The sequence below is a fragment of the Bacteroidota bacterium genome, from assembly GCA_018266755.1.
GTDB lineage: Bacteria > Bacteroidota > Ignavibacteria > Palsa-1295 > Palsa-1295 > JAFDZW01.
Genome location: JAFDZW010000005.1, coordinates 1,661,991 through 1,777,333 on the forward strand (window position 1 = coordinate 1,661,991; position 115,343 = coordinate 1,777,333).

At 55.4% G+C, this 115,343-nt stretch carries 109 protein-coding genes and 1 tRNA gene (2 of these 110 cut by a window edge); 62 read left to right on the forward strand and 48 right to left on the reverse strand.

The genetic code is table 11. The features are described from left to right. Positions 1-158, reverse strand: partial view of a hypothetical protein gene (locus JSS75_11700; GenBank protein MBS1904361.1) — the 5' end (the start) only. It extends 613 nt beyond the left edge of the window; the window shows 158 of its 771 coding nt (coding positions 1-158); its start codon is at positions 156-158; its stop codon lies off the left edge, out of view. A gap of 241 nt (positions 159-399) precedes the next feature. On the opposite strand from JSS75_11700, the gene JSS75_11705 reads away from it, so the two are divergent. Next, the gene (locus JSS75_11705; GenBank protein ID MBS1904362.1) at positions 400-903 is read left to right on the forward strand and encodes a DUF2127 domain-containing protein; all 504 of its coding nucleotides are present in this window, start codon (positions 400-402) and stop codon (positions 901-903) included. Between the two features lie 111 nt (positions 904-1,014). Here JSS75_11705 and JSS75_11710 read toward each other — a convergent pair whose 3' ends face one another. From JSS75_11710 to JSS75_11725, 4 genes are all read right to left on the reverse strand, one after another. Further along, the gene (locus tag JSS75_11710; protein ID MBS1904363.1) at positions 1,015-1,827 is read right to left on the reverse strand and encodes a TlpA family protein disulfide reductase; all 813 of its coding nucleotides are present in this window, start codon (positions 1,825-1,827) and stop codon (positions 1,015-1,017) included. A 615-nt stretch (positions 1,828-2,442) separates the two neighbouring features. Further along, a complete protein-coding gene (locus tag JSS75_11715; GenBank protein MBS1904364.1) occupies positions 2,443-3,054 on the reverse strand; it encodes a hypothetical protein in 612 nt (203 codons plus the stop codon). A 188-nt stretch (positions 3,055-3,242) separates the two neighbouring features. Beyond that, a complete protein-coding gene (locus JSS75_11720) occupies positions 3,243-3,524 on the reverse strand; it encodes a hypothetical protein (protein MBS1904365.1) in 282 nt (93 codons plus the stop codon). 238 nt (positions 3,525-3,762) lie between these two features. Then, positions 3,763-4,605: a fumarylacetoacetate hydrolase family protein gene (locus tag JSS75_11725; GenBank protein MBS1904366.1), complete on the reverse strand. Its 843-nt coding sequence runs from the start codon at positions 4,603-4,605 to the stop codon at positions 3,763-3,765. A 240-nt stretch (positions 4,606-4,845) separates the two neighbouring features. Here JSS75_11725 and JSS75_11730 point away from each other — a divergent pair, with 240 nt between their 5' ends. Beyond that, complete coding sequence (locus JSS75_11730) at positions 4,846-5,346, forward strand: hypothetical protein (GenBank protein ID MBS1904367.1); 501 nt, start codon at positions 4,846-4,848, stop codon at positions 5,344-5,346. Next, the gene (locus tag JSS75_11735) at positions 5,343-6,263 is read left to right on the forward strand and encodes a DMT family transporter (GenBank protein ID MBS1904368.1); all 921 of its coding nucleotides are present in this window, start codon (positions 5,343-5,345) and stop codon (positions 6,261-6,263) included. The genes JSS75_11730 and JSS75_11735 overlap by 4 nt, the downstream gene beginning before the upstream one ends. On the opposite strand, the gene JSS75_11740 is transcribed toward JSS75_11735, so the two are convergent. The 12 genes from JSS75_11740 to JSS75_11795 form a co-directional block, all read right to left on the reverse strand. After that, positions 6,207-7,199: an inorganic phosphate transporter gene (locus JSS75_11740; GenBank protein ID MBS1904369.1), complete on the reverse strand. Its 993-nt coding sequence runs from the start codon at positions 7,197-7,199 to the stop codon at positions 6,207-6,209. The two genes, JSS75_11735 and JSS75_11740, sit on opposite strands and share 57 nt — an antisense overlap. 17 nt (positions 7,200-7,216) lie before the next feature. Then, positions 7,217-7,870, reverse strand: coding sequence for a DUF47 domain-containing protein (locus tag JSS75_11745; protein MBS1904370.1), 654 nt, complete (start codon positions 7,868-7,870; stop codon positions 7,217-7,219). Between the two features lie 125 nt (positions 7,871-7,995). Beyond that, the gene (gene phoU, locus JSS75_11750; GenBank protein ID MBS1904371.1) at positions 7,996-8,700 is read right to left on the reverse strand and encodes a phosphate signaling complex protein PhoU; all 705 of its coding nucleotides are present in this window, start codon (positions 8,698-8,700) and stop codon (positions 7,996-7,998) included. A gap of 7 nt (positions 8,701-8,707) precedes the next feature. Next, entirely contained in the window at positions 8,708-9,541 is an 834-nt protein-coding gene (locus tag JSS75_11755; protein MBS1904372.1) for a phosphate ABC transporter ATP-binding protein, read from the reverse strand. A gap of 32 nt (positions 9,542-9,573) precedes the next feature. Next, the gene (gene pstA / locus JSS75_11760; GenBank protein MBS1904373.1) at positions 9,574-10,533 is read right to left on the reverse strand and encodes a phosphate ABC transporter permease PstA; all 960 of its coding nucleotides are present in this window, start codon (positions 10,531-10,533) and stop codon (positions 9,574-9,576) included. Further along, positions 10,493-11,788 (reverse strand): phosphate ABC transporter permease subunit PstC, encoded by a 1,296-nt coding sequence (gene pstC / locus JSS75_11765; GenBank protein MBS1904374.1) that lies wholly within the window; start codon positions 11,786-11,788, stop codon positions 10,493-10,495. Before pstC ends, pstA begins: the two co-directional genes overlap by 41 nt. A 378-nt stretch (positions 11,789-12,166) precedes the next feature. After that, positions 12,167-12,991, reverse strand: coding sequence for a phosphate ABC transporter substrate-binding protein (locus JSS75_11770; GenBank protein MBS1904375.1), 825 nt, complete (start codon positions 12,989-12,991; stop codon positions 12,167-12,169). A gap of 65 nt (positions 12,992-13,056) precedes the next feature. Further along, positions 13,057-14,613, reverse strand: coding sequence for a hypothetical protein (locus JSS75_11775; GenBank protein ID MBS1904376.1), 1,557 nt, complete (start codon positions 14,611-14,613; stop codon positions 13,057-13,059). Between the two features lie 157 nt (positions 14,614-14,770). Next, positions 14,771-15,232 (reverse strand): hypothetical protein, encoded by a 462-nt coding sequence (locus JSS75_11780; protein MBS1904377.1) that lies wholly within the window; start codon positions 15,230-15,232, stop codon positions 14,771-14,773. Between the two features lie 175 nt (positions 15,233-15,407). After that, the gene (locus JSS75_11785; GenBank protein MBS1904378.1) at positions 15,408-16,544 is read right to left on the reverse strand and encodes a hypothetical protein; all 1,137 of its coding nucleotides are present in this window, start codon (positions 16,542-16,544) and stop codon (positions 15,408-15,410) included. A 149-nt stretch (positions 16,545-16,693) separates the two neighbouring features. After that, a complete protein-coding gene (locus tag JSS75_11790; GenBank protein MBS1904379.1) occupies positions 16,694-16,909 on the reverse strand; it encodes a hypothetical protein in 216 nt (71 codons plus the stop codon). A gap of 332 nt (positions 16,910-17,241) precedes the next feature. After that, positions 17,242-18,270 (reverse strand): hypothetical protein, encoded by a 1,029-nt coding sequence (locus JSS75_11795; protein MBS1904380.1) that lies wholly within the window; start codon positions 18,268-18,270, stop codon positions 17,242-17,244. Positions 18,271-18,616: 346 nt separating this feature from the next. Between JSS75_11795 and JSS75_11800 the strand changes: the two genes are divergently transcribed. Further along, on the forward strand, positions 18,617-20,635 hold the full coding sequence (locus tag JSS75_11800; protein ID MBS1904381.1) for a pyruvate dehydrogenase: 2,019 nt from the start codon (positions 18,617-18,619) through the stop codon (positions 20,633-20,635). Here the strand turns inward: JSS75_11800 and JSS75_11805 are convergent. Beyond that, the gene (locus JSS75_11805; GenBank protein MBS1904382.1) at positions 20,632-21,681 is read right to left on the reverse strand and encodes a PorV/PorQ family protein; all 1,050 of its coding nucleotides are present in this window, start codon (positions 21,679-21,681) and stop codon (positions 20,632-20,634) included. The two genes, JSS75_11800 and JSS75_11805, sit on opposite strands and share 4 nt — an antisense overlap. A gap of 336 nt (positions 21,682-22,017) precedes the next feature. Here JSS75_11805 and JSS75_11810 point away from each other — a divergent pair, with 336 nt between their 5' ends. The 4 genes from JSS75_11810 (at position 22,018) to yidD (ending at position 26,045) form a co-directional block, all read left to right on the forward strand. Continuing rightward, positions 22,018-22,551: a TlpA family protein disulfide reductase gene (locus tag JSS75_11810; GenBank protein MBS1904383.1), complete on the forward strand. Its 534-nt coding sequence runs from the start codon at positions 22,018-22,020 to the stop codon at positions 22,549-22,551. A 26-nt stretch (positions 22,552-22,577) separates the two neighbouring features. Continuing rightward, positions 22,578-24,851: an HDIG domain-containing protein gene (locus JSS75_11815; protein MBS1904384.1), complete on the forward strand. Its 2,274-nt coding sequence runs from the start codon at positions 22,578-22,580 to the stop codon at positions 24,849-24,851. Then, positions 24,844-25,752: a site-specific tyrosine recombinase XerD gene (gene xerD / locus JSS75_11820; protein ID MBS1904385.1), complete on the forward strand. Its 909-nt coding sequence runs from the start codon at positions 24,844-24,846 to the stop codon at positions 25,750-25,752. The genes JSS75_11815 and xerD overlap by 8 nt, the downstream gene beginning before the upstream one ends. Positions 25,753-25,835: 83 nt before the next feature. Then, a complete protein-coding gene (gene yidD / locus JSS75_11825; GenBank protein ID MBS1904386.1) occupies positions 25,836-26,045 on the forward strand; it encodes a membrane protein insertion efficiency factor YidD in 210 nt (69 codons plus the stop codon). Here yidD and JSS75_11830 read toward each other — a convergent pair. Both JSS75_11830 and rpmH read right to left on the reverse strand, forming a co-directional pair. Beyond that, the gene (locus JSS75_11830; GenBank protein ID MBS1904387.1) at positions 26,027-26,455 is read right to left on the reverse strand and encodes a ribonuclease P protein component; all 429 of its coding nucleotides are present in this window, start codon (positions 26,453-26,455) and stop codon (positions 26,027-26,029) included. The genes yidD and JSS75_11830 overlap by 19 nt on opposite strands. A gap of 81 nt (positions 26,456-26,536) precedes the next feature. Continuing rightward, positions 26,537-26,683, reverse strand: coding sequence for a 50S ribosomal protein L34 (gene rpmH / locus JSS75_11835; protein ID MBS1904388.1), 147 nt, complete (start codon positions 26,681-26,683; stop codon positions 26,537-26,539). A 120-nt stretch (positions 26,684-26,803) separates the two neighbouring features. Here rpmH and JSS75_11840 point away from each other — a divergent pair, with 120 nt between their 5' ends. Together JSS75_11840 and JSS75_11845 are read left to right on the forward strand one after the other, a co-directional pair. Beyond that, the gene (locus JSS75_11840; protein ID MBS1904389.1) at positions 26,804-27,496 is read left to right on the forward strand and encodes a molybdopterin-dependent oxidoreductase; all 693 of its coding nucleotides are present in this window, start codon (positions 26,804-26,806) and stop codon (positions 27,494-27,496) included. Continuing rightward, on the forward strand, positions 27,483-28,139 hold the full coding sequence (locus JSS75_11845) for a cytochrome b/b6 domain-containing protein (protein ID MBS1904390.1): 657 nt from the start codon (positions 27,483-27,485) through the stop codon (positions 28,137-28,139). The genes JSS75_11840 and JSS75_11845 overlap by 14 nt, the downstream gene beginning before the upstream one ends. Before the next feature lie 4 nt (positions 28,140-28,143). On the opposite strand, the gene JSS75_11850 is transcribed toward JSS75_11845, so the two are convergent. Both JSS75_11850 and JSS75_11855 read right to left on the reverse strand, forming a co-directional pair. Next, the gene (locus JSS75_11850) at positions 28,144-28,794 is read right to left on the reverse strand and encodes an NAD(P)-binding domain-containing protein (protein MBS1904391.1); all 651 of its coding nucleotides are present in this window, start codon (positions 28,792-28,794) and stop codon (positions 28,144-28,146) included. Positions 28,795-28,815: 21 nt separating this feature from the next. Continuing rightward, entirely contained in the window at positions 28,816-29,358 is a 543-nt protein-coding gene (locus JSS75_11855) for a carbonic anhydrase (GenBank protein MBS1904392.1), read from the reverse strand. Between the two features lie 129 nt (positions 29,359-29,487). On the opposite strand from JSS75_11855, the gene JSS75_11860 reads away from it, so the two are divergent. Further along, a complete protein-coding gene (locus JSS75_11860; protein MBS1904393.1) occupies positions 29,488-29,985 on the forward strand; it encodes a GNAT family N-acetyltransferase in 498 nt (165 codons plus the stop codon). 125 nt (positions 29,986-30,110) lie between these two features. Here JSS75_11860 and nifJ read toward each other — a convergent pair whose 3' ends face one another. The 4 genes from nifJ to JSS75_11880 form a co-directional block, all read right to left on the reverse strand. Then, positions 30,111-33,683, reverse strand: a complete 3,573-nt coding sequence (gene nifJ / locus JSS75_11865) for a pyruvate:ferredoxin (flavodoxin) oxidoreductase (GenBank protein MBS1904394.1) — start codon at positions 33,681-33,683, stop codon at positions 30,111-30,113. 247 nt (positions 33,684-33,930) lie between these two features. Next, complete coding sequence (locus JSS75_11870) at positions 33,931-34,746, reverse strand: DUF4097 family beta strand repeat protein (protein ID MBS1904395.1); 816 nt, start codon at positions 34,744-34,746, stop codon at positions 33,931-33,933. A gap of 17 nt (positions 34,747-34,763) precedes the next feature. After that, positions 34,764-35,309: a hypothetical protein gene (locus JSS75_11875; GenBank protein ID MBS1904396.1), complete on the reverse strand. Its 546-nt coding sequence runs from the start codon at positions 35,307-35,309 to the stop codon at positions 34,764-34,766. Positions 35,310-35,488: 179 nt separating this feature from the next. Further along, positions 35,489-35,561: transfer RNA gene (locus JSS75_11880), tRNA-Met, on the reverse strand. A gap of 114 nt (positions 35,562-35,675) precedes the next feature. Here JSS75_11880 and JSS75_11885 point away from each other — a divergent pair. Both JSS75_11885 and JSS75_11890 read left to right on the forward strand, forming a co-directional pair. Next, the gene (locus JSS75_11885) at positions 35,676-35,942 is read left to right on the forward strand and encodes a hypothetical protein (GenBank protein MBS1904397.1); all 267 of its coding nucleotides are present in this window, start codon (positions 35,676-35,678) and stop codon (positions 35,940-35,942) included. 59 nt (positions 35,943-36,001) lie between these two features. Beyond that, entirely contained in the window at positions 36,002-38,254 is a 2,253-nt protein-coding gene (locus tag JSS75_11890) for a TonB-dependent receptor (GenBank protein MBS1904398.1), read from the forward strand. Positions 38,255-38,302: 48 nt separating this feature from the next. Here the strand turns inward: JSS75_11890 and JSS75_11895 are convergent, their stop codons facing one another. The 5 genes from JSS75_11895 to JSS75_11915 form a co-directional block, all read right to left on the reverse strand. Further along, complete coding sequence (locus tag JSS75_11895; protein ID MBS1904399.1) at positions 38,303-38,827, reverse strand: FKBP-type peptidyl-prolyl cis-trans isomerase; 525 nt, start codon at positions 38,825-38,827, stop codon at positions 38,303-38,305. 48 nt (positions 38,828-38,875) lie between these two features. Next, positions 38,876-39,970, reverse strand: a complete 1,095-nt coding sequence (rsgA, locus tag JSS75_11900) for a ribosome small subunit-dependent GTPase A (protein MBS1904400.1) — start codon at positions 39,968-39,970, stop codon at positions 38,876-38,878. A 125-nt stretch (positions 39,971-40,095) separates the two neighbouring features. Further along, entirely contained in the window at positions 40,096-42,135 is a 2,040-nt protein-coding gene (locus tag JSS75_11905; protein MBS1904401.1) for a DUF4331 family protein, read from the reverse strand. A gap of 235 nt (positions 42,136-42,370) precedes the next feature. Then, positions 42,371-42,988, reverse strand: coding sequence for a cupin domain-containing protein (locus JSS75_11910; protein ID MBS1904402.1), 618 nt, complete (start codon positions 42,986-42,988; stop codon positions 42,371-42,373). A gap of 78 nt (positions 42,989-43,066) precedes the next feature. After that, entirely contained in the window at positions 43,067-43,636 is a 570-nt protein-coding gene (locus tag JSS75_11915; protein ID MBS1904403.1) for a sigma-70 family RNA polymerase sigma factor, read from the reverse strand. 128 nt (positions 43,637-43,764) lie between these two features. Here JSS75_11915 and crtI (JSS75_11920) point away from each other — a divergent pair, with 128 nt between their 5' ends. The 10 genes from crtI (JSS75_11920) to JSS75_11965 all read left to right on the forward strand — a co-directional run bounded on the left by crtI (JSS75_11920) (position 43,765) and on the right by JSS75_11965 (position 54,519). Next, positions 43,765-45,255, forward strand: a complete 1,491-nt coding sequence (crtI, locus tag JSS75_11920) for a phytoene desaturase (GenBank protein MBS1904404.1) — start codon at positions 43,765-43,767, stop codon at positions 45,253-45,255. Next, on the forward strand, positions 45,252-46,592 hold the full coding sequence (locus JSS75_11925; protein ID MBS1904405.1) for an aldehyde dehydrogenase family protein: 1,341 nt from the start codon (positions 45,252-45,254) through the stop codon (positions 46,590-46,592). Before crtI (JSS75_11920) ends, JSS75_11925 begins: the two co-directional genes overlap by 4 nt. A gap of 1 nt (position 46,593) precedes the next feature. Next, positions 46,594-48,093, forward strand: a complete 1,500-nt coding sequence (gene crtI / locus JSS75_11930) for a phytoene desaturase (protein MBS1904406.1) — start codon at positions 46,594-46,596, stop codon at positions 48,091-48,093. After that, a complete protein-coding gene (locus tag JSS75_11935; GenBank protein MBS1904407.1) occupies positions 48,093-48,836 on the forward strand; it encodes a hypothetical protein in 744 nt (247 codons plus the stop codon). The genes crtI (JSS75_11930) and JSS75_11935 overlap by 1 nt, the downstream gene beginning before the upstream one ends. Then, positions 48,731-49,936 carry a glycosyltransferase gene (locus JSS75_11940; protein MBS1904408.1) on the forward strand — a complete coding sequence of 402 codons (1,206 nt, stop codon included), beginning with the start codon at positions 48,731-48,733 and terminating at the stop codon, positions 49,934-49,936. The genes JSS75_11935 and JSS75_11940 overlap by 106 nt, the downstream gene beginning before the upstream one ends. Before the next feature lie 68 nt (positions 49,937-50,004). After that, positions 50,005-52,158, forward strand: a complete 2,154-nt coding sequence (locus JSS75_11945) for a (Fe-S)-binding protein (protein MBS1904409.1) — start codon at positions 50,005-50,007, stop codon at positions 52,156-52,158. A 1-nt stretch (position 52,159) separates the two neighbouring features. After that, positions 52,160-52,588 carry a DUF1801 domain-containing protein gene (locus tag JSS75_11950; protein MBS1904410.1) on the forward strand — a complete coding sequence of 143 codons (429 nt, stop codon included), beginning with the start codon at positions 52,160-52,162 and terminating at the stop codon, positions 52,586-52,588. A gap of 80 nt (positions 52,589-52,668) precedes the next feature. Next, entirely contained in the window at positions 52,669-53,040 is a 372-nt protein-coding gene (locus tag JSS75_11955; GenBank protein ID MBS1904411.1) for a hypothetical protein, read from the forward strand. 58 nt (positions 53,041-53,098) lie between these two features. Continuing rightward, the gene (msrB, locus tag JSS75_11960) at positions 53,099-53,500 is read left to right on the forward strand and encodes a peptide-methionine (R)-S-oxide reductase MsrB (protein ID MBS1904412.1); all 402 of its coding nucleotides are present in this window, start codon (positions 53,099-53,101) and stop codon (positions 53,498-53,500) included. After that, the gene (locus JSS75_11965; protein MBS1904413.1) at positions 53,497-54,519 is read left to right on the forward strand and encodes a hypothetical protein; all 1,023 of its coding nucleotides are present in this window, start codon (positions 53,497-53,499) and stop codon (positions 54,517-54,519) included. Before msrB (JSS75_11960) ends, JSS75_11965 begins: the two co-directional genes overlap by 4 nt. 35 nt (positions 54,520-54,554) lie before the next feature. On the opposite strand, the gene elbB is transcribed toward JSS75_11965, so the two are convergent. Further along, entirely contained in the window at positions 54,555-55,214 is a 660-nt protein-coding gene (gene elbB, locus JSS75_11970; GenBank protein MBS1904414.1) for an isoprenoid biosynthesis glyoxalase ElbB, read from the reverse strand. A gap of 57 nt (positions 55,215-55,271) precedes the next feature. Between elbB and msrB (JSS75_11975) the strand changes: the two genes are divergently transcribed. The 3 genes from msrB (JSS75_11975) (at position 55,272) to JSS75_11985 (ending at position 59,697) form a co-directional block, all read left to right on the forward strand. After that, entirely contained in the window at positions 55,272-55,772 is a 501-nt protein-coding gene (msrB, locus tag JSS75_11975) for a peptide-methionine (R)-S-oxide reductase MsrB (GenBank protein MBS1904415.1), read from the forward strand. 592 nt (positions 55,773-56,364) lie between these two features. After that, positions 56,365-56,616, forward strand: coding sequence for a 30S ribosomal protein S20 (gene rpsT / locus JSS75_11980; protein ID MBS1904416.1), 252 nt, complete (start codon positions 56,365-56,367; stop codon positions 56,614-56,616). Between the two features lie 366 nt (positions 56,617-56,982). Next, complete coding sequence (locus tag JSS75_11985; protein ID MBS1904417.1) at positions 56,983-59,697, forward strand: exo-alpha-sialidase; 2,715 nt, start codon at positions 56,983-56,985, stop codon at positions 59,695-59,697. Between the two features lie 7 nt (positions 59,698-59,704). On the opposite strand, the gene JSS75_11990 is transcribed toward JSS75_11985, so the two are convergent. Further along, complete coding sequence (locus tag JSS75_11990; GenBank protein MBS1904418.1) at positions 59,705-60,385, reverse strand: STAS domain-containing protein; 681 nt, start codon at positions 60,383-60,385, stop codon at positions 59,705-59,707. A 359-nt stretch (positions 60,386-60,744) separates the two neighbouring features. On the opposite strand from JSS75_11990, the gene JSS75_11995 reads away from it, so the two are divergent. The 4 genes from JSS75_11995 to JSS75_12010 all read left to right on the forward strand — a co-directional run bounded on the left by JSS75_11995 (position 60,745) and on the right by JSS75_12010 (position 66,424). Next, complete coding sequence (locus tag JSS75_11995; protein ID MBS1904419.1) at positions 60,745-61,893, forward strand: citrate synthase; 1,149 nt, start codon at positions 60,745-60,747, stop codon at positions 61,891-61,893. Between the two features lie 172 nt (positions 61,894-62,065). Beyond that, positions 62,066-63,805 (forward strand): T9SS type A sorting domain-containing protein, encoded by a 1,740-nt coding sequence (locus tag JSS75_12000; protein MBS1904420.1) that lies wholly within the window; start codon positions 62,066-62,068, stop codon positions 63,803-63,805. A 58-nt stretch (positions 63,806-63,863) separates the two neighbouring features. Beyond that, positions 63,864-65,222 carry an HlyC/CorC family transporter gene (locus tag JSS75_12005; protein ID MBS1904421.1) on the forward strand — a complete coding sequence of 453 codons (1,359 nt, stop codon included), beginning with the start codon at positions 63,864-63,866 and terminating at the stop codon, positions 65,220-65,222. Continuing rightward, a complete protein-coding gene (locus tag JSS75_12010) occupies positions 65,219-66,424 on the forward strand; it encodes a hypothetical protein (protein ID MBS1904422.1) in 1,206 nt (401 codons plus the stop codon). The genes JSS75_12005 and JSS75_12010 overlap by 4 nt, the downstream gene beginning before the upstream one ends. A gap of 1 nt (position 66,425) precedes the next feature. Here JSS75_12010 and JSS75_12015 read toward each other — a convergent pair whose 3' ends face one another. Further along, positions 66,426-67,292, reverse strand: a complete 867-nt coding sequence (locus JSS75_12015; protein ID MBS1904423.1) for a hypothetical protein — start codon at positions 67,290-67,292, stop codon at positions 66,426-66,428. Positions 67,293-67,374: 82 nt separating this feature from the next. Here JSS75_12015 and JSS75_12020 point away from each other — a divergent pair, with 82 nt between their 5' ends. Continuing rightward, positions 67,375-67,653: a hypothetical protein gene (locus JSS75_12020; GenBank protein ID MBS1904424.1), complete on the forward strand. Its 279-nt coding sequence runs from the start codon at positions 67,375-67,377 to the stop codon at positions 67,651-67,653. Here JSS75_12020 and JSS75_12025 read toward each other — a convergent pair. From JSS75_12025 to JSS75_12035, 3 genes are read right to left on the reverse strand one after another with little or no spacing between them, the layout of a single operon-like run. Then, positions 67,650-68,141 carry a hypothetical protein gene (locus JSS75_12025; protein MBS1904425.1) on the reverse strand — a complete coding sequence of 164 codons (492 nt, stop codon included), beginning with the start codon at positions 68,139-68,141 and terminating at the stop codon, positions 67,650-67,652. The genes JSS75_12020 and JSS75_12025 overlap by 4 nt on opposite strands. 15 nt (positions 68,142-68,156) lie before the next feature. Beyond that, positions 68,157-69,497 (reverse strand): hypothetical protein, encoded by a 1,341-nt coding sequence (locus JSS75_12030; GenBank protein ID MBS1904426.1) that lies wholly within the window; start codon positions 69,495-69,497, stop codon positions 68,157-68,159. Beyond that, positions 69,497-70,867: a hypothetical protein gene (locus JSS75_12035; protein ID MBS1904427.1), complete on the reverse strand. Its 1,371-nt coding sequence runs from the start codon at positions 70,865-70,867 to the stop codon at positions 69,497-69,499. Before JSS75_12035 ends, JSS75_12030 begins: the two co-directional genes overlap by 1 nt. 116 nt (positions 70,868-70,983) lie before the next feature. On the opposite strand from JSS75_12035, the gene JSS75_12040 reads away from it, so the two are divergent. The 8 genes from JSS75_12040 (at position 70,984) to JSS75_12075 (ending at position 79,020) form a co-directional block, all read left to right on the forward strand. Then, the gene (locus tag JSS75_12040) at positions 70,984-74,577 is read left to right on the forward strand and encodes a hypothetical protein (protein MBS1904428.1); all 3,594 of its coding nucleotides are present in this window, start codon (positions 70,984-70,986) and stop codon (positions 74,575-74,577) included. 23 nt (positions 74,578-74,600) lie between these two features. Further along, entirely contained in the window at positions 74,601-75,071 is a 471-nt protein-coding gene (locus JSS75_12045) for a methylated-DNA--[protein]-cysteine S-methyltransferase (protein ID MBS1904429.1), read from the forward strand. 20 nt (positions 75,072-75,091) lie between these two features. Next, complete coding sequence (locus tag JSS75_12050; protein MBS1904430.1) at positions 75,092-75,694, forward strand: sigma-70 family RNA polymerase sigma factor; 603 nt, start codon at positions 75,092-75,094, stop codon at positions 75,692-75,694. Beyond that, complete coding sequence (locus tag JSS75_12055; protein ID MBS1904431.1) at positions 75,691-75,930, forward strand: zf-HC2 domain-containing protein; 240 nt, start codon at positions 75,691-75,693, stop codon at positions 75,928-75,930. Before JSS75_12050 ends, JSS75_12055 begins: the two co-directional genes overlap by 4 nt. Before the next feature lie 49 nt (positions 75,931-75,979). Then, positions 75,980-77,092 (forward strand): MBL fold metallo-hydrolase, encoded by a 1,113-nt coding sequence (locus JSS75_12060; GenBank protein ID MBS1904432.1) that lies wholly within the window; start codon positions 75,980-75,982, stop codon positions 77,090-77,092. A 2-nt stretch (positions 77,093-77,094) separates the two neighbouring features. Continuing rightward, complete coding sequence (locus tag JSS75_12065; protein MBS1904433.1) at positions 77,095-77,523, forward strand: rhodanese-like domain-containing protein; 429 nt, start codon at positions 77,095-77,097, stop codon at positions 77,521-77,523. A gap of 17 nt (positions 77,524-77,540) precedes the next feature. Beyond that, the gene (locus tag JSS75_12070) at positions 77,541-77,726 is read left to right on the forward strand and encodes a hypothetical protein (protein MBS1904434.1); all 186 of its coding nucleotides are present in this window, start codon (positions 77,541-77,543) and stop codon (positions 77,724-77,726) included. Positions 77,727-77,850: 124 nt separating this feature from the next. Then, complete coding sequence (locus tag JSS75_12075; GenBank protein MBS1904435.1) at positions 77,851-79,020, forward strand: aminotransferase class V-fold PLP-dependent enzyme; 1,170 nt, start codon at positions 77,851-77,853, stop codon at positions 79,018-79,020. Between the two features lie 15 nt (positions 79,021-79,035). On the opposite strand, the gene JSS75_12080 is transcribed toward JSS75_12075, so the two are convergent. Further along, on the reverse strand, positions 79,036-81,018 hold the full coding sequence (locus JSS75_12080; GenBank protein MBS1904436.1) for a hypothetical protein: 1,983 nt from the start codon (positions 81,016-81,018) through the stop codon (positions 79,036-79,038). A 337-nt stretch (positions 81,019-81,355) separates the two neighbouring features. Between JSS75_12080 and JSS75_12085 the strand changes: the two genes are divergently transcribed. The 3 genes from JSS75_12085 (at position 81,356) to JSS75_12095 (ending at position 84,351) form a co-directional block, all read left to right on the forward strand. Continuing rightward, positions 81,356-82,102, forward strand: coding sequence for a hypothetical protein (locus tag JSS75_12085; protein ID MBS1904437.1), 747 nt, complete (start codon positions 81,356-81,358; stop codon positions 82,100-82,102). A 165-nt stretch (positions 82,103-82,267) separates the two neighbouring features. Beyond that, complete coding sequence (locus JSS75_12090) at positions 82,268-83,467, forward strand: OmpA family protein (protein MBS1904438.1); 1,200 nt, start codon at positions 82,268-82,270, stop codon at positions 83,465-83,467. Between the two features lie 62 nt (positions 83,468-83,529). Then, positions 83,530-84,351, forward strand: a complete 822-nt coding sequence (locus tag JSS75_12095; GenBank protein MBS1904439.1) for a hypothetical protein — start codon at positions 83,530-83,532, stop codon at positions 84,349-84,351. A gap of 3 nt (positions 84,352-84,354) precedes the next feature. Here JSS75_12095 and JSS75_12100 read toward each other — a convergent pair whose 3' ends face one another. Then, complete coding sequence (locus JSS75_12100) at positions 84,355-85,209, reverse strand: hypothetical protein (protein MBS1904440.1); 855 nt, start codon at positions 85,207-85,209, stop codon at positions 84,355-84,357. Positions 85,210-85,344: 135 nt separating this feature from the next. Here JSS75_12100 and JSS75_12105 point away from each other — a divergent pair, with 135 nt between their 5' ends. From JSS75_12105 to JSS75_12165, 13 genes are all read left to right on the forward strand, one after another. Then, positions 85,345-85,953 carry a hypothetical protein gene (locus tag JSS75_12105; GenBank protein MBS1904441.1) on the forward strand — a complete coding sequence of 203 codons (609 nt, stop codon included), beginning with the start codon at positions 85,345-85,347 and terminating at the stop codon, positions 85,951-85,953. Between the two features lie 67 nt (positions 85,954-86,020). Further along, a complete protein-coding gene (locus JSS75_12110; GenBank protein ID MBS1904442.1) occupies positions 86,021-86,602 on the forward strand; it encodes a gamma carbonic anhydrase family protein in 582 nt (193 codons plus the stop codon). Between the two features lie 130 nt (positions 86,603-86,732). After that, positions 86,733-87,419: a sigma-70 family RNA polymerase sigma factor gene (locus tag JSS75_12115; protein MBS1904443.1), complete on the forward strand. Its 687-nt coding sequence runs from the start codon at positions 86,733-86,735 to the stop codon at positions 87,417-87,419. Positions 87,420-87,439: 20 nt separating this feature from the next. After that, positions 87,440-88,084 carry a hypothetical protein gene (locus JSS75_12120; protein MBS1904444.1) on the forward strand — a complete coding sequence of 215 codons (645 nt, stop codon included), beginning with the start codon at positions 87,440-87,442 and terminating at the stop codon, positions 88,082-88,084. A 67-nt stretch (positions 88,085-88,151) separates the two neighbouring features. After that, complete coding sequence (locus JSS75_12125) at positions 88,152-90,287, forward strand: OmpA family protein (protein ID MBS1904445.1); 2,136 nt, start codon at positions 88,152-88,154, stop codon at positions 90,285-90,287. A gap of 228 nt (positions 90,288-90,515) precedes the next feature. Next, entirely contained in the window at positions 90,516-94,508 is a 3,993-nt protein-coding gene (locus JSS75_12130; GenBank protein ID MBS1904446.1) for a hypothetical protein, read from the forward strand. Positions 94,509-94,553: 45 nt separating this feature from the next. Continuing rightward, the gene (locus tag JSS75_12135) at positions 94,554-95,522 is read left to right on the forward strand and encodes an isoaspartyl peptidase/L-asparaginase (protein ID MBS1904447.1); all 969 of its coding nucleotides are present in this window, start codon (positions 94,554-94,556) and stop codon (positions 95,520-95,522) included. Then, positions 95,519-96,256: an SDR family oxidoreductase gene (locus JSS75_12140; GenBank protein ID MBS1904448.1), complete on the forward strand. Its 738-nt coding sequence runs from the start codon at positions 95,519-95,521 to the stop codon at positions 96,254-96,256. Before JSS75_12135 ends, JSS75_12140 begins: the two co-directional genes overlap by 4 nt. Positions 96,257-96,259: 3 nt before the next feature. Beyond that, on the forward strand, positions 96,260-96,877 hold the full coding sequence (locus JSS75_12145; protein MBS1904449.1) for a carboxymuconolactone decarboxylase family protein: 618 nt from the start codon (positions 96,260-96,262) through the stop codon (positions 96,875-96,877). Positions 96,878-96,924: 47 nt separating this feature from the next. Next, entirely contained in the window at positions 96,925-98,157 is a 1,233-nt protein-coding gene (locus tag JSS75_12150) for a hypothetical protein (GenBank protein ID MBS1904450.1), read from the forward strand. A gap of 3 nt (positions 98,158-98,160) precedes the next feature. Next, entirely contained in the window at positions 98,161-99,066 is a 906-nt protein-coding gene (locus JSS75_12155) for a proline dehydrogenase family protein (protein ID MBS1904451.1), read from the forward strand. A 3-nt stretch (positions 99,067-99,069) separates the two neighbouring features. After that, positions 99,070-99,456, forward strand: a complete 387-nt coding sequence (locus JSS75_12160) for a DUF2203 domain-containing protein (GenBank protein ID MBS1904452.1) — start codon at positions 99,070-99,072, stop codon at positions 99,454-99,456. Between the two features lie 62 nt (positions 99,457-99,518). Then, the gene (locus JSS75_12165) at positions 99,519-100,382 is read left to right on the forward strand and encodes a c-type cytochrome (protein MBS1904453.1); all 864 of its coding nucleotides are present in this window, start codon (positions 99,519-99,521) and stop codon (positions 100,380-100,382) included. A 147-nt stretch (positions 100,383-100,529) separates the two neighbouring features. On the opposite strand, the gene JSS75_12170 is transcribed toward JSS75_12165, so the two are convergent. The 5 genes from JSS75_12170 to JSS75_12190 form a co-directional block, all read right to left on the reverse strand. Further along, complete coding sequence (locus JSS75_12170) at positions 100,530-101,330, reverse strand: enoyl-CoA hydratase/isomerase family protein (GenBank protein ID MBS1904454.1); 801 nt, start codon at positions 101,328-101,330, stop codon at positions 100,530-100,532. Positions 101,331-101,400: 70 nt separating this feature from the next. Further along, positions 101,401-102,384: a UDP-3-O-(3-hydroxymyristoyl)glucosamine N-acyltransferase gene (gene lpxD / locus JSS75_12175; GenBank protein ID MBS1904455.1), complete on the reverse strand. Its 984-nt coding sequence runs from the start codon at positions 102,382-102,384 to the stop codon at positions 101,401-101,403. Between the two features lie 36 nt (positions 102,385-102,420). Then, entirely contained in the window at positions 102,421-103,134 is a 714-nt protein-coding gene (locus tag JSS75_12180; protein ID MBS1904456.1) for an OmpH family outer membrane protein, read from the reverse strand. Positions 103,135-103,260: 126 nt separating this feature from the next. Beyond that, positions 103,261-103,761, reverse strand: coding sequence for an OmpH family outer membrane protein (locus JSS75_12185; protein ID MBS1904457.1), 501 nt, complete (start codon positions 103,759-103,761; stop codon positions 103,261-103,263). A 131-nt stretch (positions 103,762-103,892) separates the two neighbouring features. Next, the gene (locus tag JSS75_12190; GenBank protein ID MBS1904458.1) at positions 103,893-105,350 is read right to left on the reverse strand and encodes a cysteine--tRNA ligase; all 1,458 of its coding nucleotides are present in this window, start codon (positions 105,348-105,350) and stop codon (positions 103,893-103,895) included. Positions 105,351-105,578: 228 nt separating this feature from the next. Between JSS75_12190 and JSS75_12195 the strand changes: the two genes are divergently transcribed. Further along, the gene (locus JSS75_12195) at positions 105,579-105,821 is read left to right on the forward strand and encodes a hypothetical protein (GenBank protein ID MBS1904459.1); all 243 of its coding nucleotides are present in this window, start codon (positions 105,579-105,581) and stop codon (positions 105,819-105,821) included. Positions 105,822-106,024: 203 nt separating this feature from the next. Here the strand turns inward: JSS75_12195 and JSS75_12200 are convergent, their stop codons facing one another. From JSS75_12200 to JSS75_12215, 4 genes are all read right to left on the reverse strand, one after another. Continuing rightward, complete coding sequence (locus JSS75_12200; protein MBS1904460.1) at positions 106,025-106,381, reverse strand: hypothetical protein; 357 nt, start codon at positions 106,379-106,381, stop codon at positions 106,025-106,027. A gap of 131 nt (positions 106,382-106,512) precedes the next feature. Beyond that, on the reverse strand, positions 106,513-107,838 hold the full coding sequence (locus tag JSS75_12205; protein MBS1904461.1) for an MFS transporter: 1,326 nt from the start codon (positions 107,836-107,838) through the stop codon (positions 106,513-106,515). Between the two features lie 121 nt (positions 107,839-107,959). After that, a complete protein-coding gene (locus tag JSS75_12210) occupies positions 107,960-109,831 on the reverse strand; it encodes a hypothetical protein (GenBank protein MBS1904462.1) in 1,872 nt (623 codons plus the stop codon). Between the two features lie 43 nt (positions 109,832-109,874). Then, complete coding sequence (locus JSS75_12215; protein ID MBS1904463.1) at positions 109,875-110,912, reverse strand: PD40 domain-containing protein; 1,038 nt, start codon at positions 110,910-110,912, stop codon at positions 109,875-109,877. 222 nt (positions 110,913-111,134) lie between these two features. Here JSS75_12215 and JSS75_12220 point away from each other — a divergent pair, with 222 nt between their 5' ends. The 6 genes from JSS75_12220 to rsmH form a co-directional block, all read left to right on the forward strand. Further along, positions 111,135-111,701: an RNA polymerase sigma factor gene (locus JSS75_12220; GenBank protein MBS1904464.1), complete on the forward strand. Its 567-nt coding sequence runs from the start codon at positions 111,135-111,137 to the stop codon at positions 111,699-111,701. Further along, a complete protein-coding gene (locus JSS75_12225; protein MBS1904465.1) occupies positions 111,694-112,206 on the forward strand; it encodes a hypothetical protein in 513 nt (170 codons plus the stop codon). Before JSS75_12220 ends, JSS75_12225 begins: the two co-directional genes overlap by 8 nt. Positions 112,207-113,004: 798 nt before the next feature. Beyond that, positions 113,005-113,814 (forward strand): heme-copper oxidase subunit III, encoded by an 810-nt coding sequence (locus tag JSS75_12230; GenBank protein MBS1904466.1) that lies wholly within the window; start codon positions 113,005-113,007, stop codon positions 113,812-113,814. Between the two features lie 13 nt (positions 113,815-113,827). Continuing rightward, positions 113,828-114,130 (forward strand): cytochrome C oxidase subunit IV family protein, encoded by a 303-nt coding sequence (locus JSS75_12235; protein ID MBS1904467.1) that lies wholly within the window; start codon positions 113,828-113,830, stop codon positions 114,128-114,130. Between the two features lie 486 nt (positions 114,131-114,616). Further along, the gene (gene mraZ / locus JSS75_12240) at positions 114,617-115,078 is read left to right on the forward strand and encodes a division/cell wall cluster transcriptional repressor MraZ (GenBank protein ID MBS1904468.1); all 462 of its coding nucleotides are present in this window, start codon (positions 114,617-114,619) and stop codon (positions 115,076-115,078) included. A gap of 157 nt (positions 115,079-115,235) precedes the next feature. Continuing rightward, positions 115,236-115,343, forward strand: partial view of a 16S rRNA (cytosine(1402)-N(4))-methyltransferase RsmH gene (gene rsmH, locus JSS75_12245; protein ID MBS1904469.1) — the beginning only. Its footprint extends 834 nt past the window's final position; the window shows 108 of its 942 coding nt (coding positions 1-108); the start codon lies at positions 115,236-115,238; the stop codon falls past the right edge of the window.

The window sequence follows — 115,343 nt, forward strand, 5'->3', positions numbered from 1 at the left end:
ACACGCGATGTTGCAAGCTGCGATTCGACGTTCATCATGGAATGGTTCGTATCCGGCGGCACCGTCGTGTTCGAACAACCGATGATCGTACTGACGAGAACGAGACAAAAAACGCACGAGGCGATGTAGCGGGGAAGGGTGTGAGTGGTGCTGTACATACAAGCTCCTTTCTTTTGTGATTGGATACTGTTGTACGTCTGGTGCGAGTATTAATACACTATGAAAACAACGTGCCAAACCATGCAAGTTGTGACATTTCAACGCGCTCCCACTCTACACCAATTGGGTCCCCAATGACCCGAAGGATATGATTGTAGAGTTTGGACTACGAAAGTGACTCATCAGTGCAACAACGGGGCTTTGGACCGCTCCCTGTCGTGCGGCAGTATTTTTGTATGTATGTCAGCACCGCACCCGGCACGAACATTTGTCGATCGCGCATTTCGCATCAGCCTGTTTATCAAGGCGTTTGACGGGACGCTGCAACTGATCGGCGGATCACTCCTTTTCTTTGTCGAGCCGCAGGAGTTGGGTCGATGGATGAACTTCCTGACACGGCACCTCATCTCCGACAACCCCAATAACGTCATCGCCCACTGGCTGCATCATCAGGCCGAAACGCTCTCAGTCGATACGACGCTGCTCGTAAGCCTCTATATGCTCAGTCATGGGGTGATCAAACTTGGGTTGGTGTACGGGCTGCTGCGTGAGAAGCTGTGGGTCTTCCCGTTCGCATTCGTGGGCTTCGGTGCGATCCTCTCGATCGAGATCTACCGCATCCTCTTCCACTTCTTCTGGGGCGTCTGCATCCTCATGGCCTTCGACACCTTTGTGCTGACGATGGTGATATTGGAGTACCAGAAGCTAAGGCGTGAGAATCCGAATCGCCTGAGTAACAGGTAACATAGTAACAACCGTATGGTCACCGTTGCTGCAGTATGTTTCTGCTCATCTACGGCCTTCAAAAAGATGCTGGAAGTTGCAGGGTAATTTCACCCAGAAGAGTAAATCGATTTACTCCTTCAGTAGGCGTTCAACGAAGTTGGCTATGACAATTTCTGTTGAACCATGAAGAAAACCATGAAGAATCTTTCGAACACGCTTGTTGCCATCAAGTATGACGAATGTCGGATATTCGTGGATACCACAGCGTGATGTTACCTCAGGATCCACAAAATACGTTGGGAATGTCCGGCCGAATCGCTCAGAGAACCGCGAGAAAGTCACAGGAGAGGTTCTATCGGATCGATTGGGATCCACGCCTACAATGTCAACCGAACGATTACGATAGGTTTCTTTGAGAGCCGAAATGGGTTTCATCGATTCGATGCATGGCACGCAACTCATATGCCACACCTCAACGATAACGGCCTTGGAATTGGGATTGAAGAGGTTTACTGTATCCCCGTGATTATTTAATGCGGATTGAATGGGGAAATGGTCTCCGACCGACAACTCGGCGATACCGCGATTATCTGTAACGGAGCCTTGCCGGCTGTATATCTGGAATCCGGAATCCCGCTGCAACTGATGCAAATACGCCTTTGCGTCTTCGACAATGGTCGTATCCGGCAGCATTGAGTAAGCCCCGTTAAGGACGGCTTGTTGCTCGCTTTCAACTCCAAAGCCGTTGTACTCTCGCTGTTCAAATTGAGAGCATTGCATGGAGCCCGGTGAGATGATATACGATCTGCACAGCGAGTCAAAATGCAGGGGGCCTGTATCATCAGACCGTTGAGTTGGGTACTGCACGAGGAAACACCGTCCACAACTGCCAACCGTGTCGAAGACCGTCAGATGAATATTGCTATCCTCCAAATCTGACACTAGTTGGTTAGGAATTCCGAGGGTGGATCTCAAGAACATATTCCATCTAGGATCAAGAACTTCCATTGGCGAGCGGGGCAATATTTCGATCGTCTTGTCGGCAGTTCTGATGGCGTACAGTGTATCCGGGAGATACACATATTCATACCGGTCCCCACTAGTCAAGTACTGCTTTGTGATAAAGACGAACCCCTGCCTCAACGTAGAGTAGCGAAGATCACACCGACGGATAATCGTGTCGTCCCGCAACGCCATCTTTATTCGAACCTCAAAGACAGCAAAGCCGGATCGTATGCTGTCATTGGCTGTAATGAGACGGTCTCGCGCTGATGCAAGACCCGCGACTCTGTGTGATTGTGTATTGCCTCGACTCGCTAACAGAAATGAGGGGAGGGCGACACACAGCAGCAATCTGAGCCCCACCGTTCTCGTCAGAGAGCTGAAACACATAGAATGTATCCTCTTCGCTTTGTAGTCCCCCATAGGGTGGCAATCAATTTGTCGCTATACTCCGAAGAGCAATCTCTACTAGAGCCTGTACAAGATGGCGACCAGATGTGAATTGAATTGGTTCCCTATGGGATGTTTTTCAATGTTGCGGACTGTTCACACACGTCAGTATTTCGTCCCATTGTACCAAAGATTACTTGCTTTCAGTACTAGGTAACTAAATGGCCCGTAGACTACTGAGTACCCGTCATTATTATGTGCAATAATGTATGACTGAGGGGCGCATTCACCATCTGCGTCCATACAAGTCCCATCACATTCCGGCCAGACAATAACAACGAAACCCATATCGAGAATACGGTAGATCACGCGACAAACATCACCTTCCGGATGCCAAGGATTGCATCTGCAATGAATTGCACCCGAGCCTCCGAGTCCGCTATAGATTGGTTTGGCTCCTGAAGAAGTGTCGAACGGTACATAGTAGTATTTCTGACCATTATTGGGGATGACAAAAGTTATACTGTCTGTACCCCACTGTGTCACAATGGATGTGTCAGCAATCCCTAGTCGATATCCATCGCCCATGGACAAAGGAGCGCCAGTAGTTACAATTGAGTATTCAGTATCGTTCAGTTGGGTTATTGCCATTATCGACGAGGACGTACTAGAGATTTGTGCCCGTAGCGTGTCGGCCCCTATCGCAACCGTAGGTGAGCCAATGGCGGCAATACAAAGGACTACTGCAAATAGAATCATCTTGACAAGCGTGTTCATAGTGGTATACATATAATGGCGACAGTCATGCAGAACATGGGGATCACCCCTGAACGGTCTCCAGTTCATGAATTGATTGTTGGCTTGATGAAGGATTCGACCCGACTCCAGGATCGCTTCTTGTGCAAAGTTATACATCATCTCCTGAAATCGTACTCACGATTTCTCACGATTCCTCACAGAACCTCTCACAAATTCTTTAAAAGTTCATGCAGAAGGAAGGTTTCGAGATGCTGACCGGATGTAAGTCCTAGTTTCTTCCGAATTCTTGAGCGATGACTTTCGACTGCGTGTTCATCTATACCAAGCCGTGCACCGATCTCCCATGAGCGACGCCCCTGAAGAATGTGCGCGCATACCCTGATCTGTGCAAGGGTAAGTACCGGATAGCGTTGGCAGAGTTGACGAACAAGCGCTTCGAATTCAACGTCTGTGTTCTTCCGCGCCACGGGTGCGGAATCCACCAGCATTGACCCAAGAGGCGTTGGCCTTACTACGCTCTCAGCCTTACGTACTGCTATTGAACTTTCTGTGTGTGTGTGGGGGGGGGGGTAACCCTCTCCTCAGCATTCGGAACGACCAGATTCTCCATACCGACCAAGAATATCTCTAATGTTAGAATAATACAGGCAAGGTCCCGGCCCAATTTCTTATAAACACCAGGAATTCACAGAGACCAACATTTGTCGGAACAAAAAATTCCAGGGGCTACTTCGCCGCCGCGACCCGATTCGTCAGGTCACCAAGCAGATCGATCGAGCAGGTGACCTCGTCGCCGATGCCAAGCCAGCGGTTGTCGTAGACCTTCGATCCGTTGAGCTCGAGGAAACAACCGGTGCCGACTGTGCCGGAGCCGATAACGTCGCCTGGGTACAATGTAACGCCGTAGCTGGCGCGTTCGATGATCTGCGCGAACGTCCAGGTCATGTCCTTAAGGTTGCCGCGCGAGACTTCCTCGGTACCGACGCGACAGGTCATCGTCAGATCGTACCGTTCACCGACGGGGCTCGTGATGCGACGCGGTGCGAGTTCATCCCGGGTGACGAGATACGGACCGATCGCCGTTGCAAAGTCTTTCCCTTTCGCGGGTCCGAGCGAGAGCTTCATCTCTTCCATTTGCAGATACCGAGCGCTCCAGTCGTTCATGACCATGTAACCGAAGATGTAATCGTCGGCCTCGGATGCTTTGACATTACGGCACTCCTTCCCAATAACGATACACGCTTCGAGTTCAAAGTCGAGCTTCTTCAAATGCTCGGGCATCACCTCCATCGGTCCGGGACCGATCACGGCCTGATGATTCGTGAAGTAGAACACCGGGAAGAGGTCGAACTCGGGGATCATCTCTACACCGCGGTTACGTCGCGCAGCTTCGACGTGCTGACGGAATGCGTAGCCATCACGCATCGACGTCGGGCGCGGAACGGGCGCAAGCAGTTCGGTATCCTTCACCGAACCGACGCGTACGCCGAGTGATTGCAGTTCGTCGTCGGTCTTGGACATGCACCAGGCGAAGACATCCTTCGCAGCGGCGGTGGCTGCATCGCCCATAGCGAGAAACGTAATGATATCCGACGGCAGCGTGGTCGCACCGTTGACATTGTGGTAGAACGCATACACGAGCGATGCCTGCTCGACGTCGACGATACTCTCGCCGATCACGAGACCGAGCCTACCCTTCGGCGAGAACGGCAGTTCGATGCGCCGATGCGTCGGGTCCAGCGAGATCCGACCTTTGACGAACTCGACAAACTCCGGCGATCCCTTCGGGGTGTAGCTAACCTGCTTGGTATGCGTAACGAACTTCATGGTGGTATTAGTATAGAATGCAAAAATACGTCGGAAGACGATTCGGGCGATCAGGATTGCACGGGAGCAAAAGAAACCCGAATCGTGGTTCTCTTCGGCATGAAGAATATCGCATTGCTCATCCTCGTCGCGATCACGTTCACCGCTTGCTCCAAAAAGAGCGACGATCCCTCGCACGCCAATGACTCGCTGCTGACCAAACCGATGAGTGTTCCTGCAGTCGTACAGCCACCGCCGACTGCCAGTGACTCGGGGCTTGTCATCGACCGTTCGCGGTTACGCACACCCGAACACCAGAAACTGCTGGCCCGCTTTCAGCCTATGGACGTGGTGAACATCTACCACGACTTCAAACCATTGCGAAAAGAAAGTACTCCGCAGTCGCAAATCGACGAATTCCTGACGAAAAAGAAGATTACACTCGATGAGTTGAAGGCAGTACTCGAAGAGGGCGACCGCCTCGGCTGGAACAACGCACGATGAGCAGCGATATCCGTCGCGGCTCGTTTCTGGTCATCCTGGCAGCATTGCTCTGGAGTACCGGTGGACTCTTCATCAAGTCAGTATCGATCGACGGCTACGGCGTGTCGTTGTGGCGAAGTTCGTTCGCTGCGCTGACGCTCTACGCGGTCTATCGCCGCGAATACCGATCACAGCTCGTCGCACATCGGTCGTTGTGGCTCAGCGGCCGTACACTGGTGATGGGCTTGGTCTATGCAGGGCTCCTGATCCTCTTCGTCCTGGCAACAAAGCATACCACGAGCGCAAACGCAATCTTCCTCCAATACACCGCACCGATCTACGTCTTGTTCTTCGAACCGATCATCTCGAAGACCAAGCTCAAGCGAACGGACATCCTGAGTGTTACGATTACGGTCGCAGCAATGGCCTTGTTCTTCGTTGGGAAGTTCGATACGTCGTCCGTGCTCGGCAATGTGCTCGCATTAGCTAGTGGGGTGTTCTTTGCGGCGTATGCATTGCTGCTCAAGCATGAGCAGACCGACGAGGCGATGCGGTGGCAATCGGTCATCGTGGGTCATGGTATCATCGTAGCGCTGAGCGCCATTATGTGGGCAACAGGCAACTCGAACCCAACCCCACAGAGTGCGACCGAGGTTGCGGAGCTTGCATTTCTTGGCATCTTCCAGATCGGGTTAGCCTATACGCTGTTCACGAAGGGCATACACTACATTCGTGCGCTTGATGCATTACTACTCTCGATGCTCGAGCCCGTACTGAATCCGGTGTGGGTATATTTCGGAATCGGCGAGACGCCGACGATCTACGCCATCGTCGGCGGACTGGTCATACTCTCGGTTTCTGCGTACCGAACGTGGAGCGAATCAGCGGCCGCCCAGGATCTCGATAATGTAGTAGGTACCGCCGGCGATCGCGGCTGAGGCCGGAATCGTCAGCACCCATGCCCAAACAATACGCGTCGCAACGCCCCATCGCACTGCCGACGGGCGCTTCGTAGAACCGACACCGACGATGGCACCGGTAATGGTGTGGGTCGTCGAGACCGGAATGCCTGCAGCGGCAGAACCGAGGAGCGTGACCGCTGCTGCTGCTTCGGCCGAGAACCCACCGATCGGCTTTAAGGCCGTAATGCGCATACCCATTGTCTTCACGATTCGCCATCCGCCGGAAAGCGTCCCGAGTCCGATCGCCGCATGCGCCGCAAGAATGACCCACATCGGGATATCGAATGTCGGGATCAGTTTGTTCGCAAACAACACACCGGCAATGATACCCATCGTCTTCTGGGCGTCGTTCGTCCCGTGACCGAGTGAGTATGCCGCAGCACTAAAGAGCTGTCCCCGACGGAACCACTTGTCCACCGCAAACGGGGAGCGCTTGCGATTGAGCCACGACACCCCGACCATAATGAAGAACCCAAGCACCATCCCGATCAGCGGAGAAAGGACGATGAACAATAGTGTCTTGATCCAACCGCCGGCAATTATGACCGAGAGCGTACCGGCCTTTGCAACTGCCGCACCGGCATAGCCGCCAATGAGCGCATGCGACGAGCTCGTCGGCAAGCCGAACCACCACGTCAACAGATCCCAGACGATCGCGCCAGCCAAACCGGCAAGGATGACATACGACGTCACGACGGAGATGTCGATCATCCCCGAGCCGATCGTCTTTGCAACACCGGTCCCGAAGCCGAACGCGGCGACGAAGTTAAAGAATGCCGCCCACAGCACCGCTTGACCGGGAGTGAGCACGCGCGTTGATACAACTGTGGCGATCGAGTTCGCGGCATCGTGGAAGCCGTTGATGTAGTCGAAGCACAGAGCGATCGCAATGACAATAATGACGAGCGTCATACGTACCTCGGATCGGATTAGGCGTACTTGATGACGACGGTTTCGATCAGGTTGGCCACATGCTCGCACTTATCGATGGCCTCTTCGATATCGCTCAGGATTTCCTTGAGCTTGATGAGCATGATCGGATCTTTCTGTTCGCGGAAGAGCCGTGCGATGGCATTATGGTAAATGTCGTCGCCTGCGTTCTCGCAGGTATTGATGTGTTCGCATAGCGACTTGATCGTATCGACATGCTCGCTGCGAAGATCGGACAGCAGAGGCACGACCGTCCCGAGATCCTTCACCGCCATCAAGAGCGTATCGGTGAGGTCGCGGAAGTCGTTCGGGAATGTGTTCACCTCATACAATACCGTACGAAGCGCGACGTCCTCCATGAGGTCGAGGATATCGTCGAGTCGTGCGGCAAGCGCATGAATATCTTCGCGGTCGATCGGCGTGATGAACGTCTGCGAGACGTCGTTGAAGATCTCATGGGTGATCAGGTCGCCGCGATGTTCGGCATCCTCGATCTGCGAGATCAGAACCTTTCGCTCCGATTCACTTTGCGCATCGAGAAGCTTACGCAAGTTTTCCGCTGCCGATTGAATGTTGCCAACATTCGTGGTGAACAGATCGAAGAACCGGTTCTCCTTGGGCAGGAGCTTTCTGATGAACGACGAGAATGCCATATATTAAGAAATTGCAAGAGAAGTATTACCACAAAATTACCTCATTTCACGGCCAACTGCAAGAAAACGGCAATAAAAAAGGCGGCAAAATTGCCGCCTTTTGAATATGACAGATTGCGCTAAGTCTATTCAGAACGGTCGGTTACCGTCTCCTGCGATTGATGTTTGAGCATTCGAGCCTCGACGATAAAGATTACGTCCTCGGCGATATTTGTCGCATGGTCGGCAAGCCGCTCGACATGGCGCAGCAACCCCATCGCATGTGCGCCCGGCTCGACGAGCAACGGGTCGGATTTCATCTCGGTGATCAGGAGGTCGAAGGCACGGTGAGCAATCTTATCGATAGATGCCTCGCGCTCGAAAAGCGAGCGTGCGAGATCGACATCGCTATTGATGAACGAATCGAACGCGAAGCGAAACATCCGATGCGATTCCTGTAGCATCGTCTTCAGACCGACTCGATCGAGCAGGTCGTAATAGCCGTCGAGCACCGATGCGCGCTCGGCGATATTGACGGCGATATCGCCGATGCGCTCGAATTCGGAGTCAAGCCGCATCGCTGCGATCAGTGTGCGCAGATCGGTCGCGACCGGTTGCGTGAGTGCGAGGATACGCTGGCAGAGCGCATCGACCATCAAATCGTACTCGTTCACGCGAGCCTCGCGTTTGACAACGAATCGTGCGGCCTCTTCTTCTGCCGTCAGCACGGCCTGTGTCGCCAGTTCGATCTGTTCGTCGACAAGCGACCCCATGCGAATGAGGAGTGCGCGTAGTTTTGCGATCTCGTCTTCGAAATGTCGATGGATACGGGGTGTTTGAATATTCTCCATAATGGTATTAACCAAATCGTCCGGTAATGTAGTCTTCTGTTTGCTTTTTCTCGGGCTGCGTGAACATCATTCGGGTCTCGCCGACTTCGATCAGCTCGCCGAGATAGAAGAATGCGGTCAGGTCGCTGACACGCGCCGCCTGTTGCATGTTGTGCGTCACGATCACGATCGTGTAGTCTTTTTTCAGCTCGAAGATCAACTCTTCGATCTTCGCAGTGCTGATTGGGTCGAGTGCGCTTGCAGGCTCGTCCATCAAGAGTACTTCCGGATTCGTCGCGAGCGCTCGCGCAATACAGAGTCGCTGCTGCTGGCCGCCGGATAACCCAAGCGCCGAGTTATGAAGTCGGTCTTTTACTTCATCCCACAGCGCAGCACCCCGGAGGCTTTTTTCCACGGTCTCGTTGAGCACCCCTTTGTTCTTCTCGCCGAGGATCTTCGGTCCGTAGGCGATATTTTCCCAGATGGACTTGGGAAACGGATTCGACTTCTGGAAGACCATCCCGACGCGCTTGCGAAGCTCGACGACATCGAGACGATCGTCGTAGATATTTACACCGTCGATAATGACCTCGCCGTCGACACGGCAGCCGACGATGGTGTCGTTCATCCGGTTTAGCGTCCGCAGGTATGTCGATTTGCCGCACCCCGACGGACCGATGAATGCGGTTACGCGGTTCGTCGGAATATCGAGCGAGACGTTGTTCAACGCTTGCTTCTCGCCGTAGTACAAGTTCAGTCCCTTCGTCGAGACCTTGATAGGATGTCGGATACTCATAGGTTCGTGTTCGTCGGTATCGATGGCCGGGCGTGTCGAAACACGCGTGTGCTGGCCAGTTGTCATTTCTTCTAACATACGGTTTGTCCGATTATATCTCAGCCATGTTGTGCGTTGCTGCGAATGCGCGAGCGAAGCACGACGGCGATAATATTTAGCGAGAACGTGAGCCCCAAGAGCACAAGCGTCGTCGCATATTGCAGCGGGATCGTCTTATCGACGTTCGCCGACTGTGTTGCAAGCACGTAGATATGATATCCGAGGTGCATGAACTGCTGTGAGAGCGCATGCGGCACTTCCGGCAGGAAGAACGCTGCACCGGTAAACAAAATTGGTGCAACTTCGCCGGCACCTCGGCTGATCGCGAGGATCATACCGGTGAGAATACCGGAAAGCGAACTCGGGATCACGATCTTTCTGATGGTCTGCATCCGCGTTGCCCCGAGTGCGAGCGACGCATCTCGCCAATCGCGCGGCACCGTACGGATCGCTTCTTCGACCGAGACGATTACTACCGGCATCGTGAGCAGCCCCATCGTCATCGACGCCCATAGAATGTTGGGTTGCCCCCAGACGAGCGTCCCTGGGTTCGCGACGGAGTCGATCCCCTTCCCGATAAACTGAACGAAGAAGCCGAGACCGAAGAGGCCGAACACGATCGATGGGATCGACGCAAGCGTATTGACCGCAAAGCGAATCGCTCGCGCAAAGATCGACGTCGGACTCGCAAATTCGGAGAGATAGATTGCCGTGATCGTCCCGAGCGGAACGGCCATCACGGACATGAGCAGTGTCATGAGCACCGTACCGACGATCGCAGGGAAAATACCGCCTTCCATCATCCCTTCGCGCGGAGCCTGCGTGAGGAATTCCCACGAGAGCGTGCTCCAACCGCCGATGACGATGGAGACGACGATTGTCACGACAATCGCAACGATCACGAGCGCAGCCGCGCCCGTCACTCCGCCTGCCAGGCTGCCCGCCACACGCTTGCGCAGCGAATCCTGACCGAGCAGACTACCGCCCCTGGATGCGTTTAATGAGACGCTTACGGACATAGAATTCTACAAGTGCATTGAGTGAAAATGTAAACACGAACAGCAAAGCGCCGATCAAAAAGAGTACTGTGTAGTGCTGATCGCCGAAGACGACCTCTGCCATTTCCGCGCCGATGGTCGCTGCAAACGTACGAATCGGCTCGAACGGGTTGGCACTCGTGATCGATGCATTTCCGGTTGCCATGAGCGCGATCATTGTTTCGCCGAATGCTCGGCCAAACCCGAGAATGATCGCAGCGAATACACCGGGAATCGCCGACGGCAAGACTACACGAAATGCGGTCTGCCATTTCGATGCCCCCAGCGCCGTGCTTGCATCGCGCAGTGCCTGCGGAACGGCCGTCAGCGCATCTTCGCTGATCGTGTAGATGATCGGGATGATCGCAAAACTCATCGCGATGCCACCGACAAATGCGTTGAGCCGGAATTGATATCCGAACGCATCCTGCAGCAGCGTTGCCATCACCATCAACGCAAAGAAACCGACGACCACACTCGGAAAGCCGGCCAATAGTTCGATCACCGGCTTCAATATTTCGCGTGCCCATTTGGGGGCGAAGGTGCTCGTAAAAAGTGCAGCGAGGATCGCAAGCGGGGCCCCGAACAGAATCGAAAGAAGCGTTACTTTCAGCGTACCGACAAACAACGGGACGAAACCGAACTTCGGTACCGTCGAGACCGGCTGCCAGATATCTCCGAAGAATAGCGACGAAAAGGTTGTCGCTTCCTCTTTTGCGATCGAATCGCGGCGTTCGCGAGCGACCGCACTATCGGCCTCGATCTTCGCTTGCGCCAGCGAGAGCGAATCGACGCCACTCACACCGACCGGGCCACTGGCGACGGAGTCTTTCTTCTGAACCTGTGATCCTTTCTGCCCCGGAATCGAGGGTATCCCCTTCTCGTCGGCAAAAGGATCGAAGACTTCCTGCTCGACCTGACCGCCTTCTGTAGTAGTATATACTTTCTCTGGTGAATGTACTGACGTGTCACTTTTCGATGTTGCAGCAACAGGCTGCTTCTTCTTTTTTACAGGAGCCTTCGCTACAGTATCGCTAACTAATGGCTTGCTCGGAAGCACTTCTTCCTTCGGTTTCTCTGCCGGCGAGCTGTCATCCGCAAGCGGATCATAGACCTCTTGTTCGACCGCGCCGCCGTTCTTCGTCAGCTTGACCTTCTTACCGCTGGCATCTTCTTTGATTGCAATATCGGTCCCTTTGATGCCTTCTTTTGATTTGATCACGCCGACCGTTTTCATCTGCGCGAACGTCGTATCGGTCGAAGCGGATACGGAGATGGGAGCAGTGTTCCTATGGGCGGAAGTGTCTGTCGCAACGACTGGCGCGTCGGGTTTGGACTTGCCGAAGAAGATCGGCGACGCTTCCTTAAATACAAACACGAAGATCAGGATGATCGCCGCGAATGAAACGAAGGCGAGTATCCTGATCAGGTTCTCTGCAATTAGCTCGCCGATGCGTCGGCGTTTGCCAAGCGTCAGCGGAGTCGTTGGTTGTTGTGGTGACATCTCTGTTGTCGTAGAGAATACATGGCGGTGACACTGTCTGAGTTATCTCCCGGGGGGTGTGCCGCAATGGGAAAGCCCCCCGGGGAGATCGTATGTGTCACCACACTACTCTTAGCGAACCGGGAAGAACCCTTCGTTCTTCACGACAGCCTGTCCCTCCGATCCGAGGATCCAGGTGATATACTCCTTCAGTGCACCCGTCGGCTTCTGGCGGAGGTAGATGTAGAGGAAGCGTGTAATCGGATAATTGCCGCTCTTCACGTTCTCTTCGGTCGGCTTATATGCTTGGCCGCCATCGTACATCTTTACACCGCATTCTTTGATCCCTTTTGCATACCCAGCGCCGCCGTAGCCGATACCGTTTACGTCCTTCTTCACAGCGTTCACGACCGCTGCCGTACCCGGAAGCGTCTGCACACTGGAGGCATAGTCGGCATCGTTGAGTACGCGCTCTTTGAAGAACGAGTACGTACCCGAGCTATTCTCGCGACCATATAGGATGATCGGAGCATCTGCGCCGCCGACTTCTTTCCAGTTCTTGATTGCACCGGTGAAGATCCCTTTGAGCTGCGAGAAGCTCAGTTCATTGACACCGTTTGCTTCGTTGAGATACACCGTGAGGCCGTCCTTTGCAGTGCGAACTTCGATACCGGTCGAGCCGTAACGCTCACGAAGTTTCAGCTTCTCGGCATCCTTCATCGGTCGCGAAGCGTCACAAACGTCGATCGTGCCGTTGATCAGTGCGCTGATGCCCGTACCCGAGCCACCGCCGTTGACCTGAATATTCACTTCGGGATGTGCCTTCATATATTTTTCGGCCCACCGTTGCGCGAGCTGCACCATCGTGTCGGATCCCTTCACGGTGATCGTCTCGGCCGAAACCGATGCGAACCCGAAGACCGACGTAAGCAGGCAGATCGCGACTGCGAGCTTCATCGTAAGATTTGATCTGAAAGAGTTCATCGTAGCTATTCCTTTTCCTAATAGATTTGTATCCGTGATTAGAACTTGTACTGCATGCGGAATGTGAAGCGATCGTCATGCGCATCGGCAACCGTCGCAACCACCGGCGCGGAGCTCGTGCCGCCGTTCTTCGTGAATTGTTCTGTGGTGGGATGATCGTAATCGAACATCAGGCGCATCGAACCCGAGACGAACACGTTCAGATCGACCGAAATCGTATTGACGGCGAGGTCGCCGCCGAAGCCGGAACTGGCAGACACTCCGCGAAGCGACGAACCCTTACCACTCCCGTCGATCGAGAAGAAATCGGTGCCTTTCACCTTGGTATTCGGATCGAACATCTCATAGCGAACCGCAAGCTGCAACTCGTCCGAGAGGTTCTGCACGAGCATCGCATAGAAACCCATGACGTTCTTGTAGATCGTCGATGCGATCGGGTCGCCAAGCGCCGTGTAATCTGCCGAGGTAAAGAGTTTTGCCGAACCGTAGAACGGTGTCTGGCCGGAGTAGAACTCGGTCTTGACGATCGTACCGCCGATCGGAAGCACCGAGAGATAGAACTGCGCATCGGCACCGATGATCGAACGGTTTGTCGGCAGGAATGTGTGGTTCTGGTTGTTGAAAGTATGATTGCCATACTTGCCCTCGTTCGAAAGTACGAGCGCACCGTTTGTGCCTTCGTACTTGCCGATTACCTGCGACGGCTCGGTGATACCACCCATCGAGATGGAGCCCCCGATGTCGAAGCTGAACTCGTCGCTAAGGAGAAACGGCACACGGAAATGCCCGATGAGCTCCTTGCCCGGCTGGCCGATCGGCGAGCCGGTGGTACCGCCCGGAAGGCCGCCCTGTGTAGCCAACTGCAATCCCGTTTCTTTTGCAACGGCTGCGTTCGTCTTTACCTGAAAGAGCGAGTCAGCGCCGGCTGGTACAGCATACGTGCCTTGGCCGATCGGGGCCGAGGTGAAGCCCATCTTGTTATTCGCTCCCGGAAGCGCACCCGAGGGGCCCGTACCGAAATTATCCGTGCCGTTGAAGATGCCGAGTTCGATAAGCGGCTTAATACCTCCGAGATTCGGAGCGTATGCGACCTGCAAACCGAGATCGCGCTCGCCGTTAAAGAAGCGATTCTCGAAGAGCGAACGCTCCGTAACTTCGCGGGCGCTCGAGGAGTAGGCAATTTCATAACCGAATGGGCGGTTCATCGCGCCCATCGAGACCGTCAACTCCTTCGTTGCAAACCAGTCGGCGAAGACTTCCTTCATGACAACGCCGTTCTCCGTGATATCGGGATAGAGCGTATAGCCGATGCTGCCGGTCTTGTGAACAAACTTCACTCGACCACGACGGATCGTGAACGCGTTGCGGCTATTTACCTGGCTGCCGAGCGAATCGACATCCTGCCATTGCCACTGCGGTTGAATATACCCGGAGATCTTGAGCTTCGAGAGACCGCTGACGGTATTCTCCAGCTCGGTCACACGGTCGGTAACGCCGTCGACTTTGCCTTCGAGCGTGGATATCTTTTCGTCCTGTGCCGAAGCGTTATAGACTCCGACTGTCGAAACGAATGCAAGAAGAAAGAACAGTCTCATCCAGAGACGGGGTAAAGAGGTAGTCATAAATAGAATGTACTGCGAATGGAATCATGAATAATCGGATGCAAAAATCGCAGACCGGGGTTGCGAGAGAATTACAGAACCATTACTAAATTATTAAATAGCAAACGATACCGCAATAACCTGTTGATAATCAATGAATTGCGATCGGCATAACCGCTTTGGAATCGGAGAGAATTTTTACGGTCGAAATGTCGGTCACCGATACGGATGCCTGGGCGTGGTTCAGAAGTTCGTAGCCCGTCCAGCGTTTCCCGCCGCCGATGCTAACGTCATTGTCTTCTACTTTTATGGTCTGGAGGTAGAACCGGTAGGTCGTCCCGTAGATATCGCGGACTTCGATCTTCGTCTTGGCATCGACCGCTAACCGATAAAATCTTCCCGACTCATCCACCACCGGGATGCTCGTAATGCTCTGCCCATCGTAGGTCCAACGGGTAGAATCGGGGTTGTTGCGTTGTCGCTCTGCGTCGTTCGGGAGGCGGTAGGTATAGATCGTCTGACAGCCGCTCGAGAACATGACAAACACGAATGCAATCACCGCAGCAACACTGATGCTGCGTCTGGGCTGAACGATATCGTGCGCTGTGTTCATCGGCTCAAGGAAAGCGATGGAAGGGACGCATCAGTTCCGAGACAACACGAAGTTAATACACCCATAATACGCGGCGTCGTCCTGAACCCCACAAGTGGGTACAGGACGACGAGCTCCATTCGCGTGATTATTCGTTTCTGGGAGGACGATCCGCGCGACGATTCCTCGGTCGCTGTTAGAACTTATAGAAACACGTCACGCGCGGGACGATATCGGCATCCGATTCGACCTTGCCGCTAACGTTCGGCAGCTTGCTCGAATAGCCGGTGTACCAGAGGTTCGGCATGATGTGTACGTTTGTGACCGGCGTCCAGTCAAGACCGGCAACGATGAAGTTCTCCTTCGTCGTCGACGACTTTACATAAGTCGGCTGGTAGCCGATGCCGGTCTGTTCGTAGTTCTGATCGGGATTGAACATGTCGTAGCGAGCGAAGAAGTTCAGCTTCTTCTCGATGATGTTGCCCGTCACGTAGAACGAGAGACCGAATTTCTTCTGGTCAAGATTCGCTTTCGCAATCGTATCGACAACCGCATTCCCGAGCGTCTGGATGAATCCTTCAACGCCGATAGTCAGCGGAGCGGTCGCATAGGCTACGAAGAATTTCATTGTGCTATTGTCCTTCGGCAGCTCGGACTTGCGCTCAAGGTCGCCATAGACATTGACAATAAGCTTCTTGTCCATGAACTTGGCCCACAAGTCGCCATAGACACGCTTGTAGCGATCGTTCTCCGGCGCAGCGCCGGTGCCGTTCGCGTACATGATGTCGTATCCATAATTCTTATCGTCGGTAAACGAACCGCGCAGGCCAACACCGACGTCGTTCGATCCGGCGATGCCGTTCTTATCGAGCAATGTTTTCTCGACCGAGCGGTAACCCCAAACGCCTTCGCTCAGGAGAGCAAAGCTCGGCGTCGCTTGAGCGCCGAAGACCGCCGTCGCATTCGAGAAGATATTCTTCCACTGAATGTTCGCTAACTTCACATACACGGTGCGCTTACCGCTTGCATCGTTATTGCCTTCGTATGCAAGCAAAAACTCCGTCGTGAAATCGGGTGAGATGTCGTAGTTGTACCCGAGATAGACGCGCCGAACCTCGAAATTCGAGTAATCCTTTGGGACGCCGGCCCCGGAATACTGATTCGAGCCACGACCGAGCGAATCGGCATGTACCTTATAATAATAATCGGAAAAGAACTGAGCACTGAATTTGCCGGACGGCTTGAATGCGGAATCGGATTGCGCAAAGCCCGTGCCCCGCACGCCGACCAGCAAAATCACCGCCGCGGCTGCGATGTAGAAGTACTGTTTCATGAGATAGTGAGTAATTTCAGATAGAACGTGTGTGAATGCACGCCTACAAAAATCACAGTTGGACGTTACGTAGCATTTATGGGAACATTACGTCACTATTAACTTATGGGTACCCAATATATTGGCCTCCAATCGTAGAGGTCGCAATATTATCTACTTCGGGCCTCGATGGTGCCAACTGCCCGAATCTGAACACGAAAGCCATCGATCGACGTCGGCAATTGCTTGCGAATCGCGGGCGTATTGCGTTCAACGAAAATAACGACGCATGGCTTCCCATGCAGACGGCCTTCCCCGGTGCCGGTGACGCCGGGTATTTTCATCCATCGGTCCGTATTGCGCGCAAGCACTTCGGTGATGGTCATCGACTTCTTGGATTGAGTATGAGTTACAGCAGAATCACGGCGCACAGTCGAGTCGCCCCGGGCATGACCGAGTTGGAGCGAGAGTAGGAGGAATAGAAATACATTCATGCAAAAAACAACAGAGGGGCATCGAAAACGATGCCCCTCTGTATTCGGTTGGTGGTTACGATTTAAACGGCGTACAATGCTGTCATTCTGAGCGAAGCGAAAATCCCTGTGGCGGATCCTCACTGCGTTTCATTAAGGGATTCTTCGCTTCGCTCAGAATGACGATGATCATACAATCCGAAACTGATCCACGATTTATAGCCCACAAAAACCGTACGCTCCGATTAGAACGGCACGACGCTCACACCGAACGAGATGAGCACACTCGTGATCGGATTGCCGAACGTACCGCTCGAACCACCGGCAAACAGCAGTGCCACCGGATCGTTCGACGATGCCTCGACGATCAGCGAGCCGGAATCGCCTGCAGCGCTGAACGTGCCGGGCGTTACATACACCTGGTTGATGAAGCGAGCCGTTCCATGTGAGTATTGCACATTGATCGTGACGTTCACCGCGCTGACCGTCCCACCGGTCAACCCGGTAGTACGCCCGGTCTTTTTCACCGTCATGCCGACAGTTGCATTCCGTGCATTCGTCGTCGGCGTGTACGAACTAAGAGCCATCTGGCTTGTCGGGTTGATGCCGGACCCAATATTGGCGATTGCGCAATCAACCACATTGCTTGCATTACGCTTCATCACGATCTTCACGAAGCTATTGAGCGTGCCGACCTGTCCGGACGGACCGCAATTGAACTCATACCGACCTGGCTGATCGATCTTTTCACCGATCTTCGCGCTATTCTCGCGGGCGAATACATGGTTGTTGCTCAGCAAGTAGAACGTATTGTTCACGTTGTTCTTGACAACGCAGCCGATCGTCCCGGCAGCGCACTCATTATCGTTGCCAACGCTCACTCCGCTCCACATCGGAGCACGATACGTGCCGGTGAATTGTAGTGCACGTACTTCGCCGACATACTCCGTTCGGGTGCGCACACCTTCGATGTTCTGCGGAACGCCACGAACACCGTGATCGCTAGCGAACACGACAATCGCGGGCGAGCCGTCGTCGTTGACACCGACACCGGCGCCGACAACGCTTGGAAGTGCGAGTAATTCATCTTCGTGACGGGCTTTAATATCCGTCACACGATCGACATCCGCTTGGGGTAATTGGATGTGTGCTGCCATCGGCTGCACAGACGACGGATTCTGGCCGTCACCATTCGGCGTATTACATCCGCCGAGCATAGACGCGAGCATCATAACGGCGACGAGCGCCGATGCTCTGAACGAACGTGATTTCATTAGGGTCATTCGTAGTTTCCTCCGAGATCAAATAAGAGAAGTCAGTCGCGAGGAGGTCAGGGGGCTCCTCTGACAGAACATAGTGTCCCAATATAATCACTTTACGCACGATTTGGAGCCCGCGAGCGACATTTTTCTGGCGGCATGGAACGGCACATCCTTCTATGAATGTGTTATAATATATTCGATTCATGGCAGTTACTAGAGACCAGACAAGCGTGTTGGCAGACCCTCAATCCAAGGAAAAAACTCGTGAAATCACCACACCCCGACGGGTGTTTTACCGCCTTACACTGTTTAGACAAACGGCGAGCATCACATCGACCGCTATGCCGTGCCCAGAACAATGGCAAAGAAAATCACACTTCAAGAGATCGACTGGACTGCAGTCGCACGGACCGTACTGACCTCACGAGCGATCGACACGATCGAAGAGACGGAGCTCGTTCCGCAGGGGTTGGTCACCTATCAATTCTCCGCACGCGGTCACGACATGATCCAGGCCATCCTGAGCGAGCAGATCACACACCCGCACGATGGCGCAACCGTGTACTACCGCTCACGTCCGTTCGTGCTTGGACAAGGGCTCACGCCGGAAGAATCGATGGCCGCATCGATGGCGCGCAGCGGCGGAGTGCATGGCGGGCGCGATATCGGGGTCGTACACTTCCTTCGTCCGCGCGGACGCGGAACAGTGCTTCCGGCATCGGGCGACGTCGGCGCGCAATACTCGCCGGCGATCGGCTGGGCACAGTCGATCCTTTACCACGCAACTGTTCTCGGCGACGAATCGTACAAAGGCGCGATCGCCGTTGCGCTTGGCGGCGACGGCTCCGTTGCGGCAAACGGGTTCTGGGCAGCGCTCAATGCGGCGACGACGCAGAAACTTCCGCTGCTATTCTTCATCGAGAATAATGGATATGGCATCTCGGTGACCGGCGACTATCAAACGCCAGGCGCGAACATTGCGAAAAATCTCGCTTCGTTCGGCAATCTGAAGATCTTCGACGGCGACGGTACCGATCCGCAGCAGGCGAGCAAGTTGATCACCGATGCCGTTTCGTATGTTCGTTCATGGAGCGGTCCGGCACTGATTCATCTAACCATTCCCCGACTCGAGGGTCATTCGTTCGTCGATACACAGAGCTACAAATCGAAGGAGTTACTCGAACAAGAGCGTGCGAACGATCCGCTGGAAAAACTCAAGAAGTTCGTGCAGGGGCGGATCATGAGCCAGAAGCAGTGGGAAACGCTTGAGGCAGAAGTGACATCCGAAGTCGCTGCCGCGCGCGACCGCGCAAAGGCATCGCCAGTGCCCGACACGTCCACGGTGATGCAGCATGTATTCAGCATGTCGCAGCCCCAGATCAATCCGACAAAGGACGAAGGCGTACGCATGAATTTGCAGGATGCCGTGCGCAAGACGCTCGAAGTCGAACTTGCACGGAATCCGAAGCTATTGATCTTCGGTGAAGATGTCGGCGCAAAAGGCGGCGTCCATGGCGCGACGGTCGATCTGCAGCACAAATTCGGGAAAGATCGTGTCTTCGACACGTCGCTTTCGGAAGAAGGCATTATCGGTCGCTCGGTTGGTATGGCCTTTAGCGGTCTCAAGCCGGTACCTGAGATTCAATTCCGCAAGTATGCCGATCCGGCAACCGAACAGATCAACGATGCCGGCACCGTTCGCTGGCGCACGCGTTCCGAGTTCGTTGCAGATATGGTCGTGCGCATTCCGGCAGGATATGCAAAGAAGACCGGCGATCCGTGGCATTCCGTTAGCGGCGAGGCGGCATTTGCACACCAGATCGGTTGGCGCATTGCGTTCCCGTCGAATGCCGAAGACGCCGTCGGTCTTCTGCGAACCGCACTGCGTTCGAGCGATCCGACGTTCTTCTTCGAGCACCGAGCGCTGCTCGACACACCGCAAGGTCGCGCGAATTATCCCGGCGATGAATTCATGGTACCGTTTGGCAAAGCCCGAATTGTCCGCGAAGGCACCGACGTTACGATCGTCGCATGGGGAGCAATGGTCTCCCGAGCGGAAGAAGCGGCAACGGCTTCGGGCGCATCGGTGGAAGTGATCGATCTTCGCACCGTCATGCCGTGGGACAAAGCGGCCGTGCTTGCATCGGTTCATAAGACGAGCAAAGTGATCGTACTCTGCGAAGACAACTGGACGGCGAACATGGCCGCAGAGATCGCAGCAACGATCACTCAGGAGGCGTTCGAAGCGCTCGATGCTCCGGTAGAACGTCTTTCAACGCCGGACGTACCGATCCCCTACAATGTCGGATTGATGGATGTAGTACTGCCAAGCGTAGAGAAGATCACCGAGACAATAGCGAAGCTCGTTCGGTATTAGAACAGGTACGCCGCACCAAAGCGGTGTACGTCCGAGATCGCCGGGCCCATGGCGCTCAGGGAGTAGTCGATATGGAGCTTCTGGAATACCATTCCGAAGCCGAAGGAGAAGCCGCCCATCCCGAGGCCGGAGGGCGTTTCGAGATCGCGACGTTTCTGGTTTTCATACCCGAAACGCAGACGGACGACTTTGCTGACGGTGAACTCACCGCCGATCGAAAAATCATTCAACGCGTACCAGAAATTGCGGCCCTCTCGGTCGCGCGTCAGGTTGCGAAACGCAAGATGAACGGTCAGCGGCAACCGCTCCAGCTTCTTCGATACGCCGACTTCGAGATTGAACGGAAGGTTCTCCATCACTCCGTTATAGCTCGAGAGCTGCTTGCCGATATTGAGAGCAGATGCACCGATCGTCAGCAGTAACGGCTTGCTTTCGTAAAACACACCGAGATCCGCAGCAAGCCCCGATGCACTATACGAACCCGACACGAGCGTCGACGAAATGTATTTCACCGTCACGCCATAGCGGACCGGCTGCTCGGGGATAATCGAAGAATATGCCGCCGAGAGCACGACATCGGACGCCGAGAACGTACTCGTTGCCTGCCCGAGTGCATCAGCGCCTTGGAAGGTGCCATAATCCATATACACTGCCCCGAAGCCGATCCACGCATCCGACCCCAAAAATTCCGGTGCCGGCTGACTATAGACGAGGTATCCCTTCGACATCCCTTGGTCTGCCCCGACAGGCAGTGTTGTATAACCGACGGAGATCAACGACCCGGGAGCCGAAGAATCTCGTTTCGTCTGGGTCGAAAGCGCAGCAGGATTCGTGAATAATGTCGTCGGGTCGTCCTTCATCGCCACAAAGGTATTCCCCAGTGCCGCAGCCCGTGGGCTGACCGCCGTGGTGAGGATATCGAATACCTTGGCACGACCGGAATTCTCATCCCCGCCGATCGTCGACGCAGTTTGAGCAAATGCAACACTTCCAAGCGTCGTCACCAGGACGAGAACGCTTGCGGCAGAGTGGACGATATGACGCATTTTCAGCAAGTTGTACTTACTACACCCGAACCTCCATGTGAGTTTCACTACTGGTGGGGTAATAATCCGGTTACTCGAGCCGCAAACCGGTATGAATCTTCAGTCCACAGTAGCCGTGGACGTAGTGAATCGTCTCAACTAACCGTTTAGCTGTCATTCTGAGCAATGCGAAGAATCCCTCGATGAAACCCAGTGAGGTACCGCCACAGAGATTCTTCGCATTGCTCAGAATGACACCCGCGTAAACCGTTCAAACGGAACCACTCCCCGCCACCGCGAGTCCGCACGAAAAACGCGGAAAGTTTGTATTACAAACTTGGAAGGAGTCGTACTATTATGAAGAGTAAGCGCTCAGTGGTCGTCGTAGCTTTTTTCCTCGTTGCAGCGATGGGGATTTTCCTGTTTGCACGCCCCAAAGCAGAGGACATGAAAACCACCGTTATCGAAGAACAACAACCGGCCAATGACTTCTCATTGCAGGACCTTAACGGTAAGACCGTTAAACTCTCGGACTTCCGAGGAAAGACCGTCGTGTTGAATTTCTGGGCAACATGGTGCGGCCCGTGCCGGAAAGAGATTCCGGATTTCATCGATCTCCAAAATCAATACGGGAAGGACGGCCTGCAATTTATCGGCATTGCCATCGATCAGGAAGGAGCCTCGGTCATCAAGCCGTTTGCCGAGAATGCGAAAATGAACTACCCGGTGCTTGTCGGCAACGACGAAGTATTCGCAAAGTTCGGCGGCAGTAATGCGATTCCCGTGACGCTCTTGATCGACAAGAAAGGCACCATCCGCAATACCTACGTCGGGGCCAAGCCGAAGCAAGCGGTCGAAGACATGGTATTGGCGCTGATGCGCGAGAAATAATCGAGCGCACTCGCAATCCGATTAGCATGAAGCGATTCCTGCGGCGATTCTTCGAGCGCATCACGCGCGCCTTGCGCAGTAATCGGTGGCGTCGTTCGAAATTCGTTCGGCTGACGATCGGTATCGGCTTGACGCTCGTGCTTGCCGTGCTGTTCCCGCAAGCACAATCGCCGCAGAATGTGACCGGTTACTCCGTCGGCGCACTCTGGACGAGCGCCGATGTCGTCGCGCCGTTTAACTTCCGCCTTCTCAAAGATCCGACCAAGTACCGCGGAGAGGTCAACCGCGCGTTAGAGAACTATTATCCGGTGTTCATCTTCGACACGTCGGCAAAACAACGGACGATCGACAGCGTCCGCACCGTCTTGGCGGCGATCGGCGCGACGAGCGATAGCGGTGCGACAGCGTCCGAACCGGTCTCGAAGATCGTTGCGACTGCAGAACTCTCGTCCGACGAGACGACGCTAATTCGCCGCTACGTCAATGAATCGCGAACGTTGACTGCAAAATCTGCCGAGCCGGATTTGCAGGCGATCACATCGGTCATCGGTGCGGTATTCGATAAGAGTCGCATCTGCACCAACGTCCCTGCCGAGTATCAGTCCACCGATCGGAAGATCGTGATTCGCAATCGTTCGACCGAGGAAATTCTTGTTACGGCCGGAAGCCTCGCGTCCCGAGACGCCGCGAAGAACGATCTCACCGAAGGCTTCGATCGTGTCGTGCGAGGAAAGAGCGAACTTCGCAAAGCACTGGGCAAACTCAGCGCCGCGTTGCTGGTGCCGAATGTATCCTACGATCAATCGCAATCCGACAGTTCGCGCAAGCTGATCGCGGCGCGCGTCCCTCGTACCGAAGGCGTGGTACTCGAAGGGCAGAAGATTATCGGCAAAGGCGACGTCATTACGCCGCAGGCCAAAGCCGCGCTCGAAAGCCTGGCCGAAGCACGCATCGAGCAAGGCGGTACCGGCACGATGATCGGCCGTGCGCTCGGCACAATCGGGCACGTCTTCATCATCGTGACGCTGTTCGTACTCTACGTCAAGTTTATTCGCCGGCGCATTTATAAAGACAATGCGCAACTACTTCTGATCTCGGTCATCCTGATCTTCCCCGCGCTGCTGGCGTATGTGTCGGTACTGATCCACACCTCGTTCCCGGTCGAGTATCTGATCTTGATCCCGGTATCGTCGATGCTGCTGACGGTGCTCTTCGATTCGCGAACCGGATTCTATGGGACTGTAATCGCCGCGCTGCTTGTCGCCGGTATCCGCGGCAACGACTATAACGTAGCACTCGCCGGACTTTCGGCCGGGGCGTTCGCTGCCTACACCGTACGCGATCTTCGCAGCCGCTCGCAACTCTTCACGAGCATCGGGTTCATCTTCCTCGGCTACGTGATCGCGATTGCAGCGCTGTCGTTCGAGCGCGGCATGCCGCTGAACGAACTGGGGCTCGAGCTAATCGCCGCCGCGGTGAATTCGCTGATCTCGCCTGTGCTGACGCTCGCATTCGTCTATGTCGTCGAAGGGATGTTCGATACCGTCAGCGACCTCCGGCTTGTGGAATTCGACGACATCAACCATCCGCTTCTGCAGCGGCTTTCGCTCGAAGCGCCTGGGACGTATCATCACACAATGCTTGTCGCGCAGCTATCGGAGAATGCCGCCGTTGCCATCGGAGCGAACGCCCTGCTCGCGAAAGTTGGTGCACTCTACCACGACATCGGCAAGATCGCATCGCCCACGGATTTTATCGAAAACCAGATCGCCGATCAAGCGAACGTGCACGACACACTCTCCGCGATCGAAAGCGCTTCGAGAGTACGCGCACATGTCATTGCCGGGATCGCACTCGCGCGCGAACATAACTTGCCCGAGAAACTGGTTGATTTCATCCCGATGCATCACGGTACGATGCGCATCTCGTTTTTCTATCAGCAGGCGTTGAACTCGATGTCGGCCGGCGGAACGCTTGACGATTCGCTCTTCCGCTATCCAGGCCCGAAGCCAAATTCGAAAGAGACGGCGATCCTCATGCTTGCCGATGCGTCCGAAGCCATCACCCGCAATCTCGGTTCGCACATCGAAGAACCGACTGTCGAGATCCTTGAAACAGAACTCGGCATGCTCTTCCGCGACCGCATTGCCGACGGGCAGCTCGACGAGTGCGACCTGACGATGCGCGACCTCGTGATCGTTCGCAACGTTTTCGCACGACTGCTTATCGGCACATTCCACTCGCGCATCAACTACCCGCAAGCGTCTGCAAAGCGTACCGAGCCCGCCTCCAATGCCTGAGCCGAGGAAACGAAGCCCCGAGGAACGCGCGTATCTGTCGTACCTAAAGATCGAGCGTGGCCTCAGCGGCAACTCGCTCGACGCCTATGGCCGTGACATCGCGAAGCTCGTGACGTTCCTCTCGGATCATAGCAAATCTGTATCGACTGCGCGAACGGCCGACCTACAACGATTCGTCAAAGAACTCTCCGAAGCCGGACTCGAACGCACGAGCATCGCGCGCATCGTCTCTGCGATTCGCGGCTTTTACCGGTATCTGCTTTCGGAGCGAATGCTCACGAGCGATCCGACCGAAGCGCTCGAACTGAAGTCCCCACGCCGGCAACCGCCCGAAGTGCTCAGTATCGACGAAATCGAACGTATCCTTTCGCAGCCAGACCGCTCGACTCACAAAGGTATTCGCGACCGTGCCATTCTGGAGTTCTTGTATGCAACGGGTGCGCGAGTATCCGAAGCGACCACTCTCACGCTCTCACAGTTGTTTCTTGCCGATGGTATGGTCCGACTGTTCGGCAAAGGAAGCAAGGAGAGGATTGTGCCGATCGGCGGTGTTGCGATCGAATTCCTCGACGAATATCTTTCGACCGTTCGTCCCATACTGATTCATAGCGACCGCATGACCGATGCAGTGTTCTTGAATCAAAAGCTCGGCACCGGGATGAGCCGCATGGCGATCTGGAATATCATTCAGGAATATTGCCGCGCCGCTGAGATCGAAAAGCACATCACGCCGCACACGATGCGCCACTCGTTCGCCACCCATCTGCTCGAAGGCGGCGCCGACCTGCGCATCGTGCAAGAACTCCTCGGCCACGCGGATATCTCAACGACCGAGATCTATACGCATGTTGATCGGTCGTATCTGTTGGAAGTGCATAAACAGTTTCATCCGAGGGGGTAGCCGAACCTGCGCCTATAGTGGAGGCGGCACGCAGCAACCCTATAGGATTGCAATAATATCGACCGCAGATTCGTTTTATCTACATGCGAAGTCTCTTCGTTTTGCTCATCAGGCTCTACCAGAAACTGCTCTCGCCGTTTCTTGGCAACAACTGCCGGTTTCATCCAACCTGTAGCGAGTATATGGCTCAGGCCGTCACGAAGTATGGTGTGTTCAAAGGAGGATGGATGGGTATGAAGCGCATCGGCCGTTGCCATCCGATGCATCCGGGCGGCTATGATCCCGTGCCCTGATTCTTACTGACGACGAGCGCGAGAGCCGAGAGGATCGCGTCCACTTCACCGACGACGATATCCCAATGCATCGTTGCCGACGGCGGAGCATCTACTTTGATACTCACAAGAATCTGCTTCCCTCGTTCGGCGGCCATCAAGATCAATTCGGAGTGAGCCGCTGAACGAATAATGGCCTCCCGAAACCACCGCTTGATCGTGTTGCGCTGATTCGCGCGGCGGACCGTCCGCTTCGGAACGATGAATATGAACATCACCGCACACTCTCCCTCATCGAGATCACGGAGTGCGTACCGAACCGGCAATCTGCCCGAATGACGCAGCCGCTTACCGCCTCGAAAGACGAGGTCGATATCCCGCTCGAGGCGGATCATCGTCGGGGCGATATGTCGGTGAGTCGCTTCGATCATCGTCGGCTAAAAGTACGAAGAGCATCGCCGACCGTGGTCAGCGATGCTCTCCAATGAATTTCTTGCGCAGTACGCCGAGACTTACTTCTCGTCGCTGACCGTCAGCTTCCAACGGCCTTTGGCGCGACGTGCACTCAGGACGCGCTGACCGTTCTTCGTGGCCATTCTGGCGCGGAAACCGTGCTTATTGGCCCGTTTGCGGCGGCTGGGTTGGAATGTACGCTTCATTTCTTACTTTCTCCTTCGTCTTAAAATTGGGACGCTGATAACGCCCTTGGGGGCCGGAAAGTTCTGATTCGACATTTTTTCCACAATCTGACGTATTTTTGACGCATAACAAATACCATGATGTGCCGATCGTTTTTTAGCGTACTGATCTCTGCCTGTCTCTGCCTCGCCTCCTGCGATGCAACACCGGACGGGAAGGTCGAGAAAGTCCTTAACGGCTTCCAACGATGGAATGACGCTGTGCAACAATCGGCCTTCAGCCAGACCAAACGTGCACCCCAAATCGAGGATAAGGATCTGACGCCGGAATCGAAATTTCGCGTCAACAACTACGATACCGATACCCCGCCATCCGATACCACCGATAACTGGCGGCTGCTCGTCACCGGGAAGGTGAAGCATCCCGGCTATTATTCACTCGCCCAGATCAAGGAGTTGGCGAAGCAGGTACAAAATTCAAAGCATGTTTGCGTCGAAGGATGGAGCATGAACGTTAAGTGGGGCGGTGTCGCCCTGTGGTATTTCCTCGATTGGGTCGGCGCCGATTCAACGGCCCCATACCTGTACGTCGAGTGCGCAGACGGTTACTACGAGGGCTATGACATGGCAAGTGTCCGTCATCCCGAGACACTTCTCTGCTACGAGGCCTACGGCAAGCCGTTGACACTGAAGCATGGCGCTCCGTGCCGCATCGTGATGCCAACGAAACTTGGATACAAGAGCGCAAAGTGGCTCAGGAAGATGATCATCACCGACAAGAAGCCGGGAGGCTATTGGGAAGATCAGGGGTACGATTGGAATGCGGGTCTCTAAGGCAATGCGAGTCAAGAACGGTAAGGCATATCATCATCCGATCATCGTCAGGCTAACACACTGGCTAAACTTCGTCGCACTCTGTTTGATGATTGCAAGCGGTATGCGTATCTTCAATGCGTCTCCGCTCTTCGATTTCAAATTTCCACATGTAATCACGCTCGGCGGCTGGCTTGGCGGGGCACGTCAGTGGCATTTCGCCGCAATGTGGCTCTTCGTATTTAACGGCGTGGTTGCAGTGACCTACAACATTATCTCGCGTCACGGCCGCACGACAACGATCTTTCGCACGTCGGACATCGGCGGAGTACTTCCAATGATCCGCTATTACTTGCGTCTCGACAAGCAACATCCGCCGGTCGAGAAATACAATGCATTACAGAAGCTCGCCTACACCACTACGCCGTTTCTCGGCCTTGGCGTCGTACTCTCGGGGCTGGCGATGTATATGCCAGTCACTTTACAAGAGATCACGTTCATCTTCGGCGGATACGAGCTTGCACGATGGTTTCACTTCCTATTCATGTGCGGACTCATCGCCTTCTTCCTCGGGCATCTGTTCATGGTCTCCATCTCGGGCTGGTCAAACTTCTGGTCGATGATCAGCGGATGGAAACGAGTCGATGCACATCAACGGACGTAGTGGGTTATCGACGAACGATGTGCATGTTAAAGTTCGGTGTACCGAGCGTACCCATGAACCGCACCCAATAGATCACGTATGCTTCCATCGGCCGTGCAGCCGTGAGGTCGCCGAGGTCGTGGATATGCTTCCAGCCGAACCAGTTCGTGAGGATATCCTTCACGGTCGCTTTCGCCTCGGTATCGTTGCCGCAAAGCATCATGTCATGGTCGCCCGGAACAAGCGAGGGGTTGACCATCACGTTGCAGTTGACCGTATTGAGCGTTTTGACGACCTTGGCATTCGGAAACTCACGTTGGATGGATTCAGCGAGCGAATCCGTATTGCCGATGAGCAGTGTCGGCGGCATGCCCTTTGAAAAGTCGAGCGGATTGGCAATGTCGACGAGCACCTTGCCGTCGAGGTTTGCAGCACCGGCAGCCTGCAGTGCAGCAAGCGAACCGTCGCCGTTCGTACAATTAAAGACGATCTCGCCGAACTTCGCAGCATCGGCAAACGTCCCGACCGAGGCGTTCGACCCGTTGGCAGCGGCCCAGGCAGCCGCCTTTTCGTTGGTCGCAGAACGCGAACCCATCGTCACATGGTGGCCAAGGCTTACGAGCTTCGTCGCGATCGCGTTGCCGACCATTCCCGTACCGAGTACTGCAATATTCATGGGTATCGTTGGTTGACTATGTTAGCTTTCTTTGATCAAATAGATGCGATTATCTTCCACTTTATAGAGCATCGGCGCAACCATGATGTGCGGGTACCGAAGTCGGAGTCGCTTGGCTTCCGAAAGAACGAAATCGACTTCGTTGCCGATCTCGAACATCGGAGCGAACTGATAGAAATGCTCTTCGGCCTGAGAGCGGTCCCAGCCGGCATCATCGACCAAGCCTTTGATGAACTGGTCTTTTCGGGCAACGAGATTTACCATACCGCAATTGGTATGCCCGATCAGCGCGATGTGTCGTACGCCGCCAACACTGATCGCATACGAGACCTTGAATTCGCTGTACCGGAGGTTCGCACCGCCCGTACGAATGATATACGAAAAGTTATCGGGGATCCGCAAATGCTTGCGGTTATCCATGCACATGCCGATCAATAGCTGCGGGTTGGTAATGACATCGAGTTCTCTACCGAGGTCATGGTACTCCAGCAATCGGCCGATCGGAGTGTCGCGGTACTGAGGAAAGATGTCTTCGGTTGAGTTGATAGCTACAAGTCGGTTCATGTATATGCGCGATTTAGGTCAAGAATGAGCACTCTATATAACACCGTGCGAGATAAGTTCGCTTCCGGTCCAACTGACGGACAAATTCGTACAACGGACCGGATTCAAGGACTGTTACCAAATCGTCACATGCCATCGCTCGAATCCATCACTCTTCGAACAGACCTTCGTCCCGGAGATATCGGGACGATCACACGTCTGCATGGGCAGCTGTACAATAAAGAGTACGGCTGGGGGATCGGCTTCGAGGCGTATGTAGCATCGGGCCTGGCTGAATTCTATGAACACTACGATCCTTCCCGAAGTCGAATTTGGATCGCTGAAGACGACGGTGCCTTCGTCGGCTGCCTCGTTCTGCTTGATCGCGGCGAGGCTGCCCAACTTCGCTATTATCTCGTCCTCCCGGAATACCGCGGCATCGGTCTCGGCAAGAAGCTGATGTCATTGTTCATGGATTTCTATCGCACCTGCGGCTACCGGTCTGCATACTTATGGACTACCCGCGACCTAGAGAGTGCGGCACACCTCTATACGCGAGTAGGGTTTCAACTTGCCGAGGAAAAAGAAAGTGGGGGCTTTGGGAGAGCAGTGATCGAGCAGCGGTACGAACTAGTCCAAACGACATAATCTATTCTCGGACCGATACAAGTGATGACGGGAACCCCGACCCATCCATTGCCACCCACAATCAGACAGATCAGAGCCCCCGCCATCATACTACACAGAGCGTCTCATAAGCGCCGAGGGTCTGTTTAGAGACCTTTCAGCGCCATGATCTTCTCCCAATTGTGGCCGATCTCTTGTTCGGCCATGATCAAGAACTCTGCACCCCGTTCGGGATCCGAGTTCTTCACAACATTGAACCTGTTTTCCTGATAGAGGAAATCGGCAAGCGGGATGTTCGGCTCTTTCGAATCGATCACGAACCGTTCGCCCTTTGCTTTCATAGGGTTGTACCGGAAGAGCGGCCAGTAGCCCGACTTCACGGCGTTCACCTGTTGTGATACGCCATGCGCCATGTCATAACCATGAGCAATACAGTGGCTGTATGCGATGATAAGCGACGGGCCCGGGAACGCTTCGGCTTCCTGCAATACGCGAACCGTATGGACGTCATTCGCGCCCATGGCGATCTGGGCAACATACACATTGCCGTAGGCGATGGCCTGCCAGGCGAGATCCTTCTTGTCGGTAGACTTTCCCTTGATCGAGAATTTCGCACTCGCTCCAAGCGGCGATGCTTTCGATTTTTGTCCTCCGGTATTCGAGTACACTTCCGTATCGAGCACGAGTATATTTACTTTCTCTCCGGTAGAGAGCACATGATCCAGCCCGCCGAAGCCGATGTCATAGGCCCAACCGTCACCGCCGACGATCCAGACGGATTTGTCAACGAGATCTTCGGCAATGAAGCGAAGCTGTTTCGCCGGCAGGGTGCCGATCTCATCAAGACGCCGCTTGAGCTGCTGGACGTTTTTGCGGAGTTCGAGCATATAAGTCTCGCTCTGATCGTACGGCCGCAAGATCGCATCGACGAGTTCGCCGCCGATCTGGTCGCGCATCGCGAGCATCATTGACGTTGCAAACTCCTTCTTCTTGCTCGCAGCGAGCTTGATGCCAAGGCCGAACTCGGCGTTGTCCTCAAAGAGGGAGTTAGCCCAAGCCGGTCCGAGGCCGTCTTCGTTCGTCGTCCAGGGCGTTGTTGGCAGATTGCCGCCATAGATCGACGAGCAGCCCGTCGCATTGGCGACCAGCATGCGGTCGCCGAAGAGCTGCGTGAGCAATTTGAGATACGGCGTTTCACCGCATCCGGCACATGCTCCTGAAAACTCAAAGAGCGGTTCGAGGAGCTGGGTACCCTTGACCGTATTATGATTGACGCGAGTACGATCAATGTCGGGAATGCCGAGGAAGAAGTCCCAATTGGCACGCTCGGTTTCTTTGAGCGGAAGTTGGGGCGACATGTTGATGGCCTTGTGGCCCTTCTCCTGCCTGCTCTCGACGGGGCAGACCTCTACACAGAGCTTGCAGCCGGTGCAGTCTTCGACCGCAACCTGCAAGGTGTAGGATTCCTGTTCTTTGAAAAATTCTTTCCCGATCGGCGCTACATGTTTGAACGTCTCGGGTGCTCCTTCAAGCAGCGAGTTATCATACACTTTGCATCGAATTGCTGCATGCGGGCAGACCATGAAGCACTTCCCACACTGCGAGCAAAGATCGGCATCCCAGACCGGGACGATGTCAGCAATGTTGCGTTTCTCGTACTTTGTCGTCCCGCTTGGGTACGTCCCGTCTGCGGGGAATGCACTTACCGGCAGCTCATCGCCATCACCGGCGATGATCTTTCCGAGCACTTGACGTACGAAGTCCGGAGAATCGTCCGGCACCGGATGGATCAGTTCGCGCGAACCGATGGCATAGGCGGAGTAGTCGATCTCGAAGAGATTTTCAACTGCCTTGTCAACGGCGACATAATTCTTTTGCAGCACGGACTCGCCCTTGCTTCCGTATGCCTTCTTGATGTACGTCTTGATCTTTTCGATCGCCTCTTCCCGAGGCAGGATGTTCGAGATGGCGAAGAAGCACGTCTGGAGGATGGTATTCACTCGCGAACCCATTCCCGTCTCCATCGCGACCTTCGACGCATTGACGACGTAGAACTTCAGCTTCTTGCCGATGATCTCCTGCTGGATCTTCGCCGGCAGGTGGTCCCACACTTCGTCTTTCGAGTATGGTGCATTGAGCAGGAAGGTTGCGCCTTCTTCTGCATGCTTCAAGATATCGTACTGCTCGATGAAATGGAAGTGATGGCACGCAATGAAATTCGCCGAGTCGATGAGATACGTCGAGCGAATCGGGTTCTTCCCGAACCGCAGATGCGAGGTCGTCAGCGAACCGGATTTCTTCGAATCGTACACGAAGTAGCCTTGAACGAAGTAGTCAGTCGTTTCGCCGATAATCTTGATCGAGTTCTTATTTGCACTGACCGTACCGTCGGAGCCGAGGCCGTAGAAGAGTCCGCGAAATATGTGCTGCGATTCGAGCGAAAAGTATGGATCGACCGGAATGCTCGTGAAGGTCACGTCGTCGGTAATGCCGATCGTGAAGTGATTCTTCGGGGCACCTGTCGCGAGTTCGTCGAAGATGCCTTTGACCATGCCCGGAGTGAATTCCTTCGAGGCAAGGCCATATCGGCCTCCGATGATCACCGGCATTTCCTTATACCAACGTTCTTTGAACGCTGCGACGACATCGAGATAGAGCGGTTCGCCGATGCTGCCGGGCTCTTTGGTACGGTCGAGCACGGCGATCTTCTTGACCGTCGTCGGGAAGCAACCCATGAAATCCTGAATGGAGAATGGGCGGTATAATCGGACGTTGACGACACCAACTTTCTCGCCCAAGGAGTTGAGCTTGTCGACCGTCTCCATCACTGCACCTGCAGCGGAGCCCATGACGACGATCACGCGATCGGCATCCCATGCGCCGTGGTATTCATACGGTTGGTACTGTCGACCTGTCAACTCGGCGAACTGCACCATCATGTTCGTCACGACACCCGGCACACGCTGATAGTACTGATTGACGGCTTCGCGGCTCTGGAAATACACGTCGGGATTCTGCGCCGTGCCGCGAATGAACGGATGTTCAGGGTTCAAGGCCCGTGTCCGGAACGCGTCAACCGACTCGGAGTCGATCATGGTTCGGATGAGGTCGTCTTCGACCACGTTGACCTTCGTCAACTCATGCGACGTTCGAAAACCGTCGAAGATATTCAGAAAGGGCACCCGGCAATGCAGCGTCGCCGCATGGGCGATCAGAGCCATGTCCATCGCTTCCTGTGCGCTGCATCCGAACAGCATTGCGAAGCCGGTCTGGCGAACCGCCATCACGTCCGACTGGTCACCAAAGATCGAGAGGGCATGCGTGGCGACCGCGCGGGCCGCAATATGAAAGACCGTTGGCATCAGTTCGCCCGCGATCTTATACATATTCGGGATCATCAGCAACAATCCCTGCGAACTTGTAAATGTCGAAGCGAGCGCTCCACCTTGCAACGCACCGTGGAGTGCACCGGCAGCGCCGGCTTCGGATTGCATCTCGACGACCGTCGGTACTTCACCGAGGATGTTCTTGACCCCATTGGCCGACCACTCGTCGCAATGTTCGCCCATCGCCGACGAGGGCGTGATGGGGTAAATGGCACATACTTCTGAAGCCTTATACGCGATCGTGGCGGCGGCTTGGTTGCCGTCCATGATTGAGGTTCGTACAGCCTTCTGGGGTGTCGCTGGGGTGGCAGAAGCCTGCTCACTGACTTGCATGTTGTTTCCCTTTCAAATTAGAATGAGCGATGCTCATCACCCCCGGAATGCAAATTGTATTCCAAGTTGGGCACGAAACCGTAACTTGTTTATTCAAATGAGGTTTCCGACATACACCCCCAAATATTTGCTTCCAATGATAATCGAATGAAAAGATTTTTGACGCACGAGGGACTTACACACCGAAAAAGAAAAGGCGAAGGACAATGCCTTCGCCTTTGCACGATTTGAACCTTGTGCTTATTACTTATCGGAGTGTAAGCACTTTGATATTTCCGCTGGAAGTCTCCAGATGCACGATCTTCCCGCCTCCGTTAATATCCATGCGTAGATCGCCGCTGTAGCTCGACGACGAGGTACCACTGTAGTTCACGGTAATATCTCCGCTCGAAGTGGAGAGATCAAGCGTAACCGGAGCCCCATCGGCAAGCCGCACCGTCACATCACCGCTGGAGGTCGAAACCTCCACACCATCAAAGTCCTTCGACGTGACGGCCAGATCGACATCACCACTCGAAAGATCGAGCGATGCACCACGCCCACACGTTGCAGTCACATCACCGCTGGAAGCATTCGCGACAATACGCCCGGTTGTCGACGCGGTGATGTTCCCGCTTGTCGTATTGAGGTTCATGTCACCCGTCATATTGAGCGCACGGATGTCTCCGCTGCTGGTCTCGAGATCGAGTGCGAGACGGCTCGGTGCGGAGATGGTCAGTTCTCGCAGATGTGCAAGCTCTTGATCAGCTTGATCCGATGTCACGATCAACTCAGCGGTGGTGCTGTTCGTTGCCCAGGAGAAGGTGAGGTCCTGAGCAATCTGCTTGGCCTTCTCGCTGCTCGATGCCCAGATACTCATGTTGGCGGTTGCAACGATGGTATCGGCATTCCAGCCCGTGACGGAAATGTCATCGGACGAACGATCGACTTTCAGGGCCGTGAAGCCCGTCGCGCGCTGCGTGGATACTTTCTGAACAGACTCATCGACAACGTTCGTGATGCATCCGGTGAATGTCAGAGCAGCGGCGAACGAAAGAGCAAGGGTTGTAAAGATGATTCTCATGGAAGTAGCAAGGCAAATTAGAAGTGGTATTTCAGTGCGAGCCCGGTAGCATAGATCATCGCGCCACTCGGCAGGCCGTGGTCGGTCATGATGTAGGCGTTCGAAATGACATAGCTGAATCGCTCCATCAATCCGATGGAGAACGACCGGCTCGTAAAGACGTCGAGCCCGACACGCACAAACGGCGCTGCGCCCAATCGCGTGTTGAGGTCTGCGCCGAAGCGGATCTGCAACGGAACACCGGCAGCGGCAACAGCGTGAAGGCTTGACGTGAGCGCTTCGTGGTATTCTACCATCGGCGCGATCACAAGGGCGCTGCGATTGCCACTCAAGAGCGTCGTGCTTGCGTAGCCCAACTGTTCAAAGCCGACGCGCATATGGTCGCTGAGCAGATAGCTAAATCCAAACCCACCTTCCCAGAGCCAGGTATTGTTGGGCCCAATCGCCGTCGAGCCGCTGAAGCTCACTTCGAACGGCAATACGCTCGTTTGCTCGGAGTCCGCAACAGACAAGTGTGTCTGGGCTGTGGAACTGGTGGAAGCAGTTAATACGAACAGTAGCATGAGAATGCTCATGCACTGACTAATTCGAGGGAATTGCATGATTCAGTGAAGTTGTGATGACAAAAATATTGCATCCGGTGCGAGAATGCAAATGCTGATGGGCAAAAGTACGGAGACCGGCAGGAAGTGTTTCCGTAAAATACAAAAGCCGCACCTTTCGGCACGGCTTTCATCGCTTGTAGCGGGGGTAGGACTTGAACCTACGGCCTTCGGGTTATGAGCCCGACGAGCTACCAACTGCTCCACCCCGCGATCCTATACTTGTTGGGGCACTGACAACGAGGGGTGCCCATGCATGGTTCCATGACCCAGTGTTCAAACGCATTCGCTCGGCGAGCCGTTATCTTCGAACAACGATCAGATCACATGGCATCCAAACGCATCCGCAGACCACCCCTGACCGAGAAAACCATGCTCGGGCTTCTTGAGATCATCGCTTTCGTCCGCTCTGCAGAGCCGGCCGACATTCTCGGTGACGATCCGCGGTCGTGGCGCGGGACCCCTCGCGCCGCGGAGCTCTCGGACCGTCAGCGGGCAATCGAAGCCGCGTGTAATTGGATCGAGAGTCTGCAAGAATATAGAGTGCGCAAAACGGCGAGCCGCGCAACCCGCCGTCCGCGCATCGACGAGTGACTGCGAATTGCATCCGCTTCCGAGCACAATTCGTGTGCAGCAAGCGTTTTTTGCACTCTATGCGTCCACAGTGTATCGTACCCGTTGTTCTCCTCTTGAATGTCATCGCGATTGCGTGGTGCGATCGTGCATCTGCTCAGGCAGATACTACCCAGGTTCGCACATCCGTTCTTCGTGGAAGCGTTCGTGTTGCCAAGACACTTGCACCCGTCATCGGAGCACGGATCTCCGTGACCGGCACTACGCTCGGCGCCGTCGCGAAAGCAGACGGGTCGTACCGCATCAGTAATATACCGGTCGGACACTATATTCTGAAGGTCACTGCGCTCGGGTTCGACCCGGCAATAGTGGAGGCGGTGGTCGGGTCGGGTCACCAATCGGTAGTGGATATCGAAATGACCGAGTCTGCCATCAAGGGAGATACCATCACCGTTCAAGGCTCGCGCGAGTTTCAGGCGATCAACTCCGCCGCAGTAGTGAGTGTCACCCCGTTCAGCATTCAGGATGTGAATCGTTACGCAGCGGCGTTCCAAGACCCATCGCGCATGGCGAACAACTTTGCGGGCGTACTTGGCCGTGGCACGACGAATAACTACATCGTCGTTCGCGGCGGTTCGCCGATGGAGCTACTCTGGCGGCTCGATGGCATCGACATTCTCAACCCGAATCACCTCGGCAAGAACGGTTCGACCGGCGGACTGGTGAGCGCGATCAACTCCAACATGCTCGGCAACAGCGATTTTCTGACCGGTGCATTCCCTGCACAGTATGGGACGAAGATGTCCGCCGTGTTCGATCTGCGTACCCGTGACGGAAATACTGAGCGATATGAAGGCCTTGCAGAGATCAGCTTCAACGGGCTCGAAGGGATGGCCGAAGGTCCGGTGCCGGGATTGAACGGCAGTTCGTTCGTGATCGGATATCGTCACTCAACGCTCGACGTCCTCCATCAACTCGGCATCCTCGACTACAACACACTGCCAAACTTCGACGACGCGATGGCAAAGGTGCGGTTGCGAGTGAGCGACAACGATCTGATTAATCTCACCGGTTTGTGGGGCAAAGCATCGATCGACGCAAGAAACACATCCAACGAAGAGATCGGCAAAGGCTCGGGCGTGCTTGCCTACGGACTCGACTGGCAACATCTGTTCTCTTCGTCGCTCGTCGCGCATCTTCTCGTGAATCACTCCGGCAATACATTCGATGAGGGCATTTCGGGAAGCACGGAATCTGTATCGATCGGGCTCAACACTGCTCGATTTACTCTGCTCTACCTGCCAACACCATCGTTCAATGTCGAATGCGGTGCAGCATACCAGCCGTTCATGACAACGATTCCGAGTCTCAGCTACCCATATAACGGCGACACGACGATCAACACGACATTCGCCCAGGGGTACGTCACGGCAAGCTGGCATCCGATCGCGCCGATCGCGCTGAACGCAGGGATGTTCTGGCAGTACATCGACTACGACACGAGTTCATCGTTCGAGCCACGCGCTTCGATCTCGTGGTCACCATCCGAAGAGCACTCGTTCGCACTTGCGTATGGTATCCATCGCCAACCCCAGCCGCTGCAATTCACACAAGCAGAGCACATCGTTGCGGGTTATACATTTCGTCCGGAATCGGATCTACTGTTCAAGGCCGAAGCGTATGTCAAGAACTACTCGCACGTTCCGGTGCATGCTTCGGTGCTCGACGACTACTCATTTCTCAACGAAGGGTTTGCATCGCGCATCGATTACACCGACCTAATGAGCACCGGCACCGGCAAGACCTACGGAGCTGAGTTCACGTTCATGAAGCACTATAACGACGGCTACTATATCACAGCCACTGCGTCGTACGTACGGCAACAGTTCAGAGGATCGGATGGCATTCTACACTGGGGCGCATTCGATAATCGCTATATCATGAACCTCGTCGGAGGATACGATTTTCATCTCGGTGCCTCGACGACGCTCACGCTAAGCGAGAAATTCACTGTCGCCGGAGGCGGTGCATACACGCCGTTCGTGATGGATCCGAACGATAGCGCACGGTTTGGCATGCTCGATGAAGCACATGCGTATTCGCTCCACAATCCGGCGTACGTTCGGTTGGATGTCAATGCCGAGTTTCACTTCAACTGGGCGGCATCGTCACTGACGATCTATGCCTCGGTTCTGAATGCGCTGAATATCAATAACGTGATGTATCGATACTTCAAGACCACCTATGACGAGCTCGGGAATCGTCATGGCGAGGAGGTATATGACTACGATCTGCCGATCGTCCCGGTCGTCGGCCTTCGGTACGAATTTTAGGACCAAAAACAGAACCGGGCGCTTTAGCGCCCGGTCATACTCACAACGTTACTGTCCTTCTACGCCGAGCAGTTCGACATCGAAGATGAGTGTCGAGTTCGGCGGGATATCCGCGCCCATGCCTTGCTCGCCGTATCCAAGGTTCGACGGCACGATCAGGCGACGCTTACCGCCGACCTTCATCGACAGCATACCCTCATCCCATCCTTTGATCACGCGACCGACGCCGATCGCAGTCTTGAACGGCTCTTTGTGCTTGGCCGACGGTCCGGTATTCGCATCGAAGATCTTGCCGTCGGTCAATTGACCGATGTAATTGACAGTGATCGTCTGGCCGACCTTTGGCTGCGCGCCCGTGCCGACCTTCTTGTCGATGTACATCAAGCCGCTCGGCGTGATGGTTGTGTCGCCGTGCTTGACGTCTTCTTTCGGCGCTGCTGCGGCAGCCGCAGCAGCCTGCTGTGCGGCTTGTTCCATGATCTTCGGATCGCCCGTGATCGGTGCGATGGTGGACGGGCCCTTTCCGATGTTCGGGTCGGATTTTTCACAACCGACCATCAACGTCAGAGCCATCAAAGCGAGTGTTAGGTTCTTCATAAAATTGGGTCTAAAATCGAAGGATTACATACCGCCAACCCGGGCTTTCCGTTCCCGTTCGGCATCTTCCCATAATGCAGCGTAGCTGTTCATCCGCCACTCGGGGATCAGGCCTTCGTCTACTGCTTCGCTCACTGCACAACCTGGTTCGTGAATATGCATGCAGTTAGTCATCTTGCATTTATCGGCAAACGCAGCGAACTCGACAAAGTGAAAGCGAATGCTGTCCGGTTCAAGCTCGAAATGGAAGAACTCCTTCACCCCCGGCGTATCGACGATATATGTATGTTCTTCGGGCAGCGGGATCATCGTCGCATTGGTAGTCGTATGGACACCACGAGCTGCTTTCTTCATAAGGCGGCGCGTCCGTGCAATCTCGGTACCGACGAGTGCATTGACAAGCGACGACTTTCCAACGCCTGACTTTCCGGCGAATACGACCGTCTTCCCCGAGATTGCGGTGCGCAGTCTTTCAACTCCGTCGAGTGTCGTTGCCGAAGTCAGAACATGGTCATATCCAAGGATCTTGTAGTACTCGAGGCACATCTCTACAAACTCACCGCGTTCGGGATCCATCTCGTCGGCTTTGTTGACGACGAGCAACACACCGAGTTCTCCTTCGAGCGCTGCAACTATATAGCGATCTATAATACCGGGTCGAAACGGAGGGTCGCTGGCGCTCGAGACTACAGCAACCAGATCGATATTTGCAGCAATCACCTGCTCGAAACTGTCGCGACGCTTATGCGCACGACGCGAGAGTTTCGTTCTTCTCGGCAGCACCTCGCGAATCACCAACACATCGGAGCCGTCGTCTTCGATCAGGACAGCATCGCCGACCGCAACGAGCGATGCGTTCGGATTTCCGGAAACCGTCCCCTTGATCGAACGGACACGAACCTGCACACCGTCTTCACGCTCGGCAATAAAATACGCGCCTTCGGTCCGTAATATCTTTGCGTGAGCAAACAGTTCGCTCGAAGCGGGAGCAACTTCTTTTACGACGTGCCTCTCGCGATGACGCATCTCTTTCTTGCGCTCTCGGTCGGAGTGCGCACGGCGAATACGCTGGCTTCCGGGCCGCTCGTCTTCCTCGAGTTCGGGTCTTGGTACTGGCATGCGATATGAATAACGACAATGAGGCCCCCATCGTGCGGGGTTCATTTACTCGGCGTCGTGTTCAGTACCACACGCAAAAGGGCGAGGTTACTTACCCCGCCCTTCACATTATGTGTACTCTACCCTCAACGTGTAAGGATCACCTTCAGCGTCTGTTCGCGATTCCCATCGACAACGAGGCCGACGTAATACGTCCCTGCCGAAAGCTCCGGCTTGGGCGACCACTGGATCGCATAATCACCGCCGCCTTGATAACCCGAGCGTATCGTCTCGACCGTCGTACCCCGGCCATCGAAGACAACGATCTCTACGTTGCCGCCATTCGTTACGTGGTACTTCAGCATCGTACTTGCCGAAACGGGATTCGGATAATTTGGCACCGTAAAGAAGTTGTTCGGAGCATGAATGCCGATGGTCGTCGGGACATCCTTCCCTTTTACACTCGACGTCCGCAGGCCGTCGCTTCCACGGTGAGGCGCGGCGACGAACGGGAAGCCGGATTGGAATTCGACGTCGTTCTTGCTCACGCCGGCATTCCACTGGAGCTTTGCAAGCAGCTCGGGCGTCACCGGACTCGGACTCGTACCCGGCTGGTAGTCATCGGTCCAGAGACCGATCGCATTGAGTACAAGACCACCGACGGCCTGCATCTCGATTCGAGTGACGTCGTCTTCCAGACGACGCCCGTTCGGGAAGCCATCCATGTTCGGAATCGCTTGCAGCGTCGCGTCCGAATTGAATCGCGAATCGGTCAAGCCAAGTACTGCCGCAGCGATCAATCCTTCGGAGCTGAAATCAGGGCTATTTCGTGGTGTCACCGGCACAGCCATGTTCAGACGAAGCATATCCCCGAGTGTCGGCAGAAAGTTATTGATAAACGGTTTTCCCGCTGCAAGCGGATTGCCGTTCTTTCCGGTAGCAAGCTGATACGGTTTCAGATTCGGCGCGCCGGTATAGAAGATCGGCAGAATATCTACCGATCGCGGATTACCCTTCTGCAGGAGTATCTTGCCGAACAGGCTCGAATCGAGTGCAGTACCTGCCCCGCCGTTCGTCGCAAGCAACGGATAGAGACCGTCTTTTCCATTGCGAAAATCGAACGCCCCGAGCGATGCGCTATCGACGCGCAGATCGAGAAGCGTCCCGACGGCGGCTGCATACGGACCGTTGCCCGTATAGAGCGTTAACTCCGGATTTGCAAAGTAACCCGCGAATTGCACATCGTTGCCACCGTATGGCGTGAGCGCATTCCATTTATCCTTCTCGCCGACCGGAATGATTGCTTCGTTGGTCAGTGGCATTCCGAGACGCGAGACCTGCACAAAATCGCTCGAGTACGTCGGCTTACTACCATCCGACGACAGCGTTGTCACCTTCGGGCGCGATGCAGATGCCCAAACACCGATCACAAAATCCGGATCGAGGATATTCACTGCCTGATCGACCGACTTATGATCTTTCTGTAGTGACGCGATCGGAATTTTCAGCGCAATCGTATGGCAGTTGAATCCTGCGAGCGCATCGACTTTCCCATCCTTACGGAAATTCCCAAGATCGAAAATGCCCGCGAGATCGACGAAGAACGGATCGTCAACCGGGCCGCAGAATACGGTCTCTCCAGACGATGCGGTCGCGATCGCGCTCTGCATGATCGATTGGTATGACTGTCCGAGTCCAACGCCCGGCGCATCGATCGAGCGAGGCCCGATGTTGTTCGGCGGGACGATACCGTTTGCGATAACCGTCATCCATGTCGCGCCGCCATCGGTGCTTTTCTGGCAGGTGTAGGTCGTCTTCAGGTTCTGTTTGCCAAGTCGAATATTGAAGAACGTGCTCGGATCTTCGTTCGTCTGGGTGAACATGAACCGGTACGTGATATTATCGCCGGTGGCCGAGGCATTGTTGACGATATGAATCTCATAGCGAATATTCTCTCCGAACGTGAAGTAGTTCGGTCCGCCTTCCGGCAGTTCGAAGGGAATGTAGTTCGCAATGATCGTAATCGTCGACGGATCGTCCGGCGAGCGAAATGCGTAGAGATCGGTATTATCCGCAAGCGGATCGTTACTGATCAGCGGAGCCTCTCGGTGGCTCGATGCCAATGCCGTACTTGCTGCAATCAGTATCGCAAGCAATGCGGCAACGAATGTGTAACGGTTTTTCATCGTACTCAAGTAATTGTGTTGAATTGATCGTCTTGTTGTGGGCATTGGTTGTATCTGCTATACAGGCGATCGCAGGCGTTGGATGTTCTCCGAGGTCGAGAATCATATCATTCGACCGATCATCACAATTACCAAAGGTAAAAAGTCGAAGGCAGCGCCGCACTGAGCAACGGCTACTTACACAGAAGGCGACCATCGAGGCCGCCTTCACTCTGACACTTCTATCAATACAGTATTACGATTTCGATCCGTCGCGATCCGTCTTCGGCATGATCTCATACGGCACCGGGATCTTCAATAATAGTTCGCAGCCGCCTTCGCTATGAAGCGGATACGGCTCTTCACCGGCAAGACCCGCGACAAAGTCGCCGGCGTGCATGTGCACGTTATCGGCCCAAAAATCTCCGGAAAGTACCAGACACTCTTCGGTCGCAACCCGCACGTGCGGAGGAAATGTCGCGCCCGGCGCAAAGCGAGCTTTCATCATTGCGCGACCGTCTTCGTCGACATATATGATTTGAATCTCGATCCCCGGAACGATCGTCTGGATCCATTCGGCATCGGCGGCATTAAGATGATACTCGTCAACGAGATACTTCGCACGATCGGAGATCGCATCCGACACGTGTTCGAGAATCATACTCCGAATTCGTTTGCGAGGTGCCGGTGCATGCTTGCCAAGAGTGTCGAACAGGCCGGTGAGCGCTTCGGAACCGGCCGCGAGTTCGGCAGCCAGAGCCGGATCGGAAGATACCTGACGTTCGAACGACACCTCTTCATCCGGCGTCATTTCGCCGGCGAGGTAGCGCTGCACAAGCGCATCGCGATGATATAGTTCGTCGTTCGTTGCCATCGTTACCATTCCTTCGTCACTTCATTCCCATACAACACATACAAGAATCGCATCCGAACGGATGTTGGATTATGTAGACTATTCTCTGATGAACGCGAGCGATTCGCGAAGGGCCAGTAAGCCGTTCCGAATCCGTGTCTTTACCGTCCCGAGCGGCATACCGAGCATCTCTGCAATTTCCGAGTGCGAGTAGCCTTGCAGAAACGCCAAATCCAACAGCGACGATTGCTCCTTCGGGAGCTTCGCCATCGCGTTTGAAAGCAACGCACGCTCTTCGCCGGCGGTAGTTTCCTCGAAGAGATCGGAAGACCGCAATTCGGGTGCCACTAACTCGGAATCCGCCTCCGGCAGCGCAATTTCGGATTGCTTCATGCGGCTGCGCTTTGAGCGAATCAGGTTGATCGCCCGATTGTGGGCAATTCGGACCAACCATGCTTTCGGGACTCCGAGCTCGGGTTTATATGATGATGCCTTCCGCCAAACTTGCACAAATACTTCCTGCAAAATGTCTTCCGCATCGTCGGTATCGCGAAGCATCCGCAGTAACGCACCATAGACCATCCGCGAATAGCGGTCGTAGAACTCGGCAAGCGCCGCGCTGTCTTCAGCGGCGATGGCGGCGAGCAGTTCTTGATCGGTCTTCCACATCAATTGCAAAGATACGGCGAATGCCCGGTGGGGTTACCCGGCAGCGGGGAGAACCGCAATCAATCCGAACGCCGGGCTGCCGACGTATTTCCGAGAAACAGTTATATACAGATATGCATGAGGGTGGCATGGTATCGTCTCGCGTCGCAGTGATCGGCGCGGGCCCGGGAGGGCTTGCGGCAGCGCTATTGCTGGCAGCGCAGGGCTACGAGGTCGAGATCTTCGAGGCTCGCTCCGAGATCGGCGGCCGCAACGGGCGCTTGAAGCTCGGCGAGTACTCGTTCGACATCGGGCCAACGTTCTTTCTGATGCCGCACCTGCTCGAAGAGGTCTTTACCCGAGCCGGGCTGCTCATGAGCGATTACCTGACGCTCAAGCGACTCGATCCGATGTATCAGCTGGTCTTCCCTGACGGTACCCGGTTCGCACCGCGCGATTCGTTCGAGAACATGCACAAAGCACTCGGCGAACTCTCGCCCGACGATGCGAATGCCTTCCCGCGATACTATGACTACATGGACCGCAAGCTCAATGCCATCCTCCCCATCCTTGCAAGGCCGTATATGCGTTACAGCGACCTCGTCTCGGTGGACTTGCTGAAGGCCACGCCGTATCTGCGACCGGAACGGTCGCTCGCCGGTGAGCTGAAGTCGTTCTTCAAAGACGAGCGGACACAGCTCTCGTTCGGGTTTCAGGCGAAGTATCTTGGGATGTCGCCCTATAAGTGTCCGTCACTTTTTTCCATTCTAAATTTCATCGAGCAGAAGTATGGCGTGTGGCATCCTGTCGGCGGGTTGAATCAGATCCCAAAAGCCCTTGCGCAGGCCGCCACGGACCTCGGCGCGAAGGTGCATCTGGACTCGCCGGTGACGAAGCTCAATATCTCGGGTCGCAGCATCGAGAGCATCGAAGTCGGTGGCACGAAGCGTTCCTTCGATCACTATGTCGTCAATGCCGATCTCATGGACTTCCTCACCAAGACGACCACCGAGGCCGATCGCAAGCGCTACAGCGACAAGCGCATCCGCGAGATGAAGTATAGTTGCTCGACCTTCATGATGTATCTGGGCATCGACACGACGGTCGATCTGCCACATCATACCGTCCTCTTCTCAAACGATTACAAGCGGTATCTCTCGCAGATCAGTGACAACGGTGAACTACCCGATGACCCGTCACTCTACATCTGCAATGCGAGCATCACCGATCCGACGCTGGCACCGAAGGGGAAGTCGGCGATCTATGTGCTCTCGCCCGTTTCGAACTTGCAGATCGGCACGACAGATTGGCACAGCGAGCAGCAACGATATCGGCAGATGCTTTTGCGAACGATCCGCGAACGCTTAGGCATCGACCTTGCGGCGCATATCGAAGAGGAGCGAATCATCGACCCGCTGGCGTGGCGCGACGAGTTCAATGTGATGAACGGCGCGGTCTTCAGTATCGCGCATACGCTCGATCAATTACTGATCTGGCGGCCGCGCAACAAGTTTGAAGAGTACGACAACATGTATCTCGTCGGCGGCTCGACGCATCCGGGTTCTGGGCTGCCGACGATCTTCCAGTCCGCTCGCATCGCGACTGATCTGATCACATCGCAACAAGTGGCGACCGTATGACGGCAGCGTCCCGGCGGAGGGCTCTTCGATCACTTCGTCGTGAACTGCGTCGGCGCAAGGCGGACGTACTTCGCACCCTTGCACGTGAGACGGGCCGCAGCGAGCTTGAGTGCTTCACGACGGAGTTCGTCCCGTCCGTTGCAGCACTTGGATGGCTTTCGCGAAACGGAGAGCAGATCCATCGTCGCACCGCCAAACTAAGCGGCTTGCCCTTTCGCTTCGGCATGCGTCGCGTGTATGAAACGCGGATGCCGCTGGGGAGTGTGCTCGTGATCGGCACGTGGAATTATCCGCTGCAGATTGCGTGGCGGCAGATCGTCTGGGCGCTCTTCGCCGGTGATCGAGTGCTCTTCAAGCCGTCGCCGTACGCAGAAGGCAGCGCAACGTTGATAGCAGAGATCGTTGCAACCGCCCCGGAGTGGGCCGGGCAGTTCTCGCTGCTACCAAGCGACCCGGCGCAAAGCGAACGAGTGTGGGATGAGATCGATGGCGTGATCTTCACGGGCTCAACAGCAACGGCTCAAACGATTGCGCAGAAAGCAGCCGAGCGACACATCACTGCCATCATCGAGGCATCAGGCAACGATAGCATCATCGTCGGATCACGAGGCTATACGATGCGCGAAGTGGAGCATATCGTGTGGGCGCTGACGACACACAGCGGCGAGACGTGCGTCGCGCCGAAGTTGATTTGGCTGCCGCGAGCGCAGTACAACGATCAGCTTCAATTACTTGATGCCGCACTATCCGACTACGTCGCAACCGAGCGTTGGAAAGGATACACGACACCGAACATACCGAAGGCGATCGCAACGTACAAGCAGACTGCCCTCTCGCTCGGTGCAACGATACGCACCGAAGTGCAAGGCCAGTTGCTCGTCGTCGAACTACGCAGTGCAGCAGATGCAGCAACACTGACTGAGGCCTGTCTTGCCTCTGACGGAATCCCGTTCGCGCCGGTACTGGCCTGCGTCCCGTATGACGATCTTGCCGAACCTCTTGAATGGTCGAACGGACCGTTCGCGGGGCTAGGGACGACAACGTTCGCCATGACGTCGAGCGAACGCCGCCAGTGCGAACATATGTGCGGCACATCGTTCGTCTCGCACTCAGAAGCCGTCGTCGCCGCAGGCATTCCGGCCATCGCAATGGGCGGCAGAGGGGCGAGCGGGATAGGGCGTAGCGGAGGCCTCGAGTTGCTGTTGCAACTCACCCGCAGCCGAACAATAGTCTCGCCCGGGCTCGGGGCTTCGCTCGCACTACCGAGGTGGGCGATCTTCAACGGTAAGGATGCCATCGGGCATCGGTTCTTGCAACGAATGATGAGGAAATACTGACATGAAGCAAACAAAGACTGCAGTCGTCGTAGGATCCGGTGCCGGGGGCCTCGCCAGCGCTCTGTTACTCCAATCGCGTGGGTGGCGGGTAACGATGCTTGAACGCAACGAGCGTCCGGGTGGGAAGCTTGGCGTGCACGAAGAAGGCGGCTTCAAGTTCGATACCGGTCCGACCATTCTCACGCTTCCCGGGATATTGCATGTGTTGTTCCGAGAAAGCGGCGCGAAGCTCGAAGACTATCTCACGCTCGTGGAGCTCGACCCGCAGTGGCGCTGCTTCTTCGAAGACGGCACCATGTTCGAGCTACATGGCAATGAAGATGCACAGCTTGAAGCAGTGCGTGCCATCGCGCCGAATGATGTGGATGCCTTCCGCGACCTTCTCCACACCGGCGATGAGCTCTACGATCTCAGTCGCGAGAATTTCTTCTTCCGCAATGTCGGAAGTGTCGGTGACATCATGGGTGCACGTTCGTTCGACCTTTCGTCGCTGCAATTGGTCAAGCGGTTGAGGCCATGGCAATCGTATGCAGGTTTGCTGCATTCGAAGCTCAAAGACCGGCATATCATCCAGACACTCGAGCATTTGGTCCAGTATGTGGGCAGCTCACCGTTCAAAGCGCCGGCCATCTTCGGCCTGATGCTGCACGTGCAGCTTCGCAAGGGTTGCTGGTATCCGATGGGCGGGATGAACGCCATCGCTCGTGCGATCTCGAAACGGTTCGTCGAACTCGGCGGTGAGATCGTCACGAACGCCGAGATCGCGGACGTGGTCCGCTCGAACGGCACGATGAAAGAGGTCATCACCACTTCCGGCGAACGCTACGCGGCTGATCACTTCGTGTTCAACGCCGATCTGAACACCCTGCGTACGCAGATCCTGAAGGAAACACCGCTCGAGCGGCCGCAGGCCTGTAGCGGTGTCGTCATCTTTGCGGGTGTTCGCACTCCGATCGAGCACCTTGCACACCACAACTTCCTCTTCAGCGAACACAGCGAGCACGAGTTCGAGGCCATCTACGACCGCGGCACACTCCCGCCAGACCCGACCGTCTACATTTGTGATGCGTCGAAGTCAGATCCTGACGTTGCTCCCAGCGGACAAGAGAGTATCTACTTCCTGATCCATGTCCCATCTCTCAACGGCCGAACCGATTGGAAGCAGGACATCGGACCGTTCGTCGATAAGATATACGCAAAGACCGAGCGCCTGGTGCGTCAGCAATTCCGAGGCGATATCGCGGTCGAGAAGATCATGACGCCCGAATACATCCGTGACCGGTTCAACACATACAACGGCAATATCTACGGTTTCGCCTCGCACGGCAAGTTCACCGGAGGCTTCAAACATCGCAACACATACCCGGGTCTGAATAATGTTCTGCTCGCCGGTGGAACGGTCAACCCGGGTGCTGGTGTGCCGATGTCGCTGATGGCGGGTCTGATCGCCGCCGGGGAGCTCACCGGCGACCTCAAACGATTCCAAGCAACGCCGATCTGATGCCGATCCGTCGAAATACACTCATCGCCAACGGCTTCCTTCGTTCTGCCGAACGGTCGTTCGACCGGAAGTTCGACGGCGTTGGGCTGCTCAACGCTTCGGTATCCACTCTTGAGGAATTGCACACGATACCAAAGGCCATCATCTATGGCACCCACTCGAGCTGGTGGGATGTGATGATCGCAGCGTTCCTCGCGCGTCGTACGGGGCTCGAGCTCTTCGCGCCGATGGATGCCGAGCAACTAAAGAAGTATTGGGTGCTGAAGTATGCTGGGATGTTCGCCGCCAGCCCGGAGAAGGCGCTCAGTTTCGTGCGATCGGTCAAGGAAGTGTTCGACCGACCGGGCCGCAGCGCCCTGTTCATTACCCCGCAGGCGCAGTTCGCCTGCAATCGTGAGGAGCAGCCGGAGTTCCGACGCGGCCTCAGCACAGCCATCGCCGCTGCACCGAGTGTTCCGGTGTTCGCCGTCACCGCACAGTATGAGTTCTGGAGCGAGTCACGTCCCGTGGCCCTCCTTGGCATTCGCCGCGTCAGCACCGACGTCGAACCGCTCAACGACCATTTGAAAATGGCGCTCAATGCGCAAACCAAGTTAGTACTTTCGGTTGCATCACGTCGCGACGAGCGTGAATGGCAATGGCTGCAACGCTCGGCGCCGCGAACGACGGCAGTGCAGGACGCAACCAACGTTGTTCGCTCACTCGCCACCGGCGAGAAGTTTCATGCCGGACACGCGAGATGATGATTGCTGCCATCATCATTGGCGTCGTGCAGGTCGTCCTACTTGCACAGGCCGTCAGAAATCGGAAGCTCTTTGCTCTCTTGCGACACGTGGAGCAACGTTCAGCCGGAGCGAGCATCTCGGTCTGCCTGCCCATGCGAGATGAAGAAGCCAATGCCGAGCGCATACTTGCCTCTATCACCAGCGAGCTTGACTGCATCGCGGAGGTCATCGTTCTCGACGATGGCTCGACGGACCGGACTCCCGAGATCCTTCGAGCGTTCCAAGTTCGATACCCCGGCCGAGTCCGAATCGTGAACGGCAAAACAAAACCCAGTGATTGGCGCGCCAAGGTCTGGGCAATGCAGCAGCTCTGCGAGGTAGCGACGGGAGATACACTCGTGTTCATCGATGCCGACGTGCATCTCGCACCGGGGGCTCTTGATTCCGTACTTGGTGCTGCACGACAAGAAGAATCCGACTTCTTTTCGATCTTTCCACGACAGATCACGACGCGTTCCACCGATCTGCTCGTCGACCACCTCTTTACTACCCTGCTGCATCTGTTGCCGATGCAGTTCGTTTCCGAAGCCGCCTATCCGAGTGCGGTTGCGGGATGCGGGCAACTACAGGTCATCACCAGATCGGCGCTCAGTCGGATCGGAGGCTACGCCTCACTCCGCGAGAGCCTGCACGACGGACTGCATTCAGCCCGCCTCGTCAAGCGTAGCGGCGACAGGGTTGGCTTTGCCTACGGTGCTGACCTTGTATCGTGCGAGATGTACCCGTCATTTCGCGAAGCGTGGCGCGGCTTTACGCGCAATGCGTTTCAGGCAAGCGTCAACGCTCCGGCACTCGTCTTGACATCGGCCATCATGCTCGGCGCCTTCGTCGCAGGACCGCTGCTCCTGCTCTGCGGCAGCCCCGCAGCCATTATCGCGCTGTCCCCGACCGTTGTGCTCTACCTGCATTATGTGTTCATCGCCCGTACTTTTGACTTGCGGCCGGACTTCGTCCTTCGCCTCCCACTATCCGTGGTACTATCGACCGCCGTGCAGTGGTGGAGCTTTATCAAGGACAAGCTCGGCATCCGAACGACCTGGCGCGGACGGGCCGCATAGGCGGCATTGAGGCGGATCGGTCCATCCTCTCGTATTTTTGTCCGATCTACTTTAGAACCCCTATGAGTGTGAAATCTGCCATCTTCTTGGTTGTGCTGCTTGCGGCGTTTGGCGCAGTCGGGTATAATACCCGCCAGCTCATTGCCTTCTTGCGTGTCGGTAAATGGACGAACCGATTCGACAACCTCGTCGAACGCCTCAAGCGCACGCTTGTCATTGCCATTGGCCAGACAAAGATCTTCCGCGATCCTGTCGCCGGACCGGTTCATGCCTTCATCTTCTGGGGCTTTATCGTGCTGCTTGCGGCGGTGATCGAATCGATCGGCGAAGGGTTGCTTGGCACGTTCAATCTGTCGTTCCTCGGAGGATTGTATCCCATCATTACTGTCTCGCAGGATGTCTTCGCCGTGCTCATCGTCGTATCGCTCGTCGTTGCGTGGTGGCGCCGAATGGTCACGAAGGTGAAACGCTTGCAAGGGGATGCTCACGAGAAGCTCGATGCGCAGGTGGTCCTCTATACGATCGCATTGATCGTCGTGTCCTACACGCTCGCGAATGCTGCGCGCATCGCAGCAGTTGGCGGGTTGTATCCGCACGAGGTCCGTCCGGTAGCGGGGATGATCGCCGGATGGATGTGCAACTGCCACAAAACGGCGACGATGTACGAAGTGTACTGGTGGGTGCATATCCTCGGCGTCCTTGGTTTCATGAACTACCTCCCGTACTCGAAACACTTGCACGTGATGACGAGCGTGCCGAACGTCTTCTTCTCAGATCTGCGCCGCAAGAATTACCTCAAGCCGATCAATTTTGAAGACGAAACGCTCACTCAGTATGGCGCGAAGGATATCGAAGACCTGACATGGAAGCAGATTTTCGACGGCGACACGTGTACACATTGCGGACGTTGTACGTCGGTCTGCCCCGCAAACACGACGGGCAAAGTGCTCGACCCGAAGTGGATCATCATCGCCACGCGCCAGCGTGCAAAAGACAAAGCGCCGTATCTCGTCGCAGAGAATAAGTTTGGATTCGATTCATGGGAAAGTGGGATGTCCGCCGCCTGGAGCGGTGGGAGTTATGCAGGCGTGAGCTCGAACCTGCCCCCCTCCAAGCCACAGGCTCAGGACCCCAAGCCCGCAACACTTCTTGGCGCAAAGACCACTCTCACAAAGGAAGAGGTCGATGCAAAGAGCTTCATCGGCGACTACATCCCCGCCGAAATGCTCTGGCAGTGCACGACATGTCAGGCATGTATGCAGGAATGCCCCGTCACGATCGAACATGTTGACGAGATTATTGACCTGCGCCGCAACCTCGTGATGATGGAAGCGAACTTCCCGAGCGAATTGCAGCCGGCATTTAGCTCGATGGAGAATAACTTCTCGCCGTGGGCCTTCAGCCCCACCGAACGTGCCGATTGGGCGAACGGCCTCGGCATCGAGACGATGGCTGAGTATGCCGGTAGGACGGATACCCTCGTCCGTCAAAAAGAAGACATGATCCTCTTCTGGGTCGGCTGCGCCGGTTCGTTCGACGATCGTGCGAAAAGCATCTCGCGGGCGTTTGCAGAGTTGATGCAGATTGCCGGCGTAAACTTCAAGATCCTCGGCACCGAAGAAAAGTGTACCGGCGATCCTGCTCGTCGCATGGGTAACGAGTATCTCGCTCAGATGCTTATCAAGGACAACGTCGCGACGCTCAATAACTACAACATCAAGAAGGTCGTCACGACGTGCCCACATTGCTTCAATGCGATCAAGAACGAGTGGGGCGATTTTGGCGGTAACTACGATGTCGTTCACCATACTGAATTTGTAGCAGAGCTTCTCGAGCGCGGCGATCTGAAGATCACAAATGATCTGAAGGAGCGCGTCACGTATCACGATTCCTGCTACCTCGGCCGTTCGAACGGCATCTACGATGCCCCGCGTGCGACGCTGGCGAACATCCCGGGGCTCGACATCGTCGAGATGCCTCGCAATGAATCGCGTGGCCTCTGTTGCGGCGCCGGCGGCGGACAGATGTGGATGGAAGAAACGCAAGGCAAGCGCATCAATATCGAACGCACCGAAGAAGCCCTCGCCACCGAAGCAACGACGATCAGCTCGGCCTGCCCGTTCTGCATGACGATGCTCTCCGACGGCGTGAAGGCCAAGGAGCAGGTTGACAACGTGAAGGTCCGTGATATTGCGGAGATCGTGTTGGAGGCGGTGAAGTAACGTGGCAACGAAACCAAATAAAACCCAAGCCACCGACGCCAGCGTCGCGACCTTCCTCGGCAAGATCGCCGACAAGCAACAGCGTGCCGATGCGGAGGCCATCGTCGAGCTAATGAGTTTGGTGACGAAACTGCCGCCGCATATGTACGGCTCGTCGATCATCGGCTTCGGCAGCTATCATTATGTCTATGAGAGCGGCCGCGAAGGCGATGCGCCGCTCGTTGCGTTCTCACCGCGTAAGTCGAACATCGTCTTCTATGTCTACGCCGCAGTAGAATCGCAGGCGGAGCTTCTTGGGAAGCTCGGCAAGCACAAGTCGGGCAAAGGCTGCGTGTACATCAACAAGCTTGCAGATGTCGACACGAAGGTGCTCAAGGATCTCGTCAAGGGAGCCGTCGCGCATATCAAGAAGCAGTATCCTTCGAAGTAGTGCGAGCGAACCACTTCGTACCTCCGCAGAGTTAAACTTCTATCCATCGTACGTCTCCAATTCATCATACTGACGTACCCATGACATCGTACCGTACCATTGCATCATTCCTGCTGACGCTGTTCCTCGGCACCATGTTGTGTGCCTGCGGACCGTCGGAAGCGACGATGCGCGAGGAGATCGACACCGGCATGAAAAGCTGGGTCGGCAAATCTGAGAACGAACTCGTCGCAAAGTGGGGCGCACCCAATCGCACCTATAAAACTACCGACGGCACCCGTGAAATTACCTACACTTATACTCGTACATCTTCCTCTCCGGGTTATGTGTGGTATGATTATTGGGGTCGCGGACACTACTCGCATCCCACGAAACACCAGCAGAAACTCGAACGCAGTTTCACCATCGATCCCAGCGGCACCGTCGTTGCCTACCACTGGGCAGGCTATTAGCCGCTCCGCCCGCGGGGCTGTGTAACGTGGCGGTGGTATATTCGTATCGGTGAGCACTATGAAAAACAATACGCTTTTCACCGAGGACGAACTGCGTGCACGGCTGACGCCGATGCAATTCCATGTTACGCAGGAAGCAGGTACCGAACGCGCCTTTACAGGCGAGTATTGGGATAACCACGAGCGCGGGATGTATCATTGTGTCGTCTGCGACACGCCGCTCTTCGCTTCGGAAGCCAAATTCGAATCCGGCTGCGGCTGGCCGAGTTTCTATCAACCCACAAAGGACGTTGTCGTCAGCGAGAACGTCGATCGTTCGTTCGGGATGGTCCGTACCGAGATCGTCTGTGCGACCTGCGGCTCGCATCTCGGGCACGTCTTCGACGACGGCCCGCCGCCCACACACTTACGCTACTGCATCAATTCCGCATCACTCACTTTCAAGCCGAGCGAAGCGTGATCTATCATTCGAAGCACCGACAACTCCTGCAACCGAAGAAAGCAACGGGCATCGCATCGACGCACCCGAAACTGCGGGAAGCACCAGAGCTCGGCTTCGGCTCGCGACCAAGCACGGCACGGCTCGTGCAGCGCGACGGCACGTTCAACGTCCGGCGCATTGGCGAACGGCGCAGCCGCTTTAGCGACGTGTTCCATTCGCTGATCATGATGGGGTGGGGCAAGTTCTTCTCGATGCTCTTTCTCGGGTTCGTCGCGATGAACATTCTCTTCGCGACGATCTACATGCTCCTCGGTGCCGAACACATGCAAGGCATCATCGCGCACACGCTCTGGGAGGAAATCAGCGAAGCATTCTTCTTCAGTACGCAAACACTAACAACGCTTGGGTACGGGCGCATCAGTCCGGTTGGGTTCTGGACGAGCATGTTCGCCGCAATCGAGTCGATGCTCGGGTTGCTCGGGTTTGCGATGGCGACCGGCATTCTCTACGCGCGATTCTCGCATCCCGAAGCAAAGATCATCTATGCAAAGAATGCCGTCATTGCGCCGTTTCAGGGTGGCCGTGCATTCATGATGCGCCTGGCGAACGGCCGCCGCAACTCGCTCATCGAAATCGAAGCGCTTGCGATCTTCTCACGAAACGAACTGACCGACGCCGGCGCACTCGTGCGGAAATTTTACCCGATGCCGCTGCAAATCTCGCGCGTGACCGCACTCGTCTCGAGCTGGACCATCGTCCATCCGATCAACGACGAGTCCCCCTTCGCCGGCGCAACGGCGATGGATCTGGCCGCAAGCGAAGCGGAGGTCATGCTACAGATCAAAGCATACGACGAAACCTATTCGCAAACCGTCTATTCACGTTCGTCGTGGACCGACGACGAGATTATTATCGGCGCAAAATTTATCTCGGCAATCTCGACCGATGAAGACGGCACAAGCGTTCTCGATCTTCGGATGATGGACGAATACGAATCGGTGGAGTTGCCGCAAGAGAAGGCAGCGGTGGTTTCATAGCCAGTATGCCTCGGTTCTCGGGCTGACCTATGGTATCAGATCATTCCAAGCGTTGCATCCACCGCTTTCTTGATCCCCTCGAACACCTCATTGATCGGTGCATCGTCGTACATATATGCGGGTGTCGTGACGAGATGGTGTTCCGCATCCACACAGATTTCCGACGGCGTTGTGACAACGTGCGTGTGTCCAAGTTTTCGCATCTCGTCGGCCGCGCCACCGTCGGCACCGAGTGTGAGCGTTACCTTCTCGCCTTTTAGTGCGAGGCCCACAAGTGCAGGGGCGATACACACGGCACAGACCGGTCTGCCGTCGGCAATCATCAATCGTAGTTCTCGCTCGAGCTCCGGAAAGACGATCGATCCGGCCGCGCCTTCGGCCGCAAACGTGCAAAGATTTTTCGCGACACCGAATCCGCCGGGCATGATGAGCGTATCGTAATGCGTGTCGGGAAGCTCCGAGAGCGGCCGCACGTTGCCTCGGGCAATACGCGCAGCCTCAACCATCATATTGCGTGTTTCGCCCGTTGCTTTACGTGTATAGTGATTCGTTACAACAGGCTGCGGAGCGTCGGGCGCGAAGATCTCGACATGGATATCGTGCTGGCTCAGCGCCCACAGCACGCCGACCGACTCACGGATCTCGGCACCATCAAGGTATCCGCATCCGGACAGAATTACGGCAGCAGTTTTCATCGATGGAAATCTGATTGTGTCAATAATTGCGTAACGAAAATAAGACACCCATAGATTATGAAAACAAATTCATTGCTTTCGCTATTCCTCCTCGTGCTCGTTGCGACATCGTCGTTCGCCTGCCGCCGCGATGGCAGCACTGCCGTGGCAGATACTGCGCACTTTACGCCCCGCAAGCAATACAACGACGACGAACTTCGCAAACGCCTCACGCACGAACAGTTCGAGGTTACCCGCCGCGCAGGCACCGAGACCGCCTATACCGGCAAGTATTGGGACAACCATGCCGACGGCACATACGCATGTATCGTATGCGGCACGCCATTGTTCGATTCGAACACGAAATTCGATTCCGGCACCGGATGGCCGAGTTTCTGGAAACCGATCTCCAAACAAGTCGTGCACGAACAGACCGACTACAAACTCGGCTACGCCCGCACCGAAGTGCTCTGCGCTACATGTGGCTCACACCTCGGCCACGTCTTCGACGACGGACCTAAACCAACGGGTCTGCGCTATTGCATGAACTCCGCAGCGCTGGATTTCAAACCACGATAGAAGATAGCTGCCCACCAACAGTCATTCTGAGCACGTTCGCTTCGCTCAGTGTAAACCCCGCGAAGAATCCCTTTCGCGGAGCCGCAGTATCTCCAAGCCAGTAGGACGGACTCTTAGTCCGTCCCCTTTCGGCGGATACGGACATTCGGTTCACCACCACCCCCGCCCACGAATGAATTCGTGGGCTATGCATGTGGCCGTCCTACCGGACTCAATGCGGCGAAGCCCCCCCCCGCCCGTCATTCTGAGCGCCAGCGAAGAATCCCTTTCGCAATAGCTGCAGACACCGAAGTACATAACCAACCAGCAGTGAGTCAGCTTTCAGCCGGCCCGCTCCGACTGAAGTCGGAGCTACTGCCGGGGATTAATTTCCAAATTATGGCATCTAATTCATCTGTTTCATAGAACAGAATGTAACACTCTCACCCAACCACCCCAACCCGTCCGCCGCAGTATATACTCTTCCTCTCGCAACGGAGGGGTGGGACGTTCACGGATACCCCAAATATCACCGGTAGTGAACTCTTTCCCTTGCTCGGGGTGTTATACGCGTCCCAAAATTGTAACGAATTAGAAGTAAGGAAAAGGATTTATGCCGCAACACAAAGGCGCCGTACGTCGCGTACGGTTATCGGAAAAGCGCCGTATTGCCAACAAGGGCAAGAAGGTAGACATGCGTAAGTTGCTCAAGAGCTTCGATCCCGCTTCGTCGACGGCGACGACGGACGTCAAGAAGATTCAGAGCACACTCGATCGCATGGCCCGCACCGGCGTGATCAAGAAGAACTTTGCCTCGAACAAGAAGGCAAAGCTCATGCGTGCGATCAAGAAAGCATCGGCGTAACTCTATTAGGTTTCAATGAGTTATGAGGCCTGTCCCCGTTGGGGATGGGCCTTTTCTATTTTGGTAACTGAGTTATGCCCAGTGGGGTCTGGCGATTGGACGGCCCATTCCTGACCCCTCAAATACCGTTGTTTCCCTATGCCTCAAGAGTCACACTATCCCACCACCGGATACATTCCGACTCGAAGCTCGTTACATTCTGAAGCAATGACCCTTCGTTCGTACGCGACCGTTTTCCTCCTGTTGTGCTCCTTCGCGCTTGGCGCCCGGGCGCAGCGGTCTGTAGTATTCGTCGCCCCGATTTCTGAACATGAGACCGAAGGGTTCGACCGCCCAGCACCGAGGCTGAAACATTTGACGCCTTCCATGCGCGCGCAATCGATCGAGCCCCACCCGGACTCGCCGACGGACTTTCCGAATATCAATGTCACCTTCTCGCTCCTTGCCGACCAGAACGAACCGTCGCTGGCGATCAACCCGACTGATCCGCGTAATATCGTCCTGAGCTGTAACGACTACCGAAGCGACACGTCATTGTGGTACTTCGTCTCGAACGATGGCGGCGTTCACTGGGATGGAGCACCGTTCTCTTCAAAATGGCCGGCGTCGGCGTCGGCGACAGACCCGGGTATTGCGTTCGACTATAGTGGTCGCGCGTTCGCTTCGTATGGCAGAGCGTCGGCGGGTTTCGTCCCTGCCCCTGCCTACCAAATGAACGACGTCGTCACCTTCGCAAGCACCGACAAGGGCGCAAACTGGAACGGACCGGTACGCGTCGTATTCGATTCCGATGCGATCGGTACGGCGAATCAATACGCGGATAAATATTACATCGCAGCAGACCTCGATTCGCTCAGCCCGTATGCCGGAGCGATCTACGTCACATGGGCGAATTATATCAACGGCAAAAGCGCAATTGCCGTATCGCACTCGACCGACCACGGAGCGACATGGTCGGCACCGTCGTTCGTCACACCCTACGGACAATTTCAATCGCCGATCCCGGTCGTTCGGCAACAAGGCACCCTTATGGTGGCCTATGAGGATATCGACCCGTCGCATCGTTCGATCTATGTTGCTCGCTCGGTCGACGGAGGCATCTCGTTTTCACCGAGACTCGTCACGCAATACACCGACCTCGGTCGGCTCTATCCTTCTAGCGGAGACCAGCACCCGGTCATCAAAGGCCATGTTCGCGTCAACAGCTTCCCTTCCATTGCAGCAGGAAGCGGGCAACGGCTGTATGTGACGTATGCCGGACGCGGAGCAGATCTGCGACCGCACATCTATTTTTCGAGATCGGACAACGGAGGGTTCTCTTGGTACGAACCCGTCGCGATCGACGGCGACAGCAGTACTCGCGCAACCGACAAATTCTTTCCGTGGATCGCTGTCGATCAAGCCACAGGCGATATCGGCATCGTGTACTACGATAGCCGTAACGATTCACTGCACAACGAACTCATCGACGCGTATTTGCTCTTCTCGCATGATTTCGGTGCGACCTTTACTCCGCTGCGACTCTCGGGCTCGTCATTCGATCCGAAAGCGTCGAGCAGCCGAGACAGCGTCGGGTCGTCGGCGGATGATAGTTTGGAGTTCATCGGGGATTACCTCTCGATCGACGGCCGGAACAAGCGATGGGTCGCAGCATGGTCCGATAGCCGCGTCGGCTACGATCAGGATATCTACGTTGCGATCGTTCGTCCGTATGCTCCGGCTGCCGTACAAAACTTTCAGGCAGTCGAGAATACAGCGTCACACCAGCCCGATCTTTCGTGGCAATACACTGCTCGCACAACCGCCGGCATGCCACTCGCAACGTATAACTTCCATCTGCGTCGCGACGATGGCGGGCTCGATACGATGCTCGACGCATCGATACTCACGTTCCACGATGAGCATGCCGCGCTGAACAAGAACTATCGCTATTCGATCCAGGTCGTGGCGGCAGCAGATACAAGCTCCACCGCATACACCAACTACTACCCTCGCACAGTGTGGGAGCCGCTACCGCCGACAATTATCTCGGCAACTGCGCAGCCCGGGGGATTCCAGACGAATATTACAATCCCGTCACGATCGGTGAGTGGCGACACGGTGCACGGCCTCTACAAGCTTTATTACATCCTCGACGATGTCACGACCGATAGTGCCATCGTACGTGACGCACAGCGCGGTGCGACCCTCGCGCCGTTTACAAGCACCACTGATGGTTTTCATAAATTTCAGATCGTGATCGCCGTGCAGCTTCCGAGCGGCGACACTGTGCTCTCGGTGCGCACTGCGCCGCATTGGCTCTATGCGGGGACGCCATATACTGACTATAGCGAAGATTTTACCACCGGCTCAAACGTCTTCTCGATCTTCGGATGGAGTACGACGACTGCCGCCGGTGCATTTACGACGCCGTACATCAACGACTCGTTGCCGTTCGTGAATTACGCAGCGAACGAGGATACCTGGTTCTGCCTGCCGCCAGTCGTGATCTCGGCGCAAACCAAGACACTGGAGTTCGATCACATCGCCGCCGTTGCAACTGAAGATTCGGCATGGCTCGAATACTCGCTTGACGACGGACTGAGCTTTGTGCCACTTGCGGAGTTCGATACCGCCCGTTATCCGAACGATTGGAAACATACCCTTGCCGGCAGCAGCATTCGTCACGAGGCCATCTCAGTAACGAATGTGATTGGCCACAACCTGATCGCGCGCTACCGGCTACGGACCAACTCATCGTCTGCCGACGGTTGGTTTATCGGAAATATCAAGTATTCGGATGCGTTGGGTGTCGCGCCGACGGTGCCGTCGGTACTGGAGATGTCTCTGCGCGTAGTGACGAATCCGGTCACATCGGATCTGCCGGCATCGGTGTTGTTGCGATTGTTCGAGGGTGGGCGCGTGACACTTTCAGCCTATGATATGCTGGGTCGCGAGGTTGTGTCGGTACTTGGGGGTGACAAGCTCGACGCGGGAGCGTACGAAATAAATATCCCCGGGCTATTGCCGGGGACATATACAATCGTTTGTCGATTGGCATCGGGTGCCGTTGCAACAACCCGAGTCGCTGTACTACGATAGAAGCGGTTTAGAAGTCTTCCTCGTCGTCATCGTCCTCGTCGAATTCGAGGTCGTCTTCGAATTCAAAATCATCGTCCTCGACGTCGTCTTCCTCCTCGTCGCCGTCCTCGGACTCTTCGCCATCCTCCGTTTCTTCTTCTCCTTCCTCTGCATCATCGTCGTCGTCGTACTCATCGTCGTCGAAGTCTTCGTCATCGTCGTACTCTTCGTCGTCGTCGAGATCCTCATCGCCACCAAGCGCGATCGCGCCGAGTGCAACGACGCCGGCACCTACTGCCGCGGCCTTCATGCCGGAGCCGAGAGCGCTGGTGGTCGAGTCGATATCGTCGGCGGGGACGACGATGGCCGAGAGTGACGGCGCATCGATCGCCTGTTGCGGTGTATCGTAGATCGGGAATACTCGGTTGAGCTGCGTGAGCTCGAGCAGCGAACGAACATCGTCGCTGACACCGACAAGGCGAACGTCGCCGTCGTGCGAGGTCTGTTGGCGTCGCGCAAGCAACAACGCCGAGAGTCCGGCAGAATCGATATACTGCACATCCGTAAGGTCGATCACGAGCGTCTCGACATCTGGTTGAGCGAGGATCAGGAATTCAGCTTTCAACTCGGGAGCCAACATCGAGTCGAGCCGAGCTTCCTGTGGCCGGAAGATCGCGGCGCGGTCTTTCTGTTCGATCGTAAAATTCATGGTTACAACCCCTCTGACAAATTCTCTTATGGTTTATCTCAAACTATCTGGGAGTGCGAAATTACAAAACTTTCTTCCAGATAGTACAAAAATACGATACAGTTGTTACGACACCAATACGAGCGATGTAGGGTCGAAGGTTACAGTGGGCACGGATTTTGCAGGTGTATTTTTCCGAAAACATGGGTACTGGATGAGGGGCAGCTCTCGCGATGCAGTGTTGTCAACATGACGACACTGTGCGGTCGCAAAGCTGCCACTTTCCGGTAACTTTGTGATTTCCGGGATTGTTTGTACTATGCTATAGCAAAAGGCTGTTAATTATTTCTTAAAGGGGAGTACTTATGTCGAGCGAAACAATGAAGGCGCCGACGACGAACGGCACCACGGTCGTCCCGCAAAAAGCAGGGCTGGAAGACATCATCGCAGGAACGAGCAACATCTGCTTCCTCGATGGGAAGCGAGGTATCCTCGCCTACTACGGATATGATATCCACGACTTGGTAAAGGGCAGTTTCGAAGAAACGATCTATCTCTTGTGGTTCGGCAAACTCCCCAACGCCGCCGAGCTCGCCGAGTTCTCCGCCAAGCTCGTCGCCAACCGCGAACTCCCCAAGCACATCAAAGACGACATCCTTGGATTCCCAAAGAACGTCCACCCGATGGCGGTGCTGCGCAGCGTCACGAGCGAACTCTCGTTCTACTACGGCGATACCGAAGATGCGTCGCACGAGGCGAACATCAACAAGGGTATTCGGATGGCCGCCCAGCTTCCGTTGATCGTTGCGTATTACGACGCACACCGTAACGGTCGCCCGTTACCCGAGCAGAACCCGAAGCTCGGCCATGCAGCCAACTTCCTGTATATGCTGCTCGGCAAAGAACAAGATGAGCGCATTGTGAAGATGTTCGACGCCGCGCTCACGCTTCACGCCGACCACGAGTTCAACGCCTCCACCTTCACCTGCCGCGTTATCGCCTCCACCCTCTCCGATCTCTACTCCGCGGTCACAGGCGCCATCGGCGCGCTCAAAGGACCGCTTCACGGTGGTGCCAATGAGCAGGTCATGCGCATGCTGCTGAAGATCACTGACCCGACACGCGCACGCGAGTGGGTCATGGATGCCCTTGCACGCAAAGAGAAGATCATGGGCTTCGGTCACCGCGTCTATCGCACCGAAGATCCGCGCGCCACGCACCTGCGCAAGTTCAGCCAGGAAATGGGCGAGCGCACCGGTCAGCCGCAGTGGTACCAGATGAGCCGCGACATCGAAGAGCTCATTCTCAAAGAGAAGAAGCTCTACCCGAACGTGGACTTCTACTCAGCGAGCACGTACTACCTCATGGGCATCCCGCTCGACCTCTACACCCCGATCTTCGCGATGAGCCGCGTCTCGGGTTGGGTCGCGCACGCCCTCGAGCAGTACTCGAACAACCGCATCATCCGCCCTGCAGCCGATTACACCGGCCCGGTGGACCTCGCCTGGAAGCCGGCGAACGAGCGGTAACCGCTGAGCAAATAGTATTTGCACCAAGAGGCGCTGCACGAGAGTGTAGCGCCTCTGTTGTTTCTGATCGCGCTGTAACCTTTCGTCCACGTGCGTGTCTTATATTCGGCTGTAGATGCAACGGCTTCGGACCATCATATTCATAATAGCTCTCCTCGAATGCGCCGGGGCAGTGAGCCATGCGCAACTCTCGGGGTTCGATCCCGCATGTTTTTTCCCGCAGTTCGGGGTGCCCGATGAGTACGATACCATTATGGGGTCGAAGGCGTACCAACATCTTGGTGACAATCTCCGTACCCTGCCACCACTCAAAGGTCAGTCGTACAGCCGATTGTTGATGAGCGGGATCCCGAAGCACAGTCCGTTCATTTCATCGATCGAGACAGGACCGAACTTCGATCTCCACCATTTGAATGTGACGAAGGATTACAGTTCAACTGTCTATCAGTGGCCAAACGACGGTGCGGGTAACCGATACACGTTCGGTCACTTCCACAATTCTTCACAGTTGGACATGATGGCGTATGCAGGGTATGGTTATTCTGCGGTGATCTATTGGGCCGACGAGAATGGTGAGTATGACTCCAGTCGTTCAACGATCCTTGCACCGGACCGCATGGATACTCTTGTCTTCCCCGGTGAAAGTGACCTCTTCATGCCGTTCGTAGGGCATCTATCATCGGATACGGTAGATGATGCGATCGTCGCATTGACGGTCTTTCCATCCAGACAAGCACACCCATATGTTCTGGCACACTTCAGAGGCGGTGAGCAACTCTATCAGAGCGGCAAGAGGGCCATGTGGAACGACACTGCACAGTGGACCGGTCGGGTGGGTACCGATAGCACCCATAGAACCTACGGAGCACGCACGCAAACAATTTCCGCCGACTTTCGAGGTGTAGGAAGAAACGATTGCGTAGCCACTGACGACTGGGGTAATTTTTTCTACTACCGCAACGATCCTCCATTCAATATCCGGACGTTTGAACAGGCGATCGAACGAGATACCCTGCTCCGATATGACACATACTCCCTCTACCAACAGCCATTCCCCCTCGGCTATAGTACTCCGGTGAGCTTTCTTGCCATGCAAGCCTTCCCAAAGAAGAATGGCGATCGTTCGTTCGATCTGCTTTCGGCGCCGAGCGTTGGCAGTGACAGCGAGTCGCGCAGTGGCATTTGCCTCTTCCGCGGTGGCCCAAACTTCGGTGATAAGAGGTTATACTATGATTCGGCCGATTACCTGATCCGCCATCCGGGATATTATGATTTCAATTTCGTCGGGATTCAAGGGTGGCCTGGGACGGGTGGAAATCTCGGGGATCTTACCGGGACCGGAAATAATGTTCTTGTTACGGGTGGTGGGGTGTTAGGCTCTGGATTCTTAGCATTCTATGTCACTGGCACAGCATTGGATGACCAGATCGATATGTTTTCTTCCTATTTGCACGGAGCCGGTTGGTATGACACTATCAGAGCATCGAGCAAAGATATCCCGATGTTCATCAAGAGTACCCCATGGGCTGAGTCGAGTGAACAATCAGGAAATGGTATCTATGAGACTGGCGGCGTCCAGTTGCTGCGCGGAGCAAGCAAAATACCAGTTCGAGAGAATCCGAAATGGAGTGCTGTCAAGACGCCGGTCACCGATAACGGTCATATAGAGGTATTCCCGAATCCGGCTTCGAAGTTTATGAATGTCTCGTTCACGAGCGCATCGTCCGAGCAGGTGGTCTTTACACTGTACGATATTCTTGGCAGGATGGTCTTCGCCGAGCATCGAATGATACTCGACGGCAGGCAGACGATGCATCTCGATCTGCCGATACTTGCGGCGGGGACGTATGAGCTGATCGTTGCGGGTGCACACGTTTCTCAGCGCAGCAAGTTGGTTGTGACGCAGCAGTGATGCGTCGGTGAGTGTCGGCAGGACTCGCCACCAATCGGCGTATCTTTGTATCCACTATATGGATATATTCATAGGCCTGCTGCTGGTGGCGCTGTTCGTGGCGCTCAATGGGTTCTTTGTGGCGGCGGAGTTTGCCATTATCAAAGTACGCGGCGCGCAGCTTGGCGAATTGCTCAAGCGCAACGACCGGCGCGCCAAAGAACTCGAGCAGATCATCGCGCATCTCGACCGCTACCTCAGCGCGACACAGGTCGGCATCACGCTCATCTCGCTTGCCCTCGGCTGGCTGGGCGAACCCGTCATGACCGCTCTGGTACATCCGATCTTCTCGTTCGTCGCACCGAACTCCGAGATTTCGCACACCCTCAGCGCCGTCATCGGCTTTACGCTCCTGACATCGGTGCACATCATCTTCGGCGAACTGCTGCCGAAGTCGCTCGCGATCAATTTTGAGAAGAAGGTCGCGCTGTCGGTCTCGCGACCGCTGAAGTGGTTCTATACGCTCTTTCGGTATCCGATCCGATTGCTCAATCTTGCCTTCGTCGGCATCTCGAAGCTCATCGGCTTGCCGACAACCATCGGCGGCGAAGCGCAGACCGAAGAAGAGCTTCGCCATGCCATACTCGACTCCGCGAAGCGCGGCGTCGTCAGCGAGACGGAATCCGAGATGATCGAATCGGTCTTCGAGTTCAGCGAGACGGCCATTCGCGAGATCATGGTCCACCGCTCGGATGTGGTCGGTATCGACATCGAGTCGGACCCGCGCGATCTGTTCCGCATCATCGAGTCTGAAGGATTTTCACGGTTGCCAGTGTTTCGCGGCTCGCTCGACGAAGTGCTCGGTGTGCTGTACGTAAAAGATCTGCTGCCGAACTTCAGCCAGCTCGAGCGGCTCACAATCCCGAGCCAAAATGCCAGCGCCGAGTTTGTCAAGCTGATCGAGCGCGTGATGCGCCCGGCGAAGTATGTTAGCGAGACGCAGCCGATCTCGGAGTTGATGCGCGAATTCCGTCGCTCCCGGACCCACATCGCCATTGTCGTCAGCGAACATGGGGGTGTCGAGGGAATCGTCACACTCGAAGATATTCTCGAAGAGTTGGTCGGCGAGATTCAGGACGAGTCGGACGTACCTGCCGACGAACGAAACGTCATCGAGATCGGCGATGCGATCTATATCGATCCGAGCATGAATGTAACAGATTTCAATGAACGATTCCACGACCGCTACCCGAGCATTCCGGAAAGTCCCGATTACCAAACGATCTCCGGGTTCATTCAAAAGGAATCGGGCCGCATTCCGAATGTTGGCGACGTCATCGAAGCCGGCGGCATGCGGTTCATCGTGAAACGAAAACTGCGCCACCGTCTCGAACAGGTAAAAATCGAGCAGGTCGCCGGCGCCACCACGAGCGTATGATCCGCGAGCTTCGCGAACGGTTCAACCGTGAGTATCGCGACGAAACGTATCGCGCGGTCTGTGCGTCGCTCGAATCGGCTAGCGGTACTGCGATCGAATTTCGCATCGCCGAGACGCCGCTCTTCATCCCCAACGATGTCGCAGCGCGTGTTGCACGACTTGCCGAAGAGATCCTGCTGCGTGCTGCATCTCACGAGTTACAGCGCGTCGGCGAAACGGCAATCCCCGCTGAGTGGCGCTATGCCGGCGAGACCGAGAAGCCGCTCTTCGCTGCTGTCGATTTCGCCATTACCGGGAGTATCGAAGCGCCGGAATTCAAGTTGATCGAATTACAGGGATTTCCTTCGCTCTATCATTATCAGCCGCTCTTCAGTGCGACACTTCGCGACGCGTACGATTTGCCTGCATCGATGAACGGGATGTTCGATCCCGCCTTTGGATTGGAAAGATATTATCATGTGCTTCACAGCGCAATCGTAGCGGACGAGGATCCGAACGAAGTCGTGTTGCTCGAGGTCGATCCGCATCATCAAAAGACTCGATGCGATTTTTATCTCGCCGCAACACAGCACGGCATTCGTATTGTCGATATTCGCGATGTCTTCGCTGTCGGCAACGAGCTGTTCTATAGAGATAATAACGGAGTACGCCGACGCATTCGCCGAATCTATAACCGATCGATCGTCGATGAGTTGGCGAGGAAACAGGTCGCACTGCAATTTGATGTTACGCGGGCGTACACTGTCACTTGGGCGGGACATCCGAATTGGTATTTCCGGATATCGAAGACACTCTTACCGCATTTGGTCGGGACCAACGAGGCAGTACCGAATGCGTTTTACCTCGACGGAGCCGATCATGCATCGCTCGATCTTTCGCGATACGTGCTCAAGCCGCTCTTCTCATTTGCAGGTCTGGGGGTGAATGTACATCCGACAGCGGAGGACATCGATCGCATCCCTTCCGCCGAGCGACACAACTGGCTGCTACAGGAGAAGGTTGATTATGCCGACATTATTCACACGCCGGCAGGCGACGGGGTCCGCGCCGAGCTGCGTGCATTGCTAGTGTGGCTACCCGAATGGGCATCTCCGAAAGCAATGCACACGCTCGTGCGCCTGACTCGGGGGAAAATGATCGGGGTCGATTTCAACAAAGGCCTCGATTGGGTCGGCTCGAGTTGCGGGCTCGTGTCTGCATAGCTCAGAGCTCGATCGCGGCACCAAGCGAGGTCGTGAACGCGCGAGTCAGTCCATCGACATTCACATCGCGCAGGTTGACCGGGAAACCGGCAGTCGCAGTCGCCGACAGCCATCCGGTAATCGCGACACGGCTCTTGAGCAAGACATCGAGCTGTACCTTATCCGTCCCAGCAACATCGACGAATGACTTGGTCTGGGAGAGAGGATCGAGCACACTGGTCTGTTCGAGCTGTTTGATCGCCAGCAGATTTAATCCGACGTCGAATCCGTCGCCGCGGTAGGTATAGCCGCCGCTCAGAACGAAGAGATCGCCTTGCTTGAGTTGGGTCAGTTCGTTTGCATTTCGTCCGCCGCTGATCTGGTATGCAATACCGAAGTTCAGCGCTTTCGAGATCGCATCGAGTTGAATGAGGTAATCGTTCGTCCCGATTCCACTCTGGTATGCCTGCGGCAGATGCGACTGGTTCACGCTACCGGTGGCGAAACGGCCGCCAACGCCAAGCGAGAATTGCGCGCCGAAAAGCTTCACGAGCTTTTTATCGACAACGACCATCAGATCGCCGACACCGGTCACCGAGCCGAGCAAGCCGTTCTGCTGATTGACCGGAATACTGGCCCAGACGAGCCAGCCGTCGAGCACTTCGGCTTCGCCGGAGAGTATAAAGGAGTAATAGTGCATGTCACGTTGTGTGGAGTCGCCGCTTTGGCCGCTGTTTCCATACACATACGTGAGCGCAACCGATTCGTAGCGGCGGTCCCGGATCTGGGCTTCCATCGAGCTCATGCCCGCATCGGACGATTGCGCGAAACTTGCCGTGGGGAGCAATACGGCAGTCGCGATTGCCAACATGATGAGAGAGCGTTTCATATTCGTATTGCCTTTCCACATGAACGTACCGTCGAATGAAAACATTTGTTACAAGACTGCGACGTGAATTGTTATTAATGCTATGAATAGCAGGATCTTAGAGACACTCTACGAACGCCCCGATTTCCCGATCAGCCCCGAGGACAAGAAGATCCTCGACTTTTTCGCCGAGTACCTCGACCACGGCTCGCTCTTTCTGCTGAAGTTCGAACCCGGCGACGATCCGCGCTTTACCTTCACTAACGACGCGCAGCATTATCACTTCCGGCTCAGCGAAATCAGGCAGTACTATAAACAAATGAAATCGGGGATCGCGATGGATTGGGAGAACATCCCGTTCGAATACATTACGAGGTCTTAACGCTTGCCGAGACGCATGAAGACGCGCAGGTACTTATCGGTGTACGATACTTCCATCGTTCCGTCTTCATTTTCCCACCGACGGTACACGACGCTTTGATCCTTCGTGATGACGCCGCGGCCGAACGATCGCTCCAGATATTCCGGGATGAGGCTGCGTAGATTCAGATAGTGGTCGCCAGAAAGCGGATGAAAATTCACCACGATCGTGCGAACACGATTATGGAGCATCTCCAGCCGAAGGTACGCAGGTTCACCAAAGACGCGCACACTATCAGATTCCAGGAGGCTCAGAGAATCGACTTTCAACGTCCGCGTCCGCATCGCGATCTTATGCATTATTTGTATTGCGGAGTCGGCTGGCATGGCGACATGTAAGCCAACGACAGCCGGACGAGGAGGAATATAGTTCGCGGACGGTTTTCTGCGAGGCGCACTTACCAAACCCGATGCGCATGCAACGAGAAGCACAAACACAAGCAGTTGCATGCGGTGGATCATCGGTTAAAATCGTTGCTTCACATGTAAGAGCTTATCGTATTTCACTGCCATGTACTCGACGGTCTTTGCATCGGCCGAGATACCCAGCCGGCCGATTCGATCGTAGATCGTCGAGCGTTTCCCCCCGGCAACGACATAGATCTTCTCATGGCTATCGCTCGTCGCATACGCGATCGTTCGTTCATCGTTCGACCACCGTATCACCATAAATTCACCTACCGAGCCGATCTTCTTGCCATCGAGATACAACGAGATCCCGTTTCCTTCCTGAACTGTCCAGGCAATGTGTTCTCCCGACGGGCTCATAAACAATCGCCACGAGCTTTCATACGGTCCGGCGATGATATTCCCGTCTTTAACCACAACACTCCGGTTGCTGGCGGAGCCCGTTGTAGTATCGCTCGCGAAATATACGATGTGTTTTCCTTGTGGAGCGATCAGAATATCCTTGATCCACCGACTATAGAGTTGTCGTTTGCCACCATACACTATATATTGCAGTGTGGTGTCGTGTTTCTTATTAATATACGATGTGCTGTAGAGTGTTGCAACATTACGCAGCATAAAATCGAAGTCGCGGCCATCGAGACCGTAGTCCTGAAATCGTAGATCGGGTGAGAACCGCATCACAAGCGGTTCGTTCTTGATAATGATCGGGTCGTCGGTTGCGCGCTGAAAGAGCGTCTGCTTACCGTTAGGTGTGATGAGGTTCTCGTCACGCCCATCGCGCGAGCGGTATGCCCACGTCGAGGCATCGGGACTGAACGTGAACATTTTTGGATTCGGATTGCCGCTCGCTACAACTCTACCATCGACGACCGCCAGATCGCGGGGCGGCTCCTGCTTCACATTCGATGCCGGCATCAACGCGGCCCAATGATCGCCCTGCTGGCTGAAATAGAGCATGTCATGATCGGCATGGACACTCAATACCGAGTCCGAGGTTTTTTTGCCGACATCGTGCCGGAACACGGTCGTCGTCGATGTATTAAAGCTCTGTTGATCGAAGGTATGCGTAATCCCCATCCAGATCATGTACTTGCCATTCGGCGAGATCTGCGTCGAAAGTGGCGAGAACTGGCTGTATTGTGTTTCGTTATGCACACCATTGATCGTAATGGTTTTGTTCACGCCGAAGACATCGACGGCAAACCATAACGACCCATCCGCAACTGCATCGAAGAGCTCGACCGGACGCGCGACATCAAAGGTGTACACGACATCCTGTTTAACCTCCGCATTCGGCAGCGTGGGTTCGGCACCCTTCGTCGGAGTCTGCCGCACCTGCGCGTTCAACGCACCGGCTGATAGAAGAAACAGCGATAACAACCGTACAATGCGCATCAATATTTTCTCCGCAATTTCTTGATCTCCCCGTCGAGACTGCCGGACATGAACGTTAGCTGCGTTGCCAGGTCCTTCGTGATCGAACGACGATCGAACCGGCTGACGAACGATTCGTCCACAGCCCGATCAAGCGCTCCGCGCTTCCAGCGGTCGAACAATTCCAGGATTGCTTTCTTGATCGCCCCAACATCGTCCGGCTCCGCAAGCATCGCATTGCCGTACTCAAGTAGTTGGCGTTCGGTATGGCTCTGCTTCGGTACCAGACCGAGGATCGGTTTATGCGTCCCGAAGTATTCGTACAACTTGCCCGGCGCCGAGAGGTCGTCCGACATGGTCATCCACAGCACGTCGCTTGCAAGTAAGTGCGCGACGCTTTCGAGATGCGGGACGTATCCTTGCTCTGCAAGCAAATGCTCGATCTTCATCTTCTTCGCGAGCTTGCGATACTCCTTCTGCAACACCCCGACGAAGTTCAACTCTACGACCGACGCAAGCTCCGGTTTCTCGGCGATGGCCTCGCGAACCGCTTCGAACACCGCTTTGGGGGAGCGACCGACATAGAACGCCCCGGCATACGTCAAACGAAACACCTCCGGTTGGCGAAGCGCGTTCGCCAGCGGAATGGCCCGAGCAATATCGTCGGCATCGAATCCTTGCGAGAGAATCGTGACGTCATTCCAGTCCAGAAAGAGATAGTTCTCGAGCAGGATCTCCTTCATCCGCCGGTTCGCCGTGGTGATCGACGAACTGGCGCGGATGACATCGTACTCCATCTGCCGTGCTTTCTTGCGGTGGAACGGTGTCAGGTAGAAGTTCAGGACCGGGTTATCGACCCAGCCGTCACGATAGTCGATTAAGTACGGTACGTTATAACGCGCCTGCAACTCGCGGGCGACAAGAAAGTCGGTATAGGGCGGTGCCGTCGAGAAGATCGCATCGATCTGATGTTCTTCGAATATCTGTTCTGCGGTCTTGAGCGCAATATCTTTCCATCCGATGCGCGAATCGGGCTGACGGAAGATTTGGACCAGCTTCGTGCGTAGTCGCTGCCAATTCTGGCGGGGCAACTTCAGTACCCGTCCGCTCTTTTGTGCACGCTTGATCGACGGATCGGCTTCGGTCCGGTACACGGTGACATTCTGTGCCCGGATCTCTTCTTCGAGATCCTGCATCAACGAGTCGTCGAACGCATAGTACGGCGTATCGACCGGCGTCGTCAGCACGATGGGTTTCCAGCCGAACTGGGGTAGGTACTTGACGAATTTCAGTGTACGTTGCACGCCGGACAACCCCATCGGGGGGAAGTAATAGGCGATCACGAGTACCGTATTCTCTCGGTTCGGAATGTTCGGTGCTTCCTCTCTCAAAAGCGTGGCGTGGGATGTAAGTGATGACTGCAAAAATACTCGCTTTGGAACATCACCCTGAGGCAATCGGTTACAAATGAAACAACACGAAATCTCGACTCGTAGCGATCCTCAGGATGCCCCAAGAACTCTACCAAGAACTCCTCGACCGCCTCGCACACCTTCGCGCCAAACGCGAACGGGTGGCATTTGGCATCGGCTTCTGGCGGAGCGTCTCGATCCTATCGGCCGCAGCGCTGGTTTCGATCACGATCGAGTGGCTGTTCCATCTCGGGATCGCGGGCCGTACGGCGGTAGTTATCTCGTTCGTTGCCCTCACGCTGGTGTGCCTCGGGATGTTCGTTCTCCCGCCGCTGGCGGAAATGCTCGGCCTCAGACGCAGGATTTCCGACGAAGCGCTCGCCGCGCGCATCGGCTCTCATTTTGGGGAAGTCGAGGACCGACTCGTCAACGTCTTGCAGCTTGCATCGATCGCACCACAAGCCCGGCAGGGAATTCCCTCGTTTGCATCTGCCGCATTCTCTTCTACATATTCGACGGTGCGGCATCTCGATTTCACAAAGATCATCGACGAACGTCCGCTGCGTCGTTCGCTCCTGTTCTTCGTGGTGGTCATCGCATCGTCGCTGGGCATCTATTTCGCTGGTGGCAGCGAACTATCCGCCGCCGCGAACAGGCTGATCCATTTTCGCACCTTTTATCAAAAGCCTGCACCATTCACGTTCGTGCTTCGTCCCGGGAATACAAAAGTGCTCCGTGGCGATGCGGTGCATATCGTAGTGCGCACTACGGGCGAGCAGTTGCGAACCCTCCGGCTCCGATACCGCGAAGGCTCCGGCGGGGAATTCGAGAATATCGAGCTTCAGGCCCGTATCATCGATTCGGCGACCGCACCGCTTAAGCAGAGCATGACCGAGTTTGCATACGAACTCCATCCGCAGCACACGACCGAATACTACGTCGAGGCTCGAGATATCGAGTCGGAGCAGTATACGATCACCGTATTAGATCGACCGGTGATAAAACAATTGTCAGTCACGCTGACGCCTCCGGCGTACACACACCAGAAACCACGCACACTCGATGACAATTTCGGCGATATTTCTACCCTGAGCGGTACGCGCGCATCGTTCAGCGTCAATTCGTCCAAACCGTTGCATGCGGCCTCGCTTGTGTACCGTCCGTTGCCAGTGCAACCGACCGATTCTGCGTCCCAGAAGCAGACTACACGCGACTCTGTCATAACCTACCCCATGACAATCGACGGCCAGCATGCAAGCACGACACTGACGCTGACACGCCCGGGTACGTATCATATTACGTTACTCGATGACGATTCCGTGAGTAGCGAACATCCGATCGAATATGCGGTAGCGTTGACTGCCGACGAGCCTCCGGCCATCGTCCTGCTCGAACCGGAAGAACGCTCCGAACTCCCGAGTTCGCTGCGCGTCCCGATGCTCATGAAGATTCACGACGATTACGGCTTCAGTTCGCTCAAGCTTGGGTATCGCATCCGTTCGTCGAAGTATCTGCCCGAACAGAAAGAATACACCTGGACGGCGTTGCCCCTGGCGGAGTATAGCACACAAGATGAGGAAGTACCATACATCTGGAATCTGACGCCGCTCAATCCGTCGCCGGAAGACGAGATCGCATACGTATTAGAAGTCGCCGACAATGACAACGTGACTGGCCCGCACCGCACGCGCACCAGCGAATTTGTGGTTCGCTTCCCGTCGGTCGAAGAGATTTTTAAACGAGCGGACGAGCAATCGGGCAATGCGGAAAAGACATTGCGCGAGATCAAGCAAGATGCCGAAGAACTCAAAAAGAAGGTCGATGAAGCGGTTAACGAACTGAAGCAAACTCCGACGTCCGAGATCGCAAAGAAGCAGCAGGACTTCTCGATGAAGAAGGGTGCGCAAGAAATGCTCAAACGTCAGGACGAGCTCAATAACCGTGTCGCCGACGTCAAGAAAGAACTGGAGAAGATGACCGACCGCCTGAATCAGCAGCAGGCGCTTTCCCCCGAGACGATGGAGAAGTACATGGAGTTGCAGAATCTCTTCAAGGAGATCAAAACTCCAGAGCTCGAAGCCGCGATGAAAAAGCTGCAGGATGCGATGAAGAGTCTCGATCCGCAGGCCATGCAGCAGGCGATGAAAAATTTTCAATTCAACGAAGACCAGTTTAAGAAGTCGATCGAGCGCACAGCGAACATCCTCAAGAAGATCAAAGCCGAACAGAAGGTCGACGAGCTCATGAAGCGCTCCGACGAACTGGCAAAGGCACAGGAGAAAACATCCGAAGCGGAACAGCAGGCTGCACAGAACGGCAAGCAACAAACGCCTGAAGAGCGTTCGATGGCCGAACGCAAGCAGCAGGATGCAAAGAACGAGCTCGACCGCATGAAGCAGGAATCCAAAGAGCTTGCGCAGGACATGAAAAAGCTTCCGGAAGCGATGCAGGCGCCGCAAGAGATGAACGACGCGATGGATGCGCTGAACGATCCGACGATGTCGCAAGCAATGCAAGATGCACAGGATGCGATGCGCCAAGGGCAGCACAACCGTGCATCACAGCGATCGAAGGATGCAGCACAAAAAGCAAAGAACGCCCGCAACAAGCTTTCGCAGCTCAAACAGAAGCTTTCGCAGAACGAACGCCAGAAGGCGATCGCCGACCTCAAGCGGCTACGCGAGGAAATGAACCGCCTTTCGAGAGCAGAAGAAGCCTTGAAGAAACAGTCACTCGGGGCACAACCGCAATCGAACGTGTTTCGCGATCTTGCCGATGTGCAAGCGGACCGGCGCGAAGAACTCGGCGATGCTGCAAGCGAACTCTTCCAGATGGCCCAGCGCTCGACTGCGATCACGCCCGAAATGGGCAAGACGATTGGCCAGGCGTTCAATCACATGCAGGAAGCGCTCGATGCAATGAGCGACCGCAACCAAAGCGGTGCCATTACCCATACGCAAGGAGCGATGACATCGCTCAACCAGATGTCGCAGGAAGCGCAGAAAGCGATGGAGGCCATGCAGCAGCAAGGCAACGGCTCATGCCCGAATCCCGGCTCGAACCCGGGCGGTGAAAATCCGGGAGGAATGGGTGGCGACGGTACACCCGGCGGCGCCGGTGGCAGCGCGATGCAGCAGTTCTTGAGCCAGATCAACCAACTTGCTGCCTCGCAACAAGCGCTCAACGACAAGATGCAGGGTATGATGGGCCAAAACGGTGCACAGTCGGCCGAGCAACAAGCGATGCAACAACAGGCACAGCTTTCGCGGCTCGCAGCCGAGCAGGGCGCTGTACAGAAATCGCTGCAAGACCTCGCGCAAGAGCAGAAAGAAGCGCAAGGAGGCAATCGTAAAGTTGCCGAGGATCTGCAGAAACTTGCCGATCAAATGCAGGATGCGATTACGGAAATGCGCTCGAAGGGCATCCGGCCAGAGACGATCCAACGGCAAGAGAGAATTCTCTCCAAATTGCTGCAAGCCGAACGCAGCGTTCACGAACGCGATAAAGAACAAGAGCGCGAAGCGAAGTCTGCCGAGGATATCAAACGGAGTTCTCCGGCAGCGCTCGATCTGAATTCCGATGATGCAAAGCGTGCCATCAAAGAGGATCTGCTTCGCACGAACGAGAGCGTCTATTCGAAAGACTATCAAACGCTGATCAAGAAATATCTCGAGAAGCTCTCGAAGTAACCAGTTGCCCTACTCAGGGACCGATGCCACACACTACTATCGACTCACCCATCGGCCCGATCGTCATTCGTGCAAATGATCGTGGCATCACCTCCATCTCGTTTTCTGATGCCCTCGCATCCGACTCCGAACACTCCGCGATCGTCGACCTCGCTGCTCGTCAACTCGCAGAGTATTTCGAAGGCACGCGAACGGTATTCCAACTGCCGCTTGATGCAGGAGGTACCCCATTCCAACGGCGCGTGTGGAATGCATTGCTCGATGTCCCGTTTGGAAAAACTGCGTCGTACCTACAGATCGCCCGGCTCTTGGGCGATGAGCAAGCAATCCGAGCCGTCGGGCTCGCCAATGGGAAGAATCCGATCGCCATTGTCGTACCGTGTCACAGAATCATCGGCTCCGACGGTTCGCTTACCGGGTACGCAGGCGGACTTTGGCGCAAGGAGTGGTTGTTGCGCCATGAAGGCGTGCTGAACCAGACAACGTTGTTCTAACACACCGTGTTAAGAGAATAATGGATGTAGCAGCGTTATCCGGATTTGGCGATGATGCCACAGTGATCGCCTCCGCGAAAAGCGGCGACGAGAAGGCATTTCGCGAACTGGTCCGCCGGTACCAGGATACAGTCTATCGCTTTGCGTTCAACGTCTGCCGCGATCAGGACAAAGCAGCTGAGACGCTCCAGAATACGTTCATCAACGTCTACCGCAAGCTCGATACGTTCGACGGTCGCTCGAAATTCTCGACCTGGCTCTATAGCATCGTCACGAACAACTGCCTGATGCGCCGTCGCTCCGATAGTACGCGCCGGCAGGAGCTTTCGCTTGACGATCCGCTCATCGAAGCAGAGACATCCTCGTTAGCTTCCGATGCCGAGACCGTCTCACCGATGCATGCGCTGCTTGAGGGCGAGCTCAAAGAAGTATTCGACAACGCGATCCTGAAACTTCCCGTCGATTACCGCATCGTATTTGTGATGCGCGATCTCGAAGACATGCCCGCCGCAGAAGTATCGAAAGCCCTTGGCATTTCGGTTGCCGCAGTTAAGTCTCGCCTTTTTCGCGCACGAGAATTCCTGCGTAAGCAACTACGACCGTATGTGGAGGACTCGTTATGAAACAGATGCAGTGTGAAGACGTCCGCCGACTCGTCGGCGAAGGGCTGAACATCGAGCGCAATTCGCCGACGTGTTTGTCCGTCCGCGAACATCTCTCCACGTGCGACGACTGCCGCGAGTTCGTTGCATCGCTCGAAAAAACGATCGATTGCTACCGCACCTACGAGATTCCCAAGCCCGAAAATCTCGATTCCCTGCTCAAAGACACGATCGATAGCATTACCGGCGCCTCCTGAATCCTTTCTGCGGGATGCTGCATCATATCCCGGTAACAGAGAGGATTACATGACTATAAAACAAATACGCTCAACCGACGGGACAGGGACGCTGTCGTACTTCATCATTGACGATGCGACCAAACGCGCCGTCCTGCTCGATCCCAATTTCAAAGACGTCGATATGCTCGCCGAACTCGTGGATGTCCTCGGCATCCGCTTGATGGCTATCATCGACACCCATACACACGCCGACCACATCAGCGGCGCACAAAATCTGAAGGAGATTACCGGCGCGCCGGTCCTGATGCACGAACTCTCGAAAGAGAAATACAAATTTGTCGATCTCGGCGACAAGTTCGGTATCGGCGACATCCTTCGCGCGAATGTCAACGTGCATATCGATCGCTATCTCAATGACGGCGACATCCTGCACATCGGCGACCTGTCGATCAAGGTCATTCACACGCCCGGACATACGAACGATCATATCGCGTTGCTCGTGGATGGGCATCTCTTCACCGGCGACGTGCTGCTGATCGGTCAAGCCGGACGCAGCGATCTGCCGAGCGGCAATACCGACGAGCAGTACAAGACGATCTTCTCCACAATTCTGAACCTTCCGGAGAGCACCGTCATCCACCCCGGTCACGATTACGAAGGCCACGAATCGGCGTTACTCGCAGACGAGAAGCGGACGAACCCGTTCTTGCAAGCACGTACGGAAGCCGAATATCGCGAATTCGTCCACGAATTCTTCCCGCCGATGGCCGATGCCGAAGGCGGACACGTCGTCTTGCAATGCGGTGCGAAACGCATCGAAAGCGATCACGAAGGCTATGTTAACATTCGAGCCGACGAATTGCAACGAATGATGGCAACCGACAAAAATCTCGTCGTTCTCGATGTTCGCGAGGCATTCGAGTTGAAAACATTCGGAGCGATCGACGGCGTCGTGAATATCCCTGTCGGCGATATCATCTACCGCAAAGCGAACCTCGATGAATACAAAGGCAAGTCCGTCGCTGTCATTTGCCAGACCGGCGGCCGGTCAATGGAGGCAGCGCATGTACTTACGTCTCGCGGTTTCAAGAATGTCTATAATGTTGTCGGCGGCACCCTTGCGTGGATGATGGCCGGCCTTCCCGTAACACGCCCGAAACGCAAAGGAATATTCGCATGAGAATGAATTCTGCCCTTCTGACCCGGCTTCGTCTCCTCGTTGTCTTCGCCACGCTCGGCGTTGCGGTTGCATCGTGTTCCGACGGTGCAGCACAATCCTACAAAACCTACACGCCGGCCGAAGTGACGACGTTCCTCAAGCAGGATACTACGGCCGTCGTGCTGGACGTCCGCACCCCGGAAGAATACGCAAGCGAGACGGGACATCTCAAGAACGCCAAGCTCATTCCGGTCCAACAACTCGAAGACCGAATCGGCGAGCTTGCATCGGTCAAGAACAAGACGGTCGTTGCCTATTGCCGTAGCGGCCATCGCTCGAAGCAAGCCTCGGAGATCCTTTCAAAGAAAGGGTTCAAGATCATCAATATGGATGGCGGCATCACCGCATGGAATGCTGCCGGGTTGCCGACCGAACAAGGAGCAGCGAAATGACGAAGTTCAGACGCTTCATGCGCTGGGCAATGCTGCCCATCGGTGCGATCGGAGGATATCTCTACTATCACTTCGTCGGCTGCCCTGACGGGACGTGTGCCATTGCATCGAACCGTGAGTACATGATCCTGTACGGGATCTTCATCGGATATTTCATCGGGGCATTGTTTGTCCCGGCGAAACAGGAGAAGGTAGCTCAGTAACGACAAACCTTTCCCCACAAGCAGGACGACGTCATTGGGTGGATGGCGTCGTTCTTCTTTTTTGTATCCGGCCATACGTCTGCTGCTCCGTGCGTAAATTTGTGTTTTCGATCTTGCTCATACGATGGACCAGCTCGCCGCCAAATATCGCTCGCATTTCCCGATCCTCGAGACGTCGACCTATATGATCTCCAATTCGCTCGGCGCCATGCCGCGCGAGGTCGAATCGCAACTGATGCATTACACTCATGAGTGGCAGACCGAAGGCGTCGAGGCGTGGCACTCGTGGTTTCCGCTCGTCGATACGGTCAGCGGCCTCTTCGGCAAGATCATCGGCGCCGAAGCGCAGGATGTGACGCTCATTCATAATCTCACGGTCGGCTCTGCGCTCATTGCAAGCTGCCTCGACTTCACCGGCAAACGCAACAAGGTTGTTTTCACTGAGCTTCACTTCCCGACGATTAGCTATCTTTGGCATGGCTGGCAGAAGTACGGTGCGAAGCTTGAACTGGTGAAGTCGGACGATGGCATCACCGTCGACACGCAGAAAATCTGCGATGCGATCGACGAAGAGACGCTCATCGTCCCGATCAGCCACGTCTATTTCCGCAGCGGCGCGTTGCAGGACATCAAGACAATCATCGATCATGCACACAGCAAAGGGGCCCTCGTGATGATCGATTCCTATCAGGCGGCCGGTGTCGTGCCGATCGACGTGAAGGCACTCAACGTGGATATTCTTGCCTCCGGCGTATTGAAGTGGCTTTGCGGCGGACCGGGAGCCGCCTTCATGTACGTTCGTCGTGACCTACAGGATCGCTTCCGTCCTGCCATCCGTGGCTGGCTCAGCGATAAAGAACCGTTCGACTTCATCATGCCTGACGTCAACTTTGCCGAAGGCATGCATCGCTTCCTGACGTCGAGCATTCAGGTGCCGTGTCTTTATACGGCGATCCCTGCGCTGACGATGATGGGTGAGATCGGCATTGAGAACATCCGTGCGAAGTCGCTCGAAATGACGCAACGTATTTTTGACCTCTCGGATGAATACGGCTTCAAAGCCAACGCCCCGCGCGAAGCGCATCGCCGCGGCGGGCACGTCACTGTGGATCCCAACGGCATCACCGAAGGTAAACGCTCGACCAAAGAGATCAACGACGAACTCATCCGCCGCCGCTTCATCGTGGACTACCGCCCGCCCTTCGGCAGCCGCATCGCGCCGCACTTCTACAACACCCTCGACGAAGTAGACGCCATCTTGGCCGAGATGAAGAAGATCAAAGAGGGAATGTGATCGCTACACCCGCGACTACTGTTCATGCACAAGATGCAGCGTGAACGAATACCCCTTCGCGAGGATGCGAACGGTGTATGAGCCTGATGGTACTCTATTCAAGTTGATCGGTAGCGAACGATCCGGACCGAGCGGACCCCTCGTTGTTGTGAGAACCCGGCCAATCGCATCGAACACCGATACATCGGCAACCCCAAGCTCCAATGGAGAATGAATCGTCGCGACATCGGTCGCGGGATTCGGTATGACACTGAGCCGTGGCACATCTACTGCGATGCGCACATCGGGCGACGAAACATCCGCAGTTGAAACGGTGGCGCAGACAGTCGTCGAGAACGACGGCACGGCAGCAAGACAGCTAAACTCGGTCGGATCGGAGATGTTGACCGAATCGAACGATACAGATGTGCATGGTGTGTCGGCCGGCGTAATGCCGAAGAGAACGTATGCGATCACCGGTCTCGCCCCCTGTAGATCCTGTTGGCTGAAGTGCAGCCGTGCAATACCCGACGCAGTCGCTGTCGTACGGTCCGTTCCGCCCAACGGCGTCCACGTCCCGCGGTACACCAGCTTCGACGCATCGTAGTGAACCGACAGATCCACCGTACCCGCATGCAACGCCGGTTGCGACATGATCGGGATATCGACCGTCCCCTCAACCGTATCCATAAAGGCGCCGGGCATCGTCAGCAACTCAACGTGCTCGCGGTTTTTCCCTCGACCAAGGATGGGGACGAAGATAGTGTCACCGTTGCTTAAAACGAGTTGCATCGTGGTGTTGTAGATCCTACCCGAATCCGGGAGGAATTGAATCCGCAGCGAATCACCTTCCTGCTGCGAAGAAATTGTGAAATACTTATCGTCGTCACCGCTTGCCAATTTGATCTTGACGATTGACGGGGCTCCGCAACCGGCATGGATGGCAACCGCAGCACGGGCCGACGGGCCGCACGGCGAGACAGGAGTCGGGAAAATAATCGTCTCGGGGCTAACGGTCAACGTTCCTTTCGGGGCTGTCATCGCCGCCCGTGAGTCGATGCGTTTCCAGATCGACCCGAAGTTATCTGCTGCGAAAATGATCGTATCCTCGATCCTGACGATGTCTCGCGAATCATACGGAAGATTCGGGCCGGGCACGGTCTGCCATGTCGAACCGGTGTCTGTGCTTTCGAGGATGCCCATGGAGCGAGCGGGAAGATAGATCACTCCTGGCGTTATAAGCATGCAGCCCGACAGCGTCGTCAGCGGATACGATAAGATGCTTTTGAACGATTGGCCCCCATCTTTCGTAACGTACAACTCTGAATTCGAATTGTCTTGCGTATAATTTCCTCCTTCTTCGTTGATGCCGAAGATGACATTCTCGTTGCACGGAACGACGGCGAACGTATGCGCATCGGCTTCCATCGTCCCAGATTGGGTCGCCCAGGTCTTGCCGTAGTCTGTTGTGACTGCAATGAAGCTTGCCTGTGCATTCTCGACGAATGCGATCACATGTCCCGGACCGACAGTGTAAAAATCCTTCGGCACCACACCAAGCGGAGTCTGATTCCACGTAGCGCCGCGATCTCGGGTGAACATCGCATTGTGCGTCGTACGGTTGCCGATGACGAATTCCGAGTCAGACCCGGAGAATGCTGCGGCGAAGATCACGTCGGTACCCGAGAGCGAAACCCAGTTCAGCCCCTGATCGCGAGTCAGAAAGGCACCGAGATCGGTGCAGACGATACCCGTCTTGTCGTCGAAGAATGTTGCCGCCTGGATGGTTATAGCGGTCTTCGGTGGCAGCGGGACCGTCAACCACGTAGCACCTTTGTCAAGCGACTTATACAACTGATGTAGCCCTGCCCAGACCACGCCGCCCCCGGTTGCCATCACTCCGGAATTTCCGAAATCCCCTTGACCCACCAGATTCGAGGCAACCATCGTCCACTGCGCCCCGGCAGACGAAGCCAGAAGCATCACAAACAGTACTACCACTGCACAGAACTTGATCATTCGACTCTCCCAAAAAGTACGCATACTAACGTTATCGCACAATCATATATACCGACAAGACGTATGAAGGTGCCCGAAACTGACACCCGGTATGATTTCCCGACGACAATTTTTCGAATGAAAAGCTAATCCTTGCGAAAACCGAACCCGAATCCTACATTGCAATGCTCGTGTCTCTGACCACAATCAATAGTGGAAGGTTGCTCTGCCATGGAATTTCTGCCATGATGGAGCTACTATTTCACGGTGCTAAGAACGTCAGGCCGACCCGTCCCCCCACGTCGGGGACTTCTCTTCCTATTTTTTGTTGTATCTGCATCAGTTGCATCGGATGAGTATGATCGAGAAGCGGTGGGGGATGTTCGTGTGCATGTTGGCGCTGGGTGCGTTGGCGCTTTCGTGTGCAAAAGAAATGGATAACCAGCAGCCGGGGCAGGCGGATACGACCGCACACGGCGACAGCATACGTGCCACGTTCTACAAAACGATCGCACAGAAGCTGCCGGGCATTTGGGTCCGGCGCGATTCGAGCGGCATCGAGCAAGGCTACAACCTCCTGCCGGACGGCCGCCTGATGCTTGTCGGCGCGACGAGTAACATCTCGGGTATTCACTGGTCGCTTACTTCCGATACGCTGACGCTCTATACCCACGCCGAACCCGACACGACACCGATCCCGCATGTGTATTTCATCAAAGCGATCGACGACAGCGCTCTCTCGTTCGCTGCGCCCGGCGCACCGAACGGATACAACGAAAATTATCATCGCCGCACGGGTGGCGTCCCGCAGCGCTACGTCACGCTCTATCGTCGTCAGTTCGAGGGGATCGTTGCACCGGGCCAGATTATGAAGCATACGTTCGACGTTGAGTCGCTCTTCGACGGCGGCATCTCGCTTTCGAGCGACAGCGCCGACGTGAAGTTCTACCTGCTGCGCGGAACAACGAACCTGACACCCTCGCCTGTGCGAGAATATAACGGCCGCTTCGCCCCCGGCGAATACACCGTGCGAGTCATGTATATTTACCAGGGACGTCGCAAAGGCGCAAACGCAGACTACAACGTCCGAATCGAGGAGCGGTAGAGGTCGCACGGTCGCCTGCTTGTGCGCTCACGCCTGCATTTGTTGCCTCCGGATCGCTTGCCGAAATATTGCCGCCGGTTCATGCGTATTTTAACAGCCGATCATTCGGCATCCATCACCCGAACTGTTCACCCTATCTAACAACCGAATCCTGAAGGAGCAGACATGAACCGTATCCTGACTCTTTTGCTCGTGGGCACATGTGCCATACTGCTGTCGCGCCCCGCATCTGCGCAAATCGATATTCTTGGGAAGATCAGCGGCGAGGTAGATAAGAAGGTCGACGAATCGGTCGACGATGCGTTGCACCCAAAGAAGAAGACCGACGAGAAAAAAACCGACGACAAGAAGGACGATCAGAGCAAACAATCGTCGTCAAATACGGGCACTGCATCGAATACGACGACTTCTGCGCAAGCATTCAAAGCATACAATAATTACGATTTCAAACCGGGCGAAACGGTGATTTTCTCCGACGATTTCCGCGACGACGTCGACGGCGAGTTCGCAGCGCACTGGAATCTCGACGCGGGGCAAGCTGTCGTCAACACCATCAATGGCGAACGCGCATTCTTGCTCACCGACGGCAACTATGCAATTGTTTCGCCACGCCTCAAAACCAAAAGCTATCTCTCGGACCCGTTCACGATCGAGTTCGATTATTACCAGGCCAACTCGAGCCAATGGGCCCCGATGATCCGTTTCGAGGCGTCCGATGGGTCAAGCCCGGCGGTGTATTTCGGCAAACAAGTCCACACCGGCTCATTCCCGCACGACCTGGAAGGCAACGACATCGCCGACGACGAGACATACTACGGCAAGTGGCATCACGGCGCGATCATTTACAAGAACGATCAGCTCAAAGCATACGTCGATAACGTTCGCGCGCTGGTCGTCCCACATTGCGATTTCACGCCGGTGAGCGTAACGTTCGGCGGCATTGGCGATCAGAATGTACCAATCACGTTCAAGAATGTCCGCATTGCCGGCGGCGGTTCGCAGAACATGATCGGCAACATCATGACCGACGGCAAGTTCGTCACGCACGGCATTACCTTCGATGTCGCCAAGGCAACGCTGCGCCCCGAAAGCATGGGTGTGCTCAATGAGATCGCGAAGTTTCTCAAAGAGAACGGAGCCATCCACGTCGAGATCGATGGTTACACCGATAGCGATGGCGATGCAAACTCGAACGTCCGGCTTTCGGACGACCGCGCAGGCGCGGTCAAAACACAGCTCGTTGCCATGGGTATCGATGCGTCACGCATGAGCACGAAAGGCTTCGGCTCGAAGAATCCGATCGCGCCGAACAATACGCCCGAAGGTAAGGCGATGAATCGCCGCGTCGAGTTTGTGAAGCAATAAGTTCATTCGAGTTTGGGGCGGACGCCGATGTGGGCGTCCACCTCGCCCATTCCCTTTAGACCATGAGACTCTTCGTAGCATTCACCCTTGCGATGCTATGCGTCGCACACACGTCGTTCGCACAACGCTCTCCGCTTTTGCATCAGGATATCGCACCGTTGCTTGCCAACGGGGGGATTCCTCAGACTGCCGACGAAGCATATCGGTGGTGCACACACGACGAACTCGGCAACCTCGTATGTCCGACGCTTCAGGCATATGAAAAGACCGCAGAAGGACTTGGCAACACGCTCAGCGAAGCCGTCGCCGCGAATCAGGGCAAAGCCGGAACCGATGCATACCAGAGCCGCATGCCCGAAGAGCGTTCGGTCGTCGAGGCTGCGAACAAGCTGCAGGATCTCATGACCGGCAAAGAGGCTGCTGCGTTCACAAGTAAATTCAACTCCGATCTTGTCCAAGCCACGCAGCGAAGCGACGACCGGCATTTACAAGTAATGCGTGCACTCCAGGGTGGAATGGATTCGTGTCCGAAGATCAAAGGCGGCGAGGGAGAGTATGCCGATCCGGAATGCGTGAAGTCGAAAAATCACGAAGCGATGAAAGGACACGTCACCGCTGCGAATGTCCTGCTGGCCGATCTACGGGGTATCTATGCAGAGTACGTCCAGAAACTTCGGGCACAGTATGCGGCGATGGATGCGATCCTTGCTTCGACCGGCTACGGCTCGAAGGCGAGGACCCAGATCTATCTCGATCAGTTTACGGCCGCACAGGCAATGGAGATCTCAGGCGTTCAGCAACTGATGGGCCGATACAGCGGCGCGGTGATCGAGGCCGCTACATACGTACAGCAATTGAAAGACTGGGAGAGAGATAATCCCTGAGCACTACTTCCCTTGCGCCTCGCGCAAAAGGCGGCAGCATGTCGCCAGATGCATTCTGTTCAACGCAATCCGTTCTGCAACCAGCGTGAATAACTCGCTGAGATGTTCGCCGAATCGGTCGATGAGTTTTCTTCTACTCGCGTCGCCAACCCTCCAGATCTCCGGCGGAATGACTTCGTCGGCAACAGCGAAGGGCGGTGCAAGTGTCGCCATTTGCGTAGAGAGCAGCGACGCTTCTTGTCCGATGCGCCAGCGTTCGGCCTCGACAAGTCCGGAGGCGCGGTTGCGACGATGCCGCATAATACACTCTGCCGAGCCGTTGCAGGGTTCGCTCTGGTTGGCCTGCCGTGCCTTCTCGTCGATTGCGCGCACTTGTTCGTCGAAGGTATTCTCGAGCGCCCGATAGGACGTCTCGATCTCGTTATTGAGCGCCTGTAGTTGTCGCAACAGTGTAAGCAGCGAATCGTTGGAGATTGTCGGCTCGGACTGCACTGTGTTTGTGAACTTCTTCGTGGCTAGCGCCGTCTCGTCGTTGACCGTGCGAGTACCAGTGTCGTTCTTCATTACCTGCACCGGTGCCTGATTTGCCAGCGCTGACTGTGGCGGCTTGCGACGCGTCTGGAAGAATTGTTTCATTTGGCGTTCGAGCCGCTTGACATCGTTTGCTGTATCAAGGACGTTCGGGTCGAGCACACCAAGCGTCGCATCGTTCGGTGCGGTCTGCGGCGCTGGAAGCGAGGCGAGGTAGGCGCGAAAGCTCGTCGGCGAACTTTGTGCAAGCACGCCAGACGACAGACTCAACCCAATGAGCAATGATGCAAGTGCGCTTGCTCGGCGCAATGTGCGGTTCTTCAGCATAAGCATTCGGCAATCCTATCTCTAATTTACGACAAATTCTGGCCCGTTCATCGTTGCAACATACATTATTCATCGAACTCTCGGAATCCTTTGCCGATAGCAGCACATATCCAATCATAGAAAGGAGCCATCGGAATGGTCAGAGTTTTTTTCATGCTCGCCTTGTTCGCCGCGTTCGTCGTGGCCGAAGTACACGCGCAATCGAAAGACCACACACGGATGTTTCAACTAGGTGATTCGCCAAGCTCCGTCACCTCTACGGACCAAGAGAACAAGCGCGTTGCGCGCCGCGAGCTGAGCGACTCCATCCGCAAAGAGATTGAAAAACTTCACGAACGCATCGAAGAACTCTCAAAGAAGCTCGACGAAGTCTTGCCGGACGAACACCGTAATCGATTGATCTCACCGTTCCTCGATTCGCTAGGCAGGCTACGACAGTTGCCGGATATTGATCTCTACAGTCCGTTTCCAAAGAATTTCATCATCCCAAATCCTCAGCTCATTCCGGAAGACCACATGCTCGTGTTACCTGAGCCGCCAACCACTCCGAAGCGGTCAATCCCCAACCCACACTTTCCGGGTTGGCGCATCGAGCTACTGCGCGATATGGCCGTGAACGGTGATTCAGACGGCTTCATCTCGACACCACAACCGATCGTGACCAACCGCCTTGAGCTTCCGGACGGTCTTGCCCGATTCCTGCAGCCGGGTGCGAGCGGCGTCATTGTTGGGCAGACGAAATAAGTGACGATCACCGAAGTGTTTCACCGAGGGAGGGAATTCATTTCCCTCCCTATTCTTTTTGGGATGTATGGGATATATTATTGAGCCGGTGGAATCCGGCAAACTATACGAGTTTCAGGGCAAGACGCCCGTCGTGCATCCGAGCTGTTTCCTTGCGGCAGGTTCTCGCGTGATCGGGGATGTTATGCTCGAGGAGAATGTGAGCGTGTGGTTCAACGTCGTCATCCGAGGCGATGTGGAGCGCATCCGCATCGGGCGCAATTCGAACATCCAGGACAACGTCGTCATCCACGTAACCCATTATAAGAATCCTACATGGGTCGGCGAGGGCGTAACGGTCGGGCATTCGGCTGTGCTGCATGGCTGTACAATCGGCAACGGAGCACTCATCGGGATGAACTCGGTGGTTCTGGACCGAGCGGTCATCGGCGAAGGGGCGCTTGTTGCGGCCGGGGCTGTCGTGACACCGCACGTGCATATTCCCGCCGGCATGCTCGCAGCAGGCATCCCCGCCAAACCGATCCGGCACCTAACCGACGAGGAAAAGGCCATGGTGCTCGAGGGAGCGGACAACTACATGAAGTACGTGGCCCATTACCGAGGCGAAGCACCGCCGGAACGATGGGATACCGGCGAATTTGCCAGGTAGGATAAGCGATTGTAATTATTCGGTTTATAGAAACCCGCAGGAATGTCCGGGGCACAATTCGTTGCCCTCTGTGTCACATTCTGCCTTGTGTTCGTGTCATAGAAGTGAAAGCAGAAGGCCGGAGCGTATTGTGAAAAACCTGATAGACGATATCGTGCCTTCTGAGCAAGAGCGGAAGGCAAGCCAACCGCCAGCGTCTGCGCCCGAACCGGCGCATTCGGGCGAGGGAGATATTGCCGCATCGGGTCTGACGCCCGACCGCGAAACACAGCTCTTTCACAATTTTTTGGCAGGAAGCGACGAAGCGTTTCGAACGCTCTATGATGCATTCGAGCGATCGCTGTATGTGTATTGCTGCCGCATCTTGAAAAACGACACCGAGGCTCGCGATCTCTTCCAGGAGATCTGGATCCGGATGTACAAGATGCGCGGTGAACAGATCGAAGTTCGTCGGTTCTCCGGGTTGCTCTTTACAGTTGCGCGTAATTACTGCTTGAACGCATTGCGTGACAGCAAGAGCCACCTGAACCTTTCGTTCGACGACATGGCCGACGAGTCGGAACTGATGGTCCGTACGAAAGATATCGAGAACGCCGATCTTCGCGAGCTCCTGCAGCGTGCCCTGGCGCAGCTCCCGTTCAATCAGCGCGAGGCGTTTGTCTTGCGCGAATATGTAGGCTACACCTACGACGAAGTCGCCGAGATCATGGGCACCAACGCCGCGAATGCGCGCGCGCGTGCGCATCGCGCCAGAGAACGTTTGCGTACCATCGTCTCAGCCTGGATGGATTTGCGGACGACGGAACACGAGCATTGATGAGTGTAAGGAAACAACGTATGAATGTACACGAACAGATCAGTTCGTTCATCGACAACGAACTATCGCACGAACAGGAACAAGACTTCCTGATCTCGCTTGCATCGAACGATGCAACGCGGAAAACCTTCCGCAGCGAGCTCGTGCTCAAGAATATCATCCATCGCGATGAGGTCCTGACGTCGCCGTCGCGCGATCTGCGCCCGGCTGTGCTTGCCACGATCGGCATCGGTGTTGCCGCCGCTGCAACCGCCGAATCGGCCAATGCTGCGACTGCCGCAACCGTTGCCAAATCGTCTGCACTCAAGGCCCTCTTTGCGACAAAGCTCAACGCGCTTGTGACGACATCGATGATCGTTGCGTCCGCGCTCGGAGGCTATGGTGTCCGTAGCTACGTTGCGTCGAACCATCCGGCCCCGGTCGCCAAGCAGCCGATCGTCAACACTACACATGTCACTCCGGCCACCACGCCTACTACCATCGAACTCCAGGCGCCGGAAGTGAACAATACGCCAGCCGATCTCGGAAGCGCCCCTGCACAAGCCACTGCAACTCGCACGACAGCGAAGAAGACTGTTGTGACGCCGATGCAGGACAAGACGACCGACCAGATCACGACCGTTGGCTCGGCACCAGTGAAAATCGATCTGCCAAAGAAAAAGTAAGTAAGAAGAAGTAGGAATAGTAATTCCCTCTGTGGTACGTCTTCTGTAGCCATTTCGGTAACACGGAATGTTGTTTGCAGAAGACGTATTTTTATATGCGCTGCTTGTTACACTACGCACGGTGCAGAACCCCACACGATACCGTTTTGCTACAACCCTTCTTCTGTCGTGGCTTTTGCTTGCGGGGTCGACGTATGCCTTTTCGGTGCGCGACAGCATTGCCTACCGTGATACGACCATCTACAACACCCGCATCGTCGCGCATCTTCCGATTAGTCTGACACTCGCAGGAGGAGCCGGATTTGTCCGATATAGCGACAATGCATCCCTCATGCCGCCCTCGATCTCCGGCGGCTGCGATACGTTTACCCGAGGAAGCGGTACGCCGCTGTATATCGCTGCCGGAGTGTTGCTCCCGCTCTCGAACGAGATTCAGCTCCATCCGACACTTGCATGTCGTTCTCTCGCTGCCGATCATGTCTTTGGCCAGTTCGCGCCTGCCGTTGCCGATACCGGCGGCGGATCTCGTACCGTACGTTCGATCCAATTCGATCATACCATCAGCGCCGCAACGAAGATGCTCTCCGTCGATCTGCTGCTGCGGTGGCAGCCGACCGAACGCGTAATACTTGAAGGGGGGCCGACGGTCGGTCTGTTTTTCGATCAGTCGTTCACAAAGACGATACACCGCGTGACCCCGGGAGCATTGCTCGATTCGGTTGAGGCAAGCGGTTCACTTCCGAACGCTCAGACGATCGTGCCAGCCGTCATACTCCGCGCTGGGTATGAAGTCCCACTCTCGCATACCCTCTTCGCAATGCCGAATGTCGCAGCGTTACTTCCGCTCGGAGGGACGACCGACTACTTCAAGTTCTACTCGATCGAGGCAGGAGTATCCTTTCGATTCCAATTGTCGTCACACGCCGATACGATTCGCGAAGCGCATACCGAGCGTGTTCCGGTTCATATCGAGATCCCGGAGCCGCCGCATGTCAAGCCATTTGCTGTTGGCATCGAAGCGTTTGCCGATGGCCCGAACGGATTGCGCGAACAGGTCGCCCGTTTGGAAGTCCGCGAGGTTAAGGCCCGTAATGCATTTCCGCTGCTCAACTATATTTTCTTCGACAGCTCCGACGCGTCCATCCCGGCGCGATATGTACGTTATAAAAGCCCCGACGATGCGGCCCGAAATTTCCGTGGCTCGATGGAGCGGCGCGGCGAACGTACGAGCGAACTCTACCTTGAAACGCTTAATATTATTGGCGACCGATTGAAGCGTATGCCACAACTGACGATCAAACTCGTCGGCTCCACATCGAACATCGGTGCGGAAGCAGATAACGCACCGCTCGGCAAACGGCGTGCAGAAGCCGTTCGCGACTATTTGGTGCGGATCTGGGGCATCGAACCGTCACGCATCGCTGTTGTCGGCCGGACATTGCCGGAAAAACCCAGCCCAAGCGGGACGCCGCTCGGTCAGGCCGAGAACCGTCGTGTTGAGATCCTCTCGAGCGACGACAGGTTGACGGATCCGCTCTATGTCACCAACATCGAGCATACGGCGAATCCGCCGCAGTTGCATGTTGTCCCAACGTGGCCGGAGGCCGATACGAACGTCGATTATCACATCTCGATCCGCATCGGCGGACAAGAGATCCAACGCTTCGACGGAAATTCCGAACAAGCAAACACACAGACGAAAGACTGGACGATCACCGAGGAAGCGCTTAGCTCGGGTGCGGATTCGCTCGAGATCCGACTTGACGCAAATACGCAAACTGGTAACGCGGGCTCGGCACGAACGGCGATCAAACTCGAACAGCATCGTATCGAGCTCAACGAAGAACAGAAGCTCGATCGATTCAGTCTGATCCTCTTCAACTTCGACGAATCCTCTCTAACGCAAAAGAACGAGCGTATTCTTGGCCTCGTTGCCGATGCGCTCAAACGCATCAAGCCCCGGCGTGTGATCATTCGTGGGTATACCGACGAGATGGGTGACGACGAACACAATCTGAAACTCAGCACCGAACGTGCCACTGCCGCAGCGGACCGTCTGCGAAGCGAACTCCGAAAGCGCGGAGCCGAGTTACCCGCCGGCACAATTATCGAAGGCCGCGGTTCGCACGAACAACTCTACGACAACTCGTTCCCCGAAGGCCGATTCCTCTCGCGCACGGTGATGGTGACGATCGAGCGGTGAGTCGCTAGCCACTGCAGTAGGTAGCGGCTCGGTTTGAATAGATTAAGAAGATGTCATTCTGAGCAACTCAAAGAATCTCTGCGGGGAGACCATACTACGTTTCAACGAGGGATTCTTCGCTTCGCTCAGAATGACAATATAATCCTAATATAGTCAACGTTACACCACTACCCCACCGAGTGAACTCTTATCATTCACCTGACATATAAGATACGGGTATTTAGGCAATTGAAACGACTCATCATATATCGTCTTGCGCTCGTCGCAGTGCTTGTGCTTGCACTCGTGTGCAGTGCATCCGCACAGCAGATCCGTGTTGCTCGCATACAACCCGATGCGATCGCGACGAATATGACGATGGCGATGGAAATTCTCGCGCCGGCTGCAGATACCGGTGCGTTCGGCGCCGATGGCATCTATTTGCCTGACGAGCGTCTGCAGTATCTCAACGCTGCCGATAGCGTGCATGTGATCTTCGGTCCAGTATGCGTCTCATGGCACGGGCGCGTGATGCAGGTACCGATCATGGCGCCGCGCATCGCAGGGACGGCAAACCAAGGCTCGATCGGATTCGTCGTAACAGTCGGAAACCGACGCAGCTCGCCGCAGCAGCTATCGTTGGTGCAGCCCCAATCCACGCTCAGTCTGGTCGGTTCGGGTGTTATCGGGTCCAGCGGGCTCGGTACTCTTACGCATGGCAACACGCTTGTCGTCGATTCGCTCGATCTTTCCGGCACGAACGGTCCGCCATTCGATGCCTTTAGCATTGACACCGAAAACCCCGATAGCGGCAGTGCGAACCCGCGCTATCATCCGATAACGATTCTGGCGCTGCGCGGCGTAACGATCGACAACGTACAACTTTCGGTCTCAGCCAACGGCCTCAATGGCGGTCCGGGTGGCGGTGGTGGCGGCGGCGGTTTTTCCTCCAGCGGCGGTGCAGGCTATACAGGCGGCGGAAGCGATACCTCGACGAGCAGCGTCAATGCAGGCTCGGGCTCCGGACCGACACAAGGCTTTGGCGGGGCATCGAGCACCGGTGTGCTCGGTGGTGCGAGCAGCGGGACGAACTCGGACAATCCCGATCAAGGCGCCGGCGGTGGCACAGGATGCCCGTATGGTTCGAGCGGAGTGTATAGCAGCGGCAATTCTCCTTCGGAAGCCGGTGGATTTGGCGGCGCATCGGCAGGTGGAGAACTGCCGGGTATCGCCTATGGAGGAGGGGGTGGTGGATTTGCTCTCGATGGCGAATCGGGCGCCGGAGTTGGAAAGAATAACGGGCATGCATACGGCGGAAGATTTCTGATTCCGATGATGGGTGGCTCCGGCGGAGGAGCGGGCAACGCGCAACAGGGCTCCGATTCCACAACAGGCTCCGGTGGCGGCGGCGGCGGTGCAGTCACGATCGTATCGTTTGGTGCGATCACGTTGAACAACTCAATGATCTCGGCACGCGGTGCAAGGGGAACATCCGGCACACTTACGAAAGAGGCGGGTGGCGGCGGTGGCTCGGGAGGAAGCATGTATCTGGCCGCGCGGCACAGTGTCATCTTGAATTCAGCGACGGTCGCCACCGACGGTGGAGTCGGTGGGTTGGGAGGGATCATCGGCGACACGAACTCCGTAGCACTCAACGGTGGCAATGGCAGTATCGGCAGACTACGATTTGACGGCCGTTATAACGATACATGCTCGGCCTGTCACTTGGTCGGCGCCGTTTCGTCCGGTCTAGTCCTGATTCCAACCGACTCGCAATTACATGGCCCGACGAACATCATCGGCGGCATCAGCGGAAGCAAACGCGATCTGCTCGATTCGATCCGAGTGTTCTATCGAAATCATCACAGTCCGTGGCAAGTACTCGATACCGTGCGAGACACCGCAGGGACTCAGCCACTATGGAATGCGCGCTTACCGCTCGGACATGATTCGCTTCTGTTTGTTGTCGTGTACGAAAAGGTAAGCGCTCCGCATACCGATCCTGCGGATGCGGAGCCCGAATGGTTAACCGGCCACTTGGCATCTGCAGCTGTGCGGGTCGTCCCGACACCGCATCCCGTTGCACATACCGATACACTCGATCTTGGCTGCATCTTACTGAGCGATTCGGTGAGTGCCCCGCTGTTTCTGACGAATCTCGGCGAGGCCGCATTCATCGTGCAGAGCACGATTCTGACAGACCCGACGCATTTTGCAATCGTCCGCGACACCTCGCGCTTCGACGGGTACGTCACTGATAGTCTTGTCATCCGATACACTCCGCACACCGGTCCTCGCAAAGACACTGCGATTCTTCAGCTGATTTCCGAGAACGATACCGTCACCGTCGTTTTGATCGGTTGTGCAATCGATAAGGACGAACGGGTCGTGCTCTCGAAGCGCGCGCTCGATTTCGGTCGAGTGCACGTCGGCGACTGTCCTGAGCAAACGTTCACCGTGAAGTCGGTCGGCTCTGATCCTGTGCTCGTGCATTGCGCGGGTCTCGTTAACCCACCGTTCTCCGTCGTCTCGCCGACGAAGGACACATTGCTGCATTCGCCGGACTCACTGAAGATCAGGATCCGTTACTGTCCAACCGATTCCGGAGTCGTTCATGCGTCGTTCGTACTGACCGATCGCCGCGATTCGATCAATGTCAATGGCGTCGGCACAGTCCGCATATTACGGCCGGAATCGAGTGTCGCCGGGAGCATACTCTGTTCGAATGCCTGCGATAGTGTGCGGCTCGTACTCCATTCCGATGGCAACGATCCGGTTCGCCTCGACGGCATCAGCGGCGCGACCATCCTTTCGCCTCGTCTGCCAATGACGATCCCCGCCCGCACGGATACCGAGATCGTCGTTCGCTATTGCAATCTTGGCACAGCGGCGGATACCATTCGGCTCGCATCAAACGCCGACACTACTTCGGAAGCCGTCATTCTGTTTACACCTCGTTCGATCGCATTTGCGATTGACGGAAGAACATCCTTCGGACCGCTCTGTCTGACGCAATCCGATAGTGCAACGCTGTCGATCGTCAGCACGGCAAGCGGCACCTTGCAGTTCGACTCGGTGCATCTACCGATCGCGCCGTTCATCATCAGCGGCGCAACGAGTGGTAACGACTCGCTGGGCTTCAGCATTCGATTCATCCCCACATCGTCTGGTCAGAGTACAGATAGTATGGTTGTGTTTGCCCACAGCGGCACATGCGATACGGTGCTGACGCTTCATTTCACGGGCAGCGCTCATGATGTCGTCACACTTTATTCTTCCTCGACGCTTGATTTCGGATCGGTCGATAGCGGTTCGTGTCGTGACACGACGCTTCTTGTCTCGCTTGCCTGCGGTGTCGATACCATTTCGATCGGCGGTGTAAATGCACCGTTCACACTGATCGACCCTTCTGACGGAACGATCATCCTGAAACAAGATTCTACCGCAACGATCCGTCTGCGCTATTGCCCGACACGTCCGGGACGCGACTCGCTCGTGATCACAGCGCACGATATCAATGGCAGCACACCAATCACGCTTGTTGGAAGTGCTGCAGCACTGCAACTTCGACCACAACTGCATTTTACACTCGCGCATATCGCTGTGCAAGCAGGGGTACCGTTCACGTACCGGATTTCGATCGACACCGCAGCGAATGCGCAGGGTCTCGACTCGATCTATGCAGTGCTTACGTACGACCCGATGCTGCTGGAAGCGAATTCAATCTCTTCTCCCGTCTGGACTGTCAGCGGTTCGGAACGCAAGCCTGGCGAGTTCGAGATCTTCGCTCATGGCGCGTCTCTGCTAACGAATGGATTATTTGCGAATGTAGAGATGATGCCGTTCTACGCGTTAAAGAACACATCGACGATCGATCTGACGAACATCGAGACGTTCGCCTCCGGCACCGCCACTACAACGCCGGGTGACGTTACGGTTGCCGACTGTTCGAATCTTTCTGGCACGATCATTGTCACCGGACCATACAGCATCGACCGTTTGTATGCGAACCCCGTCTCTTCGTTGCTCGATCTCGATGTAACAACAGGCGCAACGGGCGCGATTGACGTGCGGGTATATGACCTCACGGGTGCCGCCGCGCTTCGCTCTCGCACGAGCGAGCTCGCTCGCGGGAAGCATCGCATCTCGATTGATGTTTCTTCGTTGCCGAACGGCGTCTATCGTGTAATGCTCGAAAGCCTCGGCTGGCGCGAAGGTGCGACGTTCATCGTGCAGCATTAACGTATTCGGCATATCGTAGTATTCAACTCTATCCAAACCCGATCAGTGATCGCTCTCTCAACCTGGAAGCACGGCGTTGAGCCGAATCGTATCATATACGACACACTCACTCGCGGCGGTTCCGCATTAGACGGCGTCGAGGCCGGCGCCCGTCATTGCGAGGCCGATATCACGTGCATGTCCGTCGGCAAAGGCGGATTACCCGACGAGCTCGGCATCGTCACGCTCGATGCCTCCATCATGGACCACGACGGCAGTTGCGGATCGGTCGCATTCGTGCGAAGTTATCTGCATCCGGTCAGTATTGCACGCCGCGTGATGGAAAAGACTTCGCACGTCATGCTCGCCGGCGCCGGTGCGGAACGCTTCGCAGAAGAAGAGGAGATGGAACGCGACGAGTTGCTGACGGCTGCAGCGAAGACCCTCTACGAAACGTGGCGACGCGCGCCGGCGGGTCTTTCCGTACGGCTTCGTCGCTCGCAAGAAAGCGAAAACGAATATGTCTTCGAGTACGAAGAGAACGGGGTACGCAAAGAGCTTGACCGTGCGAAGCTTGGGGCAAACGAGTCGCACGATACCATCGGCCTGATCGCGCGCGACGCATCCGGTCGGCTTGCCGGCGCATGCACGACATCGGGTCTTGCATTCAAGAAGCACGGCCGTGTCGGCGATTCGCCGATCATCGGCGCCGGGCTCTTCGTCGATGGCGAGGTCGCAGCAGCCGTTGCAACGGGGAACGGAGAGCTCGTCATGCGCGCGTGTTCGAGCTTTCACATTGTCGAGCAGATCCGTCAAGGGGTCGAACCCATTCAGGCAATGAACGTCGCCCTCGACCGTATCCGACGTGACAAGCACTTGACCGACGATATGCAAATCGGTCTCCTTACCATTCGCGCCGACGGCGCCTGGGCCGCCGGAAGTCTGCGAGAAGGCTTCCAGTTTGTCGTCGCGTCGACCGACACCCCGAATACCCTCTACCAGTGCATCGGCACTTCATACCAACCGGCCGCATGAACATTCTCATTACCGGTGCCAGCCGCGGTATCGGCCGTGCGATCGCCATCGAACTTGCGAGGGCCGGATATCGTGTTGCGCTCGTCGCGCGCAATGAAGAAGCGTTGGTCGCTGTCGCACGCGAGAGCGAGCACGAAGGCGGCATCGCCATCCCGTTCGTCTGCGACATAACCGACTCCGAACGCGTCGGTGCGTTACGTGACCACGTCACAGCATCGCTCGGTACACTCGATGTTCTTATCAATAATGCGGGCGTGGCTCCGTCGCTCAAGGTAGAGGATACTACCGATCTGCAATGGCACAGTGCATTTGCGACGAATGTCGATGCGGCATTCTATTTGACTCGGGCATTTGCTGCCGACCTGAAGTCATCACGTGAAGGTCGCATTATTAATATTGCTTCGACCGCCGCGCTCGAAGGCTTTGCATATACGGCCGCCTACACCGCATCGAAGCATGCACTGCTCGGCTTTGCGCGAGCCATTGCAAAGGAGTTCGCTCGAAGCGGAGTCACTGTCACGACAATTTGTCCGGGCTTTGTGCGAACCGATATTCTCGAAGAGAGCATCGCGAACATTGTCACTAAGACGGGCAAAACACGCGCGGAAGCCGAAGCACAGCTCGGCGCAATGAACCGAAGCGGCTCGATCATCGAGCCGGAAGCCGTCGCGCATGAGGTACTGGCTGCCCTCGCATTCGCATCTAATCCGAACGGGTACGAAATTATTCTGTGACCGATGTTCCAGGATCCGACCCGCGCACTGATTGAAGTATCGACCCTTGCCGTCCGGCCGGAGCTCAGGACCGAACTTACGGCTGTACTTTCCGATATCAAAGCGAACGACCGGGCTTCGTTCAACGAGCTATATGAAGTATTACTCCAATCCTATCTCTTCGCCGGCTTTCCTGCTGCGCTCGAAGGAGTACGAGCTCTCGAACGTACATTCGGCGTTCCACCGGAGCGTATCATTGAAGAAGAGCCCCATGCCATCGCAACAGAATACGAACAGTTCTTTGCCCGAGGAGACGCTCTCTACCAGATCGTCTACGGTAAGAATGCTCCGCGCGTGCGCGAAGAAATGATTCGGCTGAGTCCGGAGCTTGCCGCATGGGCCATGATCGAAGGGTATGGCAAAACACTCTCGCGTTCGGGGCTCCCGACGAACACTCGCGAGCTATGCATCGTCGCGCAACTCACTCAGCTCGGCTGGGATCGCCAGCTCTATTCCCATATCCTCGGGGCGCGCAATACCGGGTCGTCTGTCGAAGCGATTCGCGAAGCTGCACGGATCGGCGCCCACGGGAACGAAGCGCTCCGTGCACGGGCCGAACAACTCCTCGAAAAACTTGTTTAAATATCGCTTCGGAGCGATTGATGCTTCGAAGCCATTACTCACGATCGATGCTTCAGAAGCGAGGGTACACCGCGTTCGTCCTGCTGTGCATAGTTGCGCTTGCATCCTGTGCACGACGATCCGATGACGTTCCGCCGGCACGTTCGTCGGCAACGTTCGGATTCGACGGCTCGCACCACTTGCCGCCAACGGGTCAACCGACAACCGCTACTACCCTCTCGCTTCCCGCCCCCTATGCTCCGACCTCCGCCCCGCTCGCACTCAATACGAATGACACTGAGATCTTTGCCATCGCCCAGGATCGCATCATTGTGATCGGGAGTCAGAAGTCGGCCCGAATCCTTGCGCGATCGACCGACTCGACCGCGATCACCGAACTGCTCTGCGATACGGCAAATATCTATGCAATCCACCTCAACGGCACGATCGAGCGCTTTGCACCTGATGGCTCCGTGGTGTGGCATACGTCGGTTCATAGCATGCCTCATCTCGGAGCAGTGATCCATTCCGGTTCGATCGTGGTATCGAACGACTCCGAGATCGTCGCATGTGGCGTTGCTAACGGGTCGCAGAAATGGAAATATCACAGTGCACTGGTCCCTGTTTCCCTTGCCATCGAGCCGAAGACCGGCACGCTCTATGCTGCCCTCAGCGCAAATGACCCATCGAGTACCGACAGCATTCTCTCGTTCGATGCAGCCGGCACGGTTACTGCCCGATCGGGATTTGCACGAACGCGTATCACCTCGAATCTTTCACTCTGTGGCACGAATGGTATTCTCTTCGGCTCGCTCTCACCTTCCGATGATAAGAGCGAGTCACGTGTCGCCCACCTGACTTTCTGGACGGGTATCGGCAGCGCCGCGAAGCAGTCGTGGATGCATACACTACCCTATATCGTAAGCGCTGTCGCCAACGACGGCGAGACCGTCGTCGCGAGCGGGTTCCGCGAGACGGCCGGCGACCTTGTTAGTGGCGTCGATGCGTTTCGCACCTCGGATTCGACAACACTCTGGCAGCGGAGATTCAGCTACCCTGCCGTTACCCCGGTGTCTTTGGCGCGCGGCTTTGCATACATCCCGTTTACGTTCACGACGAAGGCAACGGTCCCAACCAAGACCATCCTCGTCACGCTCGACCTCGGCGACGGCAAGACCGCCTCCGAGCTCGGCGTTCCGAATGCCGAGACTGGTTTTGTTCAAGGTGTCGGGGCACCCATTGGCGGCATGCTTGCATATGCCGACCGTACCGCGGCACGCATCTACTTTCTCAAACCGTAACGAATGAACGCGTTCAATAAGCTGATCGCCGGGATGCTCCCGGTCATCCCGAAACCGATCGTCCGAAAAGTCAGCGCTCGCTATATTGCAGGCGTCAATATTACCGATGCCGTTCGGACCATCAAGGCGCTCAATGCCGAAGGCGCGATGGCAACGGTGGACGTCCTCGGAGAATATATCAAGGTGCTTGACGAGGCGACCGTCAATGCGAATTACTCCATGAAGGTACTCGATGCGATCAATACGGAGAAGGTCGATGCGAATCTGTCGATCAAACTCACATCGATTGGTCTTGGGCTCGATGTTGCCGAATGTGAGAGGAACGTTCGGCGCATCCTCGAAGCATCGCGCACGCATGGTGGCATCTTTGTGCGCATCGATATGGAGGATTCGAACTACACAGAGAAAACCATCTCGATGTATGAACGCCTCCGGAAGGACTACCCGAATGTCGGCCTCGTCCTTCAGGCATATTTGCGCCGTACGGAATCCGATATCAAACGCCTGCTCGACGGCGGACAGACGAATCTTCGGCTCTGCAAGGGTATCTATATCGAACATGAGTCCATTGCGTTCAAAGATCGGGAGGAAATCCGGGCGAACTATCTCAAGTGTCTGGACCAGATTATTTCCGGCGGCGGCTATGTCGGGATCGCAACACATGACGACTATCTGACCGCGAATGCCGAGAGGATCGTGAAGCAGCACAACCTCACGCGAGAACAATACGAATTTCAGATGTTGCTTGGTGTTCGCGAACCGTTGCGCCGATCGCTGATCGCCTCGGGCCACCGGTTGCGTGTGTATGTCCCCTTCGGCAAAGATTGGTACGGATATTCCGTCCGCCGACTCAAAGAAAACCCGAGCGTCGCAGGGTATATCGTCAAGGCAATGTTCACCGGCAAATAAGCGATGCACTACGAAAAGCACTTTACGCTTGCCGAGGCCAGAGATGCACTGACCGTGGTCGTCCCGATGTTGCAGGAGATCGTCGACTTAAAACAGAAGCTCACTGCCAAAGGGTACGATGTCTATCGTCATCAATACCTCGGCGGCTCGGGACCGAACGGGCAGAAGTTCTTCCCCGACGAGATGGAGTATCTTGTCACGCTCGTCCAAAAAATCCATTCGATGACCATCGAGATCAAAGACCTCGAGACCGGACTCATCGACTTTCCCCACCTGCGCACGAACGGCGAAGAAGTCTATCTCTGTTACAGGCTCGGCGAGCCGTCGATCGTTGCGTGGCACACCATCGAGGGAGGCTTCGGTGCACGACGCTCGCTGGAGGAATTGTAACAGACGCCTCGCGCAGACATCGCAAATTTACTAACACGAGTAGTATAACCAATATGACACGTATGAACCGTTTCCTTCCACTTGCATCGTTCGCTGTCGCTGCGATGCTCATTGGTATCTTCAGCAGTTGCGCAAAGCAAGAAGACAAGGCGCCACAATCGGCCGAACAAAAAGTCGAGAACGCCATGCAAGGCCAACAACAGGCTGCGCAGAGCGCCGACACCTCGAAGAGCGGGACCACCATGACGCTCAGCGACAAGGCGAAGAAAGGACAAGCAATCTTCTATAATACGTCGTTCGGCAAGTTCAAGGCATCGTGTGCGATGTGCCATAGCGACGGGACAGACCGAACAAAGGACGGAAAGACTCGCGCCGGTCATACGCTTGCCGGCGTGACGTCGCGTACTACGACATGGAACGGCATGTTCAAAACTGCCGATCTGAAGAAGGATGCCTACGGCGCGCGTCTCTGTGCGTCGGGCTTCCTCGAACGTGGTGATGGCGACATGGCAAAGGCACTGAGCGCTGACGAAGCCGATGCGCTCAATGAGTACTTCGCTGCCATTGCCGATGCACCCGGCGCGATCAAGAAGAACCTCACGATCCAGTGGGTGCTCAAGCCGGTCTTCAGCGAAGACCAGCAACTTGACGAGAAGCTGACAAAGCCTGCCGTCAAAGCTATTATGAAACTACCGGGAGATCCGGCAAAGGGACAGACAGTGTGGCAGGGAACATGCGTCACATGTCATGACCTACAGCAGAAGAAAGTCGGGCCGTCGATGGCTGAAGCTGCGAAGGATATGAACTACGTCGCGCAGAGCATTCGGTGCGGCTCGATGGCAATGCCCTTCTTCGCAAAAGATATTCTCAGCGATCAGCAGATCGCCGACGTGATCGCATACGTACAAAGCTCGATCAAGAAATAAGCACTCGTGACCACATATCACAGTGTATGCTGAGTAGATAGACTCAGTGTCTTGAAAAAAAAAGCACACGATCAATGTCGTGTGCTTTTTTATGCAAAGTAATTCGGTAGTCTGGGAGGGGCACACTACAGTATGTCCCTCAGGTGGTTATTTCCCCACGAACTGTGCTTTACGCTTTTCGAGGAATGCTGTCGTGCCTTCGTGGAAATCGGCGGAGGTTGTGAGTGCTCCGAAGCGTTCTGCTTCACGACCAAGTCCTTCATCGATCGATTCATCGATTCCTTCTACGATACAATCGAGTGCTGCACTGACCGCCAGCGGCGCTTTCGAGGCAATGGTTGCAGCCATTTGATTGGCCGTTGTGATCAGTTCGCCAAGCGGCACGACCCGCGCTACCATTCCCTGCTCCAACGCTTCGCGAGCATCCATCTGGCGACCGGTCAGGATAAGATCGGTCGCGAGTGTACGTCCCAGAATTCGTGTCAGGCGTTGCGTACCGCCATAGCCTGGAATAATACCGAGGTTAACTTCCGGCTGGCCGAACTTTGCGTTCTCCGAGCAGATGCGAATGTGACAGGCAAGTGCAAGTTCGCTGCCGCCGCCAAGTGCAAATCCGTTCACTGCTGCGATGAACGGTTTCGGCGACGATTCGATCAGCGAAAACACCGACTGCCCTTTTTGTGCAAACTCTCGACCTTCTTCGGGATCGTTGAGGGCTGCAAGCTCACCGATATCCGCTCCGGCAACGAAGGCCTTCTCTCCTTTGCCCGTAACGATCACTACACGTACATCATCACGTTCGCGCAAGTCCGTAACCAAATGACGCAGATCGTCGAGTACCGCCGAGCTCAAGGCATTGAGCTTATCGGGACGATTGATCGTAATGGTTGCAACAAAGGCGTCGATGCTACATTCGATGGTCTTGTATTCTGCGATAGTGTTTGGCATGGATACGATTCAGAATTAATTTGTCGGTCTCTGCGAGCCGATCATGTGTACGTCGTTACCGGACGGTAAACTACTGTCCCAGTTTACGAAGTTTCTCTTCAAGCACGCGAACACGTTCGATGAGTTCGGGCAACAATCGTTTTGCCGCTTCTTCGCGAAAGGCGGTGCGAACTTCTTTTGCCGGAGCGCCGAAATACGTCCCGCTTCGCTCAATCGATTTCGATACACCGGATTGGGCAATGACCACGACATCCTCAGCCGTCGTGATATGGCCAACCATTCCCACTTGTCCGGCGATTTGATTTCGCTTGCCGATCTTGGCCGAACCGCTGATCCCCGTTTGTGCGGCAATGGCCGTGTACTCGCCAATCTCGACGTTATGTGCGATCTGAACAAGATTGTCGAGCTTGACGCCGCGTCGAAGAATCGTATCCGCCATTGCAGCGCGATCGATCGTACAGCAGGCGCCAATCTCGACATCGTCTTCGATTGATACGCCACCGAGCTGCGGCACTTTGAGATACGAGCCGTCGGCGTTACGCGCGTAACCGAACCCATCGTACCCGATTACGGTCCCTGGGCCGATCGCACACCGAGCACCGATACGCACGCCGTCATAGATCGTGCAGTTCGGATGCACGACGGTTCCCTCACCGATCGTGACATCGTGGGCGACGAACACATTCGCTCCGATGCGAGCCGAGTCGGCAATCGTAGCACTCGGATGAATGACAGCCGTCGGATGAATTCGTTCGGTAAAGATCGATGTGCGGGGATTGAAAATAGCGAGCGCTTTTGCAAATGCGATGTAGGGATCCGGTGCGCGCAACAACGCTGGCGCATGGTCGCCACCGACCACCAGATCGTTCGAGACGATCAGTGCACTCGCCGTTGTCGAATCCAAATACTTCTCGTAAGACGGATTCGCAATGAATGACAACGTACCGGGTGTCGCTTCGGTGATCGGACGCACGGCGCTGATCTCAATGTCTCGATCGGCACTGCCATCGTCGCAGACGGCACCAATCATTCTGGCAAGTTCGGCGAGCTTCATCGATACGTAATACGCTGTTGGTCGACCGACGGTCTCTTATTTAATCGGTGTATTGACCGGAGGATTCACCGGCGGAACACCCTGCGGCGGAGTGGTGATCACTTGTCCCGGCTGCGGGCGTGTTGGCGGTGGCATCCCGCCCGGCGGCATGTTCGGCGGCGGAGCGGGATTCGTACCGGGTTTCGAGTTCTTTAGGAGAGGGCTGAAGATATCGTTCGTTTCGATCCCGAGTTTCTTCGCGACTGCCGTGGTCAGGTCGAATTTTGCGTTGGTGTAGAGCAGTGCAAGCTCTTTGGCGCTCTTATCGAAGACGTAATCGTACTTGCCGTCAAGCGCCACTTCTTCGAGAGCCTTATTAAGTTTGTCGTACGCATTCTTCATGAGTGTTTCCTGCTGGGTATAGAGTTCGCCGTTTGGACCGAACTTCCCCTGACGAAAATTCTCGATGCGTTTCTTCAGGTCCGCGATATCGAACTCGGCCGCCGAGCGTTCGGCGTCGGACATGATGAGTTTCTTGCGGTCATAATCGTTCTGCTTGCGGGTAAGCTCACTTTGCATATCCGCAACTTCCTTATTCCACTGCGCCACGATCTGGTTCAAGTGCGACTCTGCGTCCGTCGCCTCGGGCATTTGCTTCAAGAGCTTCGTCGCATCGATATAGCCGATTCGTACCTGTGCGTCGGCAGAGCGCGGTGTACCGGCAACAGCAGCGAACACCAGGACAACCACTGCAAATATTATAGATCTCATACGTATACTTCCTTCGATAACGACTCATGCAAAACAAAAGCGCGTATGCTTCTTAGAAGCACACGCGCTTTGAAAAAATGCCCCAAAAATAGGGTTGAAGTTCGTACCTAGGCGGTGCGGAGAGGCTTACTTCAGGGCCTTCTGGACGTCTTCGGTCAGGTCGGTCACGCCATCGGCGACATACACGATCTGGCCTTTGTCGATCACGACTTCGACCTTCTTCTTCTTCGCGGCGCCCTCGACTGCTTTCTTGATCTTGTCGAGGATCGGCTTCAGGAGGTCGGCGCGCATCTTCATGATCTCGCCATCCTGCTGGTTGAACTTTGCGTTGTTGTACGCGTCGAGGTTCTGCTTCATCTGGTTCACCTCGGCCTGTGCCTTCTGTTTCGCATCTTCGGACATCGTGCTGGCGATCTTGCTATACCCATCGAACTTGTCCTGGGTAGCCTTGGCCATCATGGTCAGCGAATCCTGCCAGACTTTCGCCTGTGCATTGAGCTTCTCATTGGCCTTCTTGTAGTCGTCAAAGTTGGTCAGGACGGCATTGCCATCGACGACACCGATCTTTTGGGCAAACGTCTTCACAGTGCCAAGTGAGAGCACCATGGCGCAGGTGACTGCGAACATAACGAGTCGTTTTGCAGAGTGCATCTTCGAGTGTTCCTTCAAAAGTGAAAAACGATGTAACAGTATGGAAATTGACCCCTCAAAAGCGAAAAATAGGGGTAAAAGTTTCACGTTGTTCGGGCCGGAAACCGCTACGAGAGCTTCCAGCGGGTCCCTTCCTTCGAGTCCTCCAACACGATTCCGGCATCGGAAAGCGTGTTTCGGATCTCGTCAGAACGAGCAAAATCCTTGTTCGCTCGAGCTTCGGTACGCCAGCGGATGATTGTCTCCATGACGCTCGAAAGCGCAGCCTCTGATTTGGAGCCGGAGGTCGAACCTGCCGCTGAACCTACTGCCGGCACGATCCCGAGAATCCGGTCGGCAAGCTGATTCCATATATGGTAGAGCGACTCGAGATCTGCTGTGGGTACCCCGGAATTCAATGCTTCGTTCGTTTCGCGTGAAAGCTCGAATAGCGCTGCAACCGCTTTCGGCGTATTGAAGTCGTCGTTCATGCTTTCAATAAACTCCGACACCACAGGCCGTTGGCGTTCTTCGCTGGTGAGTTCGCGGGGAGCGAGCGGCCCGGTACGCGAACGCAGGTTATCGAACGTCGCCAGGAGCTTCTGGTACCCGGTCCCAGCCGCTTCGATGGCGTCGATCTTAAACTCAGTCGTACTGCGGTAATGTGACTGCAGCAGGAAGAAGCGCAGTGTCATCGGCGAGAAGTCCTTAAATAAGTCTCTCAGGAAGCTCGAGTTGCCGAGCGATTTACCCATCTTCTTGCCGTCCACGGTGACCATATTATGGTGCATCCAGTAGTGGACGAACGGCTTGCCTGTCGAGCTTTCGCTCTGGGCAATCTCGCACTCATGATGTGGAAATTGATTCTCGATGCCACCGCCGTGAATATCGATCGTCTGGCCAAGATACTTCATGCTCATCGCCGAACATTCGATGTGCCAGCCTGGGAAGCCTTCGCCCCACGGCGACGGCCAACGCATGATGTGGCCTTTCTCGGCAACTTTCCAGAGCGCAAAGTCCTGCGGGTTGCGTTTGTCGGAGCGAGTCTCGACCCGACCTGAGGCTTCCTGATCCTCGGTCTTTCGGCCCGAGAGCTTCCCGTAATCGGGATCCTTCTTTACATCGAAATAGACATTTCCGCCCGATTCGTAGGCAAACCCCTTCTCGATGAGGTCCTTGATCATTTCGATCTGCTCGACGATGTGTCCGGTCGCATGTGGCTCGATGTCGGGGGGTAGGACGTTCATCGCGGCCATATCCTCCCGAAACCTGCGGGTATAGTATTCTGCGACGGCCATCGGGTGCTTTTTGGCCTCGACGCTTTTCTTGACGAGCTTATCTTCACCCTCGTCGGCATCGTCGGTCAGGTGCCCTACGTCTGTAATATTCTGGACGTGGGTGACGGTATAGCCCAAGAAATCGAGGTATCTCCTTACTACATCAAAGGTTACATAGCTCTTGGCATGACCGATATGGGTATCGGAATAGACCGTCGGTCCGCAGACGTACATCCCGACATAGGGGTGGGCGATCGGATGAAAGGTCTCTTTCTGACGCGAGAGCGTATTATAGATCTGTAACGACATAGTCGGTATGCAACACCGCACCTTAGGCCTGTAGTTCGGGGGTGGGGTAGAGGGGAAAAACCAGGAAACGCTTTTTCAGATTTTTTTGTCTTAAGACCTCAAAATTAGTATATTTGTAGACAGATTGTTTTAATCCAGAAGTTGTACACAGCTCGTTCACTGAGTGTAAACGATGTGCGTGAGCGATGTATGGCGGTTTTTTCACCAATAACAAAAGAGGTAATTACAATGAGGCTTCGTAATATCCTTGTGCTTGCTGCTTTCACGGCTATGTCCGTGGGCATGATCTCGTGCGGTAAGAAGGCGGAAGAAGCGCCGAAGACCGACTCCACCATGACGGCTCCTGCTCCGGCCCCGGCTCCGGCCCCGGCCCCGGCTGCTGCTCCGGCTGCTGACACGTCCAAGAAGATGGACGCTTCTGCTCCGGCTGCAAAGCCCGAGGAGAAGAAGGACGAGATGAAGAAGAAGTAAGTTCTTTTTCTTTCACCTTTACGCGAAAAAGGCTCCGAGTGATCGGAGCCTTTTTCTTTTGGTGTCATACCGTTCGTTGTCATTCCGGAGCCGCCGTCAGGCGGGTGAGGAATCTGATCCGGCTGTGGGTAGAACATGACGAGCCATGCCGAAGCATACTGGCACCCCAGATTCCTCTTTTCGGTCGGAATGACAGATTACACTTATTTGATCACCGTCACGGCAACCGTATCGGTCCCATAGTATTGCCCGTTGACGACGATAAGGGTCTGGAGCGTATCGCCCGACATCTTCGAGCGATCAATTACTCGCACTGGTACGGCGACATTATCCATATATCCACTCGTATCCTTGAGAACGCCGTTTGGCGGAGTGACGACGACCGACCAATTGAACGGGCACGTACAGGTATGTGTGATCGACAGTGTCTTGACCGTATCGCCATGCTGGAAGACGAGCGACCTCGGAGAGACCACCATTTCATGGGAGACGTACTGCGTGGAATTGTCCGAACAACCGAACCACACCAACGCACCAAGGAGCAAGGTAAATCTGCGCATAACTATCCTTCTCGAGTATGATGCTCTACTACGATTAGAGAGTACGGTGTAGTTCCGGCGGTATGGGAGGTTGAATACTGTCACTGCGAATCCGACGACAGTCGGAATGACAAGTGCGGTGGTAAATATTGCTATGCCTCGAGCGCCTGCTTCATCATTTCCACCGAAATCGTCCCGCTCTCACTGCGAGCGGCAACAATGGATAACCGAGGGAATCGGCGTAGGAAATTGAACGTCACTGCCGCAACGATAAAGAGCACCGATGCATCGACCCACAGCGCCACACCCACACTATAGGAGTGCGTCAAGAAGCCCGCAAGCAAGCTGCCGAACGGAAAGAGGCCGGCAAATGCGAGCGAGTAGATACCCATCACCCGGCCGCGCAGTTCGTTCGGGACAAAGCGTTGGATCGTCGTATTTGCAGTGATGAAGAAGGTAATGATGCTCCATCCAGTCGTGCCGAGGAGTAAGAGCACCGGCAACTGTTCGCGGAACAGTGGGATGAGCGAGATCGAGACGATGAAGATGCCGATCGCTGTATAGATCGTATATCGAGGCCTCAACCGTTGGCCGAACGCCGCCTGCGTTAACGCTGCAAACAACGCACCCAGCCCGTTCGCCGATAGCAATGCGCCGTAGGTCGAGGCATCGCCGTGCAAGATGTCGACCGCGATGACCGGCAGATTCACGGTGTAGCTCCACGCGAAGAGCGTCATCGTAATGACGAGCGTCATGAGCGCACGGAAATTCGGGATGTTATAGAGATAGTCTACCCCTTCGCGCATCGCCTGCATTCGCGATACGTCTCGCGGCTTCTTCTCTCGCTCCGATGCCGGCAGACGCATCATCATCAGTCCGATGATCACCGCAAGGAAGGACACACCATTGAGGAAGAAGCACATCTCGATGGACACCGCACTGATGATCAGTGCACCAAGCGCCGGACCGATCAGACGCGCCGCGTTGAAGATCGCCGAATTGAGCGCGACGGCATTAGTCAGATCTTCGCGGCCTACCATGTCGACGACAAACGCCTGACGCGTCGGCAGATCGAACGCGACGATGACGCCGCTGAGCAGATTGATCAGACCGAACACCCAGACGGCCTTCATATCCATCCATACGAACGCCGCCAGTGCGATCGCCAACACGCCCATGAGCGACTGCGTCCAGATCAGAATGCGACGTTTGGAATATTCATCGGCGACGGTCCCGGCATACGCCCCAAGAAAGAGCACCGGCACCGCGCCGAGGAAGCTCATGATGCCGAGTGCGCGCGCGTCGTGCGTGATCTGATATACCAGCCACGAAAGCGCCGTGTTCTGTAGCCACGTGCCGATAAGCGAAATACACTGCCCGAAAAAGAACAGCCGGTAATTTCGGTGCCGGATAGCGCGGAACGTGATCCGAACGGCGTCGGTAAACTTATGGGTATATCGTATGGGTAATTCGAGCATTCGTGCTCTTCTTCTACGAACACATACAACACAGGTTACCGAGGAGAGATTGACAGATCCGACAAACGGAACTTGAGTATCCGGCTCTGCGCCTAGGGCCGAGCATCTACAACTGACATCATCAGTCTCGAACGCTCCCGCGTACCACGAGTTCTACATAACCACTCGCCGGTACATTCGGCACAGATACAGGAACGGCTTCAAGCTCGATACGAGCACGCGGATGGAGACCCTTTTCGGTGAGTTCGAGCAGTCGTTGCAGTACACGGCCGGACGACTGTCTGTCGCCTTCGGAAAGAGACCGTACCGAGATGATTGTCGAATCGGTCTGTCGCTCGATCAACCGCGACAATAGGAATGAACTCCAACTCTGGCTCCCATTGAGGCTGTCAGCCTGTACTATGTACCGTTCGGTTTGTGCTACAACGTGGGGCGCATCCGCAAGGGGTTCCAGTAGAACCAACGTATCGACAGCGGATGCCACGGTACCGACGGTATCAACAGCAATCAGTTGTGTGCTCAACATCTGCAAACCGCTGCCGATGCGAACATCAAGCGAATGTAGGTCAACAGGAGAACCGGAGCTGTTGGAGTATCGACCGATCAGCTTCGAGCTATCATAGACACTGACGTCCCAGCGTTGCACGCCGTGGTTCGAGGTGATGGACTTTCCGATCTCGATGTGTGGTAATCGCTGATGCACTTCCGTCCACTCATTCACTAACGGCGAAAGGAGCCGACCGCTCCCATCGAGCGTAGCCGTTTCGATTGCGCTCTCGTCGGGACTGGCCATCACCTGGATACGCGAAGCAGCGATCTTCCAGATCTCGGTAAAATAGGTTTTGATCCTCATCGCACGCTTGAGCGCAACCGACTTCCGTGTTGTCGAGCGGTAGGTGGCACGAACGAGTAATTTCTCCTGCGGCAGGTCACGAAGTCGGCTACCGATGATATTCAGGAGGTTCGCCTGACACGTGTGTAGGTCGGCACGATCCAATTGCGAGCTTTCAAATCGTTGCGCTTGATCGAGGCCAAGAAGCACAAGCCCACTCGGAAGCTCGGCGGAGTCATCCGAATATTCAATAGTCGGCGTGAGCACAAGATACCGGCGCGTCGTGCTATCGACGATCGAGGGCCGCACCGATCGGACGCTCACACCTCCGACTTCGAACGAGACTGATGCGGTGATCTGCGACAACGGCCTCGTGTCGACAACCGGCTTCTCGGTATGCACCGATGGTGCGGCAAGGTCGAAAAGCACCGATGTCGATAGGCCGGCGCTCAACGAGGGCTTTGCAAAACCGGCGGCTAAGAGCCCAAGATCCGTGCGAGCGAAAAGCTTGAGGTCCAAAGCCATGGTCTTCGAAAGCCCGAATCGGCTGCCGAACATAATCGGGATCCCAAAATGAAATCGTGATGTCGCGATTGATGCACCCGACGCAATGGTGTCGATCGCACCCTTGCCGGGGTAGTGGTTCGGTGTGGGCTGGATGATCTCCTTGACCTGGTCCAGACGTTCACTGATACGATAATGTGCCCATACCCCCGTGGCGAAATAGATCGAGGATGTCAATGAATAGGAGTAAGCGGCAGAAAACTCGATCCGGCTTTGCCTGGAGTAGATACGAAAGTCTTCCGCACTCAGTACTGTATCGCCGCCGGGCGCGAGGGTCTGCGAGGACGAGAACCATACCGATTTAAACTGCCCGCTCCCTGATGCAATACCGAGCGACCCAAGCAACCCGGAACTTACAGAAAACACAGACGGTGCGTCGAAGACACATTCGAGTGAGAACGAATTATCCCAAGACGTCCCGAGACCCGACGTCGAAAAGGTTTGGATCACCCCGAGACTTCGATCGAACGTGGTCGGCGACCCGTAGCTATACGATCCGCCTACACCGATGTAGATCGGGCCGGAATGCGGCTGTGCGTTCGCACTCGATCCGAGTATGAACGCACAGAGTAGAACAAGCCGTATGACAATCTTCACTTCGTGGGGGATGGTCGAAGCTTGGAATATACGGTTCCGGACATTACTTCAAATAGAAGCCATTGGCACCGGGTGATGCGATCACGCGGATATCACCGGTCGGTATGTAGATCTCCTCGAGTGTCATGATCGTGTGGTCCATATCGCCGATCCACTTGGTGACGAGGAGCCGCTTCCCATCGTTCGACCAATGCGCGAACGCTTCCGATACTCCATCTGAATTGGTGAGGTTTGTGATCGTAATCCCGTTGTCCGAAGTGATCATGACATCGGATGAATTCGACGCTGTAATCGCGAGCGTGTCTCCGGTCGGTGACCATGCAGGGGAGAAGGCCGGAGATGCAACTTGGATCCGTCCGCTTCCATCCGCATTGATCACATAGACCGCACTTGCATCTACAAACGCGATACGATCTTTGTCGGACCAACTGATCGATGCAAACCCGTCCACCCCTGCGTCTGAGATTGCGGTGAGCGTCACTCGCTGCGATGCATCGATGGTGGAAATCGCGATCACTTCATTCTGATCCGGTGGCACTTTCAATTGCGTGTAGTATGCAATGCGATTGCCGTCAGGCGAAAAGCATGTATGAGCTTGAACGTCCAGCTTATCGGTGATCAACACTCGCTGCCTGGTTCGCACATCAACGACGTAGAGCTTGTTGAGGTCGTTAGCAGTATCATGCATGTAGATCGCGATATGAGAGCCATCGGGCGAGATCGCGCTCGGATATTGGTCTTCTGATCTTTCCCCCGCGCCCGTCAGATCTCCAAGCTGACTCGTCATCAACGATCGGTCGTCATACACGGCGAACGAAGTACGAAGTGTGACGGTATCTCTTGTGATCCACAAACAGGTATTCCTGCCTGCATCGAATCCGTAACCGATTCCCTGATCGGCAACCAATCGAAGGGAGGAATCGACGCAAACCAGATGCGGCGGGAGGTCCCGGCGAGAATAGTCGAGCGTGGAGTACACAATTCGTTCGGAACCGGTGGCTGTCGTGGGTGTGGAAATCCGGTCACTACAGGCGCTTAGCACCAGCGAGAGGGCCACGATAGAATATATAGATAGTCGCATATCGATTGTCTGTGAATTCGAAACATGAATTGTCGCTGCATGACGATTCACCTCGAAGGAATCTTACACACCAACGAAAAAAAAATGTTCAACCGAGCGGTAAGGATCCGATTGCCTCAGTCGTCAGATAGCGTCTCGATGTCAATGGCGATCGGTACATATCGGCTTAGTACTCAGCCGTTGCAGCCTAAACGCAGCGACGCGAGACTGCGTTTATCCTCCATGCCGGCAACACCAGCGCATGACGAAGAACTCTTCCGCGAATTTCTCGCAGGGAGCGATGCGGCATTTTCGGATATCTATCGTCGGCACCATCACCAACTCTACGCATACTGTGCAAGAATGCTTGATGATGCTGCCGCGGCTGCGGACATCGCACACCAGGTGTGGGAGCGCATGATCGCACTGCGCAGTTCGCCTACAGAGCTCCGTAATCCGCTGGGATTCATGTATCGGATGGCACGCAACGCAGCACTCGATCATCGCAAGCACCTTCGGTATCAGCGGTCCATTGAGTCCTTGACGGAATCGGACCACCCACAGAGTCAGTCTCACGAACCGTCTGCAGAAGAAGAGATCGTGATCGGTTGCCTCCAACGTCTCACTCCAGAAAAACGCGAAGTGCTCGTGCTCAACTATTATAGCGGCTACTCGTTCGAGGAGATCGCCACGATCCTCGGAAAGTCGCCCACCGCGATTTACGCGCGTGCATCCCGGGCACGCGCCGAGCTAAAACAACTGGTCGAAGACCAACTCGCAATTTTTGCGAAGGAGCAGCAGCATGGCTAACAAACCTCTGAATACAGACCGCATGATCGACGAAGCCTTGCTCCGAGATAGCGCACGACTTCCGCGCCAAAGCGATACACCGGACGATCTGCTGCTCGCCGCATTGCGCGAACATCCTCCAGTCGCTACTTCCGTTACCCGCATGAGTAGCGGACTCTTCACGAGAAATTCAATTAAGTGGGTACTCGCTGCAACGGGACTGTTCGTCATAGCCGTCTCTTCGTATTTCGTTTTCAGCAACAATGTAATGGACCAGCCACCGGCGAAGATGCTCACTGCGCCCGTACGGCTGCAAGGGCATGACACTACCACCAGGAGCGATTCGTCAAATTCCAAACAGCGTAGCCAGGATAATCAACGTACATCGCAGCATGCTCGCCCAGCCCAGGTTTCGACAGAGATACATCCGACGCCAAGTACACCATCATTATTGATGCCGTCTACCCCACCGAAGCGCTACACTACCGACAGCGCCACACTTCCGCTGCGCGACGGCCATCGGTAACTCCTGAGAGATACTCGTGGGCATGCAATTCCGCACAAGCGTACTAATGCTCGAAGAAAAATAGCGGGCTTACGAACTCAGTCTTGTGTGCAGTTTTTCAGATGACATCATTCTGAGCATTCTTCTGCGACCACAGGAACAGAAGCGAAGAATCCCTTCAGCGGAGCCGATGTATGGTCGAGCCAGTAGGACGGACTCTTAGTCCGTCCCGTTTCGGTCTGTACGAACCATTGAGGCAGTCCCGAAGGGATTCTTTGCTTCGCTCAGAATGACAGGTGTGGGGGTAAGGGAACATAATGGCTTCGCCGCATTGAGTCCGGTAGGACGGCCACACGCGTAGCCCAAGAATTCATTCGTGGGCGGGGGTAGTGACGAACCGAATGCTCGTGGTTGCCGAAAGAGCACGGACTAAGAGTCCGTGCCACCGGTCTTGGGCATGCTGCGGCTGCACGAAAGGGATTCTTCGCGGAGTTTACGCTGAGCGAAGAGAACGTGCTCAGAATGACGGGCGGGGTAAAGGGAGCTTGCGGCTTCGCCGCATTGAGTCCGGTAGGACGGCCACACGCGTAGCCCACGAATTCATTCGTGGGCGGGGGTCGGGGGCGATCCGAATATTCGTGACTGCCGAAAGCACGGAGTGAGAGTCCGTGCCACTGAGGACGGATTACGAGTCCGTCCTACTGGGTATGTACTAGGATCGTCTTCCCCACTTTCAGGGCAGTGTTCCCTGTCGCTTCGTATATTTGCAGTTCGTTATTCACAATTTCGCAAATCTCTAGTACCGTGTCAGAGATCGCTTTGAACACTCATTCCGACGAGCACCACGGTTCGACTACATATACCAGCACCGGCACCCTGATGGGGAAGGTGTTTATGTGGTTGTTCTTGTGTCAGGATGCTCTTATGTTCATGGGCTTCTTCGCGGCCTATATTTCCGTACGCATCGGCGCCGGAAATCTGTGGCCGAGCCCCGAGACACACGTCCAGGGCGTCGAGCACTACCCGCTGAACATTCCGCTGACCGCGCTGAACACATTCGTTCTGATCTGCTCGAGCGTCACCATGGTGATGGCAGTGCAAGCGGCTCATTGGAAGAACATTAAGAAGACGATCCTGTGGCTGGCGCTGACAGTCATTGGCGGTTCGATCTTCCTCGGTATACAGTATGGCGAATACTACCATCTCATCGTCAACGACGGCATGGGGATGGAGAAGAGCCTCTTCGATGCGACGTTCTTTTCGCTGACCGGCTTCCACGGCATCCACGTATTTTCCGGGGTCGCCTACTTGCTATCGCTTGTGATCGCGCTTCTGATGGGCCCGATCGATTCGCACAAGAAGGAGAGCTACTGGCTCATCAATCTGTGGAGGTTGGTGTGCGTTGGCATCACGCTGTTCATGTTCTTCAATGTGACGAAGAAATGGCCCCCGCTTCCGCACGTGCTTATCCCGATCGTTGCCGGTGCTGTGCCATATATCATGGTGCGCGGTATTCGCTGGATGCGTACGCGCCACGATACCGGCGATATCGTCGAGGTGGCCGGCCTCTACTGGCACTTTGTCGATCTGATCTGGATCATTCTTTTCACGCTTGTCTACCTCATCTGACCGCGAACTTCTTATGACCATCGAACAAGGACATCCGAATCATACAAAAACGTATCTGGGCATCTTCAGCGCCCTTGCCGTTCTGACCGGCATCGAGGTAGGCGTGTCGCAGATGTCGATGCCGAAGACGGCGATGGTGATCCTGCTGATCGCCCTCGCGCTTGTCAAGGCCGGCCTCGTCGCTGTGTATTTCATGCACTTGAAGTACGACGCTCGATTCCTCAAGATCATTGCTTATTCGCCGCTTGCGGTTGCGGGCATCCTGATCCTGATGATATCGCTGGAATGGACCTTCCAGCCACATTGGCTATTCTAAACTTACGGAGCAGTGGCGGTGAGCGCCGCACCACTAACCGATCGTGACCGCAAATTCCGATTCCTACTCGTAGGGATCGGAATTTGGGTTTTTGTGATATTCCTTTTCCTTGCCTTTGTAATCTTTGTGGATTGGCATTAGCCCGATACTTACGCTCCTCTGACACACAGGGTTCTATAAAACTCTTATTATCAATAGCTTACGAAGAACGTTTTCCTCCAAGCCGATAGTATTTCGTCTATACCCCAAAAAAAATTAAAGATTTTTTGCGTCTTGCTTGCACGGTGGGGAAAAATGTGCTATATTTGTATCCAAGAAGTGGGAGAAAGTGGGAGCGCCTAGATTATTGTAAGAAGTGGCTTAGAGTGAGGGGGCAAAGATACTCTGAGCACGGCTTGGGGGTGTTCCCACTCCCGCTCTTGTTTTTGAAAGGATACACCGCTTGCCCCGGCGGAAAAGAGCAGGAGGGCTCGCCAAGGGCGGACAATGTCGTCATTCAAAGGTAGCGATATTTATTCGGTTGACGCAAAGGGACGGGTTTCGATCCCCTCTAAAATGCGTCGCAACATTTCTCCGGAGGCCAATTCGACCTTCGTGGTGACTCGTGGTCTCGAGAAATGTCTGTATGGCTATCCGCTGGATGAATGGCACAAGCTCGAAACGAGCATCAAGGCACTCAATCAGACGAGCGAAGAAGACCGGTTCTCCATGAGGATGCTGTTGCAATACAGCGAAGAACTTGCCCTCGACGGCCAGTTTCGGATCCTCATCCCCCGTAGTTTACTCGATTATGCCGAGATCAAGAAAGAAGTCTATATCATCGGCGTACTCGACCATATCGAACTCTGGGACCCGGCCAACTTCAAGCGCTACATCGATTCGATGAAGAAAAGCTACGAGACCGTCGCCGAATCGGTACTCGGTTTGCGCGCTTCGGAACCGAGCTAACCTGCGGCGACTGCCCAAGGCAGCCGGCAATCCTTTCTACACAATTTTCACTGGTGGGTTCATTGACAACGAGAATGCGGCTGCGCGTATTGTGCACACGGGAATGTGCTCCGGATACATGCACCTACGGCCGTTGCATTCTCATACCGCTTCCGGCGTGAACGAATCGGCATACCACATTCCCGTCCTTGCGGACGAAGCCGTCGCCTCGCTCGTCACACGAGCGGATGGCACCTACGTGGATGCGACACTCGGCGGAGGCGGA

What these genes read in the sequence shown, in the direction of transcription:
- JSS75_11705 (MBS1904362.1), top strand. Translation starts at nt 400, where the DNA reads ATGTCAGCACCGCACCCGGCACGAACATTTGTCGATCGCGCATTTCGC.
- JSS75_11715 (MBS1904364.1), bottom strand. Translation starts at nt 3,054, where the DNA reads ATGAACACGCTTGTCAAGATGATTCTATTTGCAGTAGTCCTTTGTATT.
- JSS75_11720 (MBS1904365.1), bottom strand. Translation starts at nt 3,524, where the DNA reads ATGCTGGTGGATTCCGCACCCGTGGCGCGGAAGAACACAGACGTTGAA.
- JSS75_11725 (MBS1904366.1), bottom strand. Translation starts at nt 4,605, where the DNA reads ATGGGCGATGCAGCCACCGCCGCTGCGAAGGATGTCTTCGCCTGGTGC.
- JSS75_11730 (MBS1904367.1), top strand. Translation starts at nt 4,846, where the DNA reads ATGCGTAACGAACTTCATGGTGGTATTAGTATAGAATGCAAAAATACG.
- JSS75_11735 (MBS1904368.1), top strand. Translation starts at nt 5,343, where the DNA reads ATGAGCAGCGATATCCGTCGCGGCTCGTTTCTGGTCATCCTGGCAGCA.
- JSS75_11740 (MBS1904369.1), bottom strand. Translation starts at nt 7,199, where the DNA reads ATGACGCTCGTCATTATTGTCATTGCGATCGCTCTGTGCTTCGACTAC.
- JSS75_11745 (MBS1904370.1), bottom strand. Translation starts at nt 7,870, where the DNA reads ATGGCATTCTCGTCGTTCATCAGAAAGCTCCTGCCCAAGGAGAACCGG.
- phoU (MBS1904371.1), bottom strand. Translation starts at nt 8,700, where the DNA reads ATGGAGAATATTCAAACACCCCGTATCCATCGACATTTCGAAGACGAG.
- JSS75_11755 (MBS1904372.1), bottom strand. Translation starts at nt 9,541, where the DNA reads ATGACAACTGGCCAGCACACGCGTGTTTCGACACGCCCGGCCATCGAT.
- pstA (MBS1904373.1), bottom strand. Translation starts at nt 10,533, where the DNA reads ATGTCCGTAAGCGTCTCATTAAACGCATCCAGGGGCGGTAGTCTGCTC.
- pstC (MBS1904374.1), bottom strand. Translation starts at nt 11,788, where the DNA reads ATGAAAACGGTCGGCGTGATCAAATCAAAAGAAGGCATCAAAGGGACC.
- JSS75_11770 (MBS1904375.1), bottom strand. Translation starts at nt 12,991, where the DNA reads ATGAAGCTCGCAGTCGCGATCTGCCTGCTTACGTCGGTCTTCGGGTTC.
- JSS75_11775 (MBS1904376.1), bottom strand. Translation starts at nt 14,613, where the DNA reads ATGAGACTGTTCTTTCTTCTTGCATTCGTTTCGACAGTCGGAGTCTAT.
- JSS75_11780 (MBS1904377.1), bottom strand. Translation starts at nt 15,232, where the DNA reads ATGAACACAGCGCACGATATCGTTCAGCCCAGACGCAGCATCAGTGTT.
- JSS75_11785 (MBS1904378.1), bottom strand. Translation starts at nt 16,544, where the DNA reads ATGAAACAGTACTTCTACATCGCAGCCGCGGCGGTGATTTTGCTGGTC.
- JSS75_11790 (MBS1904379.1), bottom strand. Translation starts at nt 16,909, where the DNA reads ATGACCATCACCGAAGTGCTTGCGCGCAATACGGACCGATGGATGAAA.
- JSS75_11795 (MBS1904380.1), bottom strand. Translation starts at nt 18,270, where the DNA reads ATGAAATCACGTTCGTTCAGAGCATCGGCGCTCGTCGCCGTTATGATG.
- JSS75_11800 (MBS1904381.1), top strand. Translation starts at nt 18,617, where the DNA reads ATGGCAAAGAAAATCACACTTCAAGAGATCGACTGGACTGCAGTCGCA.
- JSS75_11805 (MBS1904382.1), bottom strand. Translation starts at nt 21,681, where the DNA reads ATGCGTCATATCGTCCACTCTGCCGCAAGCGTTCTCGTCCTGGTGACG.
- JSS75_11810 (MBS1904383.1), top strand. Translation starts at nt 22,018, where the DNA reads ATGAAGAGTAAGCGCTCAGTGGTCGTCGTAGCTTTTTTCCTCGTTGCA.
- JSS75_11815 (MBS1904384.1), top strand. Translation starts at nt 22,578, where the DNA reads ATGAAGCGATTCCTGCGGCGATTCTTCGAGCGCATCACGCGCGCCTTG.
- xerD (MBS1904385.1), top strand. Translation starts at nt 24,844, where the DNA reads ATGCCTGAGCCGAGGAAACGAAGCCCCGAGGAACGCGCGTATCTGTCG.
- yidD (MBS1904386.1), top strand. Translation starts at nt 25,836, where the DNA reads ATGCGAAGTCTCTTCGTTTTGCTCATCAGGCTCTACCAGAAACTGCTC.
- JSS75_11830 (MBS1904387.1), bottom strand. Translation starts at nt 26,455, where the DNA reads ATGATCGAAGCGACTCACCGACATATCGCCCCGACGATGATCCGCCTC.
- rpmH (MBS1904388.1), bottom strand. Translation starts at nt 26,683, where the DNA reads ATGAAGCGTACATTCCAACCCAGCCGCCGCAAACGGGCCAATAAGCAC.
- JSS75_11840 (MBS1904389.1), top strand. Translation starts at nt 26,804, where the DNA reads ATGTGCCGATCGTTTTTTAGCGTACTGATCTCTGCCTGTCTCTGCCTC.
- JSS75_11845 (MBS1904390.1), top strand. Translation starts at nt 27,483, where the DNA reads ATGCGGGTCTCTAAGGCAATGCGAGTCAAGAACGGTAAGGCATATCAT.
- JSS75_11850 (MBS1904391.1), bottom strand. Translation starts at nt 28,794, where the DNA reads ATGAATATTGCAGTACTCGGTACGGGAATGGTCGGCAACGCGATCGCG.
- JSS75_11855 (MBS1904392.1), bottom strand. Translation starts at nt 29,358, where the DNA reads ATGAACCGACTTGTAGCTATCAACTCAACCGAAGACATCTTTCCTCAG.
- JSS75_11860 (MBS1904393.1), top strand. Translation starts at nt 29,488, where the DNA reads ATGCCATCGCTCGAATCCATCACTCTTCGAACAGACCTTCGTCCCGGA.
- nifJ (MBS1904394.1), bottom strand. Translation starts at nt 33,683, where the DNA reads ATGCAAGTCAGTGAGCAGGCTTCTGCCACCCCAGCGACACCCCAGAAG.
- JSS75_11870 (MBS1904395.1), bottom strand. Translation starts at nt 34,746, where the DNA reads ATGAGAATCATCTTTACAACCCTTGCTCTTTCGTTCGCCGCTGCTCTG.
- JSS75_11875 (MBS1904396.1), bottom strand. Translation starts at nt 35,309, where the DNA reads ATGCTACTGTTCGTATTAACTGCTTCCACCAGTTCCACAGCCCAGACA.
- JSS75_11885 (MBS1904397.1), top strand. Translation starts at nt 35,676, where the DNA reads ATGGCATCCAAACGCATCCGCAGACCACCCCTGACCGAGAAAACCATG.
- JSS75_11890 (MBS1904398.1), top strand. Translation starts at nt 36,002, where the DNA reads ATGCGTCCACAGTGTATCGTACCCGTTGTTCTCCTCTTGAATGTCATC.
- JSS75_11895 (MBS1904399.1), bottom strand. Translation starts at nt 38,827, where the DNA reads ATGGCTCTGACGTTGATGGTCGGTTGTGAAAAATCCGACCCGAACATC.
- rsgA (MBS1904400.1), bottom strand. Translation starts at nt 39,970, where the DNA reads ATGCCAGTACCAAGACCCGAACTCGAGGAAGACGAGCGGCCCGGAAGC.
- JSS75_11905 (MBS1904401.1), bottom strand. Translation starts at nt 42,135, where the DNA reads ATGAAAAACCGTTACACATTCGTTGCCGCATTGCTTGCGATACTGATT.
- JSS75_11910 (MBS1904402.1), bottom strand. Translation starts at nt 42,988, where the DNA reads ATGGCAACGAACGACGAACTATATCATCGCGATGCGCTTGTGCAGCGC.
- JSS75_11915 (MBS1904403.1), bottom strand. Translation starts at nt 43,636, where the DNA reads ATGTGGAAGACCGATCAAGAACTGCTCGCCGCCATCGCCGCTGAAGAC.
- crtI (MBS1904404.1), top strand. Translation starts at nt 43,765, where the DNA reads ATGGTATCGTCTCGCGTCGCAGTGATCGGCGCGGGCCCGGGAGGGCTT.
- JSS75_11925 (MBS1904405.1), top strand. Translation starts at nt 45,252, where the DNA reads ATGACGGCAGCGTCCCGGCGGAGGGCTCTTCGATCACTTCGTCGTGAA.
- crtI (MBS1904406.1), top strand. Translation starts at nt 46,594, where the DNA reads ATGAAGCAAACAAAGACTGCAGTCGTCGTAGGATCCGGTGCCGGGGGC.
- JSS75_11935 (MBS1904407.1), top strand. Translation starts at nt 48,093, where the DNA reads ATGCCGATCCGTCGAAATACACTCATCGCCAACGGCTTCCTTCGTTCT.
- JSS75_11940 (MBS1904408.1), top strand. Translation starts at nt 48,731, where the DNA reads ATGGCTGCAACGCTCGGCGCCGCGAACGACGGCAGTGCAGGACGCAAC.
- JSS75_11955 (MBS1904411.1), top strand. Translation starts at nt 52,669, where the DNA reads ATGACATCGTACCGTACCATTGCATCATTCCTGCTGACGCTGTTCCTC.
- msrB (MBS1904412.1), top strand. Translation starts at nt 53,099, where the DNA reads ATGAAAAACAATACGCTTTTCACCGAGGACGAACTGCGTGCACGGCTG.
- elbB (MBS1904414.1), bottom strand. Translation starts at nt 55,214, where the DNA reads ATGAAAACTGCTGCCGTAATTCTGTCCGGATGCGGATACCTTGATGGT.
- msrB (MBS1904415.1), top strand. Translation starts at nt 55,272, where the DNA reads ATGAAAACAAATTCATTGCTTTCGCTATTCCTCCTCGTGCTCGTTGCG.
- rpsT (MBS1904416.1), top strand. Translation starts at nt 56,365, where the DNA reads ATGCCGCAACACAAAGGCGCCGTACGTCGCGTACGGTTATCGGAAAAG.
- JSS75_11985 (MBS1904417.1), top strand. Translation starts at nt 56,983, where the DNA reads ATGCGCGCGCAATCGATCGAGCCCCACCCGGACTCGCCGACGGACTTT.
- JSS75_11990 (MBS1904418.1), bottom strand. Translation starts at nt 60,385, where the DNA reads ATGAATTTTACGATCGAACAGAAAGACCGCGCCGCGATCTTCCGGCCA.
- JSS75_11995 (MBS1904419.1), top strand. Translation starts at nt 60,745, where the DNA reads ATGAAGGCGCCGACGACGAACGGCACCACGGTCGTCCCGCAAAAAGCA.
- JSS75_12005 (MBS1904421.1), top strand. Translation starts at nt 63,864, where the DNA reads ATGGATATATTCATAGGCCTGCTGCTGGTGGCGCTGTTCGTGGCGCTC.
- JSS75_12010 (MBS1904422.1), top strand. Translation starts at nt 65,219, where the DNA reads ATGATCCGCGAGCTTCGCGAACGGTTCAACCGTGAGTATCGCGACGAA.
- JSS75_12015 (MBS1904423.1), bottom strand. Translation starts at nt 67,292, where the DNA reads ATGAAACGCTCTCTCATCATGTTGGCAATCGCGACTGCCGTATTGCTC.
- JSS75_12020 (MBS1904424.1), top strand. Translation starts at nt 67,375, where the DNA reads ATGAATAGCAGGATCTTAGAGACACTCTACGAACGCCCCGATTTCCCG.
- JSS75_12025 (MBS1904425.1), bottom strand. Translation starts at nt 68,141, where the DNA reads ATGCAACTGCTTGTGTTTGTGCTTCTCGTTGCATGCGCATCGGGTTTG.
- JSS75_12030 (MBS1904426.1), bottom strand. Translation starts at nt 69,497, where the DNA reads ATGCGCATTGTACGGTTGTTATCGCTGTTTCTTCTATCAGCCGGTGCG.
- JSS75_12040 (MBS1904428.1), top strand. Translation starts at nt 70,984, where the DNA reads ATGCCCCAAGAACTCTACCAAGAACTCCTCGACCGCCTCGCACACCTT.
- JSS75_12045 (MBS1904429.1), top strand. Translation starts at nt 74,601, where the DNA reads ATGCCACACACTACTATCGACTCACCCATCGGCCCGATCGTCATTCGT.
- JSS75_12050 (MBS1904430.1), top strand. Translation starts at nt 75,092, where the DNA reads ATGGATGTAGCAGCGTTATCCGGATTTGGCGATGATGCCACAGTGATC.
- JSS75_12055 (MBS1904431.1), top strand. Translation starts at nt 75,691, where the DNA reads ATGAAACAGATGCAGTGTGAAGACGTCCGCCGACTCGTCGGCGAAGGG.
- JSS75_12060 (MBS1904432.1), top strand. Translation starts at nt 75,980, where the DNA reads ATGACTATAAAACAAATACGCTCAACCGACGGGACAGGGACGCTGTCG.
- JSS75_12065 (MBS1904433.1), top strand. Translation starts at nt 77,095, where the DNA reads ATGAATTCTGCCCTTCTGACCCGGCTTCGTCTCCTCGTTGTCTTCGCC.
- JSS75_12070 (MBS1904434.1), top strand. Translation starts at nt 77,541, where the DNA reads ATGCGCTGGGCAATGCTGCCCATCGGTGCGATCGGAGGATATCTCTAC.
- JSS75_12075 (MBS1904435.1), top strand. Translation starts at nt 77,851, where the DNA reads ATGGACCAGCTCGCCGCCAAATATCGCTCGCATTTCCCGATCCTCGAG.
- JSS75_12080 (MBS1904436.1), bottom strand. Translation starts at nt 81,018, where the DNA reads ATGATCAAGTTCTGTGCAGTGGTAGTACTGTTTGTGATGCTTCTGGCT.
- JSS75_12085 (MBS1904437.1), top strand. Translation starts at nt 81,356, where the DNA reads ATGATCGAGAAGCGGTGGGGGATGTTCGTGTGCATGTTGGCGCTGGGT.
- JSS75_12090 (MBS1904438.1), top strand. Translation starts at nt 82,268, where the DNA reads ATGAACCGTATCCTGACTCTTTTGCTCGTGGGCACATGTGCCATACTG.
- JSS75_12095 (MBS1904439.1), top strand. Translation starts at nt 83,530, where the DNA reads ATGAGACTCTTCGTAGCATTCACCCTTGCGATGCTATGCGTCGCACAC.
- JSS75_12100 (MBS1904440.1), bottom strand. Translation starts at nt 85,209, where the DNA reads ATGCTGAAGAACCGCACATTGCGCCGAGCAAGCGCACTTGCATCATTG.
- JSS75_12105 (MBS1904441.1), top strand. Translation starts at nt 85,345, where the DNA reads ATGGTCAGAGTTTTTTTCATGCTCGCCTTGTTCGCCGCGTTCGTCGTG.
- JSS75_12110 (MBS1904442.1), top strand. Translation starts at nt 86,021, where the DNA reads ATGGGATATATTATTGAGCCGGTGGAATCCGGCAAACTATACGAGTTT.
- JSS75_12120 (MBS1904444.1), top strand. Translation starts at nt 87,440, where the DNA reads ATGAATGTACACGAACAGATCAGTTCGTTCATCGACAACGAACTATCG.
- JSS75_12125 (MBS1904445.1), top strand. Translation starts at nt 88,152, where the DNA reads ATGTTGTTTGCAGAAGACGTATTTTTATATGCGCTGCTTGTTACACTA.
- JSS75_12140 (MBS1904448.1), top strand. Translation starts at nt 95,519, where the DNA reads ATGAACATTCTCATTACCGGTGCCAGCCGCGGTATCGGCCGTGCGATC.
- JSS75_12145 (MBS1904449.1), top strand. Translation starts at nt 96,260, where the DNA reads ATGTTCCAGGATCCGACCCGCGCACTGATTGAAGTATCGACCCTTGCC.
- JSS75_12150 (MBS1904450.1), top strand. Translation starts at nt 96,925, where the DNA reads ATGCTTCAGAAGCGAGGGTACACCGCGTTCGTCCTGCTGTGCATAGTT.
- JSS75_12155 (MBS1904451.1), top strand. Translation starts at nt 98,161, where the DNA reads ATGAACGCGTTCAATAAGCTGATCGCCGGGATGCTCCCGGTCATCCCG.
- JSS75_12160 (MBS1904452.1), top strand. Translation starts at nt 99,070, where the DNA reads ATGCACTACGAAAAGCACTTTACGCTTGCCGAGGCCAGAGATGCACTG.
- JSS75_12165 (MBS1904453.1), top strand. Translation starts at nt 99,519, where the DNA reads ATGAACCGTTTCCTTCCACTTGCATCGTTCGCTGTCGCTGCGATGCTC.
- JSS75_12170 (MBS1904454.1), bottom strand. Translation starts at nt 101,330, where the DNA reads ATGCCAAACACTATCGCAGAATACAAGACCATCGAATGTAGCATCGAC.
- lpxD (MBS1904455.1), bottom strand. Translation starts at nt 102,384, where the DNA reads ATGAAGCTCGCCGAACTTGCCAGAATGATTGGTGCCGTCTGCGACGAT.
- JSS75_12180 (MBS1904456.1), bottom strand. Translation starts at nt 103,134, where the DNA reads ATGAGATCTATAATATTTGCAGTGGTTGTCCTGGTGTTCGCTGCTGTT.
- JSS75_12185 (MBS1904457.1), bottom strand. Translation starts at nt 103,761, where the DNA reads ATGTTCGCAGTCACCTGCGCCATGGTGCTCTCACTTGGCACTGTGAAG.
- JSS75_12190 (MBS1904458.1), bottom strand. Translation starts at nt 105,350, where the DNA reads ATGTCGTTACAGATCTATAATACGCTCTCGCGTCAGAAAGAGACCTTT.
- JSS75_12195 (MBS1904459.1), top strand. Translation starts at nt 105,579, where the DNA reads ATGAGGCTTCGTAATATCCTTGTGCTTGCTGCTTTCACGGCTATGTCC.
- JSS75_12200 (MBS1904460.1), bottom strand. Translation starts at nt 106,381, where the DNA reads ATGCGCAGATTTACCTTGCTCCTTGGTGCGTTGGTGTGGTTCGGTTGT.
- JSS75_12205 (MBS1904461.1), bottom strand. Translation starts at nt 107,838, where the DNA reads ATGCTCGAATTACCCATACGATATACCCATAAGTTTACCGACGCCGTT.
- JSS75_12215 (MBS1904463.1), bottom strand. Translation starts at nt 110,912, where the DNA reads ATGCGACTATCTATATATTCTATCGTGGCCCTCTCGCTGGTGCTAAGC.
- JSS75_12220 (MBS1904464.1), top strand. Translation starts at nt 111,135, where the DNA reads ATGCCGGCAACACCAGCGCATGACGAAGAACTCTTCCGCGAATTTCTC.
- JSS75_12225 (MBS1904465.1), top strand. Translation starts at nt 111,694, where the DNA reads ATGGCTAACAAACCTCTGAATACAGACCGCATGATCGACGAAGCCTTG.
- JSS75_12235 (MBS1904467.1), top strand. Translation starts at nt 113,828, where the DNA reads ATGACCATCGAACAAGGACATCCGAATCATACAAAAACGTATCTGGGC.
- mraZ (MBS1904468.1), top strand. Translation starts at nt 114,617, where the DNA reads ATGTCGTCATTCAAAGGTAGCGATATTTATTCGGTTGACGCAAAGGGA.